We start from the raw sequence: 113760 nt of genomic DNA, 5'->3' as shown, positions 1-113760 counted from the left end.
GGCTCAAGCTGATGCACCAGGCGCTGCAGGATCAGCACGCCATTCACCTGCGCGAAATGGCCCAGCTGCTGGGTGTCTCGGAAATGACCCTGAGACGCGACCTGCGGCTCCCACCGGACGGCCTGCGGCTGCTCGGCGGTCACGTCACCCGCGATGTCGGCGGCAGCGAGGCGCCCGGCTACCAGGTGGTGGAACAGGACCTGCGCCAGGTCGAGGAAAAGCGCCGCATCGGTCGGCTGGCCGCGGCGCAGATCCGCGCCGGCGACACCGTCTTCCTCGATTGCGGGACCACCACGCCCTTCGTGGTGGACTTCATTCCCGATGACCTGGAATTCACTGCCGTCTGCCATTCGCTCAATGTGCTGCTCAAGCTGCAGCAGAAGGTCAACTGCACCCTGGTGGTGTGCGGTGGCACCTTCCAGCGCAAGAACCAGATCTTCGAGAGTCGCCTGGAGACCGGGGTGCTCGACGGCGTGCGCCTCACCCACGCCTTCGTCTCGGCGGCCGGGGTGAGCGAGGACTTCGGCGTCACCTGCTTCAACTTCAACGAGGTCGAGGTCAAGCAGAAGGTCCTGCGCCAGGCCCAGCAGCGGCTGCTGCTGGTCGACCATACCAAGTTCGACGTGGTGCGCGCCGCGCATTTCGCGGCGCTCGACGACTTCGACTTGGTGGTCAGCGACGGGCGCATTCCGCGCAGCTATCGCGAGCGGATCGAGGCGAACGGCGCGCAACTGCTTACCTGATCCGCGCCGGGTCGGCCAGGCGCGCCAACAGCGCCTCGCGCTCGGCGGCGGCGAGATAGCCGGTGCGCACGCTGAAGGCGCGCCGTTCACCCGATTGCAGCTGCTGCACCTGGCCCTTGGTGGTCTCGGCCAGATAGCCCTCCGGCTCACAGGTCGCCGGCAGCACGAAGGCCGCCACCTGCTGGTCGGGGTTGTGCAGCACCCAGCGCGTGGCATGGGGCAAGCTCTCTGGGCGATAGGCCGTGTAGAAAGCAGCGCCGCCCGGATGCTCCAGCAGGAAGTGCGCCTCCCCTGCCGCGTCGGTGCCCGGCGCATCGATGAAGCTGACGATTTCCGGCTGGTAGCGCGCGGGCGCATCCAGCAACCGCAGCCGCTCCGAATCTTCGGCCAGCTCGGCGATGAAGGCCTGCCAGTCGGCGGTCGGCCGCACATGGGCCGGCACGCTGGTGCGCACCCGGGTGCGCGCCACGCCGAGAGGCTCATGGAAGCGCCCGCCAGGTACGTAGGCGTAGTTCATGTGCGCCATGTACATGAGGTCCATGGGCTGGCCGGCCTGGTTTTCCACCTCGAGGCCCAGTTCGAATACGGCGCTGTCCGGCCTCAGGGTCACGCTGGGCTGGGCACGATAGCGATCGCCAAAGCCCATGGCGTAGTCATGGCGACCGCCCAGGCGCAGGAAGTCACCCTCCGCGTCCCGGCCCAGCTCCAGCCAGGCCTCGTCCAGCGGCGCGCAGGGCAGTTCGCCGTGCAGCTCGTGGCTGTCCTCTGGCGCCGGGCAGCCGTTGCGCAGCACCCCGGCGTGGAACATGAAGCAGCCATAGGTCTCGATGATCCGCCGGGTCGGCCGCGGCTGGTCGAACAATCCGGGCATGGTCAGGCGGCAGCCGTCGAAGCTGGCATCCCAGACCATCTGCCCCTGATAGGGCAGCACGATCAGCCGGCCGCGGCGATTCTCCAGGGCCAGGGCGCGGACCCCGGAAGGATAGGTCCAGGCGCGCACCTGGAAGGCGTCGCTAGCGAGCAGGGTGCGCTCGCACGCGGTGAATTGCTCAGGCTGCAGGGGCAGGCGTACGGACATGGCGGCGCCCTCCTCAGGCGGTCTGGGCAGCGCCCACCGGCAGCCGCTCGCTGGCCGGATGACGCAGGCAGTAGAGGGCGTAGGCGACGATCACCGTGAAGCACAGCAGGGGCACCGAATAAGCCAGCTGCATGTTGCCGCCGGTGTAGTCCGACAGCAGCCCCTGGAAGATCGGGATTACCCCGCCACCGACGATGCTCATCACCAGCAGCGAACCGCCGAATTCGGTGTCGCGGCCGATGCCGTCGACGGTCAGGCCATAGATGGTCGGCCAGCAGGGGCCGAGGAAGATGCTCACGCCCACGGCGGCGTACACCGCGGTGATGTTGGGCACCAGGATGGTGTAGGCCAGCAGGGCGATGCACAGCACGCCGTAGACGCCCAGCACCTTGGCCGGATGCCAGCGGCGCATCAGCAGGTTGGCGATCAGCTTGCCGACGAAATAGGCGGCGAAGGTGGTGAGCAGGAACCAGGAGGCGCTGCGCTCGTTCATGCCACCAAGCTGCATGGCCAGGCGGATGGTGAAGCTCCAGACGCCGACCTGGGCGCCCACATAGAGGAACTGCGCCACCACGCCAAAGACGAAGCGCGGATTGCGTCTCAGCCGACCCAGGCTGGCGGCCATGCCGTCGCGCTCGCTGCGCACGGCATCGTTGCCCTTGCAGGCCGGATAGCGGGTACAGGCGATCAGCACGAAGATCAGCACCAGCACGCCGATCATCCACTGGTAGGGCGTCAGGGTGGCCTGGATCATCTGCAGCTGCTGGGCGGCGGCCTCGGCGGGATTCATCTGCAGCAGCTGCGCCTGGCTGGCGTCGCCGTCCTTGAACATCACGAAGCTGCCCACGTAGACACCGGTCATGGCGCCAAAGGGGTGAAAGGTCTGGGAGATGTTCAACCGGCGGGTACCGGTCTCGCGCGGCCCCAGCAGGGTCGAGTAGGTGTTGCAGGCGGTCTCCAGGAAGGACAGTCCCGCGGCGATCACGAACAGCGCCAGCAGGAACATGCCGTACTTGGCCATGGAGGCGGCCGGAAAGAACAGCAGGCAGCCGACCATGTAGAGGAACAGGCCGAAGAGGATGGTCGTCTTGTAGCTGAAGCGCCGCACCATCAGCGCAGCCGGGAGGGCCAGGAAGAAATAGCCGAGATAGAAGGCCGACTGCACGAAGGCGGTCTGGAAATCACTGAGCAGGAAGGCCTTCTTGAAGTGGGCGATGAGCACGTCGTTCATGCTCGCCGCGGCGGCCCAGAGCGCGAAGATGCAGCACAGCAGGATGAAGGCGAACCACGGCGTGCGGTTCAGGTAATAGCCGTCGGCGCTGGGCCGCAGGGGTGACTGGCTCATTGTTGTTCTCCGTAGGGGTGCCAGGGTGAAGGGATTGCCGACCTTGCGTCAGAGATCCAGAGACGCGAGGTAGTCTTCGAAGACCGCAGCCTCGGGATAGGAGGTCTGGGTGCCGCGCCCGGTGACCGACAGTGCCGAATAGGCTACGGCGCGCTGCATGGCGTCCCGCAGGCCGAGGCCCTGGACGCGGCCATGGGCGAAGCAGCCGATGAAGGCATCGCCGGCGCCGGTGGTGTCGATGGCCGCCACCGGCTGGCCGGGGAGGCTGAATTCGCCCTCCTCGCCCACGTACAGCGCGCCCTGGGCGCCCAGGGTGACCACCACGTGGCGGATGCCGCGACCGGCCAGCACCCGCGCGGCGGCGAAGGCGCTCTCGCGATCCAGCACGGGCAGACCGCTGACCAGGGCCAGTTCGGTCTCGTTGGGGACGAAGTAATCCAGCCGGGCGAGGTGCGCGGCGCTCAGGTCGGCCACCGCAGGGGCCGGATTGAGCAGCACGGGGATACCCAGGCGCTGGCCGCAGTCGATGGCGGCATAGACCGTCTCCAGGGCGATCTCCAGTTGCAGCACGATCAGCGCGCAGTCGCGCAGATCGGCTTCCGCGGCCTGGATGTCGGCCGGGCCGAGGGCGGCGTTGGCGCCCTTCACGATGAGGATGCTGTTGTGCGAGTCGGGCTGGACGAAGATCGGCGCCACCCCGCTGGAGCGACCCGGCGCGCGAGTCACGTGACGGGTGTCGATACCGAAGCGGCGGAAGTTGGCCAGGGTGTTGTCGGCGAAGAGGTCGTCGCCGACCTTGGTCACCATCAGCACCTCGCTGCCCAGCTTGGCCGCTGCGACCGCCTGGTTGGCGCCCTTGCCGCCACAGCCGAGGGCGAAGTCCGGCGCTTCCAGCGTCTCGCCCTGCACGGGCAGTCGCTCGATATAGGTGATGAGATCGACCATGTTGCTGCCGATGACCGCGATTTTGCCCATGCCCAGCGCCCCTCCGTTTTTCTTGATGTTATTAAATTAACGGTTTTTGTTAATTTTCCATCATAGATACTGCAACTCGGGGCGCAGCTCAAGCGCCGGTGATCGTCCAGGGACGACACCTTGCCGCCAGGGCTCAAGGCTGGGAGCTGCGACACGAAAATGCAGGGACAGGAGAATCAGACCAGGGGGCGGTACCGTAGCGGGAAGCGGCGCACCGGGGACCCGGTGCGCGCGAGGATCAGTGAAACACTTCGGCGATGAAGGCCGCACCGATGAAGGTGCCGAAGCTGGCGACCAGCGAAACCACCACGATGCGCCAGCCGAGGCGACGGAAGGCCGGGATGTCCTTGGCGATGGACAGGCCGGCGAAGGCCAGCATGGGGGTGATCAGCGCCATGATGCCGACCGCGTTGTGGGCGGCGGTGATCTGCGGCGCCAGCGGGCACCAGGGCGAGGTCAGGAACATGGCCACCAGCGATACCCAGCACACCGCCGGCACCTTGCGGCGGAACAGCTGGCAGAGCAGTTCGCCGACGAAGGCCGCCAGGATCATCACCGCGACTCCCAGGAAAGCAGCCGGTGGCAGGGTCTTGCTCATCACCAGGGTCGCCAGCAGCGCCAGGGCACCCGAGGCCAGCCAGGCGCTGAAGCGTGCCGACCAGCCCAGTTCCACGGGTTCGTCCACCACGGCGGCATCCACCGAACTCTGCTGGAAAGAGGCCTTGGTGGTACGGCCGATGCGCGGCTCCATCACCCGGTAGCCCCAGACCGCCAGCGGCAGGGAGATGAACAGGGTGAAGTAGGTGCCCAGGGTCAGGGTGATGAGGTTGGCAGCGGCGGCCAGGGCCATGACCTCCTTGGCCACCTCGGCGGTCTGCTGGGCGGCGATGGCACCGGCCGCGGCGGCCATGATGCTGCCCGAGCCCAGGCCGGCGCCCATGGCCAGGGAATAGGGGTGGAAGATGTTCAGGCTGGCGATGAAGCCGGCGACGATGGCCATGAACACCGCGCCGAACAGGGTGCCGGTCAGGTACTCGGCGAGCACGCCGCGACCTTCCGGGGAGTCCATGCCATAGCGTTCGCTGATGATCGCCAGACTCGGTTCGCGCCCCACCGAGAAGGTGGCGCCGATGGCCTCGCGCTTGATGCCCAGCAGCAGGGCCACCGGCAGGCCGAGCAGGATGGTGCCGACGAAATGCCCCAGCTCCTGGAAGGCCAGTGCCCAGCCAGCGGCGATCACCGTGGGCAGCGAGCCGCCCACCACCAGGCCGAGCTTGGCGATGAACACCAGCAAGGCGTATTGCAGAATGGCCGCCGAGCGCACCTGGGCGCCGCGATCGATACCCAGACCCAGCGGCATGCGCTTGCCGACCTGCCCCACCGCCGCACCCAGCAAGAGCGCCCAGATCATCGGCAGCAGCACCACCTTGCCCGGCCCCAGCGGTATGGTGAGGGAGCCGATCAGCTCGGCGATCAGCAACACCAGCGCTGCCCAGATGTAGAGTCTGACGGTATTGCTGACGGCTCGGTCCTGGCCCACGGCCAGCGTCGGATTGGCGCTCATTCTTCCCCCTGCGGCCCGCTCGCGGGCTCGGTTGTTGGTCTGGTTGGCAGTCGCGAGCGGCGAGGCCCGCTGGGCAGAAAAGGGCTCCACTTGGGAGCAGGACCCGGTCGTTCTAGGTGCCTGGGCAAAGTTGCATGCGCGTTTTCCGAAGGGTGGAACGCCTGCAGGAACGCCATCCTGCGCGGCCCTTTCCGCCTTCCGAGGCCTTGCGCCGCGGGCTTCGCCCAGGCCGGGGCGGCCGTGGTCTTGGCCCGAGTATGGACAGCGGCCTGTTCTCTCTCCAATACTGGAAATGGCCTTTTCCGTTGCCTTTAAGAGAACACACGGATGCGTGGAATTCACGAACAGCGCTTGCATTATTTCGTCGAAGCGGTGCGCCTGGGGAGCGTGCGCGCCGCAGCTGACGCCCTGGATATCGCCCCTTCCGCGGTCAGCCGGCAGATCGCCCAGGTCGAGGCGGAACTGGGCGTCGATCTGATCGAGCGGCACCGCCGCGGCATCACCCCGACCGAGGCCGGGCGCCTGGTGCTGGATTACTTCCGCCAGCGCCAGACCCAGCTCGACGGGCTGAGAGACGCCATCGCCGATCTCCAGGGCCTGCGCACCGGCCGCGTGGTGCTGGCCATCGGCGAAGGCTTCATCGGCGACCTGTCGCGTAGCCTGGGCGACTTTTCCGCGCGGCATCCGGAGATCGAGGTCAGGGTCAATGTGGTGGGCACCAACGAGGTGATTCGCCAGGTGATGGAAGACGAGGCGCAACTGGGGCTGGTGTTCAATCCGCCGCGCGATCCGCACCTGCGCGTACATGGCAGCCGCGAGCAGCCGCTGTATGCCATGGTGGCGCCCGAGCATCCGCTGGCCACGACCCAGGGCCCCGTGACCCTGGCTGAGCTGGGCCAGCACCGCCTGGCGCTGCCGGATATCTCCTACGGCATCCGCCAGATGCTCGACGCCGTGGAGCAGGCCGCCGGCCAGCGCCTGGCGCCAACCCTGATCTGCACCACCTTCGCCCTGCTCAAGCACTATGCCCAGCAGGGCGGCGTGACCCTGCTGCCGCTGTTCGCCGCCACCCAGGAGCTGGATAGCGGCGCCTTATGCGCCCTGCCCCTGGCCGATCCAGGCTTCGCCCGCGCCCACGTCGAGCTGGTGACCCGCCTGGGGCGCAAGCTCAGTCGCGCCGCGGACGAGTTGCGCACAGCCATGGTGCAGCGGATGACCGCCTTTCGCTGAGCGTCGGCTCAAAGCCAGCTGCGCGTCGGCCAAACTGCGTTGAAGATGCCTTCGGAATGCTCATTTACCACTTGTAAACTCCGCTTCCTCAGGCCTCTTCGCCTTGTTTGGCTCTAGCTCGCAAGGCTTTAGGCTTTGACCAAACGCTGAAGACTAACTCAGGCGGGCAGTTCCTGGCGCACCAGCTCCGCCCACAGCCGCACGGCCGGTTCGATGATGGCGTCGTTGAAGTCGTAGGCCGGATTGTGCAGCGGTGCCGAGGGTCGCTCGCCATCGACACCCAGCCAGAGATAGGCCCCCGGACGCGCCGCCAGCATGAAGGCGAAATCCTCGGAGGCCATGGACGGTGGCACGCCGTCGCTGACCCGCTCGGCGCCAAAGGCGGTCACCGCCGCCTGACGTACCCGCGCCGCCTGGGCTGGATGGTTCTGGGTCACCGGATAGCCACGGGTGAATTCCAGCTCGCCCCGCACGCCCTGGGCCAGCGGCGCCTGGGCGACGATCTCGCCGATCAGCCGCTCCACCTCGGCGCGCACCGCGCCATCCAGGCAGCGCACCGTGCCCCTGAGCCGCGCCACCTCGGGGATGACGTTGATCGCCTCCCCCGCCTCCAGCATGGTCACGCTGACCACCGCGGCAGCCAGCGGCGAGATCCGCCGGGCGACGATGGTCTGCAGCTGCAGGATCAGGTCCGCCGCGGCGACGATGGGATCACGCCCGCGCTCGGGCATGGCCGCGTGGCAGCCCTTGCCGGTGAGGGTGACGGCGAAGGTGTCCAGCGAGGCCATCATGGCGCCCGGATTGACCACCACCTGGCCGACCGGCAGCCCCGGCCAGTTGTGCAGGCCGTAGATGGCGTCCATGGGGAAGCGCTCGAACAGACCGTCTTCGATCATCTTTTGCGCGCCGCCGAGATTTTCCTCGGCGGGCTGGAAGACGAAATAGAGGGTGCCGCGGAAGTCGCGGTGCTCACTCAGATGGCGCGCCGTGGCCAGCAGGATGGCGGTATGGCCGTCATGCCCGCAGGCGTGCATGCGCCCGGCGGCGGTGGAGCGGTGGGGGACGTCCCCCACCTCCTGCATCGGCAGGGCGTCCATGTCGGCACGCAACCCCAGGCTTGGGCCCTCGCCGTGGCGCAACACCCCGACCACGCCGGTGCCGCCGAGGCCGCGATGGACCTCCAGGCCGAAGCCTTCCAGCAATTCGGCCACCCGCGCCGCGGTGCGGTGCTCGGCGAAACCCAGCTCGGGGTGGGCGTGGAAATCGCGACGCCAGCTGCGGGCGTCGTCCAACAAGGCTTGATGGATGGTCATCTGTTACTCCAGGCTGGCGCCATAGCCGAAGCCGGCAGCGGGCACCGCGGCGGTTTCCACCCAGACGCTCTTCACTTCGCTGTATTCGCGCAGGGCATCGAGGCCCGAGGAGCGACCGTAGCCGCTCTCGCCGTAGCCGCCGAAGGGCGAGCTGACGTGGATGGTCTTGTAGCCGTTGACCCAGAAGGTACCGGCGCGCACGCCATGGGCCACCCGGTGGGCGCGACCGACATCGCGGGTCCAGACCGCCCCAGCCAGGCCGAAGCGGCTGTCGTTGGCGATGCGGATGGCATCGGCCTCCTCCTTGAACGGGATAGCCACCACCACCGGCCCGAAGACTTCTTCCTGGGCGCAACTCAGTCCATTGTGACCGGCCAGTACCGTGGGATTGACGTAGTAGCCCGTCCCGGCCGGCAACGGCTCGACGCCATTGGCAACATGCCGCGCGCCTTCACCCAGGGCACCTTCCACCATGTTGCGTACATGGGCGAATTGCTTGGCGTTGTGGATCGGACCGATCTGGGTCTCGGGATCGCTCGGATCTCCCACCTTGAACTGGCTGGCGGCGCGAGCCACCGCCTGGATGAAGCGCTCGTAGATGGACTCCTGCACCAGCAGCCGCGAACCCGAGACGCAACTCTGACCGGCGCCGGAAAAGATCGCCGCCTGGGCGCCGCGTACGGCGAGGTCCAGGTCGGCGTCTTCGAAGACGATGTTGGCCGACTTGCCACCCAGCTCCAGCACCACCGGGATGCAGCGCTGGGCCGCGGCGGCGGCGATGTGCCGGCCGGTGGCCGGCGAGCCGACAAAGACCACCTTGCGGATGTCGGCGTGGGCGATCACCTGCTGGCCGACGGTATGGCCCTGGCCGGCGAGCACGTTGACCAGGCCCTTGGGCGCACCGGCGCGTTCCACCAGCACCCCCAGCAGCAGCGAGGTCACCGGAGTCAGCTCGGAAGGCTTGAGGATCACCGCGTTGCCGGCGGTGATGGCCGGGGCGATCTGCCAGCCGCCGGTAAAGATCGGTGCATTCCAGGGGGTGATCTGCAGCACCGTGCCCAGGGGTTCGTAGGTCACGTAGTTGAGGTGGCTGGTGGGCACCGGGATGACTTCGCCATGCAGCTTGTCGGCCCAGCCGGCGTAGTACTCGAACATCTCGGCGACCTTGAGCACCTCGACGCGGGCATCACGGATCGGCTTGTTGGCGGTCAGCGATTCCAGCTGCGCCAAGGCCTCGGCCTCCTCGCGGATCAGGGCGCCGACCTTGTAGATGATGCGACCGCGCGCCTGGGCGGTCAGGGCGCGCCACTCCTCGCGTGCCCGGCGGGCAGCGGCATCGGCGCGCTCGACCACGGCCAGATCGCCATCGGGGTAACTGTAGGCCGGGCTGTCGTCATGGGCGTTGCGTACGGTGATCCGCTCGCCGCTGCCGTCGACGAATTCGCCGTCCACGAAGCTTGCGACCTGCTGGCGGTCGCCCCAGAAAGGCTTGAGCAATTCCAGCGTCTTGGCATTCATCATGATCATTCCCCCTTGCCGAACAGGTCTTCGCTGGTGCGTCGCGTAATCGCGCAGAAATCCTCGCCATCGGCCAGGGTCTCGGCGCTGGCCTTCCAGGCCTGGGCCGTGGCCGCGGCCAGCGGCAGGTCGAGGCCGAGCTCGGCGATGAGCTGCTGGGCCAGGCCCACGTCCTTGCGCATCAGGCCCATGGTGAAGCCGGAGTCATAGGCCTTGTTCAGCACCCAGGTAGGGAACATGCCCTGGCTGGCGGCGCTGCGCCCGGAACCGGCATTGATGCCTTCGAGCAACTTCTCCGGGGCGACGCCGGCGCGCGCGGCCATGGTCACCGCCTCGGCGGTGGTGATCAGGTGCGCCGCGGCCAGCAAGTTGTTAGCGATCTTGGCGATGTTGCCGGCGCCCACCGCGCCGATGTGCACCCGGGTCGCGCTCATGGCTTCCAGCGCCGGCAACGCCTTGGCCAGGGCCGCTTCGCTGCCGCCGATGACCATGGTCATGGTGCCGGCCGCGGCACCGGCGGGGCCGCCGGAGACCGGGGCATCGAGGAAATCGGCGCCGACCCCGGCGAAGGCCGCCGCTACCCGGCGGCTGGTCTCGGGGGTGGAGGTGGTGGTGTCGACCACCACGGTGCCCGGCCGCACGCGGCTGACCAGGCCCGCCTCGCCCAGGCACACGGCCTCGACGTGCTCGGCCTTGGGCAGCGACAGCACGATGACGTCGCTGCTGGCGGCCAGAGCCACCAGATCGCCGGCGATGGCCACGCCCTGGGCAGCGACCCGCTCGCAGGCGGCGCTGGAAGGATCCAGTCCGGTGACGGCAACGCCCTTGCGCGCCAGGGTGATCGCCATATTGCCGCCCATGTTGCCGAGTCCGATGACCCCGACCTGCCTGCCCATGCCTTGTTCCTCTTCTTCGAATGGGTGGTGACCGACCCGGTGGCCGGCCCCTTGCGATCGAGTATGGGAGGCCCAGGCATCACCACCAATACGGCATTCGGACTTTCATGTTGCGCAAAAGGCAACGGCGAAAGAGGGCACCAGCATCGTGCAAAGGCGCCGTCGGCGGGCACTGGCAAGCCCCAGGCTGGTGCAAGGCAACTGGCCGCAAGAGCCCGGTTTGGAGGCAAGAGGCCAGTCGCCATGCGCCTTGCCGAGGCCTGGCACAGTTCCTGAAAAGCGCCCTGGCGGGCCAGCAGCCCAGCCCAACAACAGCGCACGTTCGCTTAGGAGCCTTTCGCATGAAGCGCCGCCCTCTACTGAAGACCACCCTCGCCGCCTCCGCCCTGCTCATGAGCGGCCTGTTCCCCTGGAGCGCCGCCCACGCCGCGGACACCATCAAGGTCGGCATCCTGCATTCGCTGTCCGGCACCATGGCCATCTCCGAGACCTCGCTCAAGGACATGGCGCTGATGACCATCGACGAGATCAACGCCAAGGGCGGCGTGCTGGGCAAGAAGCTGGAGCCCGTGGTGGTGGATCCGGCCTCCAACTGGCCACTGTTCGCCGAGAAGGCGCGCCAGCTGGTGACCCAGGACAAGGTCGCGGTCACCTTCGGCTGCTGGACCTCGGTCTCGCGCAAATCGGTCCTGCCGGTCTATGAAGAACTCAACGGTCTGCTGTTCTACCCGGTGCAGTACGAAGGCGAAGAGATGTCGCCCAACGTCTTCTACACCGGCGCGGCGCCAAACCAGCAGGCCATCCCGGCGGTGGAATACCTGATGAGCGAAGAAGGCGGCGCGGCCAAGCGCTTCTTCCTGCTGGGCACCGACTACGTCTATCCGCGCACCACCAACAAGATCCTCAGATCCTTCCTGCACAGCAAGGGCGTGCAGGACAAGGACATCGAGGAGGTCTACACCCCCTTCGGCCACAGCGATTACCAGACCATCGTCGCTAACATCAAGAAGTTCGCCGCCGGCGGCAAGACCGCGGTGGTCTCCACCATCAACGGCGACTCCAACGTGCCCTTCTACAAGGAACTGGGCAACCAGGGCCTGAAGGCCACCGACGTGCCGGTGGTGGCCTTCTCGGTGGGCGAGGAAGAACTGCGCGGCATCGACACCAAGCCACTGGTGGGCCAGCTGGCCGCCTGGAACTACTTCGAGTCGCTGGATAACCCGGTGAACAAGAAGTTCGTCGAGGCCTGGAAGGCCTACGCCAAGGCCAAGAACCTGCCTAACTACCAGACCGCCGTGACCAACGACCCCATGGAAGCCACCTATATCGGCATCCACATGTGGGCCCAGGCGGTGGAAAAGGCCGGCAGCACCGACGTCGACAAGGTCCGCAAGGCCATGGCCGGCCAGACCTTCGCCGCACCGGACGGCTATACCGTGAAGATGGACGAGAAGAACCACCACCTGCACAAGCCGGTGATGATCGGCGAGGTCCAGGACGACGGTCAGTTCAACGTCGTCTGGCAGACCGAGGGCCCGGTCCGCGCTCAGCCCTGGAGCCCCTACATCCCCGGCAACGACAAGAAGTCCGACGAACCGGTGAAGAGCGGCAAGTAACGGCCAGCCCTCCCCCCGGGCCCCTCTCCCGGAGGGAGAGGGGCGCAAAACGCCGCCCAGCCTGCAGCTCTTACCCCCCTCCCTCAGGGAGAGGGTTGGGGTGAGGGCAAAAGGCGTTCCGCAGCCAACAGGAAACACCCACACCACCACCGCTCCGCTCCTCCCCCTCTCCCCCTGGGAGAGGGCCGGGGTGAGGGCTCGCCAGCGCACCCGGTCAGACCGCCAGGCGCCCGGCACCAGAAACGAGGCCACGCCCGCCCTCCCCCGGGAGACGTCGTGCAGGAGCCTTTACCCATCGACGAGGCCGAGTATGTCCCTACGCCTTTTTCTTCTGCCCCTGCTGTTGCTGCTCGTGGGCACCGTCCAGGCCGGTCCCGCCGCCGAGCTGGCCGCCGCCAGCGCCAACGACCAGGCCAAACTCCTGCAAGCATGGGCCGCCGAACCCGACACCGCCCAACTCCCGGTCCTCCAGGCGCTGCAGGACGGTCGCTTCTATGTCGACGAAGACAAGCGCCCCTTCTACAAGACCGGCGACAGCTACAGCGCCGCCGAAGGTGACGCCACCGCCCCCACCGGCACGCCCAAGCCGGTGCGCCTGAACAACCGCCTGCGCATCCTCATCGGCGCCGCCCAGGCCAGCGGCGGGTTGCTGTCCACGGATGCCGGCGTGCGCCTGGCCGCCGCCCAGGCCCTGCGCCAGGAGGCCAAGCCCGAGCAGCGACCCTTCCTGGAAAAGCGCCTGCAGAGCGAAGCGAACAAGGACGTGAAAGGCGCCCTTGCCGCCGCCCTGGCCAATCTGCAGCTGACCGATCCCGATCCCACCGTGCGCCTGGCCGCGGTGCGGCTGCTCGGCGAATCCGGCGAGCCCCAGGCCAAGACCCGCCTGCAGGCCCTGCTCGATCCGGCCGTGGAAGCCAACGAAGACGTCCGCAAAGCCGCCGCCACCGGTCTTGCCCAGGTCGAGCGCAAGCTGCTGCTGGGCGATCTGCTCGGCCAGGCCTTCACCGGGTTGTCGCTGGGCTCCATCCTGCTGCTGGCCGCCCTGGGCCTGGCCATCACCTATGGTCTGCTCGGCGTCATCAACATGGCCCACGGCGAGATGCTGATGCTCGGTGCCTACAGCACCTATGTGGTACAGCTGACCCTGCAGCGCTTGGCGCCCGAATGGCTGGCCTGGTACCCGCTGCTGGCGCTGCCGGTGGCCTTCGCCGTCACCGCCGCCATCGGCATGGCGCTGGAGCGCACCGTGATCCGCCACCTCTATGGCCGACCGCTGGAAACCCTGCTGGCCACCTGGGGCATCAGTCTGATGCTGATCCAGGCGGTGCGGGTGCTGTTCGGCGCCCAGAACGTCGAGGTGGCCAACCCCGCCTGGCTGTCCGGCGGCATCCAGGTGCTGCCCAACCTGCTCCTGCCGTGGAACCGGGTGATCATCCTCGGCTTCGTGGTCTTCGTGCTGGTCCTGACCTGGGCCCTGCTGAACAAGACCCGGCTGGGTCTCAACGTGCGCGCCGTGACCCAGAATCGCAACATGGCCGCCTGCTGTGGCGTCCCCACCGGGCGCATCGACATGCTCGCCTTCGGCCTTGGCTCCGGCATCGCCGGCCTCGGTGGCGTGGCCCTGTCGCAGATCGGCAACGTCGGTCCGGACCTCGGTCAGAGCTACATCATCGACTCCTTCCTGGTGGTGGTGCTCGGCGGCGTCGGCCAACTGGCCGGCAGCGTGCTGGCGGCCTTCGGCCTGGGCATCGTCAACAAGATCCTCGAACCCCAGATCGGCGCCGTGCTGGGCAAGATCCTCATCCTCGGCCTGATCATCCTGTTCATCCAGAAGCGGCCCCAGGGCCTGTTCGCCCTCAAGGGGAGGGTCATCGATTGAACCAGCCACTCGCGCTTACCGCTGTGCAGAAGGCCGGCCCGCGCCTGAGCCTGGCCGTGCTCGGCCTGGCCCTCGCCGTGCTGATCGCCCTGCCGCTGCTGTCCCTGCTGCCGGCCGACAATGCCTTTCAGGTGTCGGCCTACACCCTGACCCTGGTGGGCAAGATCCTCTGCTACGCCATCGTCGCCCTGGCCCTGGACCTGGTCTGGGGCTATGCCGGGATGCTCTCCCTCGGCCACGGGCTGTTCTTCGCCCTGGGCGGCTACGCCATGGGCATGTACCTGATGCGCCAGGCCGCCGGTGACGGTCTGCCCCCCTTCATGAGCTTTCTCTCCTGGACCAGCTATCCCTGGTTCTGGGCCGGCACCGACCATTTCCTCTGGGCGCTGTGCCTGGCGGTGCTGGCCCCCGGCCTGCTGGCCCTGGCGTTCGGCTTCTTCGCCTTCCGCTCGAAGATCAAGGGCGTCTACTTCTCGATCATGACCCAGGCGCTGACCTTTGCCGGCATGCTGCTGTTCTTTCGCAACGAGACCGGCTTCGGCGGCAACAACGGCTTTACCGGCTTCACCACCCTGCTGGGCTTTCCGGTGGCCGCCCAGGGCACCCGCGCGGTGCTCTTCCTGCTCACCGTGGCCCTGCTGACCGCCAGCCTCTGGCTGGGCTGGCGCCTGGCGCAGAGCAAGTTCGGTCGCATCCTCACGGCGATCCGCGACGCCGAGAACCGGGTGACCTTCTGCGGCTACGATCCGCGCGGCTTCAAGCTGTTCGTCTGGGTGCTCTCGGCGGTGCTCTGCGGCCTGGCCGGCGCCCTCTATGTGCCCCAGGTGGGGATTATCAACCCCAGCGAGATGGCCCCGACCAACTCCATCGAAGCGGCCATCTGGGTCGCCCTCGGCGGACGCGGCAGCCTGATCGGCCCGGTGCTCGGCGCCGGCATCGTCAACGGTGCCAAGAGCTGGTTCACCGTGGCCTTTCCCGAATACTGGCTGTTCTTTCTCGGCGCCCTGTTCATCGTCGTCACCCTCTATCTGCCGCGTGGCGTGATCGGCCTCATCAAGAAGGAGCGCGACGCATGAAAGCCGCCCCCGTTCCCCCCACCGCCGCGGAAGTGCTCGATCCCGGCATCGGCGCCGAGGCCAGCGGCCTCGGCCATCGCGCCGGCAAGGGCCTGGACACTCGCCACGGCACCATCCTCAGCCTGGAAGGCATTGAGGTCAGCTTCGACGGCTTCAAGGCCCTGCGCGACCTCAATCTCTACATCGGCGTTGGTGAATTGCGCTGCATCATCGGCCCCAACGGCGCCGGCAAGACCACCATGATGGACGTCATCACCGGCAAGACCCGCCCCGACCGCGGCAGCGCCTGGTTCGGCGAGACACTGGACCTGACCCGCCTGCAACCGGTGCAGATCGCCCAGGCCGGCATCGGCCGCAAATTCCAGAAGCCCACGGTGTTCGAGGCCCTGACCGTCTGGGAAAACCTGGAGCTGGCGCAGCGGACCGACAAGTCGGTCTGGGCCAGCCTGCGCGCGCGGCTCTCCGGCGAACAGCGCGATCGCCTGGAAGAGGTGCTCGGCACCATCCGCCTGCAGGAGTCGCGCGGGCGCACCGCCGGGCTGCTGTCCCACGGCCAGAAGCAATTTCTTGAGATCGGCATGCTGCTGGTGCAGGAGCCGCAACTGCTGCTGCTCGACGAACCCGTGGCCGGCATGACCGACGCCGAGACCGAATTCACCGCCGAGCTGTTCAAGTCGCTGGTGCCCCGGCACTCGCTGATGGTGGTGGAGCACGACATGGGCTTCGTCGGCAGCATCGCCGACCACGTCACCGTGCTGCACCAGGGTCACGTCCTCGCCGAAGGCTCGCTGGACCAGGTCCAGGCCAACGACCAGGTGATCGAGGTGTATCTGGGGCGCTAGCGCCCTGGTTTGAATATGAATCGCGGCCATGGGCCGCTCCTACAGGTGCCGATGTCGCCGTAGGAGCGGCCCATGGCCGCGATAAAATCTTTACGAGGCGCCCATGCTCCAGGTCAACGAACTCCATCAGTACTACGGCGGCAGCCACATCCTGCGCGGCCTGTCCTTCGAGGCCCCCATCGGCGAGGTCACCAGCCTGCTCGGCCGCAACGGCGTCGGCAAGACCACCCTGCTGCGCTGCCTCATGGGCCTGATCCCGGCCAAGCGCGGCAGCGTCACCTGGGAAGGCCAGGACATCACCGCCCGCAAGCCGCACCAGCGGGTGCAATCCGGCATCGCCTACGTGCCCCAGGGCCGCGAGATCTTTCCGCGTCTCACCGTCGAGGAAAATCTACTCATGGGCCTGTCGCGCTTTCCCGCCCGGGAGGCCCGCGAGGTGCCGGAGTCCATCTACGAACTCTTTCCGGTGCTCCGGCAGATGCGCCAGCGCCGTGGCGGCGACCTCTCCGGCGGCCAGCAGCAGCAACTGGCCATCGGCCGCGCCTTGGCCAGCCGCCCGCGGCTGCTGATCCTCGACGAACCCACCGAAGGCATCCAGCCTTCGGTGATCAAGGAGATCGGCACCGTCATCGCCCACCTGGCCAAGCGCGGCGACATGGCCATCCTGCTGGTGGAGCAGTTCTACGACTTCGCCAGCGAACTGGCCGATGGCTACCTGGTGATGTCTCGCGGCGAGATCGTCCAGCGCGGTCGCGGCGCCGACATGGAGGCCGAAGGAGTGCGCGGACTGGTGGCGATCTAGGCCACCAGGGTCGATAATCGAACGCTTCCGGCGCAACACCCCGGCGGCGGATTGACGAAATTAACCAGCTGGTACATTTTCTCTGCAACGCCGGGCGCTGGTCCGCCCGGCTAGACAACAACAGAGAGAACGCCATGTCCCGCCGCATCCTGGTCCTCAACGGCCCCAACCTCAATCTGCTCGGCACCCGCGAACCCGCCACCTACGGCCACGAGACCCTGGCCGACGTCGCCCGGTTGTGCGCCGAGACCGCCGCCGCCGAGGGTTACGAGGTGGATTTCCGCCAGACCAACCACGAAGGCGAATTGCTCGACTGGATCCACGCGGCCCGCGGCGCCTATGCCGGGGTGGTGATCAATCCCGCTGCCTGGACCCACACCTCGGTGGCCTTGCGCGACGCCTTGGTGGCCAGCGAGCTGCCGGTATACGAGGTGCACCTGTCCAACGTGCATCGCCGCGAAGCCTTCCGTCATCATTCCTATGTCTCGGGCATCGCCGTCGGCGTCATCTGTGGCCTCGGCAGCCAGGGCTATCGCGCCGCCATCGCCGCCCTCATCGCCCACCAGGGAAACTAAGTCCATGACCGCATCCAAATCCGTCCTCGCCGGCCTGATCGGCGCCGGTATCCAGGCCTCGCTGACGCCTGCCATGCACGAACGCGAAGGCGACGCCCAGGGCCTCAGATACCTCTATCGGCTGATCGACCTGGACGTGCTCGGCCTCACGGCCGACGCCCTGCCCGAGCTGCTGCAGGCCGCCCAGCGCACCGGCTTCACCGGCCTCAACATCACCTTTCCCTGCAAGCAGGCGATCATCCCGCTGCTCGACGACCTCTCCCCCGAGGCGCGCGGCATCGGCGCGGTGAACACCGTGGTGCTGGCCGACGGTCGCACCGTGGGCCACAACACCGACTGCCTGGGCTTCGCCGAAGGCTTCCGCCGTGGCCTGCCGGACGTGGCCAAGCGCCTGGTGGTGCAACTGGGTGCCGGTGGCGCCGGTAGCGCCGTGGCCCACGCCCTGCTCGCCGAGGGAGTGGACCAGCTGTTCATCTTCGACGTCGAGGCCGAGCGCGCCCAGGCGCTGGTGGACAACCTGACCCGCCACTTCGGCCCTGGGCGCGCCGCGGTCGGCACTGATCGCGCTGCCGCGGTCGCCGCCGCCGATGGCCTGGTCAACACCTCGCCGGTGGGTATGGCCAAGCTGCCCGGCATGCCACTGCCGGCCGAACTGCTGCACCCCGGCCTCTGGGTCGCCGAGATCATCTACTTCCCGCTGGAAACCGAACTGCTGCGCCAGGCCCGCGCCCTCGGCTGCCGCACCCTCGACGGCGGCACCATGGCCGTGTTCCAGGCGGTCAAGGCCTTCGAACTCTTCAGCGGCCGCAGCGCCGACGCCGACCGCATGCAGGCCCACTTCGCCGAATTGCGCGGGTAGCGCGGTTGATCGCGGCCATGGCGGTCCGCCGATGCGGCCGCTCCTACGGCACCTTCTTATCGCGGCCATGGGCCGCTCCTACAGAAACTTGGGGACTGTAGGAGCGGCCCATGGCCGCGATAAGTCCTGTGGCACGATCTACAACCACACCGCATCCCAAAACGGATAATCGCCCACCCTCCGCACCAATCCTGCCCTTACCGGATTGGCAACGATGTACCGCGCCACTGCCTGGACGTCTTCTTCGGCTCTGAGAGCATGGTCATGATAGGCCGGCGCCCAGATTGCCCCTTGTGTCTTTCGGATAGCATTGATGCGGCGCGCACTCGCCGACTTCAAACGAAGAACCAACTCGCCCAGACTGAATCGCTCGCCGAGCGCTATCAGCCAATGCGCGTGATCAGGCATCAACACCCAGGCCAGCAACTGAGCGTCGCCGAACAAACGATGGTCGTTGAAAGTACGGGCAGCCGTGCACGCCACGGGGAAATTGGCGAACAGTGGTTGGCGCTGCACGCTGGTCGTGGTGAGGAGATACAGCTGGCCAGGCAAAGAAACCCGGCCCCTGCGTAGCGCCGCATGACGTGATGGCATCGCTCGTCCTTGAGAGATGAAAATCATTAAGAGCCATCGCGGCCATGGGCCGCTCCTACAAAAGCATCGCTCTCTGTAGGAGCGGCCCATGGCCGCGATCAAAGGATTTTACCGCGGCATGTTCGGCTGGCGCCGCGACTTCTTGCGCGGACCGCCCTTGGCGTAGCCGGCGGCCTGGCCTTCCTGGCCCTTGTCCCAGGCCTTGCTGCCGTCGCTGGCGCGGGGCGGCAGACCGGTGTGCTGGGTGAGGATGCGGCCACCGCCGGTGCCGGCCTTCTTGCTGCCCACCGGGGTGGAGTTCTTGCGCCGCGCGCTCTGGTAACCGGTGTCGCCCACCGGCTGGGTGGCTGGGATCAGCTGGTGCTTGCCCGGACCGATCAGGTCGGCGCGGCCCATCTCCTTGAGCGCCTCGCGCAGCATCGGCCAGCCCTTGGGATCGTGGTAGCGCAGGAAGGCCTTGTGCAGGCGGCGCTGCTGGTCGCTCTTGACGATGGTCACGCCGTCGCTCTTGTAGGTGACCTTGCGCAGCGGATTCTTGCCCGAGTGGTACATGGCCGTGGCGGTGGCCATCGGCGAGGGATAGAAGGCCTGGACCTGATCCGCACGGAAGCCGTTGCGCTTGAGCCACAGCGCGAGGTTCATCATGTCCTCGTCGGTGGTACCCGGGTGCGCGGCGATGAAGTAGGGGATCAGGTACTGCTCCTTGCCCGCCTCCTTGGTGTACTTCTCGAACATCTGCTTGAAGCGGTCATAGCTGCCGATGCCCGGCTTCATCATCTTGTCCAGCGGACCACGCTCGGTGTGCTCGGGCGCGATCTTCAGGTAGCCGCCGACATGGTGGGTGACCAGTTCCTTGACGTACTCGGGCGACTCCACGGCCAGGTCGTATCTCAGCCCCGAGGCGATCAGGATCTTCTTCACCCCCGGCAGCGCCCGCGCCTTGCGGTACAGCTCGATCAGCGAGGAGTGATCGGTGTTGAGGTTCTCGCAGATGCCGGGGAAGACGCACGACGGCTTGCGGCAGTGGCGCTCGATCTCCGGGTCCTTGCAGGCGATGCGGTACATGTTGGCGGTCGGCCCGCCCAGGTCCGAGACCACCCCGGTGAAGCCCGGCACCTTGTCGCGCATCTCCTCGATCTCGCGGATGATCGAGTCGTGGGAGCGATTCTGGATGATCCGGCCTTCGTGCTCGGTGATGGAGCAGAAGGTGCAGCCACCGAAGCAGCCGCGCATGATGTTGACCGAGAAGCGGATCATCTCGTAGGCCGGGATCTTTTCCTTGCCATAGGCCGGGTGCGGCACGCGCGCATAGGGCATGCCGAACACATAGTCCATTTCCTCGGTGGTCATGGGGATGGGCGGCGGCGTGAACCAGACGTCCACCTCGCCATGCCGCTGCACCAGCGCGCGGGCGTTGCCCGGGTTGGTTTCCAGGTGCAGCACGCGGTTGGCGTGGGCATAGAGCACCGGGTCGTTGCGCACCTTCTCGAAGGACGGCAGGCGGATCACCGTCTTGTCGCGGGTCATGCGCGGGCTTTCCAGCAGCTGCACCACCTTGGCTTCGTTGGGATCCTCGACCTCACCTTTCGCCTGCTCGATGGCACAGGCCTCGGTGTCCTGCGTATTCACGTAGGGATTGATGATCTTGTCGACGCGACCGGGACGGTCGATACGGGTCGAGTCGATCTCGAACCAGCCCGCGGGCGTGTCCCGCCGGATGAAGGCGGTACCGCGTACGTCGGTGATGGCCTCGACGCGCTCGCCACGCGACAGCCGCTGGGCGATCTCGACCACCGCCCGCTCGGCGTTGCCATAGAGCAGGATGTCGGCGGTGGCGTCCATCAGGATCGAGCGCCGGACCTTGTCCTGCCAGTAGTCGTAGTGGGCGATCCGGCGCAGCGAGGCCTCGATGCCACCGAGCACGATCGGCACGTGGCTGTAGGCTTCCTTGCAGCGCTGGCTGTAGACCAGGCTGGCGCGATCCGGACGCTTGCCGGCGACGTTGCCCGGGGTATAGGCGTCGTCGGAACGGACCTTCTTGTCCGCGGTGTAGCGATTGATCATGGAATCCATGTTGCCCGCGGCCACACCGAAGAACAGATTCGGCTCGCCGAGCTTCATGAAGTCGTCCTTCGAATGCCAGTCCGGCTGGGCGATGATGCCCACGCGGAAGCCCTGGGCCTCCAGCAGCCGACCGATGATGGCCATGCCAAAGGACGGGTGATCGACGTAGGCGTCCCCGGTGACGATGATGATGTCGCAGCTGTCCCAGCCGAGTTGCTCCATCTCCGCCCGACTCATGGGCAGGAAGGGTGCAGGACCAAAGCACTCGGCCCAGTATTTCGGATAGTCGAACAGCGGCGTGGCGGCTTGCATGGCAGCTTCCGGGAAAGGGGTGTTTTTGGGAGGGCGCGAAGAATAGCACAAAAAATGACCAGTTCAGCCCCCGGACATCGATTGCCTTTGGCTATCGACGGCGGCTCTGGACCCACCCTCAATGCCGCCCCCACCAGGAGTGCTACCATAGCGCCCCGCTCCTTCCTCACCACCGAGACACCCTCCTCCATGTCCCAGCCCCAACCCGCCGCCGGCCAGTTGCAGCGCGGCCTGAAGAATCGTCACATCCAGCTAATCGCCCTCGGCGGAGCCATCGGTACCGGTCTGTTCCTCGGCTCGGCCGGGGTGCTCAAGTCGGCCGGTCCGGCGATGATCCTCGGCTACGCCATCGCCGGCTTCATCGCCTTCCTGATCATGCGCCAGCTCGGCGAGATGATCGTCGAGGAACCCGTGGCCGGCTCCTTCAGCCACTTCGCCAGTCGTTACTGGGGTCGCTTCCCGGGCTTTCTCTCCGGCTGGAACTACTGGGTGCTCTATGTGCTGGTGGGCATGTCGGAACTCACCGCGGTGGGCAAGTACGTGCAGTACTGGTGGCCCGAGGTGCCGACCTGGGCCAGCGCCCTGGTGTTCTTCGTGCTGGTCAACCTGATCAACCTGTTCAACGTGAAGGCCTTCGGCGAGACCGAATTCTGGTTCGCACTGATCAAGGTGGTGGCCATCCTCGGCATGATGGCCTTCGGGCTTTGGCTGCTGGTCAGTGGCAGCGGCGGTCCCGAGGCCTCGGTGAGCAATCTCTGGAGTCATGGCGGCTTCCTCCCCAATGGCTGGAGCGGCCTGTTCGCCGTGCTGGCGATCATCATGTTCTCCTTTGGCGGCCTGGAGCTGGTGGGCATCACCGCCGCCGAAGCCGACCAGCCGCGCACCGTGATTCCCAAGGCCATCAACCAGGTGGTCTGGCGCATCCTGATCTTCTATGTCGGCGCCCTGACCATCCTCTTGTCGCTGCACCCCTGGGACGAACTGGTGCGCAGTATCGGCGCCGGCGGTGACGACTATGCCGGCAGCCCCTTCGTGCAGACCTTCGCCCTGCTCGGCAGCGATACCGCCGCCCACCTGCTCAACTTCGTGGTGCTGACCGCGGCGCTGTCGGTCTACAACAGCGGCGTCTACTGCACCAGCCGCATGCTCTATGGCCTGGCCGAACAGGGCGATGCCCCGCGCGCCCTGCTGCGCACCAATCGCCGCGGCGTGCCCCTGCTGGGCATCGCGGTGTCCTCGGCGGTGACCCTGCTCTGCGTGGTGGTCAACTACCTGCTGCCACAGAATGCCCTGGAGTTGCTGATGTCGCTGGTGGTGGCCTCGCTGGTGATCGCCTGGGCGCTGATCAGCCTGACCCACCTGAAATTCCGCGCCGCCCAGCGTCAGGCCGGGCGCACCTCGCACTTCCCGGCGTTCTGGTCGCCCTTCGCCAACTGGCTGTGCCTGGCCTTCGTCGGCATGATCCTGGTGCTGATGCTGCGCATCCCCGGCATCGCCGTTTCGGTCTACGCCATTCCGTTCTGGCTGGCCTTCCTGTTCCTCTGCTACAAGCTGCGCCGCGGCTGATCACCCTCGCACCCGTAGGTTGGGCTGAGACGGCTCCTTCGTAGAAGCCCAACAGCCGCGTCACCACGTTGGGCTTCGCTGCGCTCTGCCCAACCTACCCCTCAAGACCACCCCCCTACTCGAACGGCACCCAGGGCCGCTGTGGCTTCATGATGATGCAGCCGTCCTCGCCCAGCGCCCAGATGTCATAGAAACGGTTGTCCACCAGCCGCGTGGCGGCCCCGGGCACGGCTACGCGCTGGCTGCAGCTGTCGCTGTCGGCATCGTCGATCACCCCCAGGTCCAGCAGCCGCTCGGCGATCATGAAGTTGCCCGGCGACAGGCCGAGGATGAAGGGCAAGGCCGGCACCTGCTCGAAGGTCTTCTGCGCCAGCGGCAACCAGGCCACCTCCAGCGGACCGCCGGTCCAGAGCAGGCGCTTGAGCGGCCGCAGCTCCGGGCGACTGCTGAGGTCATGGTGCAGCTCCTGGACGAAACCGCGCTCGAAGGTCTTCTGCGCCGAGAGCACCTGCCCATAGGCATAGGTCAGGGACAGCATCCACAGCACCGGCAGCACCAGCAGCCAGGTCAACCGAGGCTGGAGGCGCTCCAGCAGATCGTGGGCCAGCAGCAGCGCCAGGGTCAGGACGACCGCCAGCCCCATCAGGGTGCGGGCTTCGAGGATGAAGTCGCTGAACAGCAGGGTGATGCCGGCCACGCAAAAGGCCAGGACCGGCAGGGTCGCGCCGTACAGCAGCAAGGGCAGCAACGCCCGTCGGCCGTAGGCGCGGGCATAGGCCAGGCCGCCCAGGCCGTAGCCGAGCGCGGCCAACCCACCGAACAGCCACCACAGCCAGAGATTGCCCGGGGTGATCAGCAGCCCAACGCTGTGCAGCACCTCGCCCAGCCGGTGCCAGAGCTCGGGCAGCACCTGGCCGCCCACGCCGGCGTGCCGCGTGGTCGCTATCAGCTGGTAGGCCGTCAGGTAATAGAGCACGCCACCCAGCAGCAGCTGCAGACCCTGGCGCAACACCAGCCGCAGCGCCTGCTCGGGCGCCTCGCGGCGCTGTACCGTACGGATCAGTTCCAGGCAGCAGAGCCCGATGAAGACATTGAGCGCCACCTGGTAGAAGGCCATGGCCGCCGCCAGCAGCGCCGCCGGCACCAGCAGCGCCAGCGCGGTATGACGACTACGAAAGATCACCGCGTAGATCACCGCCACCAGACTCAGGGCCATGGTCGGGCCATCGTACTGATAGGTCAGATTGCCCAACCAGAACGGCGAGAACCATAGCGGCAGGAGCGCCAGACACTGGGTCGGTCGCGGCGCGCCGAAGCAGTGGCGGGCCAGATCGGTCAAGGCCCAGGCGGCGGCGGCGCAGGCGATCAGCAGCGGCAGGGGAAAGAGATTGAGGGTGCTGCCGCTGAAGGTCAGCAGCCGGTAGAAGACCTCGGTGAGCACCCGCCCCTGCTGGCGCCACTCCGGGCCGTTCTCCAACTGGATGCGCCAGTTGTCATCGACGTAGGGAAAGTCGACCAGGATGAAGGGCAAGACGAACAGCAGCAGTGCGGAAAGGAACAACGCCCGGGTCTGCACCGGGGTGAGCGTCTGGGGCATGGCGGCGGATCCGGATCCGGCTTCGACAGGAGACGCAGCCGCCACCACCCGAAGCGATAGCGGCGCCGGCTGCGTAGCGGTCAGTCCTGCAGGGCCAGTTGGCAGATCCGCTCGCAGAGTTCGTCGAAGTCGATGCCCATAGCCGCCGCCGATTGCGGTAGCAGACTGGTGGCGGTCATGCCCGGCAGGGTGTTGACCTCCAGGCACCACAGCCGCCCCTCGGCGTCCAGGCGGAAATCGGCGCGGCTGTAGCCGTCGAGCTTGAGCGCCCGATGCGCGGCCAGGGCCAGCCGCCGCGCTTCCTCGGCGATCTCGGTCGAGACCTCGGCCGGAAACACTTCCACCGCGCCCTTGGGCTGGTACTTGCTGGTGTAGTCGAACACGCCGCTTTGGCCGAGGACGATCTCGCCCACCGCCAGTGGCTGGTCGCCCAGCACCCCAACGGTCAGCTCGCGACCGGCGACGAAGCGCTCGATCATCACCTCGCGGTCGTAGCGCAGCGCCAGTTCGATGGCCGGTTGCAGGTCCTCGGCGCGGCTGACCTTGCTCAGACCCACGGTGGAGCCCTGCTGGCTGGGTTTGACGATCACCGGAAAGCCCAGCGTCGCGGCTACGGTCGCGGCGTCCACGGGCGCCATCAGCCAGTCGGCGGTGGGCACCTCGGCAGCACGGAACAGCCGCTTGCTGAGATCCTTGTCCATGGCCACGGCGCTGCCCACCCGGCCGCTGCCGGTGTAGCGCAGCTCGGCCAGGTCGAGCAGGGTCTGCAGGGTGCCGTTCTCGCCGGTCCCGCCATGCAGGGCGAGGAACAGCAGATCCTGGTCGCCCAGCTGGGCGCGGCTGAGCACCGCACCGGCATCCTGGCCGCGCATCCGCACCAGGGCGGTCCGCTCCGGCGGTTCGAGGCCGACGCGGGCTTCCAGCAGCGCGCGCTCGGCGTCTTCGTCGAGCAGGCCCAGGGCGGTGTCCACGGTCACCACCTGGTGCCCGCGCCGGCGCAGGGCCGCCACCACCTGGGCACCGCTGGCGATGGACACGTCGCGTTCTTCGCTGGTGCCACCGAGCAGGACTGCGATCTTCAGCTTGTCCTTGACCATCATTCGTCCTCGAAAACGTAGCTGCCGGGCGCGAGATTCTCGAACCGGGTGTATTTACCGATGAAGGCCAGCCGCGTGGTGCCGATCGGACCGTTACGCTGCTTGCCGATGATGATTTCCGCCACGCCCTTGTACTCGGTCTCCGGGTGATACACCTCGTCCCGGTAGACGAACATGATGACGTCGGCGTCCTGCTCGATGGCGCCCGATTCACGCAGGTCGGAGTTCACCGGCCGCTTGTTCGGCCGCTGCTCCAGCGAGCGGTTGAGCTGGGAGAGCGCCACCACCGGGCAATTGAACTCCTTAGCCAGGCCCTTGAGCGAGCGGGAGATCTCGGAGATCTCGTTGGTGCGGTTCTCGCCGCTGCTGCCACCGATCTGCATCAGCTGCAGGTAGTCCACCATGATCAACGCCAGGTCGCCGTGCTCGCGCACCAGGCGCCGGGTCCGGGCGCGCATTTCCGAAGGGCTGATGCCGGCGGTATCGTCGATGAACAACTTGCGGTCGTTGAGCAGGTTGACCGCCGAGGTCAGGCGCGGCCAGTCGTCATCGTCCAGCTTGCCGGAACGCACCTTGGTCTGGTCGATGCGACCGAGGGACGAGAGCATCCGCAGCACGATGGAATCGGCAGGCATCTCCAGGGAGAACACTAGCACCGCCTTGTCGGTGCGCAGCACCGCATTCTCCACCAGGTTCATGGCGAAGGTGGTCTTGCCCATCGACGGGCGGCCGGCAACGATGATCAGGTCCGCCGGCTGCAGGCCGCTGGTCTTCTCATCCAGATCGGCGAAACCGGTGGAGACCCCGGTGATGGCGTCGCTGGAGTTGAACAGGGTATCAATGCGGTCGATGGCCTTGGTCAGGATGTCGTTGACCCCGATCGGACCGCCGGATTTCGGCCGCGCCTCGGCGATCTCGAAGATCTTGCGTTCGGCTTCGTCGAGCAGCTCGTTGGCGCCGCGCCCTTCCGGGTTGTAGGCGCTGTCGGCGATGTCGGCACTGATACCGATCAACTGACGCAGGGTGGCCCGCTCGCGCACGATCTGCGCATAGGCCTTGATGTTGGCCACCGAGGGGGTGTTCTTGGCCAGCTCGGCCAGATAGGCCAGGCCGCCCACCTGGGGCAGCTGGCCTTCATTGTCCAGCTGTTCGGACAGGGTTACCACGTCGAACGGCTGATTGCGCTCGGCCAGACGGGCCACGGCGCGGAAAATGAGTCTGTGATCGTGACGATAGAAGTCGCCATCGGACACCTGATCGAGCACGCGCTCCCAGGCATTGTTGTCCAGCATCAGACCACCCAGCACGGCCTGCTCGGCCTCGATGGAGTGCGGCGGGACCTTGAGGGCAGCGGTCTGCAGATCGTACTGCTCGGGCAGGGAAATCTCGTTCATGCGCAGGTCTTGGGCCCCCATTGCGGGCGGCGAAATGATTTTCGATAGGGCAGAAAAGACAAAGGGCACGTCACTGCCTTGGCAATGACGTGCCCGATTGTCGACAGACCGGCGCCGGGGCGCAAGTCCGCCAGTCAGGCGACGGCGCGCTTATTCGGCGACGACGACGACCTTGACCGTAGCTTCGACGTCGGTGTGCAGGTGCACTTCGACGTCGTATTCGCCAACACTGCGCAGCGCGCCGTTGGGCAGGCGAACTTCGCTCTTGTCCAGTTCGACGCCAGCGGCGCTGACGGCTTCGGCGATGTCGCGGGTGCCGATGGAACCGAACAGCTTGCCTTCGTCGCCGGAGTTGGCGGCGATGGTCACGGTCAGTTCAGCCAGCTTAGCGGCACGGGCATCAGCCTCGGCCTTCTTCTCGGCAGCCTGCTTCTCGAGCTCGGCACGACGAGCTTCGAAAGCCTCGACGTTGGCAGCGGTGGCTGCGGTGGCCTTGCCCTGCGGCAGCAGGAAGTTACGGGCGTAACCGCCCTTGACGTTCACTTTGTCGCCCAGGTTGCCCAGGTTGGCGATCTTTTCCAGCAGGATGACATCCATTGAGTCTTTCCTCTTAACTTTTAACCTTCACCGTCCGCGGGCCCCTGCGGCTCTTGCGCGGACCGCCCACGGAAATCGAACACGCTATCGATCACAGCCAGAATCACCAACAACGGATAGATCAGCTGCCCAAACAGCAGCAGCGTCACGTACAGCCCCACCAGCCAGAATCCTGCCAGGCGCTTGGCCGCCACCAGCCCGTGTAGCAGTGCGATGCCGGCAAAGGCCAGCGGCACGCTGCACAGCGGGGTCAGCAGGCCAAGCCCACTGCCCAGGTTCGGCGCCAGCACCAGCAGGGCCAGGAGGCCGAGCGCGATGGCTGGACGCAGACGCAGGGCGCGAAATTCGCGACCGAACCCCTGGGGGTTGTACAGCGCCGCCTGCCAGTAGCGCCCGAGCATCAGGCACAGCAGGCAGGTGATCTGGAAGAACGCCGCCATCAGGCCGGTCAGCACGGGCAGCAGCAACTGCTGCAACTGCGCCTGCTTTTCCGGCGGCAACTGCGCCGCGCTCGGGCCCAACACCTGGGGCAACAACCGACGGATTTCCTCCGCCAGCTGCGCGATGCCCTCGGCATAGACCTGACCCAGCACCAGGGCGAAGACCAACCCCAGTGGGACACTGGCCAACAGCACCCGTGTCCAGGATCGGCTCTGGCGCAGTAGTGCCGCCAGCAGCGTCGAACCCAGCATCACCAGCACGATGCTGGCATCCCCCAGATACAGCCAGAACAGCGCCGGCAGCAGGGCCCAGACCAGCACCCCGGCCGCCGCGGCAGGTCCCCGGCGCAACAGCACCAGGCTGCCACCGGCAGCGGTCATCCAGTACAGCAGCGGCACGACTGCACCCAGTACCACCACGAGGGTGGCTTGGGTGCGGCCGCGCATGATGAACTCAGCCAGAGGCCGCATGCCGTGTTTATCCGTTATCCGTGATCAGGCGTCGATCAACGACCGTGGCTGTCGGTGTAGGGCAGCAGGGCCAGGTAACGGGCACGCTTGATGGCGGTGCCCAGCTGACGCTGGTACTTGGCCTTGGTGCCAGTGATACGGCTCGGGACGATCTTGCCGGTTTCGGAGACGTAGGCCTTCAGGGTGTTGAGATCCTTGTAGTCGATCTCTTTCACGCCTTCGGCGGTGAAACGGCAGAACTTACGACGACGGAAGAAACGTGCCATGACAATGATTCCTCGCTAGATCCAGATTACTCGGCGCTGTCGGCGTCGTCGGAGTTGCCTTCGGCGGACTCGGACTCGGACTCGGCAGGACGCTCGCGACGCTCGCGACGCTCGTTGCGGTTTTCTTCGGCCTTGAGCATCTCGGATTGACCGGTGACGGCCTCGTCACGGCGCAGGATCATGTTGCGGATCACGGCGTCGTTGTAGCGGAAGTTGTCTTCCAGCTCGGCCAGGGCCTTGGCGCTGCACTCGATGTTCATGAGTACATAGTGAGCCTTGTGAACGTTGTCGATGGCGTAAGCCAGCTGACGACGGCCCCAGTCTTCCAGGCGATGGACTTTGCCACCGTCTTCTTCGATAGCCTTGGTGTAGCGCTCGACCATGCCGCCCACCTGTTCGCTCTGGTCCGGATGAACCAGGAACACGACTTCGTAATGACGCATTTAATGCTCCTTACGGGTTGCAGCCTGCCGCGGAAACGCGGTCAGACAAGGAGTGAATAGTTCGGATGACTTGCCCAGCGGAATGCGGACGCACTCCGGGCAAGGGGCAACATTCTAAAGAAGGGCGCCGAGGGGCGCAACCGCAGGCATGACCGGCGCGACCGCCGGGCAGCCACAGGCACTCAGCGTTGCACGTCGGCCAGGGCTTGGCGGATCTTGTTCAGGTCATAGGGCTTGATCAGCACCCCGACCCGCGCCTCCATGCCCGGCTCGCGCTCGAAGGCATAACCCGAGGCGACGACGATGCGCAGCGTCGGATCCATCGCCAGGGCACGCCGGGTCAACTCGATCCCGGACATGCCGCCCAGCCCGATATCGGTGAACAGCACATCGTGCTCGCGTTGCGGCAGCAACTCGAGGGCAGCCTCCGCCGAGGCAACAGCCGTGACCTGATGGTCCAGCTCCTCGATGACTTCGGTGGTCAGCATGCGCAGCGTGGCATCGTCTTCGACGAGCAGCACTCGCAAGCCTACCGGCTCTTGGATCTCCTGACTCACGCGGGCATCCTCTTGTTGACAGGTCTCGCCCCGGGCTTTCCCAGGGCGAGGCCGGTATTTTGCGCACTGCAGCGCGATTCGTATAGTGCGATACGCGCCAGGTCGGTACCCAGACGTTTCCTGGGGCAGTCTATCTGGACGCAGAGGCGCGTCTTTGACGCACGGCCTCGAACAGGCAGACGCCAGTCGCCACCGAGACATTGAGACTGCTGACGCTGCCGGCCATGGGCAGGCGAGCCAGATGATCGCAATGCTCGCGGGTCAGCCGACGCATGCCCTTGCCCTCGGCGCCCATGACCATCACGGTCGGGCCGCTCATGTCGACGTCATAGATCTCCTGGGTCGCCTCACCGGCGGTACCGACGATCCACAGCCCGCGCTTCTGCAGCTTCTCCAGGGTCCGCGCCAGGTTGGTGACGGCCACCAGCGGCAGCACCTCGGCGGCGCCACAGGCCACCTTGCGCACCACCGCGGTCAGGGTGGCCGACTTGTCCTTGGGCACGATTACCGCAAGGGCCCCGGCGGCATCGGCGCTGCGCAGGCAGGCGCCGAGGTTGTGCGGATCGGTGACGCCATCGAGCACCAGCAGCAGCGGCGGACCTTCGGCTCGATCGAGCAACTCCTCGAGCATGGCCTCGCCCCAGACCTGGCTGGGACTGACCTGGGCCACCACGCCCTGATGGACGCCCTCGGCCAGTTCGTCGAGGAGTGCCCGCGACTTGGTTTCCACCGCCAGGCGTTGACCGGCGGCCAGCTCCAGCAGGGCCTCGACCCGCGGCTCACGCCGTCCTTCGGCGATCCAGAGCTGCTTCACCCGCCGCGGATGGAAGCGCAACAGCGCTTCCACGGCGTGGATACCGTAGACGGTTTCCAGCTGGCTCATGCGTCATCCTTGGGGCGCGGCTGACCCTTGCGATGGGGCTTCTTCGCCTTGGCCTTGGCCTTGGTCTTGGTCTTGCTCTTGGCTGCAGCCTTGGCTTTGGCCTGGTCTTCGGTCTTGGGCTTGCCTGCCGATTTCTTCTTGGCACCTGCAGCCTTGGCCTTCTTGACCCTGGCATCCACCGCCGCGGCACCTTCGGCAGCCGCTCCCTTACCCTGACGGGCTGGCGCGGTACGCGTCTTGGCCGTGTCGCTGGCCTTGCCTTTGTCGGCATTACCCTTGGCTTTGCCATTGGCCTTGCCTGCGGTTTTGGGCTTGCCGCCCTCGACCTTGGCTTCGGCCAGCAGGGCCTGCTTTACCGCGCGACTACGTCTGACGTCGGTATTACCGAGCAACTGATCGTCCTGCCTGGACGATTTCGACGGAGTCGCCTCAGCCGACGCTGGCGTGGGCGTACTGGCACCCTGCTGTTGCGCCGAGGAGGTCGCGCGCCGGCGCTCGCTGCGCGAGCGACGCGGCTCAGACTCCGGTTCTGGCGAAACGCTCGCAGGCGTTGCCTCGACCGTTGCGGCGACACCCTGATCCTGCGTCGGCGCATCACGACGACGACCATTACGCGAACGCCGGGGCTCACGCTCCGGCTCCGGCGAGACGGCCTTAGTAGCGGTCTCGGCGTCCGGAAGAGCGCTTGGCTCCTGCACTGGCGCCGGCGTACCGCGACGACGACCGTTACGCGAGCGACGGGGCTCACGCTCTGGCTCCGGCGAAGCGGTCTCAGTCGCGGTCTCGGCGACCGGAAGAGCGCTTGGTTCCTGCGCTGGCGCTGGCGCACCACGGCGACGGTTGCCACGCTTCTGACGCGGCTCGCGCTCTTCCCGCACACGCGGCGCCCCGGCGCTGGCCGGCAGCACGAAGTCGATCTTGCGCTCGTCCAGGTCGACCCGGGCCACCACTACCTCGAGGGGATCGCCCAGTCGATAGCTGCGACCGCTGCGCTCGCCGGAGAGGCGATGGTGAACGCTGTCGAAGTGATAGTAGTCGTCCGGCAGCGCGGTGACGTGCACCAGGCCCTCGACGAACACTTCGGACAACTCGACGAACAGGCCGAAACCGGTCACCGCGGTGATGACGCCGGCATAGGTCTCGCCGACGCGATCCTTCATGAACTCGCACTTGAGCCAGTTGGACACATCCCGCGTGGCTTCGTCGGCGCGGCGCTCGGTCATGGAGCACTGCTCGCCGAGCTGATCCAGGCGCAGTTCGTCATAGGGATAGATGCGCGCCTTGGCCATGCTCGTGGCGCCTGCGCGCTTGACGTGCTTGGTCTCCAGCTTGGAGCGGATGACGCTGCGGATCGCCCGATGCACCAGCAGATCCGGATAACGGCGGATCGGCGAGGTGAAGTGGGTATAGGCCTCGTAGTTGAGACCGAAGTGACCGTTGTTGTCCGGACTGTAGACCGCCTGGCTCAGGGACCTGAGCATCACCGTCTGGATCAGCCGGAAATCCGGTCGCTCGCGGATCTGCTGCAGCAGCGCCTGGTAGTCCGAGGGCACCGGATTGGCCTTGCCCTTGGTCAGCGACAGCCCCATCTCGCCGAGGAACTGACGCAGATTGGTCTGCTTTTCCAGGGGTGGAGCGTCGTGCACCCGGTAGAGCGCCGGCACCTTGTGCTTTTCGAGGAATTTGGCAGTGGCCACGTTGGCGCACAGCATGCATTCCTCGATCAGCTTGTGGGCATCGTTGCGCTGGGTCGGGCGGATCTCGGAGATCTTGCGATCGGCGCCAAAGACGATGCGCGTGTCCTGGGTCTCGAAATCGATGGCGCCGCGGACGTGACGGGCGGCCAGCAGCACCTTGTACAGGCTGTAGAGCTGCTCCAGGTGCGGCACCACCTCGCCGAGCTGCTTGCGCAACTGCTTGCCTTCAGCCGACTTAGGCTGCTCCAGCACCGTGGAGACCTTGTTGTAGGTCAGGCGCGCATGGGAGTGGATGACCGCTTCGTAGAACTGGTAGCCGGTCATGCGCCCGGAGCCGGCGATGGTCATCTCGCAGACCATGGCCAGGCGATCCACCTGGGGATTGAGCGAGCAGAGGCCGTTGGAGAGGGCCTCCGGCAGCATGGGGATAACCCGCTCGGGGAAATACACCGAGTTGCCGCGCTTCTCCGCTTCGGCATCCAGTGCCGAGCCGACCTTGACGTAGTGGGAGACGTCGGCGATGGCGACATACAGCCGCCAGCCACCGGACTTCTTGGCCTCGGCATAGACGGCATCGTCGAAATCGCGGGCATCTTCGCCATCGATGGTGACGAAGGGCAGCTGACGCAGATCGATGCGTTTCTGCTTGTCCTTTTCCTCCACCTCGGGCTTGAGCTTGGCGGCTTCCTTCTCGACGGCCTTGGGCCATTCGTTGGGGATGTCGTAGCTGCGCAGGGCGACCTCGATCTCCATGCCCGGCGCCATGTAGTCGCCAAGGATCTCGACCACTTCGCCCTGGGCCTGACGGAAGGTGGTGGGCCATTCGTCGATGCGCACCTGCACGAACTGGCCGTGGGCGGCGCCGCCATGCTTGCCCTCGGGCACCAGCACCTGCTGGCCGATCTTGGGATTGTCCGGCACCACGTAGGCCAGACCGCTCTCCTGGAAGAAGCGCCCGACCAGGGATTCGTGCGCCCGGGTGACCACCTCGACCAGGCCGCCTTCGCGACGACCGCGCCGATCATGGCCGGCGACTCGCGCCAGGGCGATATCGCCGTCGAACACCAGGCGCATCTGCGCCGGGCTGAGGAAGAGATCGTCGCTGCCGTCGTCGGGGATCAGGAAGCCGAAGCCATCGCGATGGCCGGCGATGCGACCACGCACCAGATCCAGCTTGTCGATGGGGGCATAGGCGCCGCGGCGGGTATAGATCACTTGGCCGTCGCGCTCCATGGCGCGCATGCGCCGCCGCAGGGCTTCGAGTTGGTCTTCGGTGACCAGGCCAAATTCCTCGGCCAGCTGGGGCCGTGTGGCCGGAGCGCCGCGATCGGCGAGATGAGCCAGAATGAGTTCGCGACTCGGAATGGGGTTATCGTACTTTTCCGCTTCCCGGGCGGCCTCGGGATCGAGGGATTGCCAATCGGCCATCAGTCTGGGGTTACCTTCTAAGTCTGGGTTCGGTAGGAACTGCCATAAAGCCTATTGAAACGTGAAAACCGTGCAATAGTTAGCCTGGCATGCTCAATAAAAATATTTTTCACAGCAGGGGTTTACAAGCAAACGCCCCCTGAGTAAAGTGCCGCCCCACGACGCCGTGAGCAATCGCGACGCCGGAGATGAGCAATCATCGCCTTGAGTGCCCAGGTGGCGGAATTGGTAGACGCACTAGGTTCAGGTCCTAGCGGTGGCAACACCGTGGAAGTTCGAGTCTTCTCCTGGGCACCACTCATTATAGTCGATCGATTTGCAGATCGGTCGACGAAAAGCCGGCGCTAGCCGGTTTTTTAATCCTGAAATCCGCAAGGATGACGGGAAGCGATCAGAAGTCGCACTGCAGGCCCAGGTGGCGGAATTGGTAGACGCACTAGGTTCAGGTCCTAGCGGTGGCAACACCGTGGAAGTTCGAGTCTTCTCCTGGGCACCAATACCAAGCGGACGATCCCTGATCGGACGCAAAGAAAAAACCGGCTTCGGCCGGTTTTTTCTTGCCCGCGAAAAGATGCAACCCCCTCCCCTACGCCTTGAACCGCCCCAGACTGCCGCGTAACTGGGCAGCCAGCTCTGCCAGCCCTGAGCCTCCTGGAGGGCCACGAAGAGCCCCTGAATCGCCCTGGACGCGACACCGGCCAGCGGCGCGGCCAGGCTCTGCCCTGCCCTGCCCTGCCCTGCCAGCTTCGTCGAGACCATCATCCACATCGCCTCCAGCCCGTCGCAAGGACAGGTCTGGCGTTCGGACTTTCCCGACCGACGCTCGGCCACACCTCTTGCAATCTCTCACGGCACCAGAGATTAGCCACAGCACCAGAACTACCCGGATGACGACTACGGGCAGCAGACTGATGGATATCGGCAGCGGCAGGCGACTGCGCAGCAGCGACAGGAGAAACGACCGGGGGTATTCAGTGGCGAAGGCTATCGGCAACTCATGACGAGCGGACCACAGCGGTAAAAGGTCATAGCGATAAGCTGGCCATTTCGGAACAGCGACTGCCCTGACCACCCAAGCGCCCCGCCTCAACCCCTGGAAAGCGAAAAGCCCCGCGGGGCGGGGCTTTTCCGGCTGCATCCTTTTAGCGCATCAGGCGAAAGGATGGCGCAGCACGATGGTTTCCTTGCGATCCGGACCGGTCGAGACGATGTCGATCGGCGCCTCGACCAACTCGGCGATGCGGCGGATGTAGGCCTGGGCATTGGCCGGCAGTGCCTCGAGGCTCTGGGCGCCCACGGTGGATTCGCTCCAGCCCGGCATGTCTTCGTAGACCGGCTGCAGACCGTTGTAGCTGTCGGCGTCGGTGGGCGCCTCGGTCAGCAGGTTGCCGGCAGCGTCCTTGTAGCCGGTGCAGATACGCACGGTTTCCAGGCCATCGAGCACGTCCAGCTTGGTCAGGCACAGGCCGGAAATGCTGTTGATCTCGATGGAGCGACGCAGGATGACGGCGTCGAACCAGCCACAACGGCGCGGACGACCGGTGACGGAACCGAATTCATGCCCCTGTTTGGCCAGGTAGGCACCGGTCTCGTCGAACAGTTCGGTCGGGAAGGGACCGGAGCCGACGCGGGTGGTGTAGGCCTTGGTGATGCCGAGGATGTAGTCCAGGTACAGCGGGCCCACGCCGGAACCGGTCGCCACGCCACCGGCGGTGGTGTTGGAGCTGGTGACGAAGGGATAGGTGCCGTGGTCGATGTCCAGCAGGGTACCCTGGGCGCCTTCGAACATCAGGTTCTCACCGGCCTTGCGCAACTCGTGCAGACGGCTGACGACGTCCATGACCAGCGGCTGCATGACCTTGGCGTGCTCCATGGCCTCATCGTAGGTCTTCTGGAAGTCCACCGGCGGCTCGTTGAAGTAGTTCTGCAGGACGAAGTTGTGGTAGTCCAGCACTTCCTTGAGCTTGACGGCGAAACGCTCCGGATGGAACAGATCGCCAACACGCAGACCGCGACGGGCGATCTTGTCTTCGTAGGCCGGGCCGATGCCGCGCCCGGTGGTGCCGATCTTGGCTTCGCCGCGGGCCTTCTCGCGAGCCTGATCCAGGGCCACGTGATAGGGCAGGATCAGCGAGCAGGCCGAGCTGATGCGCAGGCGCTCGCGCACCGGTACGCCACGGGCTTCCAGCTCACCGACTTCCTTGAACAGGGCTTCCGGCGAGAGCACCACGCCATTGCCGATCAGGCACTGGGTGTCGGCGCGCAGGATGCCCGAGGGAATCAGCCGCAGGATGGTCTTCTGGCCATCGATGACCAGTGTGTGGCCGGCGTTGTGACCGCCCTGATAACGCACCACGGCAGCGGCCTGGTCGGTCAGCAGGTCCACGATCTTGCCCTTACCCTCATCACCCCACTGGGTGCCCAGGACGACGACGTTCTTACCCATAACCTTATCCCCTGTCAGGAAGATTTCTGTCGGCCAGGCCGACGATGCTCACGTTCACCCGGATGCCAGATCCGGTGTTTAGGAATTCAAGGGCACCACGACCCAGGCGCCCTGCCGCTCGATCAGCCGGCGATCGCAACCCGAGCTGTGCAACTGGTCCGCGTCGTCATGACCGGTGGCCTGGACCACCCGTTCGCCTGCGGCACGCAATTCGCGCACGGCTTGCCAGAGCACCGGGGCATGGCCAGCCGGCGCCCAGATGCCGCGGCGCGGCTCGTCGAGCACGGCGGTGCCCAGCTCGACGAGGGTCTTCAGATCGGTGGAAAAACCAGTGGCAGGACGCGAACGCCCGAAGTCGGCGCCGATGTTGTCATAGCGACCGCCCTGGGCGATGGACTGCCCATTGCCCGGCACGAAGGCGGCGAAGACCACCCCGGTGTGGTAGTGGTAACCCCGCAACTCGCCCAGATCGAAATACAGCGGCACGCCCGGGAAACGCCCCTTGAGCGACTCGGCCAGGGCAATCAGCTCGTCCAGCGCCTGCAGGACGCCCGCGGGCGCACCCGCCAGGCGCTGCCGGGCCTGGTCGAGCACCGCGGCATCGCCGCTGAGCTCGACCAGTGCCTGCAGCCAGCCACGCTCGGCGACCGGCAGGTCGGCGGTCAGCTCGGCGATCTCGTCGACCGCCTTGCGCTGCAGGGCATCGAACAGCTGCTGCTCGCTGGCGCCGGAGACACCGGCCGCCTGGCACAGGCCGCGATAGATGCCCACGTGCCCCAGATCCATGTGGACGTCGGGCACCTGGGCCTGCTCGAGCACATCGAGCATCAGGCTGATGACTTCCAGATCCCCTTCGCTGCCGGGCACGCCATAGAGCTCGGCGCCGACCTGGATCGGGCTGCGCGAGGTGGACAGAGCACGGGGACGGGTATGCAGCACGCTGCCGGCATAGCACAGCCGGCTCGGACCGCGCTGCTTGAGGCTATGGGCCTCCATGCGCGCCACCTGGGGCGTGATATCGGAGCGGAAGCCCATGAGGCGACCGGAATTGGGATCGGTCACCTTGAAGGTGCGCAGCTCCAGCTCCTTGGCTGCGCCGGTGAGCAGCGATTCCAGGAATTCCAGGTGCGGGGTGATGACGAACTCGTAGCCCCAGCAATGGAACAGTTCCAGCACCCGGCGCCGAGCGCCTTCGATGCGCGCCGCGTCGGGTGGCAGGATTTCCTCGATACCGTCAGGCAGCAGCCAGCGGTCTACCGTAGCCATTAGGCCTCTTCTCCATGTCATGGATCGGCACGCGGCTGCCGAGGTCGGCGCAGTGGATTCCTGGAGAATCCTGCCGCCGGATCAAGCCGCTCTGCCGTGGATTGCTACCCGGATCAGCCAGGGCGTCGCCCTTCCACGGGTTTCGTACGGACGCAAAAAAGCCGGGGATGGCCCCGGCTGATTCATGATAACACGAAAAAATCGGCGATCGGGGATGAACGACGAGCGAAGCCTAGGCGCCGTTCATCCCTGACCTCACTGCCCAGGGCTCTGGAAATACTTGAAGAAATCGCTCTTCGGATCCAGCACCAGGACATCGCTCTTGCTGGAGAAGCTGGAGCGATAGGCCTGCAGGCTGCGATAGAAGGAGAAGAACGACGGATTCTTCGAGTAGGCCTGGGAATACACCTGGGCCGCCTGGGCATCACCTTCACCGCGGGCCTGTTCGGCCTGGCGATAGGCTTCGGCCAGCAGCACGCGGCGCTGACGATCGGCGTCGGCACGGATGCCTTCGGCCAGTTCGCGACCCTTGGCACGGTGCTCGCGGGCTTCCCGCTCGCGCTCGGTGCTCATCCGCTCATAGACGCTGCGGCTGACTTCCTTGGGCAGGTCGATGGCCTTGACGCGCACGTCCAGCACCTCGATGCCCAGCTCCTGGTTGGCCATCTTGTTCAGGGCCGCGGTCAGCGAACCGACCATGGCATCCCGCTCACCGGAGACCACCTCATGCAGGGTGCGACGACCGAACTGGTCACGCAGTCCCGCTTCCAGGCGGCGCAGCAGGCGTTCGTCGGCGATCTGCTTGAGCCCCGAAGTCGCCGTGTAGTAGCGATCGGCATTGAAGATGCGCCACTTGGCGTAGGCATCGACCATCACCGCCTTCTTTTCCAGGGTCAGGAAGCGCTGCGTCGGGGTATCCAGCGTCTGCAGGCGGGCATCGAATTTGCGCACCCGGTTGACGTAGGGAATCTTGAAGTGCAGGCCGGGCTCCAGATTGGGCTCGACCACACGACCGAAGCGCAGCATCACCGCCCGCTCGGTCTCCTTCACCACGAACAGACTGCTCCAGGCGGCGAGGCCCAGAACGACCACGACGATCAGCGCGGCCAGCGATTTATTGCTCATCAGCGGCTCTCCCTGGTACGCGGCTCGGTGGACTGCGGCAGATTGCGAATGACCGAAGCGGCCGTGTCGCTCGACGCCGCCGGGGCAGCACCGCTGCTGATGGCCGAGGTCGGTGCCGGGGCACGGTTCTGCATCAGCTTGTCGAGCGGCAGATAAAGCAGATTCTGGCCGGCCTGACCGGTGACCATGATCTTGCTCGACTGGCCAAGCACTTCCTGCATCGTCTCGATATACAGACGCTCACGGGTCAGCTGCGGATTGACCGCGTACTGCACCGCTAGCTGGCTGAAGCGCGAGGCATCACCCTGGGCACGGGCAACGACTTCGTCGCGATAGCCGTTGGCTTCCTCGATGATGCGCTGGGCAGCACCGCGGGCCTCGGGGATCACGCCGTTGGCATAGGCTTCGGCCTGGTTCTTCTCGCGCTGCTCGTCTTCACGAGCCCGGATCACGTCGTCGAAGGCTTCCTGGACTTCACGCGGCGCCGAGGCGCTCTGGATGTTCACCTGGGTCACGGTGATACCGGTCGCATAGGTGTCGAGGAAGCGCTGCAGCCGCTCGCGGACGCTGGTGGCGACCTGCTCACGGCCGTCGGTCAGCAACTGGTCCATGGTCGAGGAGCCGGCCACGTGGCGCACGGCGCTGTCGGTCGCCTGCTGCAGGCTGACCTCAGGCTGGTCGACGTTGAGGACGAAGTCCTTGAGGTTGGTGATGCGGTACTGGACGGTCAGCGGCACCTCGACGATGTTCTCGTCCTGGGTCAGCATGGCACCCTGTTTGCTGTAGGCCCGCTCACGGGTCACGTTTTCCTGATACTTGGTCTCGAAGGGCGGGAAGTAGATGTTCAGGCCGGGCCCTACCGTCTCATGGTATTTGCCCAGGCGCAGCACCACCGCCTGCTCCTGCTCGTCCACGACGTAGACGGCGTTGTACAGCCAGAGGGCGCCGACCAGCAATACGCCCAGCAGCAGCAGACCCTTGCCACCACCCGAGCCAAAGCTGTCGCCGCCACTGCCGCCGGACCGCTTCTTGCCGCCGACCAGGCGGTTGATGCGGTCCTGAAACTTACGCAAGGCTTCGTCGAGATCCGGCGGCCCCTTGCGTCCACCATTGCCGCCACCGTTGTTGTTGCGGCCGCCCCAGGGGTCTTGATTGTTCGAGTTGCCACCGGGCTCGTTCCAAGCCATAGCGCTCTCCCTACTGATAACGCGAAAACGCGCCGAAATGGCGCGCCGACCAATGCTACCGGATGGTCCCTGCCCGAACAAAAGCGCCGAGCGGGGGTTTATTGCAAAACATGTTGCTGGATAAAGACTTCCGGCTCTTCACCGGCCCGGCTGAGCAGTCGATTGAGTTCGGCGCGGGGTACTCGTACAGACAACAGGATGTTGCCTTCGTCATCATGATCGTCCTGGCGAACCACGCCCAGCTCGAACAGCTGGGCCCGCAGCCGGGCGTGCCGCTGGGGCAGCCGCAAAACCCCGACGAAAAGATCCTCGCCGAGCAATTCGGCCACGGCCTGACCGACCAGCTCCAGACCGCGCCCCTCGCGTGCCGACACCCAGACCCGAATCGGGCGCCCGGTCTCGTCGTCGCGCTGGATATGCGGCTCGACCCCGTCGAGCAGATCGAGCTTGTTGTAGATCTCCAGCATCGGCAACTCGTCGGCGCCGATTTCGTGCAGCACCGCCTCGACCTGCTCGATCTGCAGCTGGCGATCATCCTCGTGGGCATCGATCACGTGCAGCAGCAGATCGGAGTTGCTGGATTCCTCCAGGGTCGCGCGGAAGGCCTCCACCAGCTTGTGCGGCAGATGGCGGATGAAGCCCACGGTATCGGCCAGCACGATCGGCCCCAGGTCCGGCAGTTCCAAACGGCGCAGGGTCGGATCGAGGGTGGCGAACAGCAGGTTGGCCGCGTAGACGCCGGATTCGGTGAGGCTGTTGAACAGGGTGGACTTGCCGGCGTTGGTGTAGCCGACCAGGGACACCGAAGGAATCTCGGCGCGCCGACGACCGCGCCGAGCCTGCTCGCGCTGGCTGCGTACCTTGTCCAGGCGCTGGCGAATCTGGCGTATGCGGATCCGCAGGAGACGACGGTCGGTTTCCAGCTGGGTTTCACCCGGGCCGCGCAGACCGATACCGCCCTTCTGGCGTTCGAGGTGAGTCCAGCCGCGTACCAGCCGGGTGCTCATGTGCTCGAGCTGGGCGAGCTCCACCTGCAGTTTGCCCTCGTGGGTGCGGGCGCGCTGGGCGAAGATGTCGAGAATGAGGCCCGTGCGATCCAGGACGCGGCACTCGAAGGCTTTTTCGAGGTTGCGTTCCTGACTGGGCGTGAGGTCATGGTTGAAGATGACCAGATCGGCGGCATGAGCATGCACCTGATCGTGCAATTCCTCGACCTTGCCGGTACCGATGAGATAACGCGCCGTCGGCTGGCTGCGGTTCACCGTGACGAACGCCACGGTCTCCGCACCCGCCGATCGCGCGAGTTCGAGAAACTCCTGAGGATCTTCGCGCGCCTCGGGATGCAGGCCTTCCAAATGGACCAGAATGGCCCGTTCACCACCTTCGTGACGCTCGAAGAACAACAGGGCGCTCCTCTTGTTATTTATTCGCTATCCGACTCGCTCGTCTCGGAGCTAGGCAGACGGACCGGGCGGCTGGGCACCACGGTGGAAATCGCATGCTTGTAGACCATCTGGCTGACGGTGTTCTTGAGCAGGATCACGAACTGGTCGAAGGACTCGATCTGACCCTGCAGCTTGATACCGTTGACGAGATAGATGGAAACCGGAACGCGCTCTTTACGCAGGGTGTTCAGGTAAGGGTCTTGTAGCGAATGCCCTTTTGACATCGTGTCGCTCTCCTAAAGAAATGAAAATACTGATCTGGCGACATGCCAGTTTCCGCTGCCCACCATGGACACGCGGACAAAAACGATTCAGCTGCGAGGCGATATGGAGTCGCCGGCCAGGCATTTCAAGATCCGTGGCAGATTGTCACAAGCCAGGCTGTCGAAGGTGTGCGCGGCGGGCCAGCCACGCAACCAGGTCAACTGCCGCTTCGCCAATTGCCGCGTCGCCGCAACGCCACGCGCCACCATCTCTTCCCGCGTGCAATCCCCTTCCAGGAACTCCCACACCTGACGATAGCCTACGGATCGCATGGACGGCAGACCAGGATGCAGATCGGGACGTTCCCGCAAGGCTGAAACTTCGTCGATGAAGCCCTGTTCCAGCATCAGACCGAAGCGCTCGGCGATACGCGCATGGAGCACCTCACGCCGACCAGGCGCCAGGATCAATTGGGCGACAGTATAGGGTAATTGCGTCTGGGGCGCGCCGTTCGAATCGGCATTGGCACTCATTTGCAACGCGCGATGCGCGGTCATCGACTGGCCGCTGACGCGATACACCTCAAGGGCGCGCAGAAGGCGCTGGGGGTCGTTGGGATGGATGCGCGCCGCCGACACCGGATCGACCTCGGCCAGTTGTCGATGGATCTCGCCCCAACCTGCCGCGGCCGCCAGGGCTTCGATCTCGGCGCGGACCCCGGCATCGGCACCGGGCATGTCGGCCAGGCCTTCGAGCAGGGCCTTGAAGTAGAGCATGGTGCCGCCGACCAGCAGAGGGATGCGGCCGGCGGCGGTGATTTCGGCCATGGCCGCCAGGGCATCGGTGCGAAATTCGGCGGCGGAATAGCTCTCGGCAGGGTCGCGGATGTCCACCAGCCGGTGCGGATGGGCAGCCAGCACCTCGGCGCTGGGCTTGGCGGTACCTATGTCCATACCCCGGTAGATGAGCGCCGAATCCACGCTGATCAGCTCGATGGGCAGCAACCGGGCCAGTTCGATGGCGAGGTCGGTCTTGCCGGAGGCGGTCGGCCCCATGAGAAAGATGGCGGGCGGCAGGGGGGCGGTCATTGAGGATTCTCGGAGGACGCCGCGCAGGACGCGGCGGGGCGGTCAGCGGCCGCGCAGGAAGAGTTTGTCCAGGTCATCCAGGCTGAGCTGGGCCCAGGTGGGACGGCCGTGGTTGCACTGGCCGCTGCGCTCGGTGGTTTCCATGTCGCGCAGCAGGGCATTCATCTCCGGCAGGGTCAGCCGCCGGTTGGCGCGTACCGAGCCGTGGCAGGCCATGGTGCCGAGCAGTTCATTGAGGTGCGCCTGAATGCGATCGCTGGTGCCATAGTCCAGCAGATCGGCGAGCACGTCCTGCACCAGTCGCGCCGCCTGGGCCTGCTTGAGCAGCGCGGGGATCTGGCGGATGGCCAGGGTCTCGGGGCCCAGGCGCTGCAGCTCGAAGCCGAGGCGCTCGAACCACTGGCCGTGCTCTTCGGCGCAATCGGCCTCGCGCTCGCTGACCGCCAGGGACTCCGGCACCAGCAGTGGCTGGCCGCGCAGGCCTTCGCTGGCCATGGCCACCTTAAGCCGCTCGTAGGTGATGCGCTCGTGGGCGGCGTGCATGTCCACCAGGATCAGGCCCTGGGCGTTCTCGGCCAGGATGTAGATACCCTTGAGCTGCGCCAGGGCATAGCCCAGCGGCGGCACGTCGCCCTGTTCCGCGGGCAGGGGGGCAGCCTCGGCACCTGTCGGCAGCGGCGCGAAGAAGGCCTTGTAGGCGCTTTGCACCTCGGCCACCGGCGCGCCCGCATAGGGCTGCGGGGTCGGCGCGTAAGGCGCAGCACCCGATCCGCCACCACCGGCGAAAGGCTGGGCAGGCGGCGCAGGACTGTCGTGCAGGACGGCGGCGGCCAGGCGCATCTCGCCCTGGGGGCCGAATTCACCGGCGGCCGGACCGCTCAGGGGCGCCGGCGCCGTGGGTGCCACCACGGCGAGCTGGTCGTCCGGGCGGATGTCGCCGAGGGCGCGGTGCAGGGTGCCGTAGAGGAAGTCGTGCACCTGGCGGCTGTCGCGGAAACGCACCTCGTGCTTGGTGGGGTGGACATTGACGTCCACCGTCGCCGGATCCACTTCGAGGAAGAGCACAAAGGCCGGGTGACGGCCGTTGTAGAGCACGTCGCGATAGGCCTGGCGCACCGCGTGGGCGACCAGCTTGTCGCGCACCATGCGGCCATTGACATAGAAGTACTGCAGATCGGCCTGGCTGCGGGAGAAGGTCGGCAGGCCGACCCAGCCCCAGAGGCGCAGGCCGTTGCGCTCGTGCTCCAGCGGCAGGGCCTGTTCGAGAAAGCCGGGGCTGCAAACGGCGCCGACCCGCCGCCCCTGGCTCTGGGGATCGCCCGCCGGATGCAGGGCCAGCACGCTCTTGCCGTTGTGCCTCAGGTGAAAACCCACGTCGAAGCGCGCCAGCGCCAGGCGCCGCACCACTTCCTGCAGGTGATCGAATTCGGTCTTTTCGGCGCGCAGGAACTTGCGCCGCGCCGGCGTATTGAAGAACAGGTCGCGCACCTCCACCGAGGTGCCCTGGGGGTGGGCGGCAGGCTGTACCCGTGGCTGCATCTCGCGCCCCTCGGTCTCCACCTGCCAGGCCTGGTCCTCGCCCCGGTAGCGCGAGGTCAGGGTGAGCCGGGACACCGAGCTGACCGAGGCCAGGGCTTCGCCGCGAAAGCCCAGACTGGTGACGCTTTCCAGTTCGTCCAGGTGGTAGATCTTGCTGGTGGCGTGGCGCGCCAGGGCCAGCGGCAGGTCGTCCGCCGGGATGCCATGGCCGTCGTCGCGGATGCGCAGCAGCTTGACCCCGCCCTGCTCCACCTCGATGTCGATGCGACGGGCACCGGCGTCCAGGCTGTTCTCCAGCAGCTCCTTGGCCACCGAAGCGGGCCGTTCGACCACCTCGCCGGCGGCGATCTGGTTGGACAGCCGCGGACTAAGCAGCTGGATGCGCCGGGGTTCAGTCATTGCTGGCCGCCAGTTCTTGGGTGGGGATGGTCAGGACCTGGCCGGAGCGGATGCGGTCGCCCTTTAGCCGATTGGCGGCGCGCAGGGTAGAGAGGTCGACATCATAGCGACGCGCGATGAGGCTCAGGCTTTCGCCCGGCTGCACCCGGTGCTGATCGATGCCGCGCACGCTGCCGACCTTGTCGCCCCGCTGCTCGCGCTGCCAGGCCAGGTAGGTGCCGGGCGGCGGGCGGTGTTGGAAGTACTGCACGATACCGGCCTGGATCTGCCGGGCGAGCAGGCCCTGGTGCGCCGGACTGGCCAGCTTGGCCGACTCGTTGGCATTGGTGATGAAGCCGGTCTCCACCAGGATCGAGGGAATGTCCGGCGATTTCAGCACCATGAAGCCGGCCTGCTCCACCCGCGAATGCAGGAGCTTGGTCGCCCGCCCGACCTGACCGAGGATGGTCTGGCCGACCTCCAGGCTGGAGGCCACGGTGGCGGTCATGGACAGGTCCATGAGCACCCCGGCGAGCATGGGATCCTTGTTGTCCAGGGCATCGGATACCCCACCGACCTGGTCGGAGCGGTTTTCCGCATCGGCCAGCCAGCGTGCGGCCTCGGAGGTGGCGCCGCGCTGGGACAGGGCGAAGACGGTAACGCCCTCGGCGCTGGCGCTGGGCGCGGAGTCGGCATGGATGGAGATGAACAGGTCGGCGCCCTTCTTGCGGGCGATGACCTGCCGTTGGCGCAGCGGGATGAAGTAGTCGCTGGTGCGGGTCAGCTCGGCGCGAAAGCCTTTCTGCCGGTTGAGATTGGCCTGCAGCTGCTTGGCGATGGCCAGCACCACGTTCTTCTCGTACAACCGACCGCGGCCGATGGCACCCGGGTCTTCACCGCCGTGGCCGGGATCGATCACCACCACCACGTCGCGCTTGCCGCTGGGGCTGGAGGGCAGACGGGTCGCCGGCTGGGCCGGGGTCACCGGGGTGGCCGGCAGATTGGGCGTGACGGTGGCGGGGATGTCGCTGGCGGCCGGATCGGTGCCCTGGTCGTAGAGATCGACCACCAGGCGATTGCCGTATTCCTTGTTGGGCGCCAGGGTGAAACTCTTGGGCGTCAGGGCGCCCTTGGTGTCCAGCACCAGGCGCACCTCGCCGGGCGAGCGCTGGGCTGCCCGCAGGCCAGTGATGGGGGTGTTGCGCAGCGGCTTTTCGTTCAACCCACCGTCGAGCTGCGCGCCGGACAGGTCGATGACGATGCGGTCCGGGGCACTGAGGGTGAAGACGCTGGCCTTGACCGGGCCGGTCAGATCGAACACCAGACGGGTGTTGTCGGGCGCACGCCAGACGCGCATGCCCTTGATCTGGGTGGCGGCCAGCAACTGACTGCTGAGAATCAACAACAACAGGCCGAGTCCCGACCTGAAAAAACACTTGCGCATGCCTGCGACCGTATAGCTGGAGAACGAAGGATCGGCGCCTAGGGCGCGAGGGCGGCGCACCAGGCCTCGCCGTGAGCACCATGACTAGTCAGGCGCAGATCACGGCCGTCGGCGCGTGGCGTAATGGTAATGTCCAGGTCGGGCTTTGGCAAAAAGCCCTGACCGCGCTCGGGCCATTCCACCAGGCACAAGGCCTCGGCTGTGAAGTAGTCGCGAATCCCCATGAATTCCAGCTCTTCGGGATCGGCCAGGCGGTAGAGGTCGAAGTGGTAGACCGGCCCACTGGGCAACTCGTAGGGCTCGACCAGGGTGAAGGTGGGACTCTTCACCGCCCCGGTGTGGCCGAGACCGCGCAGGATGCCCCGCGACAGGGTGGTCTTGCCGGCGCCCAGATCGCCGTGCAGATAGAGTACGCCACGACCGCCGCTGGCCTGGGCCAGGCGGGCACCCAGGGCATACATGGCGTCTTCGTCGGCGGCGTGCAGGGTCAGTTCAGGCATGGCTGGAGTTCCTCGAGCAACTGGCGGGCGACCGGGGGCAGATCGCTGGCGGCGAGACCGCGGCCCTGGCGACCCAGCTCGGCGCCGGCACGGCCGTGCAGCCAGGCGCCCAGGCAGGCGGCCTCGAAGGGCGCCAGCCCCTGCCCCAGCAGGGCGGCGATGATACCGGTGAGGATGTCTCCCAGGCCACCCGTGGCCATCGCCGGATGCCCCTCGCCGCACAGCGCCATGCGGCCATCCGGATGGGCGATCAGGGTACCGAAGCCCTTGAGCAGCGCCACGCCGCCGTAGCGCCGCGCCAGTTCGCGGGCGCTGCCTGGACGATCGGCTTCGATGTCCTGGATCGAGACCTGCAGCAGCCGCGCCGCTTCGCCCGGATGGGGCGTCATCACCCAGGGCCCGCGCGGCGCCTCGACCACGCCGGCGGCCAACAGATTGAGCGCATCGGCGTCCCAGACCTGGACGACGTCCAGCGTCGCGGCGGCACTGGCCAGCGCCTTGCCCCAGGCGCCCTGGCCCAGGCCCGGCCCGACGGCGAGCACATCGGCCTTCTTGGCCAATTCCAGTACGGCGAAACTGGAACGTACGCCGGCGACCATCACTTCCGGCCGCCGCGCCAGCACCGCGGTGACGTTGGACGGCCGGGTCGCCAGGCTGAGCATGCCGGCACCGCAGCGTAGCGCCGCCTCACTGGTCATGATGGCCGCACCCCCGGTGCCTTCGTCACCGCCGATCACCAGCAGATGGCCGTATTGCCCCTTGTGCGCATTGAGCGGGCGCGCCGCCAGGCGCGGCAGGTTGCCGGGCGCCAGACGCTGAGCGGTGGCATGGGCGGGATTCTGTGGTTCCTCCATCAGCGGCTCGAACACCAGGCTGCCGACGTGATCCGGCCCCTTGCCGGTGAACAGTCCGAGCTTGAGACCGATGAAGGTGATGGTCAGATCGGCGCGCACCAGGGCGCCCGCCGCGGCGCCGGTGTCGGCATCCAGCCCGGAGGGGATGTCGATGGCCACCACCGGCAATTCGCTGGCGTTGATCCGCTCGATGGCCGCGGCATAGGGCTCACGCGCCGCGCCTTTGAGTCCGGTACCCAGCAGGGCGTCGACCACCACACCTTCCAGCGGGGCATCCGCGCGCCAAGGCTGGATGTCCACGCCGGCGGCCAGGGCCTCGGCATGGGCCAGGGCGGCATCGCCCTGGAGTCCGGCCGGATCGGCCAGGTGCCAGACCCGCGCCTGCCAGCCCGCCTTGCGCGCCAGCGCAGCGACCAGGTAGCCATCACCGGCATTGTTGCCACCGCCCGCCAGTACGCAGAGGGCGCCGGCATGGGGCCAACCGTGGCGCAACGAGCGCCAGGCCGCGGCCGCCGCGCGTCTCATCAACTCGAGACCGGGCAGACCGCCGGCGATCAGTTGGGCGTCGAGATCCCGCACCTGCTGGGCGCTGTAGAGCTGGAACGGCAGTTCGTCGTGCATGCTGGGAAAGCCTCCGGAGTCTGGCAAAATAGGCGGCCCTCCTGCCTGTGCGCTCCCGTCGATGTCCGCTGTCGCTCTCGATCTCGCCGCCCTGGCCGACCTCATCAAGACCTGGGGTCGGGAATTGGGCTTTCAACAGACCGGCATCGCCGGGCTGGATCTGGCACGTCACGAGGAACATCTGGAGCGCTGGCTGGCCGCCGGTTTCCATGGCGAGATGGACTATATGGCCGCGCACGGCAGCAAACGTTCGCGACCGGCCGAACTGGTCCCGGGGACCCTGAGGGTGGTGTCCCTGCGCATGGACTACCTGCCCGGCGACACCCGCATGAGCGAGCGCCTGGCCGATGGCACTGCGGCTTATATCTCCCGCTACGCCCTGGGCCGCGATTACCACAAGCTGATCCGCAAGCGCCTGCAGCAGCTGGCCGAGCGTATCCAGGGCGAGATCGGCCCCTTCGGCTATCGCGCCTTCGTCGACAGCGCGCCGGTGCTGGAAAAGGCCATCGCCGAACAGGCTGGCCTGGGCTGGATCGGCAAGAACACCCTGGTGCTCAATCGCAAGGCCGGTAGCTGGTTCTTTCTCGGCGAACTCTTCGTCGACGTGCCCCTGCCAGTGGACGAGCCTACCCCACGCGACCACTGCGGCACCTGCCACGCCTGCCTGGACATCTGCCCGACCCAGGCCTTCGTCGGCCCCTATCAGCTCGACGCCCGGCGCTGCATTTCCTACCTGACCATCGAGTTCAAGGGCTCCATTCCACTGGAGCTACGGCCCTTGATCGGCAACCGGGTCTTTGGCTGCGACGACTGCCAGTTGGTCTGCCCCTGGAATCGCTTCGCCAAGCCCACCGCCGAAGGAGACTTCCAGCCACGCCACAGCCTGGACAGCGCCAGTCTGGCCGAGCTCTTTCGCTGGACCGAAGCCGAATTCCTCAGCCGCACCGAAGGCTCGCCGCTCCGCCGCGCCGGCCACGAACGTTGGCTGCGCAACCTGGCCGTGGGCCTTGGCAATGCCCCAACCAGCATCCCGGTGGTGGAAGCCCTGAAGCTGCAGCGCGAGCATCCCTCTCCCCTGGTGCGTGAGCACGTGGAATGGGCGCTGCAGCGGCACGGCGAGGCCTGAGCGGAAAGCTAGGCGCTCACGGCCCTACCGTGGTGTAAGGGATCGGTGCCCACCAGCTGCCGTAGGGCACGCCGTACTTGTCGACATAGCGCTTGACCACCGGCGACAGCGGCCGGTACTTGCCGTTGGATTTGCCGCCATAGGGCCCCTTGGGCTCGATCTCGGCCTGGAGGGTCAGGACTTCGATGGGGTCGAGGCAGGGGCCCATGATCCAGACCTTGACCACGCCGCCGGGCGCCAGGCCGATGGTGAGGGCTTCGCGATAGTCGAAGTGGTAGCCGCTCGGACACTGGCCCGGGATAGGCTCGACCATCTTTTCCCTGGCCCAATCGGGGATGGTGAAAAGCGCGTGATAGGTTTGAGGCTCGACCATGGATTGCCAGCGTAGGGAGACGACGTAGGGCAGATCCAGGCCGGTCAGAGTACGACCTTTGCCTGAGCCGATTCTTTCTGGCCAGCCCTCTGCGCGAATCGCCAGATTTTCAGGTTTGCCATAAGACACTACTCCCCCCATGGCATTGGGAAAGATGCGCCCGCTGTTATCACCAATATTGACTTGCTCCAGCCAAACTTCCATGTAGTTAGGCGCTATAAAGCCCAAATACCAGGATTCGTAAGGCATTTTTGGTTTGGTCGAGGCATTGGATTGGCAGCCAGTAATACACAATACCAAGATGAGAAGCAGCCAAAAGCGACTCATATCGGATACCCCGTCTGCGGTCGATTGGGGTAGACGTTGCGCCTACCATCGTCCGTAGGAGCATCGACGAAGATCGTATCCACATTGCCCAGGCCACTGCCCATGCGCGCATTCCAGTGAGCCGACCTGTGCACATAGCGACTGAGCAGCAGACGACTTTCAGCCTGATTCAGGGGCTCAGGCGCAGGCGAAGCGCCTGCCTGGAGCTTGCTGGCTATCGGAGCGAGTTCGGCCGGCAAACGCCATTCCGGATCCTCGTCATCGAGGGTCGTGAAAGGGACACCCTGGGCAGTGGCCAGACGGTGCATCATCCGCAGGTAAACCAGGGATAGCTCTCCACGAACCTTTCGCTCCAGCCGTATCGCAGCGAAGACTTCGACTTCCGGCAGGTCGCTCCGGACGCGGTGCAACTCGAGGCGCCAAGTGTCGATGCGTAGGCGAGTGCTGGAGGAATCGTACCAAGGCGCCCGTTGCAGGCGCCGCAACTCCAATTCGGCCTGACGATAGCTCCAGGCCTGGTGGCTATCCGTGCCCCTGGGCTCACGGGTAGCCCTTGGCCGGGTCAACAGCAATCGCTCCTGCATCTCATCCAGGTAGCCGCCCCCGACATCGGCGTGGGCGCCGGGCAGGAAGATCTCCTCATGCTCGGGCGCCACGCTGGTCAGGGCGAAATTGCGGCGGTACTCGTGCTGCGCCGCCAATTGCACAACCTTGAGCGCGCAATTAGCCGGCAGATAGAGATTGAGCCCCGGATTAATCGCATTGGCTGGACTGAAGTCGCGCCGCAGAGGATCAGCAACTGCTGCCACGGTATCGAACACGCCAATGAAATTGAGTTTCACCTTGGCGCGCTTCCAGGGAAGACACGGCAACAATCCTGCCGCCGCAATACCACCATCGACCTTTAATACCTCATTGGCGAAATGCCGCGCTGCTGCCGCCCCTCGGCTAAAACCAAAAAGATCGAATTCGACAGCCTCGACGGATACTTTGGGATTACTGAGTCGAAACTGTACGTATTGTTTGGCAAAGGCGGATGGGAAACTGTGGACGCAGCCCAACACGCCGCTTTTCCCCACGCCCGTCCCCATGGAAAACAAATTGTCCGGCTGGCCAGCTTGAGTCCCAATACCTTCGATATAGACAGAAATACTGGCTCGAACCTCGCTTTTATCGAGCTTTCGATCCACATCGCTCTCATACAACCGATACAACCGCGCAATATTCGTCTCCGCCCCCGCATAGCTGCCATCCGCACTCAGCATGAACCTTTCGCAGTGCCGGACGATGCTCTCTGCCTGGTCCCGGCGAAAGCCCTGCTCTTCCGCACGACAAGTCGCGCCGGTGGCGGCGTTGAAGAGGTTGTTGCCGGTGCCGTCGAAGAAGACGCCGATGCGCAGGGTGATGCGCTGTTCTATCGGGCGCTCCGCCTGTTCGCCGACTTCATCCCTGGCACCGGGTGCGCCATGCGGGTGTTTGGTAGGCGCCTCGATACCCTGTCGCTCCCGGTCGCGCAGCGCCGAAGGCTTGCCCTGCCCCGGTGCCAGGCCGGTAGCGCCTGCACGGCTTGCGCAGGCACCCTTGGCTGCGCCGCCTGGATCCAGGCCGATGATGACACTGCCGGAACCACCGATCACCACACCACCATGGCTGGTGACACTGCCGAGTACCGCCGCCGGCCGGCCGTTGATCAGGACATGGGGGATGACCGCCGCGCTCAAGGCAGCGCCACAGTCACAGGCATGACCGAGGGTCGCGGCAGGCAGGCCATCGAAAGACACATCAGAGGAGCCCTGGGCCAGGGCCGTGGTACCGCACTTGAGGCAGGCGACGGCGTCGCCCAGGCGAACAGCGGGCTTTCCAGACATCACCGATCTACCTATCGGTCACTGGGGCCCTGAAAATGCCGCATAAAATGCTCTAGAACAAGGCTTTCAGCGCAGCGCCGGGCAATCTGCCACGACCCTAGCCATGGGGATCGTCCGGATAGGTGAAGGTCGGCATCTGCCAATTGAATCTCAGCGCCAGCAGGCGCAGCAGCAGCCCCGCGGCCAGGGTGATGAGCAGCGCCTGCTCCTCGCCGAGCCACGGGCGGCAGAGCAGATAACAGCCAGCGGAGAGCACAGCCACGCTGGCATAGAGCTCGCGCCTGAGGATCAGGGGCACGTCGTTGCAGAGGATGTCGCGCAGGATGCCGCCGCAGGTGCCGGTGAGGGTGCCGCTGACGATGACGATGGCCGGGCTCAGGCCCATCTCCAGGGCCACCTGGCAGCCGATCACGGTAAAGGCCACCAGGCCCAGGGCATCGAGCACCAGGAACAGCCGGCGCAGATAGCGCATGACCCGGGCGATGGCCACGGTGGCCAGGCCCGCGCCGACGGTGAGCGCCAGGTACTCCGGGTGCTTCACCCAGCCGAGCGGATAGTGCCCCAGCAGGACGTCGCGCACCGAGCCGCCGCCCAGGGCGGTGACGCTGGCGATCAGCGCCACGCCGAACAGGTCCATGCCGCGGCGACCCGCGGACAGGGCGCCGGTCATGGCCTCGGCGGTGATGGCCACCAGATAGAGGATGGACAGCAGCACGGCTGCGCGGCCATCAGACCTTGATGAAGTGCTCGCGGTAGTGCCGCAGTTCAGCGATGGAATCGCGGATGTCGTCCAGCGCCAGGTGGCTGCCGCTCTTCTTCACGCCGTCACGCACATGGGGCGCCCAGCGCGCGGCCAGTTCCTTGAGGGTGGAGACGTCCAGGTTGCGGTAGTGGAAGTAGGCTTCCAGCGCCGGCATGCGGCGGTAGAGAAAGCGGCGATCCTGGCAGATGCTGTTGCCGCAGATCGGCGATTTGCCCTTGGGCACCCACTGCTGCAGGAATTCCAGGGTCAGGGCCTCGGCCTGGGCGGTGTCGACGGTGCTCTCGCGCACCCGCTGGGTCAGCCCCGAACCGCCGTGCTGACGGGTGTTCCACTCGTCCATGCCGGCCAGAATCTCGTCCGACTGGTGGATGGCCAGCACCGGGCCCTCGGCCAGCACATTGAGATCGCCGTCGGTGACGATGGTGGCCATCTCGATGATCACGTCCCGATCCGGATCCAGGCCGGTCATTTCCAGGTCGATCCAGATCAGGTGCTGCGGATTGGGGGTGGTCATGGTGAACTCCTTGATAATGGCAGCAGTGTAGCAGTGCGCCTGCCGCGCACCTACCGGCGCCAGAGCAGCAGCCGGCTGCCACGCAGGTCACCCACTTCCAGCACCCTGTCCGCTGGCTGGCCGGGAATCTCGAAGGTGTTGCTGATCAGCCAGCTGCCGGCCCGCAGCTCCGTGCGAGCCTTGTCGCCCAGGCGTGGCATGGGCGCCGGGGAGAGAAAGCAGTAGACGACGTCGAACTCGCCCAGCTCCACTCGCCAGAGATCGCGATAGCGTACCTGGCAGTTGCGCCGTGGCAGGCAGCGCAGCCAGGCCAGGGCGAAGCTCAGCGGCGCCGTCTCCACGCCAACGAAGGTGGCTTGCGGAAAGCGCCGGGACAGATCGACCAGGGTATAGCCCAGACCGCAGCCCAGGTCGACGAAGCGAAAGGTCGGCTCGCGCTCGACGAGCAGTTCGGCCAGCCGCTCGCGGGTCTGGCGCCCGGTGAGATAGAGCGGCACCCGCTCGCGCAGGCTGTTCCAGTTCAACAGCAGGAGCAGCAGGAAGCCGAGCGCGGCGATACCCGCCGACAGGCCGCGACCACTGACCAGGTAGAGCGCCGGAGCGAACAGCAGATTGATGAAGACCCACCAGCGCGCCAGGCCCAGGCGTTCGCCCAGCAGCGCCGCGAGCACCGCCTGCAGGCACACCAGCAGCAGCAACGACGGGCGCTGCCCGGTGAAGCCGGCCCACAGCCGCAGTCCGACGACCGCCAGCACCAGGGCGGCCAGTTGCACCAGCACGGCCAGCAACAGGGGATAGCGCGAGGCGAGATGGGCCAGCATGGAGGCTCCAGAGCGACGAGGTGCGCCAAGTTTAGGTAATCGGCGAGAGGCGGCCAATGCTAGACTCCTCGACCCCGAAACCCGCGGACTTCCCATGGCCAAACGCCACCTGACCCGTCGCCAGAGCTGGCGGATCGAAAAAATTCAGACTGAACGCGCTGCTCGCGCGGAAAAGCGCGAATCCAAGCTGGTCGACGAACTGGAAGGCGGCGATCTCGGCCCGGAACAACAGGGCCAGGTGATCGCCCATTTCGGCGTTCAGGTAGAGGTCGAAGATGGCGAAGGTCGGCTGCAGCGCTGCCATCTGCGCGCCAACCTGCCGACCCTGGTCACGGGCGACCAGGTGGTGTTTCGCTCCGGTATCCAGGGCAATGGCGTCATCGTCGCCCAGTTGCCGCGCCATTCGGAGATCTGCCGGCCGGACATGCGCGGTCAGCTCAAGCCGGTGGCGGCCAACGTCGACCGCCTGGTGATCGTCTTTGCCCCGCTGCCCACGCCCCATGCCAACCTCATCGACCGCTACCTGGTGGCGGCCGAGCATGCCGGCATTCAGCCGCTGCTGCTGCTCAACAAGGCCGACCTGATCGACGAGCACAACGGTCCGGCGCTGGACGAACTGCTGGGCATCTACCGCGAGCTGGACTATCCGCTGCTGGAGGTGTCGGCCCACAACGGCCTGAGCATGGACCAGCTCAAGAGCGCCCTGGACGAACACGTCAGTGTCTTCGTCGGTCAGTCCGGCGTGGGCAAGTCGTCGCTGGTGAACGCCCTGCTACCGGGCGTCGATACGCGCGTCGGGCCGCTGTCCGAGCTGACCAACAAGGGCACCCACACCACTACCACCGCCAGGCTCTTCCACTTTCCCGATGGCGGCGACCTGATCGACTCACCCGGTATTCGCGAATTCGGCCTCAGTCACGTCAGCCGCGACGACGTCGAAGCCGGCTTCAAGGAATTCGGCGACTACCTCGGCCACTGCCGCTTCCGCGACTGCAAGCATGAGCGCGAACCCGGTTGCGCCCTGCTCGCCGCCTTGGAACGCGGCGATATCCATCCGCAGCGGATGGCCAGTTACCGGCATATCCTGGCTAGCCTCGAAGGCGAGTCACGCTACTAACGAAAACGCCGGGCAAGCCCGGCGTTTTTATCGATCGACGACTATCAGCCAAAGACGCGGAAGCGCTCGGCATCGTCCATGAAGCCCTTCTCGGGGAAGTCGCCCTCGTTGGAGCCGAAGGGCATTTGGGCGCGCAGGTGCCAGGTCTCCGGCAGCTTCCACTCGGCGGCGGCCAGGGCGTCGGGCAGCGGATTATAGTGCTGCAGGTTGGCGCCGATGCCGGCGTTGGCCAGGGCGGTCCATACCGAGAACTGGGCGATGCCGCTGGCCTGTTCCGACCAGATGGGGAAGTTGTCGGCATAGGCGGGATACTTGTCCTGCAGGCCGGCAACGACATGCCGATCCTCGTAGAACAGCACGGTCCCGGCGCCGGCCGCGAAGCTGTTGATCTTGCCCTCGGTAGCGGCGAAGGCGTCGGCCGGCACGATCTGCCGCAGCGCCTGCATGACGAAGCCCCAGAACTTGTCGCTTTCGGCGCCGAACAGGATCACCGCACGCGAACTCTGCGAGTTGAAGGCGGAGGGCGACAGCTTGACCGCCTCCTGGATCAGCGTGGTGACCTGGTCCTGGGCCAGCGGCAGATTCTTGCCCAGCGCATACTGGCTGCGGCGGCGCTTGATGGTGTCGATAAAGGCGTTGCTCATCGGGAGGCTCCTGCAAGGGAATCGGAGATCGAGAGACCGCGCGCCAGGGCGCAAGGTGCCCGATCCGTCATGAAACCCCTGCAGCTTACCCAGCCCTGCCCGCGCCAACGGACGAAAAAACCGAACGCTAGCAGCGAATTTTCCTATCGATCGCCATGACCGCTCAGGGCTTGCTCTGGATGACGCCGGCGTCGAAGGCGTTGATCTGCTGCTTGAAGGCGGCGTTGTTGATGGGTTGCGCCAGATTACCGGTGGCGCTGACGCCACCGCTGGAGACCCCGCTGCGACTGGCAGCCGGCGCGCCATCGGTCGCCGGCTTCGGTGCCTGGCTGCTCCCGGCCCGTCCCTCGATGGCCTGCTGGGCCTTCTTGGTCAGGACGATGATATCGATGCGGCGGTTGACCGGATTGAGCGGATGCTCGCGATCGAAGGGGGCCGAGGAGGCATAGCCGACGATCCGCGCCACCTGCTCTTCCGGATAGCCACCGGCGATCAGCGCCCGGCGTGCGGCGTTGGCGCGACCGGCGGACAACTCCCAGTTGCTGAAGTCACCCTTGCCGTTGTAGCGCGCCGCATCGGTATGGCCGCTGATGCTGATCTTGTTCGGCACCTGGCGAATGGTGTCGGCCATGGCCAGCAGGATGTCCTCGAAATAGGATTTCAGTCGCGGACTGCCGGAGTCGAACATCGGCCGGTTCTCGGCATCGACGATCTGGATGCGCAGGCCGTCCTGGGTGATTTCCAGCAGGATCTGGTCCTTGAACTTCTGCAATTCCGGATTCTGCTCGATCTTGTTCTGCAGCTCCTGCAGCAACAGCTCCAGGCGCTCCTTGTCGACCTGCTCGGCGATCTTTTCCGCCTGGCTCGGATCCATCTTCGCCTGACTGGCAGCATCCTTCTGCTGCTGGGCCGCGTCGTTGGGCTGGCGCTTGTCGGACTGATCGGGCGCCTGGGTGGGATCGGGCGCGACGCGGTTGGAGTCGTTGGGATCGGCACGCTCCTGCACGTCCGGATTGACCTTGTTCTGGGTCGAATCCGGTTGCGCCTGGATCTCGGGATTCAGGGTGCGATCGGGCGCCGGCGTCGGCGTGCCGCCCAGGTCGATGACATAGGGACTGGCGCTTTCGGTGAAGCCGATCGGATCCTGGAAGTAGCCGGCGATGGCCTTCTTCTGCTCTGGGGTGGCCGAGGACATCAGCCAGAGCACCAGGAAGAACGCCATCATGGCGGTGGCGAAGTCGGCGAAGGCGATCTTCCAGGCGCCGCCGTGGTGGCCGGCGGCGCTTTTCTTGATGCGCTTGACGATGATCGGCTGGTTGTTGTCCATCAGCTGCCCCGCATGGCCTGCTCGAGCTCACTGAAGGACGGCCGGTGCGCCGGGAACAGCACCTTGCGGCCGAATTCCACGGCGACGGTGGGCGGCATGCCGCTGGCGGCGGCGACCAGGCAGGCCTTGATGGCCTCCAGCACATTGAGCTCTTCCTTGGCGTCGTGCTCCAGGCAGGTCGCCAGGGGGCCGAAGAAGCCGTAGGCCGCGAGAATACCGAGGAAGGTACCTACCAGCGCGGCGCCCACGTGGCCACCGATGGCCGCCTGGTCACCCTCGCCGAGCATACCCATGGTGATCACGATACCCAGTACCGCGGCGACGATACCGAAGCCGGGCAGGCCGTCGGCGACCCGCGATACCGCGTGGGACGGATGCTCCAGCTCTTCCTTGATGCCGGCCAGCTCCATGTCGAACAGGCCTTCCAGCTCGTGGGGCGCCATGTTGCCGGAGGACATCAGCCGCAGGTAGTCGGCGACGTAGGCGGTCATCCGCTCATCCTTGAGGATGTTCGGGTACTTGCTGAAGATCGGACTGGCCTTGGGATCCTCGACGTCCGCCTCGATGGACATCATGCCCTCGCGCCGGCTCTTGTTGAGGATCTCGTAGAGCAGCTTGAGCACGTCCAGGTAGAAGGCGTGGGTGAAGCGGTTGCCAAACATCTTCAGCGACTTCTTGAACACCTGCATGAAGGTGCTGCCCGGGTTGGCCTGCAAGAAGGCCCCCAGGGCGGCACCGCCGATGATCAGGACCTCGAGCGGCTGGATGATCGCAGCGATCTTGCCATGCGCGAGAATGTAGCCGCCGAGGACAGCCGCGAATATCACGATGATGCCGATGATTTTTGCCATGGTTGGGAATACTGTGTGCTAAGGAAAATTGAGCCGGGGATCTGCCCTCACGTCCCCTTTATCGGACCCGGCGCCCCGGACTGAAGGCCTTTCATCAAATTTCAAGGCGACCGTCGTATGTCCAGCCGCCCAAACACCGTCGAAGACTGGGTCAAACACCTGGAAGGCGTACGCCTGCCGGTGGCCACCGCCACCGCGGAGCGTCTGCGCCGCGCCCTGGCCGATGGCCGTCTGGCGTTGCATGAGATCGCCGAACGGCTCTGCGAGTCACCACCCCTGGCGCTGGCCCTGCTACGCGAGGCCAATCGCGGCCATGCCAGCCTTGGCGATCCGGCCGCCAGTCTGGAGGCCGTGCTCGGCCGCGTCGGTCTCGGGCCGGCGGAGTACCTGATCGCCCGCCAGCCGACCCTGCCCGAGGAGCGCCTGCCGCGTCCGCTGCGGCAGCTATGCCTGGTCAGCCAGCACGCCATGACTCTGGGGCTGGGCCTGTTCGGTGTGCCCCTGGCGCGGCTGTGGCCGGACATCCGCCTGGCCGCCCTGCTCTTTCTGGCGCCGCTCTGGCCGCTGGCGACCCGTTATCCGGAACTCTTCGAGGAATGGGAACGGCGGGTGCTGGGCGAAGGCGAACCGGCGCTCAAGGTCGAGCGCGAACTGCTCGGCGTGCCGGCGATCCGCCTGTGCCAGGCGCTGGCCCGTCACTGGCAGTTGCCCGAGTGGATCGTGGAAGGCTATCGCCTGCTGGACCAGGATCGCCGGCAACTGGTCAGGGCGCTGCACATCGCCCATGGCGACGATCCCCTCGAACAGCAGCAGCGCCTCGACGAAGACCCCAATCTGCGCCGCTGGCTGACCCATCCCGGCAACACCATCCTGCTGGCCAACGGTCTGGCCCTGGCCAGCCACCATGCCTGGGATGGTTCTCATACCCTGCGCTGGCAGCGTTTCAGTGCCCTCTATCTGCAACTGCCGCTGGCACGGGTGCAGAGTCGCAGCCATGAACTGGCGGTGCAGGATGCCCAGCGCCATGCCCGACCCGGCCTCTGGCATCCGGCCGAGGGCCTGGTCTGGCCACCGGGCGAACGGCGCCTCAAGCCGGTGCCCCGGGTACAGGTCGCCAGCGAGAGTCAGGCACAGCGCTGGCGCGGGCTCTGCGAGCAGCTGCTGCACACGCCCAGCGCCTTCGCCACCCTGCCCCAGCTGTTCGATTGCGCCCGCCAGGCGCTGGTGGCCTGCGGCCTGCCGCGGCTGCTGTTGCTGACCCCGGATCGCAACGGCCAGAAGGGCAATGTCCAGTTGCACCACGGCCTGGACGACGCACCCGGCCTGCAACTGGATATCGCCAGCCACCCGCTGCTGGCCAAGCTGTTCGGCAGCCCCGGCCAGTTGCGCATCGATGACGGCAACCGAGCGCGCTTCGCGCCGCACCTGCCCGCCGATCTGCGCCGGCTGTTCAGCAACGAGCGGCTCTGGCTGCGCAGTCTGGGCTTTGGCGAACGGGTGGTGCTGCTGGCGATCCTGGACAGCGAACTGCAGCCAGCGGATCCCCGCCGGACCGCGGCGCTGGACAAGACCTTCACTTGCATCGAGCGCGCCATCGGCACCTTCGCCAATCGTCCGCGGGCACGACCGGCCTGACGCTGGCCGGTCAACCTCGGTACACTTCACCTTCTACGGACCGACGGGAAATCCGCGATGCCCTTTTCCGCCTTGCCCCTGGTGATCGAACCGGCCGATCTCGCGGCGCGCCTGGATGCGCCCGAACTCATCCTGGTGGATCTCTGCAGCGCCGCCCACTATGCCGAAGGGCATCTGCCCGGCGCGCGCCATGTCACGCCCGCCCGCACCCAGCTGGGCAGCAAGCCGGCGCCCGGCCTGCTGCCGGCCCAGGCGGACCTGGAACAGCTGTTCGGTGAACTGGGCCAGCGCGACGAGGCCGTCTACGTGGTCTATGACGACGAAGGCGGCGGCTGGGCCGGACGCTTCATCTGGCTGCTCGATGTCATCGGGCACGGCCACTATCACTATCTCAACGGTGGGCGCCAGGGCTGGATCGCCGCCGGCCTGCCGCTTAGCACCGAGGTACCCGCTGCGGCGGGCGCACCGGTCGCCCTGACCCTGCACGAGGAGCCCACCGCCAGCCGGGCCTATCTGCAGAGCCGGTTGGGCGCAGAAGACCTGGCCATCTGGGACGCCCGTGGCGCCGATGAATACCGTGGCGAGAAGGTGCTGACCGCCCGCGGCGGCCACATCCCCGGCGCGATCAACTTCGAATGGACCGCTGGCATGGATCGCGAGCGCCAGTTGCGCATCCGCGAAGACCTGGCCGCCGAACTGGAGCGCCTGGGCATCACCCGCGACAAGGAAATCATCACCCACTGCCAGACCCATCACCGATCCGGCTTCACCTACCTCGCGGCCAAGGCTCTGGGCTATCCGCGCGTCAAAGCCTATGCCGGCTCCTGGGGCGAATGGGGCAACCACCCCGACACCCCCATCGAATGACTGCCAAGGACCTCTCATGAAACTGCCAGACCGACTGTTCATCCTCGCCCAGCACCTGCTGCCGCACCATCTGCTGTCGCGGGTGATCGGTGGCTTCGCCGAGTGCCGGGCGCCCTGGTTCAAGAATCTGCTGACCCGCTGGTTCGTCCGTCACTATGACGTCGACATGCGCCAGGCCCAGGTGGAAGACCCCACCGCCTACGAGAACTTCAACGCCTTCTTCACCCGCGCCCTGAAGCCCGGTGCCCGCCCGCTGCCGGCCGAAGCCGGCGTGGTGGTGAGCCCCAGCGACGGCGCCATCAGCCAGCTGGGTCGGATCGAGCACGGCCGCATCTTCCAGGCCAAGGGCCACAGCTACAGCCTGCTGGAGCTGCTGGGTGGCGACGGCCTGCGCGCCGCGCCCTTCATGGGCGGCCATTTCGCCACCATCTACCTGTCGCCCAAGGACTACCACCGGGTGCACATGCCGCTCACCGGTACCCTGAAGGAGATGGTCTATGTGCCCGGGCGCATCTTCTCGGTCAACCAGCTCACCGCCGAGAACGTGCCCGAGCTGTTCGCCCGCAACGAGCGGGTGGTCTGCATCTTCGATACCGCCGTGGGCCCCATGGCGGTCATCCTGGTCGGTGCCATGATCGTCGCCAGCATCGAGACGGTCTGGGCCGGCCTGGTCACGCCACCCAAGCGCGAACTCAAGCGTTTCGCCTACGACGAGGCCGCGCGTGCGCCCATCACCCTGCGCACCGGCGACGAGCTGGGGCGCTTCAAGCTGGGCTCCACCGCCATCGTGCTGTTCGGCCCGGACGCGGTGAACTGGTCCGCTGAACTCGGCGCGCTGTCCACCGTCAACATGGGGCAACTGCTGGGGGTTCCGACCACGCCGGCCCCCTTGACCACCGTTTCCGAGCCAGGGCCTCTCGCCTAGATGCGCGGTTCATTGCCCATCGAACCAGGAGTATGCGCGGCGAATGGATAGCAAAAGGCCACAGCTCATGTTGCGGGTACCGACGCCCGATCAGCGCAGCCTGACGTTTTGTGACGCCACGCCAGCCGGCCTCAAGCGCTGGCTGGAGCAATTGCCGCGGGCCAAGCTGGGCGAATTCGCCCGGCTGCTCTACCAGGGCCTGCTGGAACTCAACCGGCTGATCCTGACGCCGGAAGCCCGGCTGCGCCTGCTCGAATCCCTGCGCCCGGACGTGCAGCGGATCTGCCAGTTGCTCGAACGCCATGTGCTCAATCAGGCCATCGTGCTCGACGAGCGGTCGCGCAAGGTCGCCAATCTCTGCCAGGCCCTGCAGAACCTGCTGGCCGCCGGCTACAAGCTGATCGTGGTCGAGGAAAGCGAGCGCGGCGAACGCAGCACGCTGCTCGCCACCGCCATCCAGCGCGCCCTGCGCGCCCTGCTCGGGCCGCTGATCCGCGCCGCCCAGCTCTATACGCCGGTTCACGACAACCTCTGGCTGGAGCTGCACCAACTCTATCGGCTAGCGGTGACCACTGGCCTGCACAACCAGAAGATTCGCGATGAGCTGCTGCCCGGCGACGGCAGCCAGACCATCACCCAGGCCTATGGCGCCGCCCTGCTGTTTGGCGCCGCGCGCTGCAACCAGCTGCGCCAGAGCCATATCGCCCAGCTGACCCTGCACCTGGACGACTGGGCCGGCCTGATCCGCCTGCAAGGCCCCGAGCAGAACGGTACCCTGATGGTGGTGGCGCCGCAGATCGACGCCCCGCCGCGCTATCGCTCGTTGCTCCGCGAAGCCAACCTCAGTGGCCTCCTGGGGCTCGCCCCGCAGCAACTGGTGCAGGCCATTGAGGACTATCTGGCCCTGGCGCCAGAACAGCGACCGCGCGCGCGCCTGCCGGTGCACGGCGATCTGTCCCTGGATCTGCTGCAACACCTGGTCGGGGCCTGGGGTCAGGAGGCGGATCGCGCCTTCCAGCGCATGCCCGGTCAGGGTCAGGTACAGGTCTGCATCGGCATGAGTGCCCTGCACTACCAGCTCGCGGGTGGTCAGGTGTTCGCCGACACCCTGCGCCTGTCGGCGCCGGTCGTGCCGGACGCCTTTGCGCCCAAGCCCAAGGAAGACGTCTGGTCGCTGGCCTTCGATGCCGATACCCGGGCACCCGATGCCCTGGACTGGAGCACCGAGTCCTTGGAAGAAATCCATTACGACGTTCTGCCCGGCGACCGCGAGGCGGCCACTCCGGCCTTTCCGATCCACGAGGTACAGGTGGTCAACCACAGCCCGGGTGGCTATTGCCTGAGCTGGAGCGGCGAGGTCCCCGAGCAGCTGCAGGCCGGCGAATTGCTCGGCGTGCGCCTGCCCGATGATCACAGCTGGGGCCCGGCGGTGGTGCGCTGGGTACGTCAGGTGCCCGGCAGTGGCACCCAGATGGGTGTTGAGCTGCTGGCCCCCACCGCACGTCCCTGCGGGCTGCAGCTGCTACGCAAGGCCGAGCAGAACAGTCAGTACCTACGAGCCCTGCTGCTGCCGGAGATCAAGGCCATCGACCAGGCGCCGACCTTGATCGCGCCGCGCCTGCCCTTCCAGGAGGGTAGCAAGGTGCAGATCAATCGGCAGGGCAACGAGCAGCGCGGCATGCTCGACCGGCGTCGCAGCATGACGGTCAGCTTCAGCGTCTTCGAATATCACCTGCTGGAACAGAGCAGCGCTCAGCCCAGCGGCGGCCCTGCCGGCGGTGGCGCCCGGCAGGAAGAAGACTTTGACTCGCTGTGGAAGTCTCTGTAGCTTCGATAAATCATCGTTATCGCCAGGGCGCGAATAGACCATGGCCGCCGAACACAGTGCGATCCGCCTGTTACTGCTCGAAGCATCGCAGAACGAGGCGGAACGCCTGGTCAGCCTGTTCCGTAATGCCGGACGGGCAACGCGGGCCCAGCGCCTGGCCGACCCCACGGGTCTCAACGAACTCCTGTCCCAATCCTGGGACCTCGCCATCCTCGCCCCACCTTCTCCTGAGCTCGACAGCCTGGCCGCCCTGCGTCTCTTGCGCCGTCGGGCGCCTCAGCTCGCCGTCATCCAGCGGGTGGCACCCGAGGACCCCACGGCGGTGCTCGAAGCCCTGCGCCTGGGCGCCCGCGACGGCATCGCCAGCGACAACGACGAGCACCTGCTGCTGGCCAGCCTGCGCGAACTGGGCAATCTGGCCGAGCGTCATGAACGCCGGCGCCTGGAACAGGCCCTGGCCGAAGCCGAGCAGCGCTGCCAGCTGCTACTGGCCAATGCCGTGGATGCGGTGGCCTATGTCCACGACGGCCTGCATATCCACGTCAACTCGGCCTATGTGGAGCTGCTGGGTTATCCCTCCGCGGAAGACCTGGAAATCACGCCGCTGATGGACCTCATCGCCGCCGCCGACCAGCCGGCGCTGCGCGAGGCCTTCCGTCAGTTGCGCGACGCTCCCAGCCCCCTCGAACTGGATTGCCGGTGCGTCCGCCAGGACGGCAGCACCCTCGGCGTACACCTGCGCCTGACGCCAGCCATCTATCTCGACGAACCCTGCGTGCAGTTGCACCTGCGCGAGGAGCGCGCGGCCCCGGCCGCCGAGGCCCTCGAGGAACAGCTGCGCGAGGTGCGCTTCCAGGATACCCTGACCGGGCTGCTCAATCGCAGCCGCATGCTCGAATTGCTCGAAGACGCCCTGGAGCGCGCCCGACTCGGCGCGCCGGCCAGCTTCGCCTACCTGAGCATCGATCGCTATCCGACCCTGCTGGCCGAGCTGGGCATAGGCGCCATGGACGAGTTGCTGGTGGCCCTGGCCGAGCGCCTGAGCGAGCACTTCGGCACCCTGGTGACCCTGTCGCGCTTCGCCGACGATGCCTTTACCGTTCTCCTGCCCCAGGCGGCCGACGCCAGCCTGGACAGCGCCTTCGAGCGCCTGCTCGGCCGTCAGGAGCGCCAGCCGCTGGCCCTGGCCGGACGTAATCTGGCCATTAGCTATTCAATCGGTGTGGTCAGCCTGGACAGCCATACCAAGAGCGCCGGCGACCTGGTGGACCGGGCGCACCGTTCCGCGCGCCAGGTCGCCCAACGGGGCGGCAACGCCTGCAAACGCTACGACCCCCAGGAAGAGCTAGCCGCCGCCGCCAATCGCGGCAACCTGGTGGCCATGGTCAAGCAGGCCTTGCAGCAGAACGGCTTTCGCCTGCTGTTCCAGCCGGTGATCGGCTTGCGCGGCGGCAGTCACGAGTACTACGAAGCCCTACTGCGGCTGATCAACCCCCAGGGCGAAGAGGTCTCACCGGCCGAATTCGCCCGCACCGCCCGTGACAGCGGCCTGAGCGGCCAGATCGATCGCTGGGTGATCCACCAGGCGGTGCGCCAGCTGGGCGAACACCGCGCGCGCGGCCACGGCACGCGCATCTTCGTGCACCTCTCGGGCGCGACCCTGGGCGATCTGGAATTGTTGCCCTGGCTGAGGGAAACCCTGGAAGCGCAGCAGCTGGACGCCGAGGCGGTGATCTTTCAGCTCAGCGAGGAAGACCTGTTGGCCCAACCGGAGCAAGCCCTGGCCATGGCGCAACGGCTGCGCCGCCAGGGTCATCCGGTCACCCTGAGCGGCTTCGCTGCCGGTGACCCGCCGCTGGCGGCGCTGCGCCTGCTGGTGCCGGATTACGTCAAGCTGTCGGGCAAGCTGATCAAGGACCTGGCGCAACCGGACCACCAGGAGCGCCTCAAGGCCCTGGTCGCCGAGCTCAGCGCCCAGAACGTCCAGACCATCGCCCCCTTCGTCGAGAGCGCCAGCGTGCTGGCTCAGCTCTGGCAGGTCGGGGTGCACTTCATCCAGGGCTACTACCTGCAGGAGCCCAGCCAGGCGATGGACTACGAGTTCCATGCCGAGTAGCAGCGACCCAGCTTGAGATAGGCTTATCGCGGCCGCAACGGCGGACCGCGATGGCCGCTGGGAGGCTCAGCCCTGGGTAAGCCGATCTTCCACGCCCAGCAGATAGAGCACGCCATCCAGGCCCAGCACGCTCACCGACTGGCGGGCGGACTGGCGCACCAGCGGCTTGGCGCGAAAGGCCACGCCCAGACCGGCCAGGGCCAGCATCGGCAGGTCGTTGGCGCCATCGCCCACGGCGATGGTCTGCTCCAGCGTCAGGCCTTCACGGCTGGCCAGTTCCTGCAGCAGATCGGCCTTGCGCTGGGCATCGACGATGGGCTCGACGGCGCGGCCGGTCAGCTTGCCGTCGACGATCTCCAGTTCGTTGGCATAGACGTAGTCGATGCCCAGCCGCGCCTGCACCTGGCGGGCGAAGTAGGTGAAGCCGCCGGAGAGGATGGCGGTTTTGTAGCCCAGCCGCTTCAGCTCGGCGAACAGCCGCTCGGCGCCCTCGGTCAGACGCAGCCCGGCACCGATGTCTTCCAGCACCTCCTCGGACAGGCCCTGCAGCAGCGCCATGCGCTCCGTGAAGCTGGCGCGGAAATCGATCTCGCCGCGCATGGCCCGCTCGGTGATGGCGGCCACCCGCTCGCCGATACCGGCGGCCTTGGCCAGTTCGTCGATGACCTCGGCCTGGATCAGGGTGCTGTCCATGTCGAACACCGCCAGCCGGCGATGCTGCCGCTGCAGGTCGTCGGGCTGCCAGCCGATGTCGGCCTGGCCTTCCTGGGCCAGTGCCAGCAGGCCCGCGCGCAGGGCCTGGGGCTCGTGCGGCTCGCCGGTGACGCGCAGCTCCAGGGCGGCGCGCGCGGTCGCGCCCGGCTCGCTCAGGGCGCGGATGGCGTGGATGTTCAGGCCCTGCTCGCGGCACAGCGCGGCCAGCCGGGTCAGCGGCAGATCGGCCAGGCTGCGGCCCATCAGCGTCAGGACATGGGCTTCGCCGCTGTCCGGTGCCGGCTGCGCCAGGGGCGCCACCTGCAGCCCCAGGGCCTGCAGTGCCTGCCCCAGCGCGGCGCCGGCACTGGCCGGGCTGACCAGCAGGGTCACCGCGGCACTGTTGTCCAGACCCTGCTGCTGCAGCGATTCCAGCCGAGCACCGGCCGCGGCCAGGGCGCCGGTGAGCGCAGCCAACCAGTCGGCGGGCAGGATGCCTACGGCCTGGAGTCCGATAACGTCTTGCATGGCGATCCCCTCGCGGAAAAGCGCGCAGTCTACCCTTTCGCCCCGGCGGTGCCGAGCCATGGGCACCGGCTGGCGGCGGGAGTCCACCGCCGGCCTCTTTTGCGGGCGAAGCCCTGCATTCGCCGTTTTCGCGCCCCTGGCCCGCTGGTTATACTGGCCGCACATTTTTTGTCCAAAGAAACGATTTCTGTGACCCGCCCCGCGACCGTCAAGCCCGATAATTTCTTCCTGCTTATCTACCGAGCCCTGCGCCAGCGTCGTGTGCCGGTGGCCTTGCGCATCGTTTCCCACAGCCTGCTGCTGGTGGCGGCCGCTCTGGTGATCTATGCCGGCATCATGAGCATGCAGTTCCGCCATGCCATGCAGCAGCAGGCCGACGCCGTCGGTCAGAGCCTGGTGACCCAGACGGCCAACTCCGCCGCCGAACTGCTGGTGGCCAACGACAACCTCAGCCTCAACGTGCTGCTCAGCAACCTGGCGCGCAATCCGCTGGTGGCCCATGCCGCGGTCTACAGCCCGGACAACCGGGTGCTGGCCGAGTCCGGCACCCGCCCGAGCCAGGGCCTGCTGACCGCCACCGAGGGTATCTACAGCACGCCGATCCGCTTCCAGGACGTCACCGCCGGCCAGGTGCGCCTGGCGCTGGACATGGACCAGTTCCAGCAGCCGATGATGATCAGCCTGCAGAACATGGGTCTCTTGGGGCTGATCCTGCTGGGCCTGACCCTGATCCTCAGCCTGCGGCTCGGGCGCCAGCTGTCGATTCCACTGCTGGAGCTGCGCGTCTGGCTGCGCGATCCCGACGATCCCGCACCGGGCGCCGGGCGTCTCGACGAACTGGGCGACCTGGCGCGCCAACTGCAGAGCCGCCTGGTCCCGCCCAAGCCGCCCAAGGCGGAAGTGGCCGAGGACGACGATCCCTTCGCCGACGAACAGGGTGGCCTGAGCGTCAAGCCGCCGCCCGCGCGCAAGGCTCCCGCTGCCAAACCGGCTGCCCGCAAGGCGCCTGCGGCGGATGCCGACAACGAACTGGACGCCGATGCCTTCGCCGATCTGGTGCCGGACTCCTTCACCGAGCCGCCGCCCACGCCGGCCCCGGTAGTGCCCACCGAGCCCGACATCGTCACCTCCGCGGTGCTGGCCATCCAGCTCGGCGCCCAGGACCAGCTCAGCCGGCTGCCGCGCAGCCGCCTCGAACAGCTGCTGGAGCGCTATCGCGACTGCCTGCAGCAGGCCACCGAGCTCTATGACGGCGAACTCCACACCCTCAAGGACGGCGGCAGCCTGATCCTCTTCCACGAGCGCAGCGACGACGATGACTACCTGACCCGCGCGCTCTGCTGCGGCGAGATCATGCGCGCCCTCGGTCACGCGCTGCAGGTGGAAGTGGTCGGCAGCGGTGCAACCCTGCAGCTGCAGCTGGGTCTGACGCAGGGCGAACGCCTCGCCGGCCTGGAGCTTGCCCAATTGCTGGAAAACACCACCGTACGCAACGCCCAGGCGCTGAGTCGCCACAGTCGCAATCTGTTGCTGGTCGAGCAGAGCATCGCCGAGGACGAGCTGCTGCGTAAACGCGCCCGTATCCGCACCATCGCCAGCCCCGCCGGGGCCAGTTGCGTGGAACGTCTCCTGGAACCCTACTCCGCGACGCTGGAGCGTCACCTGGTCCGGCTCGAGGCGCGTTGACGCGCCCGCCCGACCCCACCTATGAGCGCCCTCCTGCCCCGTCTCGCCCTCGCCGCGCTGTTGCTGGCGGCCTGCGCTGTCCAGGCGGCGCCCAATGCGAGCAGCGTGAGGCTGCCCGATGGCGGGGTCTATACCGGCGAGATCGTCAGCGGCTTGCTCAACGGCAGCGGCCGCATCGAGTGGCCCAACGGCAACTGGCTCAAGGGTCGCTTCAAGGATGGCCTGGCCGAAGGCCCCGGCGAACAGCAATTCGCCGACGGTACCTACTACCAGGGCACCTTTCGCCGCGGTCTCTACCATGGCCAGGGCAACCTGATCAGCAGCAGCGGCTGGGAATACCACGGCAGCTTCGTCAACGGCCGCATGCAGGGCCAGGGCTCCAAGCTCGACAGCGACGGCACCCAGACCATCGGCACCTTCAACGACGGCCACCTCAATGGCGTCGGCCAGTGGCAGGAGCCAGGTGGCGATCGCTATGACGGCGAATTCGTCGACGACCAGTTCGAAGGAGCCGGCGTCTATCGCAGCGCTGGTGGCGATCTCTGGCGCGGGCGCTTCAGTGGCGGCGAGCTGACCGGTAACGGCGAATTCGTCGGCAGCGACAGCAGCCAGTATCGCGGCGCCTTCCGCAACTGGAAGTTCGACGGCCAGGGTGTGCTCACCAACAGCGACGGCAGCGTCTATCGCGGCAACTTCGCCGATGGCGTCTATGCCGGCATGGGCGTCCTGACCGGCGCCGACGGCCAGATCGAACGTGGTCTCTGGGAGGGCGGCAAGCGCATCCGCGACGACCAGGGCCAGTACATCGCCGATCCCCTGGAGCGCGCTCTGCTCGACCAGGGCAAGGTGCTCGACCAGGAGCTGCAGCAGATCCCGGCCTCCACCTCCGCCACCGAACTCTATGGCCTGGTGCTGGCCGGTGACGGCGGTCAGGGCGTATTCCAGCGCGAAGCCAACTACGTGGCCAACTTCCTGACCACCACCTGGGGCGCCCGCGATGTCGTCCACCTGATCAACGCCAAGGACATCCGCAGCGACCATCCGCTGGCCACCCGCGAGAATCTCTACCAGAGTCTGCAGGCCCTGGCCCAGCGCACCGGTCCCGAAGACCTGATCCTCATCTACCTGACCAGCCACGGCTCGGCCGACCATCAGCTGGTGCTCTCCCAACCGGGCCTGGATCTCTCCAGCCTGCCAGCCGCGGAGCTGGGCCGCCTGCTCGCGCCCCTGCGCGGCCGCGACAAGCTGATCATCGTCTCCAGCTGCTACAGCGGCGGCTTCATCCCGCAATTGCAGGACGACCATACCCTGGTGATGACCGCCTCCAAGGCCGATCGCACCTCTTTCGGCTGCACCGACGAAGCCGACTTCACCTACTTCGGCCGTGCCCTCTTCGCCGAGGCCTTCCAGCACACCGACGATCCCGAGCAGGCCTTCCAGCGCGCTCGCGACACCGTGTCGGTGCGCGAGAAGACCGAAGGCTTCGATCCGTCCGAGCCCCAGCTCTGGGCGCCGCCTGCCGTGCTGCAGAAGTGGCGCGCCTGGCGTGCGAGCCGCTGAGTGCGGCTTTCGCTCAGGGCCTTGACGAACAACCGGAACGCCTGAGGTCCAACCTGACATCAGCGGTCGCCGCTACAAGGAGAGCCCCGTGTACCTGACGCCTCAGCATGCCCTCATCGCCGGCGCCACTGGCCTGACCGGCGAACACCTGCTCGACCGCCTCCTCAACGAGCCGACGGTACCCCGGGTGCTGGCGCCGACGCGCCGTCCGCTGGCGGAACACGCCCGGCTGGACAACCCGGTAGGTGACCTCAACAGCCTGCTACCGACCCTGGAGGGCCCACTGGACGTGGCCTTCTGCTGCCTGGGCACCACCATGAAGCAGGCCGGTTCCGAAGCCGCCTTTCGCGCCGTGGACTACGGTCTGCCCCTGGCGGTGGGCCAGCGCGCCCTGGAACTGGGCGCCCGCCACTACATCGTGGTCAGCGCCATTGGCGCCGATCCGCAGTCCTCGATCTTCTACAACAAGGTCAAGGGCGAGCTGGAAGAAGCCCTGCGCGCCCAGGGCTGGACGCAACTGACCCTGGCACGACCGTCACTGCTGATCGGCCAGCGCCAGGAAGAACGCCTGGGCGAGCGCCTGGCCGCCCCGCTGTCGCAGTGGCTGCCGGGCAAGTGGCACGGCATCGAAGCCGCCGTCCTGGCCCGGGCGCTGTGGCGCCTGGCCCTGGAAGAAGGCAAGGGCGTGCGAGTGGTTGAATCGGACGAGTTGCGCAAACTGGGGCGTTGAAGGCTTGGCCGCTATCGACCGTAGGTTGGGCTGAGAAGGCGCCATCGTCGAAGCCCAACATGCCGGTGCCGAGGCAAACACTGTTGGGCTTCGCTGCGCTCAACCCAACCTACGATAGCCTGTAGGAGCGGCCCATGGCCGCGATCCCTCTCTCACTCAGACTTGTGTCGTTAGCCCTCGCTACCAGGCCTGGGTGCATCCTATCGTGGTCGTGGACCGCTCCTACGCCGGCTGCGCCAGCACCATCTGATCCACCTCCTGCACCAGCCAGTCGTGCAGGGCGCGCAGGCGCGGGTCAGCCAGGGCGCCCTGGGCATAGAGCAGCATGTACCTCTTGTGCGCCGGCACGGAACGACCGAAGGGCGGCACCACCAGCACACCGCGAGCCAATTCGTCGGTGATCAGGGCGCGGCGGGCAATGGCCACGCCCATGCCGGCGATGGCCGCTTCGATGGTCAGGTGGTTGCGGTTGAAGGTATGGCCCCGCCGGACATCCAGCGCCGGGGCGCCGATGCTGGCCAGATAGAACTCCCATTCGGCGTATTCGTAGCTGCCGCGCCAGGCGGTGATGTCATGCAGCAGCGGATAGAACTCCAGGTCCTCCGGTCGCTCCAGTGGCGGACGTCCCGCCAGCAGACTGGGGGCGCAGACTGGAAAGATCTCCTCCTCCATCAGCGGCGTCGAGGCCAGGCCCGGATAGCTGCCGTCGTTGAGGTCGATGGCCAGGTCGAATTCGCCCTCGCGTAGCGACCAGCTGCTGTCCTCGGCCACCAGGCGCAATTGCAGATCGGGAAAGCGGGCCTGTAGGCGCGGCAGCCGCGGGGTCAGCCATTTGCCCAGGAACGAGGGAATCGACCGGAGCCGCACCACGCCGCCGAACTGACCGGCGTTGAGACGGCGCAATTCGGCATCGATCAGGCCATAGGCCTGATTCAGGGTGGTCGCCAGGCGCTGGCCCTCGGCGGTCAGCTCCAGGCCACGCGCGACGCGATGGAACAGCTTGAAACCCAGCCGCTCTTCCAGCTGGCGCATCTGCTGGCTGATGGCGCCGGGCGTCACGTGCAGCTCTTCGGCGCAGCGCGTGAAGGACAGATGCCGAGCGGCGCAGGCGAAGACCTGTAACCAGGCCTGGGTTTGGGCATTGAGGATCCGGCTCATCGATGAGTTCCGCTAAAGGATCGCTTAGAAGCTTTCGTTTGTGCGAGCTGAGGGCTTATCACCACTATGAGCCATCCGCCGGCACCTTGTCTGGCGACCATTCAAGCTCAATCAGGGATTACCGACATGGCCATCAGCGTCTTCGACCTGTTCAAAATCGGCGTGGGTCCGTCCAGTTCCCATACCGTGGGCCCGATGCGGGCCGGCGCCCTCTTCGCCCAGCGGCTGGTCGACGAAGGCCTGCTGGAACAGGTCAAGCGGGTCGAGGTGCGCCTCTATGGCTCGCTGTCGGCCACCGGCGTCGGCCATGGTACCGACCGCGCCACCCTGATCGGCCTGATGGGCGAGTGGCCGGATCGCGTCGATCCTGCCGCCGTGGAGCCACGCATCGAAGCGCTGCGCAATGAACGTCAGCTGCTGCTGGCCGGTCGCCAGGCGATCCACTTCGATTGGCAGGAAGACATGCTGCTGCTGGACGAGAGTCTGCCCTATCACCCCAATGCCATGACCCTGACCGCCTTTGGCGCCACCGGCGAGGTGGCCGAGGCGACCTACTACTCCATCGGCGGCGGCTTCGTGGTCGACGCCGCCCAGGCCGCCAGCGGCGTGCTGGACAACGACACCACCGAACTGCCCTATGACTTCTCCAGCGGCGCCGAGCTGCTGCACCTGTGCCGCAGCCACGGCCTGGGCGTGGCCGAGCTGATGCTGGCCAACGAGAAGCGTTGGCGCTCCGAAGAGGAGATCCGCAGCGGCCTGCTGCGCATCTGGGACGTGATGCGCGAATGCGTCCAGAACGGCCTCGCCAACGAAGGCATCCTGCCCGGCGGCCTCAAGGTGCGTCGCCGCGCCGCCCGACTGCACCAGAGTCTGCAGGCCATCGGCAAGCCCAACGTCATCGGCTCGACTCTCTCCGCCATGGAGTGGGTCAACCTCTTCGCCCTGGCGGTGAACGAGGAGAACGCCGCCGGCGGCCGCATGGTCACCGCGCCCACCAACGGTGCGGCCGGGATCATCCCGGCGGTGCTGATGTACTACATGAAATTCAACCCCGACGCCTGCGACGACGACGTGGTGCGCTTCATGCTCGCCGCCGCCGCGGTCGGCATCCTGTGCAAGAAGAACGCCTCCATCTCCGGCGCCGAGGTCGGTTGCCAGGGCGAGGTGGGTTCGGCCTGCGCCATGGCCGCCGCGGGCCTGGCCGAGGTGCTGGGCGCCAGCCCCGCGCAACTGGAGAACGCCGCCGAGATCGGTCTGGAGCACAACCTCGGACTGACCTGCGACCCGGTAGGAGGCCTGGTGCAGGTGCCCTGCATCGAGCGCAATGCCATCGCTGCGGTCAAGGCGATCAACGCCGCCCAGATGGCCCTGCGCGGTGACGGCGAGCACTTCATCTCCCTCGACCAGGTGATCCGCACCATGAAGGAAACCGGCGCGGACATGCACAGCAAGTACAAGGAAACCTCCCGCGGCGGCCTGGCCGTGACCTTCGTGGAGTGTTGAGTCAGCCTTGACGCAGGCGCGGTGGATTGTCGAGAGTCGGACTTTTCCCTCACAGGAACGCCCATGAGCCTCGACTCCGTCCGCCAGCACCTTGCCCGCATCGCGCCCGACCTCGAGATCCTCGAGGCCACCACCAGTACCGCAACCGTCACCCTGGCGGCAGCCGCCCATGGCGTGGAGCCCGGACGCATCGCCAAGACCCTGGGCTTGAAAGTCGGGGATCAGCAGCTGCTGCTGGTGGCCCGCGGCGATGCGCGACTGGACAACCGCAAGCTCAAGGCCGCCTTTGGTGGCAAGGCCAAGCTCCTCGATGCCGCCACCGTAGAAGGCCTCACCGGACATCCAGTAGGTGGCGTCTGCCCGTTCGGACTGACCACCCCGCTGCCGGTCTACTGCGACGAATCGCTCAAGGCCTTCGACGAAGTGCTACCCGCCGCGGGCGCCATCCACAGCGCCGTGCGTCTCACGCCCGAGCGGCTGGCCGCCCTCAGCGAGGCGCGCTGGGTGGATGTCTGCGAGGTAGGCGATCAGCGCAGCTGATCGTGCTTTTCGACGTCGCGCCGATCCTTGTTCAGGACGACGCAGGCGTAGTAGCCGCCGCCAAGCAGGATGAGTGCGAGCAGGCTGAAAAGAATCATGAAGATACCATCGTCCATGGCTGCCTCCGAGAGATGCCAGAAAGGGATGGATAAAGCTTAGGCCCCCGGACGCCAGCGTTACAGCAGCAGGTAGACATATGAAAAACCGGATCAGATGGCCGGTGCCTCGCTATAGTGACGGTCTCCCCTGCCCTGGCCTCGCATGAAGCGCTACGAACGATTCGCCGACCAGCTCGCCACCCTGATGAACAGCGGCGTCCTCGCCCCCGGCGAGCGCCTGCCGTCGGTGCGCAGCGCCAGTCAGACCCACGGCATCAGCCCCTCCACGGTGTTCCAGGCCTATTACCTGCTGGAAAGTCGCGGCCTGATCGAGGCGCGCGAGCGATCCGGCTACTTCGTCCGCGAACCGGCTCGGGCGCGGGACGCGGCGCCCTTGCTGACCCCTCTGGAAGGCACCGAGGTGGCGGTGAGCGATCTGGTCTATTCGGTGCTGCAGTCGCTGCAGGACCCGGACATCGTGCCCTTCGGTTCGGCCTTTCCCAGCCCCGATCTGTTTCCCCTGGCGCGGCTGGCCCGCAGCATGGCCCACGGCCTGCGCGACCTGCCCGCCCAGGACCTCACCGCCTACGTCACCCCCGGTCATCCCGAATTGCGGCGGCAGATCGCCCGGCGCTACGGCCTGGCCGGCATGCCCGAGGTCGGCGAAGAACTGGTGATCACCCACGGCGCCCTGGAGGCCCTCAACCTGGGCCTGCAGAGCCTGACCCGTCCCGGCGATCTGGTGGCGGTGGAAAGCCCGGCCTTCTACGCCAGTCTGCAGGTATTGGAGCGGCTACAGCTCAAGGCGGTGGAGATTCCCGTCGACCCCGAGCGCGGCCTCAATCTGGATGCCCTGGAAGAGGCCCTGAGCCGCCTGCCGATCAAGGCCTGCTGGTTCATGAGCGGCCTGCAGAATCCCACCGGGGTCAGTCTCGACGACCGCGCCCAGCAGCGACTCTATGGCCTGCTGCAACGCCATCAGGTGCCGCTGCTGGAAGATGACGTCTATGCCGAGCTCTACAGCGGCAGCGAACCGCACCGCCCGGTCAAGCGCTTCGACCGTGACGGCCTGGTGCTGCACTGCGGCTCCTTTTCCAAGTGCCTGGCGCCCGGCTATCGCATCGGCTGGATCGCCGCCGGCCGTCAGGCCGGTGCCGTCGCCCGGCTGCGGCTGATGACCACCATCACCCCCTCGATGCCGGCCCAGGCCGCCCTGGCGGACTACCTGCAGCACGGCGGCTACGACCGCCATCTACGCCGCTTGCGACTGAGTCTCGATCGGCAGCGCCAGGCCATGCTGACCGCGGCGCGGCGCTACTTTCCCGCCGACACCCACGTCAGCCGGCCCCAGGGCGGTTACTTTCTCTGGTTCGAACTCCCCGAGCGGGTGGACAGTCTGGCGCTCTATCGCCAGGCCCTGGCCGAGGGCATCAGCCTGGCGCCGGGACCGATCTTTTCCGCGCAGCAGGGTTTTCGAAACTGCATCAGGCTCAATTGCGGTCATCCCTGGGACGCGCGCAGCGAGGCGGCCATGGCCAGGCTCGGGGAGTTGCTGGGCAAAAGCTGAATCTCCCATAGCGGGCAGAACCAGTAGACGGCACAATTTACCAATAGTAAGTTACCTTTGGTAAATTAACCTATGAGGTCATTCTCATGCATGCACTCATCGTCGTTGCTCACCCCCTGCAGGATTCCCTGACCCAAGCGGTCGCCGCTCAGCTCGCCCAGGGTATTGACGCTGCCAGTTCCACGGACTCATGGGAAATCGCCGATCTCATCAGCGAGGGCTTCGATCCACGCTTCAACAGAGAAGATCTCGCGCTATTTCGTGGAGACCATGATCCGGCCGCCGATATCGCCGCCGAACAGACCAGAGTGGCACGGGCAGATGCTCTGGTGCTGGTCTATCCCCTGTATTGGTGGTCCTTCCCGGCGGTCCTCAAAGGCTGGATCGACCGGGTCTTCAGCTACGGCTGGGCCTACGAAGACAAGGATGGCACCCTGGTGAAAAAGCTAGGCTGGCTACCCGTTCATCTGGTCGCCTTGGGTGGCGCGGATCGCGGCACCCTCGACCGACACGGCTACGAGGTGGCCATGAAAACCCAGATCGATCACGGCATCTTCGGCTACTGCGGGGCTCCGGTGAAGACATCAACGCTGCTCCTGGCTTCCGACGACGGCTATCCCGAAGCCCATCTCCAGCGGGCCCGTTTCCTGGGGCAACATCTGTTCGCCGCGCACCGTACCCAAGAGGCCCCACCTGAATGACATCCACCCCTGGCATCTCCCCGCGAAGACGCCTATCCCGTGAGGCCCGCACGCGCCAATTGCTGGATGCCGCGTGGCGACTGATCGCTGACGAGGGTACCGATGCGCTCACGCTGATCCACCTCAGCGAGGTGGCAGGGGTTACCAAGCCCTTGGTCTACGATCACTTCGGGAGTCGCAACGGCCTGCTGGCAGCCCTGTATGAGGATTACGATGCCCGCCAAACCGCGCTGTTCGATGCTGCCGTCGCCGCCTCCCAACCCAACCGAGAGGCCAAGGCGCGCGTCCTGGCCGCCAGCTATGTCGATTGCGTACTCACCCAGGGACGCGATATCGCCGAGGTCTTGGCCGCTCTGACCGGGTCCCCGGAATTGCTCGCGGTGAAACGTCGTTACCAGCTCGCCTTCATCGAAAAGTGCCTGGCCGCCCTGGCACCCTTTGCGGGACCCACGGGCTTATCGATCGCCAGCCTCTGGGGTTTCCTGGGGGCGGCCGAGGCGCTCTCCAACGCCGCGGTGGCCGGCGACATCACCGCCGAGCAAGCACGCGACGAACTCGAACTGAGCCTACTCGCGCTGCTTGCCCGTACGGATTGACGCCTGGCCGTCAAAGCCCACCGCGCACGCTGCCCTGCCCACCGATAGCGGCCGGCAGGGACAGCGGCAGCAGCAGGGTATCGAGCAGGGCGCTGGCGGGCAGGTCCAGCACCGGCCAGGCCGGCGCCTCGGCGCCAAAGCGCTCCTGGGCGCAGCAGCCGCCCTGCAGCGCATAGAGATCCAGCCGGGTACCGGCATAGACCACCGGCGCGCCGGGCTTGGCGGCGTCCAGGGTACGCACCGTAGCGCAGCCGCCAAGGGCCAGGACGGCCGTCAGTAGCAGGCCGAGACGCACGATTCTAGTCATCGTTGCCGGACAGGTGATGTTCGCCCCAGCGCGGCAGCATGTCCTGGGGGATGCCCAGGGTGTTGAGGATGCGTGCCACCACGAAGTCCACCAGGTCGTCGAGGGTCTGCGGCTGGTGGTAGAAGCCCGGCGAGGCCGGCAGGATGGTCACCCCCAGGTTGGACAGCTTGAGCATATTCTCCAGATGGATGCTGGAGAACGGTGACTCACGCGGCACCAGCACCAGCTGACGGCGTTCCTTGAGGGCTACGTCGGCGGCGCGTTCGATGAGGTTGTTGCTGGCGCCGGTGGCGATGGCCGAGAGGGTGCCGGTGGAACAGGGGCAGACCACCATGGCCGCCGGGGCGCTGGAGCCGGACGCCGGCGGCGCCATCCAGTCGCTCTGGCCGAACACCCGTACCTGGCCGGGGGCCGCGCCGGTGTATTCGGTAAGAAAGGCCTGCATGGCCTGGGGCTTGGGTGGCAGCACCACGTCGGTCTCGGTGGCCATCACCAGTTGTGCAGCCTTGGAGATGAGGAAGTGCACCTCGCGCTCCTCCTGCACCAGGCAGTCCAGCAGGCGCAGGCCATACTGGGAGCCGGAGGCGCCGGTCAGGGCCAGGGTGATGCGTTCCGGGCCGGCCATCATGCCTGCTCCAGGGCCGCGGCCAGCTTGCCGTGCAGGCCGCCGAAACCGCCGTTGCTCATGATCACCACATGGGTGGGGCCGTCCAGTTCCGCCTTGACGCGCTCGATGATGGCCTCCAGGGAGTCGCAGACCACCGCGGGCACCTGGCAGGCTGCGGCGGTTCCAGCCAGGTCCCAACCCAGATTCGGCGGGGCGTACCAGATGACGCTGTCGGCGCCGGTGACGCTGGCCGGCAGGCCGTCGCGGTGGGCGCCCAGTTTCATGGAATTGGAGCGCGGCTCGATGACGGCGATGATCCGCTCGCTGCCAACCCGGGCGCGCAGCCCCTGCAGGGTGGTGGCGATGGCGGTGGGATGGTGGGCGAAGTCGTCGTAGACGGTCACGCCGCGCACCTCGGCGACCTTCTCCATACGCCGCTTCACACTGCGGAATTCGCTCAGGGCGGCGACGCCCATACCCGGCACCACACCGACATGACGAGCCGCTGCCAGGGTGGCCAGGGCATTGGCCACGTTGTGCTGGCCGGTCAGTTCCCAGTTCACGGTGCCCTGCACCTCGCCGTCGAACAGCACCTCGAAGCGCGAGCCGTCCTCGGCCAGCAGGCGGGCCTGCCATTGGCCACCTTCGCCGGTGGTCTGCACCGGGGTCCAGCAACCCATCTCCAGCACCCGCGCCAGGGCCGTCTCGGCGGTGGGATGGATGACCAGGCCACTGCTGGGAATGGTCCGCACCAGGTGATGGAACTGCCGCTCGATGGCCGCCAGATCCGGAAAGATGTCCGCGTGATCGTATTCCAGGTTGTTGAGGATGGTGGTCCGCGGCCGGTAGTGGACGAACTTGGATCTCTTGTCGAAGAAGGCGCTGTCGTATTCGTCGGCTTCCACCACGAAGAAGGGCGTACCGCCCAGGCGCGCCGAGATGCCGAAATTCTGTGGCACCCCGCCGATGAGAAAGCCCGGGCTCATGCCGGCGTGCTCCAGCACCCAGGCCAGCATGCTGGTGGTGGTGGTCTTGCCGTGGGTCCCGGCGACTGCCAGCACCCAGCGGCCCTGCAGCACATGCTCGGCCAGCCACTGGGGACCGGAGACATAGGGCAGCCCTTGGTCCAGTACGTATTCCACCGCCGGATTGCCGCGCGACAGGGCATTACCGATCACCACCAAGTCCGGGGCCGGATCGAGTTGCGCCGGATCGTAGCCCTGGGTCAGCTCGATGCCCTGGGCCTCCAGCTGGGTGCTCATGGGCGGATAGACGTTGGCGTCGGAGCCGGTCACGCGATGGCCGGCTTCCTTGGCCAGCACCGCGAGCGACCCCATGAAGGTGCCGCAGATACCGAGGATGTGGATGTGCATGACAGGCGGGCTCCGCTGCAGATTGAACGGCGGCAAGGTTAGCACGGGGGGCCGCGCCGCCGGAGCGATGGCCGTCGCGGATGCCTGGTCAAGGACAGCAAACCGGGCGATGCCAGGGGTGCGGGCGTCAACCAGATCGGGCACGTCGCCACGTCCTGACAGTGAGACGACGTATCGCCCGGAAGAACAGTGCCTTATCTACCCCTTGGATTAATTATTCAAATTACTTCGCTTTCAATGATAAGACTGCCTGCCTAGGCTAGGGCCATTCCGTTTCAGGAGTCCTGCCATGTCTCTTGCCGATGCCCTGGCCCTGCGCCAGGGGTGCAAACCCTTCCGCCACCTCGACCGCCCGCTGGAGGTCATCCGCCAGTTCACCCCCCACTGGTTCGCCGTGACCATGGGCACCGGTATCCTGGCCCTCGCCCTGGCGGCCTTTCCTCTGCCGCTGCCCGGACTGCACGCCCTCGCCGAAGGCCTCTGGCTGTTCAATGCCCTGCTGTTCAGCCTGTTCATCGGGCTCTATGCCGTCCGCTGGCTGCTGTTCTACCGCGAGGCCCGCGAGATCTTCGCTCACGCCACGGTTTCGATGTTCATCGGCACCATTCCCATGGGTCTGGCGACCCTGATCAACGGCCTGCTGCTGTTCGGCCTGCCACGCTGGGGCGAGGCGGTGCTGCCCCTGGCGCTCGGCCTCTGGTGGCTAGATGCGGCCATGGCCCTGGCCTGTGGGGTGTTGATTCCTTATCTGATGTTTACCCGCCAGGCGCACCGCATCGACCAGATGACCGCCGTCTGGCTGCTGCCCGTGGTGGCCGCGGAGGTGGTCGCCGCTAGCGGCGGTCTGCTGGTGCCGCACCTGGCGGCTGGCGAGCAATTCACGGTGCTCGTCGCCAGCTATGTGCTCTGGGCCTATTCGGTGCCGGTCGCCCTCAGCCTGCTGGTGATCCTGTTGTTGCGCCTGGCGCTGCACAAGCTGCCGCCGGCCAACATGGCCGCGTCGAGCTGGCTGGCGTTGGGACCGATCGCCACCGGCGCCCTGGGCCTGCTGATACTGGGCGCCGATGCACCGACAGTGTTTGCCGCCCATGGCCTGGCCGGCATCGGCGAGATCGCCCAGGGCCTGGGATTGCTGGGCGCGGTGCTGCTCTGGGGCCTCGGACTCTGGTGGCTGGCGCTGGCCGTACTGGTGACCCAGCGCCAGGCCCGTGAGGGCATGCCCTTCAACCTGAGCTGGTGGGGCTTCACCTTTCCCCTGGGCGTCTATGCCCTGACCACCCTGCGCCTGGGGGAAGCCCTGGCGGCGCCCTTCTTTACCGGCCTGGGCACCGTGCTGGTGGTGCTTCTTGCACTGCTATGGACCCTGGTCGCCAGCCGCACCCTGGCCGGCGCCTACCAGGGCAGCCTGTTCGTCTCGCCTTGCATCGCTCATCTTTGCCAGAAGGCGGCGCGTTAGTCCTGCGGACGTTGCAGACCGTGTTGATGCAGCCAACGATAGAGGGTGTTGCGACTCACCCCTAGGCGCTTGGCGGCGCGAGTCATCTGCCAGTGGCAGTCGTCCAGCACCGCACGCAGTTCCTCCCGGGCGCTGTCGATCGGTGCCGCGCTGGCGTGTACGGGTGCCCTGGCGCTACGGCAATCGGCCGGTAGCTCGTCCAGGCCGATATGGCCGTCTTCGCTCAGCGCTACCAGGGTGCGCAGCACGGTACGCAACTGGCGGACGTTGCCGGGCCAGGGCTGGGCGAGCAGGCAGGCGCGCGCCGCCGGATCGAGACGGATCGACTCGCCGCGGGCCTCCTCGGCCAGCAGCAGATCGAGCAGTTCGCCGCGGTCACTGCGCTCACGCAGGGCTGGCAGGGTCACCACCAGGCCGCGCAGGCGATAGTAGAGGTCTTCGCGAAAGCTGCCGGCCGCCACCAGGGCCTCCAGGTCGCGGTGGCTGGCGCTGATCAGGCGCAGGTCCAGGGCGCGGGGCGCGCCGCCACCGAGGGGCACCACCTGGCGCTCTTCCAGCACCCTTAACAGACGGGTCTGCAAGGCCAGGGGCATGTCGCCGATCTCGTCGAGAAAGAAGATGCCGCCATCGGCCTGCTGCAACTTGCCGGCCATGCCTTCCTTGCGCGCCCCGGTGAAGCTGCCGCCGCGATAGCCGAACAGCTCGCTCTCGATCAGGGTTTCCGGGATGGCCGCGCAATTGAGGGCGACGAAGGCCTGACCGGCGCGACTGCTGGCGCGGTGCAGAGCGCTGGCGAAGGCTTCCTTGCCGGTGCCGGTCTCGCCGTGCAGCAGTACCGGCACATCGCGCTCCAGGACCTTGAGCGCCCGGGTGAAGTCCCGCGCCAGGGCCGGATCGGCCAGGCAGATACCACTGGGCGCGGGCGTCTTGGGCACCGCCACCGGGGTGACCGGGCGCACCTGGGGACCGCGCACCAGGCCGTGTAAACCCTGCCCCTGGCGTCCACGCAACGCCCAGCAGGCGCTGGGGTGCGGGCGGGCACGTTCCAGCAGGTCGTCCAGCCGCAACTCGAACAGGCTTTCCATCCGCTGCCCCAGCACCGCACTGCGCGCCAGCCCGAGCAGCATCAGCGCGGTTTCGTTGGCGGCCTGGACGCGCCCCTCGTCGTCGAAGGCCAGCAGGCCCTCGCTGAGCAGGCCGACATAGGCCGCCTGGGCATGGAAGCGCAGCAGGTAACCCTCGGCGTAGCGGTCGAGGAAATAGCAACTCTCGATCAGCTTGGCTGAAAGATTGACCAGCGCCATGGTGTGGAACTGGCCCTGGCGCGAGGCTTCCTGGCGGGCGCTGGAGACATCCAGCACCGCCAGCAGCTCCCCTGCTGGATCGAAGACCGGACTGGCCGAGCAGGTCAGCTGGGTATGGCGACTGCGAAAGTGTTCGTCGCGATGGATGGTCAGCGCCTGGCGCTCCACCACGCAGGTGCCGATGCCGTTGGTGCCCTCGCAGGCCTCGCTCCAGTCGGCGCCCAGCCACAGTCCGGCCTGCTGGAAGATCTCGCGCTCGGCGTCGGCGGTCACGCAATCGAGGATCAACCCGCGGGCATCGGTGAGCAGCACGGCATGGCCGGCGCCGCCCAGTTGCTGGTGCAGGGAATTCATCTGCCCACGGGCGATCTGCAGCACTCGCTGCTGGCGCTGGCGGTGCTCGTCGAAGCGGGCGCGCTCCAGCACCCAGGGCGCCACGCGCGCGGCCGGGTCCAGCTGGTGTTCGTCGAGACAGCGCCGCCAGGAGCGGGCGATGGCCGGATCGCTGGCCGGGCCGTCAGGGACGGCGCCGCGGGCGAGTTCGAGCACCTGGCTCGCATGACGATCGGACGGGGTGGCGGCCATTGTCGTTGTCCTCCGCGGGGGCGTCTGCGCGGCCTCCAGCATAGGCCAAATCGGTCGGACTGCGCACGCTGTCACCCCCAGGTGACAGGCTGTCACGCCAAGGGGTGACACCTCTGTCACAGTGACAGGTGACGGCACTCCCTGGAAAAGCCCGCAAGGCCGCATCCATGCGGGTTCGCCTGACTTGGCCCGCGCCTTGCTCAGGATCGGAGCGCCGCTTCATACAAGAACAAACAGGAGACCCACCATGCGCTACGCAGCTCCCGGCACCCAAGACGCCTTGCTGACCCTGCAGGCCCGCTACGGCAACTACATCGGCGGCGAATTCGTTGCCCCGGTGAAAGGCCAGTACTTCACCAACACCTCCCCGGTGAACGGCTCGGTGATCGGTGAATTCCCCCGTTCCGACGCAGCCGACATCGAACGCGCCCTGGACGCCGCCCACGCCGCCGCCGATGCCTGGGGCCGCACCTCGGTGCAGGACCGCTCGCTGATCCTGCTCAAGATCGCCGACCGCATCGAACAGAACCTGGAAAAACTGGCCGTCGCCGAGACCTGGGACAACGGCAAGGCGGTGCGCGAAACGCTCAACGCCGACGTGCCCCTGGCCGCCGACCACTTCCGCTACTTCGCCGGCTGCATCCGCGCCCAGGAAGGCAGCGCCGCCGAGATCAACGACAACACCGCCAGCTATCACTTCCACGAGCCATTGGGCGTGGTCGGCCAGATCATCCCCTGGAACTTCCCGCTGTTGATGGCCGCCTGGAAGCTGGCCCCGGCGCTGGCCGCCGGCAACTGCGTGGTGCTCAAGCCCGCCGAGCAGACGCCGCTGTCCATCACCCTGTTCGCCGAGATCGTCGGCGACCTGCTGCCGCCCGGCGTGCTCAACGTGGTGCAGGGCTATGGCAAGGAAGCCGGCGAGGCGCTGGCCACCAGCACCCGCATCGCCAAGATCGCCTTTACCGGCTCCACCCCGGTGGGCTCGCACATCCTTTCCTGCGCGGCCAAGAACATCATTCCCAGTACTGTGGAGCTGGGTGGCAAGTCGCCCAACATCTATTTCGAAGACATCATGCAGGCCGAGCCGAGCTTCATCGAGAAGGCCGCCGAAGGTCTGGTGCTGGGCTTCTTCAACCAGGGCGAGGTCTGCACCTGCCCGTCCCGCGCCCTGGTGCAGGAATCCATCTACGCCCCCTTCATGGAAGCGGTGATGAAGAAGATCGCCCAGATCAAGCGCGGCGATCCGCTAGATACCGAGACCATGGTCGGTGCCCAGGCTTCCCAGCAGCAGTTCGAGAAGATCGTCTCCTACCTGGAGATCGCCCGCGAGGAAGGCGCCGAGTTCCTCACCGGCGGCAACGTCGAGAAACTGCAGGGCGACCTGGCCAGCGGCTATTACATCCAGCCGACCCTGCTCAAGGGCCACAACAAGATGCGCGTCTTCCAGGAAGAGATCTTCGGCCCGGTGATCGGGGTGACCACCTTCAAGGACGAAGCCGAGGCCCTGGCCATCGCCAACGACACCGAGTTCGGACTCGGCGCCGGCGTCTGGACCCGCGACATCAATCGCGCCTACCGCATGGGCCGCGGCATCAAGGCCGGTCGCGTCTGGACCAACTGCTACCACCTCTACCCCGCCCACGCTGCCTTCGGCGGCTACAAGAAATCCGGCGTCGGCCGTGAAACCCACAAGATGATGCTCGACCACTACCAGCAGACCAAGAATCTGCTGGTCAGCTACGACATCAATCCGCTGGGCTTCTTTTAGGTGCCGAATCACGGGCTGGTGCGCTAGAGCCAAACAAGGCGGAAATAGCCAAGGAAGCGCAGTTTACTCAGCGTAAATGAGCATTCCGAGGCTATTTCCAACGCAGTTTGGCCGAAGCGCGGCAGTTCGTGATCGGTGCCGACGCCTGGATGGCGCGCCTCAGCAGGAAGTAGGGGCGCGCCTCCCACCTGACCTGGATCAACACCCGCTCCCCGTGGGTGGCCGACGCTAGACGCACCGGCCGCCCGCGGTGGACAGGTGCGTCCCGGCGCAGGCCCCGTCTGGCTTCATCCACGCATCATGCATCCATGAGGGACTCGTCATGCCTAAAACAATGAAAGCCGCTGTCGTCACCGCCTTTGGCAAACCCCTGGAATTCCGCGAAGTCGAGGTGCCTACCCCGGGCGCCGGCCAGGTACTGGTCAAGATCGCCGCCAGTGGCGTCTGCCACACCGACCTGCATGCCGCCCAGGGCGATTGGCCGGTCAAGCCCAATCCGCCTTTCATCCCCGGTCACGAAGGCGTCGGTCATGTGGTGGCGGTGGGCGCCGGGGTCACCCATGTCAAGGAAGGCGACCGGGTCGGGGTGCCCTGGCTGTATTCCACCTGTGGCCATTGCGAGCACTGCCTGGGCGGCTGGGAGACCCTCTGTGAATCCCAGCAGAACACCGGCTACTCGGTGAATGGCGGCTTCGCCGAATACACCCTGGCCGATGCCGGCTACGTCGGCCGGCTGCCGGATAACGTCGGCTTCGTCGAGATCGCGCCCATCCTCTGCGCCGGGGTCACCGTCTACAAGGGCCTGAAGATGACCGACACCAAGCCGGGCAACTGGGTGGTGATCTCCGGCATCGGCGGGCTGGGCCACATGGCGGTGCAGTACGCCCGGGCCATGGGCCTGAACGTGGCGGCGGTGGATGTGGACGACCGGAAGCTCGACCTCGCCCGCCGGCTGGGCGCCGAGGTCACGGTCAACGCCCGCGAGCAGGATCCGGCGGCCTACCTGAAGCAGGAGATCGGCGGTGCCCACGGCGCTCTGGTCACGGCGGTTTCGCCCAAGGCCTTCGAACAGGCCATCGGCATGACCCGTCGCGGTGGCACCATCGCCCTCAACGGCCTGCCGCCGGGTGACTTCCCGCTGTCGATCTTCGACATGGTGCTCAATGGCACCACGGTACGGGGCTCCATCGTCGGCACTCGCCTGGACCTGCAGGAGGCGCTGGACTTCGCCGGCGAAGGCAAGGTCAAGGCCACGGTGAGCGCCGAGCCGCTGGAGAACATCAACGACATCTTCGCCCGCATGCATGAAGGCGGCATCGAGGGTCGGGTGGTGATCGACATGGCGCTGGGCTGAGAACCGGTCCAACAGTCCCGTGCCCATCTAGGCGCGGGACTGAACCTTTGCCCTACCGTGACCTCTGAGCGGCTGGCGTTTTTTCCCGGCGCCGATCTCGACCAGGCCACAAAACCCGGTCCCGGCTGCCTTTATAATCGCCGCCGGACCCTTGCAACCACGGTAGGCACGCTCCATGGAATTCAACCCGATCGATCTGATCCTGCACCTCGACGTCTATCTCAGCGGGTTGGTAGCCCAGTACGGTACCTGGATCTACGTCATCCTCTTCGCCGTGATCTTCTGCGAGACAGGTCTGGTGGTCATGCCCTTCCTGCCTGGCGACTCCCTGTTGTTCATCGCTGGCGCTTTATCCGCTCTGGGCGACATGGACCCCTATCTGCTGGCCGGCCTGCTGATGTTCGCTGCGGTGACGGGCGACAGCACCAATTACCTGATCGGCCGCTTCGCCGGCGACAAGCTGTTCAGCAATCCCCACTCCAAGGTGTTCCGCCGCGACTACCTGCTGCGCACCCAGGCCTTCTACGAGCACCACGGCGGCAAGACCATCACCCTGGCGCGCTTCCTGCCCATCATCCGTACCTTCGCCCCCTTCGTCGCCGGCGTCGGGCGCATGCACTACCCCTACTTTCTCGGCTACAGCGTGCTCGGTTCGCTGCTCTGGGTCGGCGGTTTGGTGAGTCTGGGCTACTTCTTCGGCAACGTGCCCTTCATCAAGCAGAACCTCACCCTGATGGTGCTGGCCATCATCGGCATCTCCCTGCTGCCGATGATCCTCGGCCTGATCAAGAGCCGGCGCGCCGCAGTCCAGAGCGGAGTCTGAGCCCTTGGGCTTCTGGCGCGCCTGGCGCGAGCGGCGCCTGCTGGAGCGGGTCGCCATCGCCGATGAACTCTGGGCGCGCCTGCGTCAGCGCCTGCCGATCCTCGATGGCCTGAGTGCCGCCGAGGACACCTGGCTACGCGAGCACTGCGTGCTGTTTCTCGCCGAGAAGCGCCTCACCCTGCTCCAGGGTCTAGAACTGGACGACGGCGACCGCCTGCTGCTGGCCGCCCAGGCGCTCTTGCCGCTGCTGCACCTGCCGGAAGCGGCGCTCTATCCCAACGTCCGCGAGATCGTCGTCTACCCGGACGCCTTCGTCAGTCCGCAGCGCCATCGCGACGAAGGTGGCCTGGAACACGAGTGGGACGAGGAACGCGACGGCGAAGCCTGGGATCGCGGCCAGGTGGTGCTGGCCTGGCCCGGCATCCAGGCCAGTGGCGGCTGGGAGGCCTACAACCTGGTCATCCACGAATTCGCCCACCTCATCGACCTGCTCGCCGGTGGCCTGTGCAATGGCCAGCCGCCGCTGCACGAGGACATGCCCCAGGCCGCCTGGACCAGCGCCTTGCAGAGCGCCTACGACGACCTCAATCGCCAGCTCGATGCCGATCCGGATGCGCAGACTGTCCTCGACCCCTATGCGGCGGAAAGCCCCGAGGAATTCTTCGCCGTCGCCTGCGAGTACTTCTTCAGCGCCCCCGACCTGCTCAGCGAGCACTATCCAGCGGTGTACGAGCAGCTGCAGCAGCTGTTCCGCCAGGATCCGCGCCAGCGTCTCGCCGCCAGCCTGGCGAGCGTGCCACAGCCGACACCCCCGGGGTCCGAAGCTCGAACCCCGATCTGAAAGCGCCTATACTCCCGGCCACTTTTCCCAACCGACCAGAGGGACCCGTTCATGAGCTACAGCAAGATTCCTGCCGGCAAAGACCTGCCGAACGACATCTACGTCGCCATCGAGATTCCGGCCAACCACGCGCCGATCAAGTACGAGATCGACAAGGACAGCGACGCCCTCTTCGTCGACCGTTTCATGGCCACCCCCATGTTCTACCCGGCCAACTACGGCTACATCCCCAACACCCTGGCCGACGATGGCGACCCCCTGGACGTGCTGGTCGTGACTCCCTACCCGGTCGCTCCCGGCGCCGTGATCCGCGCCCGTCCGGTCGGCGTGCTGCACATGACCGACGAAGCCGGCGGTGACGCCAAGCTGATCGCCGTCCCCCACGACAAGCTGAGCGTCCTGTACAAGGACGTGAAGGAATACACCGACCTGCCGGCCCTGCTGCTGGAGCAGATCAAGCACTTCTTCGAGAACTACAAGGATCTGGAGAAGGGCAAGTGGGTCAAGGTCGAAGGCTGGGGCGACGCCGACGCCGCCCGCGCCGAGATCACCAAGGCCGTGGCCGCCTACAAGGGCTGATCCACGCCGCTGTCGAAAAGCCCGGTTCGCCGGGCTTTTTTGTGCCCGCTCGCCACGTGGCCGACGGCATCCATTGCCGCTGCAGAAAAGGTTATCGCGCTAGCGTTGGTCGGCGCAAAGATGACGCTCATCCGAATTAACGATAACAGTTATCATAAACGAATAGGATCGCTTCCCACTCGTGATCCTGTCGTCCTGGCAGCGACTTCGAGCCCCCGGCCCGTCAATACAGGATTCGCTCGTCATGGCTCGCTCGCGCTTTGTCTTCCCGTTCTCGCCCCTCGCCCTGGCCATCGCCGCCCTGAGCGCCGTCACCGGCGCGCCCGCCCTGGCGCAAACCAACGGCGACACCGTGCAACTGGACTCCACCACGGTGACTGCCACCGAGGCGCCCAAGGACGCTCCGCCGCCCGCCTACACCGGTGGCCAGGTGGCGACCGGGGGCAAGCTGGGCGTGCTGGGCAATCAGGACAACATGAGCGTGCCCTTCAGCGTTACCAGCTACACCGCCAAGCTGATCCAGGACCAGCAGGCCCAGACCATCGGCGAGGTGCTGAGCAACGACGCCTCGGTGCGCCAGTACAGCGGCTATGCCAACCAGTCGCAGAACTTCGTTATCCGCGGCTACAAGCTGACCGGTGACGACATCTCCTTCAACAACCTCTATGGCGTCATGCCGCGGCAGATCATCGCCACCGAAGCCCTGGAGCGGGTCGAGGTATTCAAGGGCCCCAACGCCTTCATCAATGGCGTGACACCTACCGGCTCCGGCATCGGCGGCGCGGTCAACCTGCAGCCCAAGCGCGCCCAGGACACCCCGACTCGCAGCTATACCGTCGACTACACCAGCGACGGCCGCCTCGGCCAGCATCTCGACCTCGGCCAGCGCTTCGGTGCGGACAACCGCTTCGGCGCCCGGATTAATCTGATGCAGCGCGAGGGCGATACCGCCATCGACGACGAGAGCCAGAGATCCAAGCTGTTCGTCGCCGGACTGGATTACCGGGGCGACCGCTTTCGCCTCTCCACCGACTTCGGCTACCAGAAGCAGGTGGTCAACGGCGGACGCGACAGCCTGCTGCTCGGCAGCCGCCTGACCCGCCTGCCCCATGCCCCCTCGTCCGATACCAACTACAACGCGCCCTGGACCCGTACCCAGCTGGAAGACACCTTCGGCATGGTGCGCGGCGAGTACGGCCTGAGTGACCGCTGGACCGCCTACCTCGCCATGGGCGGCAAGCACACCCGGGAGAACGGGACCTACGGCAGCGCCACCCTGAATGATGAGGCGGGCAATCTCACCATCGGCGGGTCGAAGATCCCCCACGATGACGACTCCCGCACCGTCATGACCGGCCTGAATGGCAGCCTGCAGACCGGCCCCGTCAGCCACCAGATCGCCCTGGGCGCGTCCAGTATCTGGACGGAGCAGAAGAACGCCTACGACTTCGCCTTCCCTGCGGGCGCGAGCAATCTGGACCACCCAGTAGCTGTTGCCTATCCGCGATTCGGTCGATTCATAGGGGGGGATCTGCACGATCCGGGCACCACCGGCAAGACCACCAACCAGAGCCTCGCGCTGTCCGACACTTTGGGCTTCTTCGATGATCGCCTGTTGACCACGTTGGGCGTTCGTCGCCAATCCTTACTGGTCGAAGGCTATGCCTATGGCGACGGCCCCCGTAACTCCAAGTACGACCAATCCATCACCACCCCGATCTATGGCGTCGTCTACAAGCTGACCGATGAGCTCTCGCTGTACGCCAATCGCATTGAAGGCCTGGCGCCCGGCCCGACCGCCGGCAACGGTGCCTTGAACATTGGCCAAGTTTTCTCGCCGGCCCGCTCCAAGCAGACCGAGGCTGGCATCAAGTATGACCAAGGTACTTTTGGCGCCACCTTTGGCCTCTATCGCATCGAGCAGCCTGCCGATGGCTATATCAACGGCCAGGGCTTCTTCGTCCGCGACGGCGAACAGGAAAACCGCGGCGTCGAGCTGAATGTCTTCGGCGAGCCCCTGCTGGGCCTGCGCCTGCTGGCGGGCGCCACCTTCATGGACACCGAGCTCAAGGGCACCCAGAACGGCAGCAACGACGGCAATCGTGCCATCGGCGTGCCGCGCTTCCAGTACAACCTCGGCGCCGACTGGGATGTACCAGGCCTTGCAGGGGTGGCGCTCAACGGCCGCCTGCTGCGCACCGGCGGCCAATACGCCGATGCGGCCAACAACCTGAGCATCCCGGCCTGGACCCGCGTCGACCTCGGGGCGCGTTATCGCTTCAAAGTCGAGCAAAAAGACGTTACCCTGCGCGCCAACGTCGAGAACGTGGCCAACAAGGCCTATTGGGAATCCGCCTTTGGCGGTTACCTGACCCAGGGCGATCCGCGCACCCTTAAGGTGTCCGCCACCCTGGACTTCTGATCGACAGGCGTCCTGGCCCACCGCCAGCCGCCACGCGCAGCCGCGGCGGCGCATCATTTCTCTGCCCGGCAAGGGCAACCCGGGCGGGCCGGGCTCACCAAAAATCAGCTCAACCCGCCCTCGAAAGCCGGCCACAAGCCGGCTTTTTTGCGTCTGCCGTTCGAGTAGCTCATAACCAGGCGTAGCGGAGCGACGACCGGTACGGATGCAAGCCGCCCAGGCAGAGGCTTTCGCCCATGTCGGCGTCCTAAGTCAGCCCGCCAGGCAAACTCACGAGAAACTCAGGCCCGTTACTCAGGGTCGACCGAGGACGAGTCCGCCCCGAGTCGCCATCATGTCCCGCCGTCTGCGTCTGCCTCTTTACATCCTCATCGGCTTGGTCGTCCTGCTGCTGTGCCTGCACCTCGCCGCGCCGCTGCTGATCCGCCATTACCTCAACGACAAGCTGGCGGACATGGGCGACTATCATGGCCAGATCACCGACGTGGACCTGGCCTGGTGGCGCGGCGCCTATCGCATCGAGGGACTGGAGATCGTCAAGGTCAACGGCAAGGTGCCGGTGCCCTTTCTCAAGGCGCCCAGCATCGATATCGCGGTGAGCTGGCGTTCGCTGTGGCAGGACCATGCCATCGTCGGGCGCCTCGTCTTCGATCGCCCCGAACTCAACTTCGTCGACGGCGGTGCGCGCAAGGAGCAGTCGCAGACCGGTGAAGGCACCGACTGGCAGGACCAGGTGGACAAGCTGATCTCCATCACCCTCGACGAGGTGCGGGTGGTGAACGGGCGGGTGACCTTCCGCAACTTCAACTCCAAGCCCCAGGTGAATCTGGTAGCCACCGATGTCAACGCCAGCCTCTACAACCTGACCAACGCCGCCGACGCCCAGGGCGAACGCATCGCCCACTTCGAAGGCAAGGCCGCCGTCCTCGGCAGCGCGCCCCTGGAAGCCAGCGCCCGCTTCGATCCCTTCAAGGACTTCACCGACTTCGATTTCCGTTTGCGGGTCACCGACATCGACCTGCCCAAGCTCAACGATTTCGCCCGCGCCTACGGCAAGTTCGATTTCCGCGCCGGCAGCGGCGACGTGGTGGTAGAGGCCAAGGCGGTGGACGGCCAGCTCAGTGGCTACGTCAAACCGCTGATGAAGAACGTCGATATCTTCGACTGGCAGCAGGACGTCGAGAATCGCAACAAGAACGCCCTGGAGAGCGCCTGGGAAGCCGTGGTCGGCACCGCCCAGACCTTGCTCAAGAACCAGCCCCGCGACCAGTTCGCCACCCGGGTAGATCTCTCGGGCAGCGTGAAGAACCAGGACATCAGTCCGCTACAGGCTTTCTTCAACATCCTGCGCAACGCCTTCGTCCAGGCCTTCAGTGCCCGGTATGACGCGGATTGACGCTCTCGTAGGTTGGCGCTGAGCATAGCGAAGCCCAACAGCTTGATTTCTGGCGTCCGGCTACCCTCACCCAAGCCCTCTCCCAGAGGGAGAGGGGGCGGTTGGACCCCGCAGCGTTTTCCACTGACGTACACGGACGCGAGCGGTGGATAAGGCCGCACCGTGATCCACCCTACCCGTAGGTTGGCGCTGAGCGCAGCGAAGCCCAACGGGCGGGACTGTCAGTGATGCCAACGGTGGATAAGGCCGCGCCGTGATCCACTTTGCCCGTAGGTTGGCGCTGAGCGCAGCGAAGCCCAACACCATCACCCTTACCCGATAAACAACCGATACGCCGGATTGTCCGTCTCGTCCCAATAGCGATAGCCGATGGCATCCAGGGTCGCCAACAGCTCGCCCCGCTCGGCGTGACTGGCCTCCAGCGCCGCGAATACCCGCCCGTCCGCCGCGCCATGGTTACGGTAGTGAAACATGCTGATGTTCCAGCGACCGCCTAGGCGTTCGAGGAAATCGAACAGCGCTCCGGGTCGCTCGGGGAATTCGAAGCGGAACACCTGTTCCTGGTCGACCCGCATGGCATGACCGCCCACGGTGTGGCGGATGTGCAGCTTGGCCAGTTCGTTGTCGGTCAGGTCCAGCACCGGGAAGCCCTGGTCGCGCAGCCCCTGCAGCAAGGCCTCATGCGGATCGCGCTGGGGATGGGTCTGGACGCCAACGAAGATATGGGCTTCCTGGCCGGAGTGATAGCGGTAGTTGAATTCGGTGATCTGCCGCCGGCCCAGGGCCTCGCAGAAGGCCCGAAAGCTGCCCGGCCGCTCGGGGATGGTCACGGCGATGATGGCTTCGCGCTGCTCGCCCAGTTCGGCGCGCTCGGCCACGTGTCTCAGGCGGTCGAAGTTGATGTTGGCGCCGGAATCGATGGCCACCAGCACCTGGCCGCCACTGCCTTCACGCTCGGCGTATTTCTTGATCCCGGCCACGCCCAGGGCGCCAGCCGGTTCGGTAATGGAGCGGGTGTCGTCATAGATGTCCTTGATCGCCGCGCAGATCTCGTCCGAGCTGACGGTGATCACCTCGTCCACATAACGGCGGCAGACCTCGAAGGTGTGGTGGCCGATCTGGGCCACGGCCACGCCGTCGGCAAACAGCCCCACCCGCGGCAAGACCACCCGCTCGCCGGCGGCCATGGCCTGCTGCAGGCAGTTGGAGTCATCGGGCTCGACGCCTATGACCTTGATCTCGGGGCGCAGGTATTTCACATAGGCCGCGATACCGGCGATCAGGCCGCCACCGCCCACGGGGACGAAGATGGCGTCCAGCCGGCCCGGATGCTGGCGCAGGATCTCCATGGCCACGGTGCCCTGGCCGGCGATGACGTCGGGATCGTCATAGGGCGGGACGAAGGTATAGCCCTGCTCCTCGACCAGGCGTAGCGCCTCGGCCAGGGCCTCGGGAAAGGCGTCGCCGTGCAGCACCACCTCGCCACCACGGGACTGCACGCCGATGACCTTGAGCTCGGGGGTGGTGCGCGGCATGACGATGATCGCCCGCACGCCCAGTTCGCGGGCCGCCAGGGACAGGCCCTGGGCGTGGTTGCCGGCGCTGGCGGCGATCACCCCACGGGCCTTCTCGGTGGTCGAAAGGCTGGCCAGCTTGGTGTAGGCACCGCGGATCTTGAAGGAGAACACCGGTTGCAGGTCTTCGCGCTTGAGCAGCACCTGGCAGCCCAGCCGTTCGGACAGCGCCCGAGCCGATTGCAGAGGCGTCTCGATGGCCACGTCGTAGACGGGGGCTTCGAGGATCTTGCGGGCATAGCGCTGCAAGAGATCGGTGGCGGGTTCCTGGACGGTCATGGCGGGCTCCTGGGGTGTTTCGTCGGGGCCCAGGAGTCAGAAAGTACAAACCCGCCTCTTGGGCGGGTCTGGTTGCGCAGCTAACGCTGTCCCGCCATCAGGTAATGGCGGTAATAATGCTGGGGCGTTGGGGGCTGCGCGTTTTCATGACCGCTACCCTAGGGCCTGGCCGGGCACGGCGTCAAGCGGCGCCGATGGCTGTGGCACAATGGCTGACCTGTTGCCCACTTCCCGCGACCCGATCGCCTCTGCCGAGAATCCCGATGGCCCGCAAGAAAGCTCCCGACTTCGAACAATCCCTGGCCGAATTGCAGACCCTGGTGGAACGCCTGGAAAGTGGCGAGCTGTCCCTGGAGGACTCCCTCGGCGCCTTCGAACAGGGCATCCGCCTGACCCGCGAATGCCAGGGTGCCCTGGCCCAGGCCGAGCAGAAGGTGCAGATCCTGCTGGAAAAGGATGGCGAACTCAGCGCCGCCCCCTTCGCCCCGGTCGGGGACGACGCATGATCGAGGCCTACCAGCAACGCTGCCAGACTCGCGTCGATACCGCCCTCGCCCCGCTCTTCAGCGCCCCCCGCGCCGAACTCGCCCGGCTCTATGCCGCCATGGCCTACAGCGTCATGGGTGGCGGCAAGCGGGTACGGCCGTTGCTGGTCTATGCCGCCTGCGAAGCCCTGGGTGGCGATCCGGCGCGCGCCGACCAGGCCGCCTGCGCGGTAGAGCTGATCCACGCCTATTCCCTGGTCCACGACGACCTGCCGGCCATGGACGACGACGACCTGCGCCGCGGCCGGCCCACCACCCATAAGGCCTATGACGAGGCCTGCGCCATCCTTGCCGGCGACGGCCTGCAGACCCTGGCCTTCGAGACCCTGCTGGCGGCGCCCCAGGAGGCCGCGGTGCGGCTGGAGATGGTCGCGGTGCTGGCCCGCGCCAGCGGTCCGGCGGGCATGGTCGGCGGCCAGGCCATCGATCTGGAATCGGTCGGGCGGCGCATCGACCAGCCGGCGCTGGAAACCATGCACCTGCACAAGACCGGCGCCCTCATCGCCGCCAGCGTGCAGCTCGGCGCCCTGGCCAGCGAAGCCGCCGGTGCCGCCGAGCGCGACGCCCTGGCCCGCTATGCCGAGGCCATCGGCCTGGCCTTCCAGGTCTGGGACGACGTGCTCGACATCGAGAGCGATACCCAGACCCTGGGCAAACGCCAGGGTGCCGACCTCGCCCGCGACAAACCGACCTACCCGGCGCTGCTCGGGCTGGACGCCGCCAAGGCCTATGCCCTGGAACTGCGCGACACCGCCCTGGCGGCCATCGAGCCCCTGGGCGAGCCGGCCGAACCCCTGCGCGCCCTGGCCCGCTATATCGTGGAACGACGTAGCTAGACGCGCTCCAGCGGAAAAACTCGTGACCCGGGCCGCATTTGCCCCCGGGTCCGTTGTCACAGGGGCATAACAAGACGCCCTGCCCGCTGTTGGGATGCCACGCGGGCATCGGGTAAACTGCCTAATTCTCTGCGCAAAGTGATCAGCCAGATGCCCAAGACGTTTCACGAGATTCCCCGCCAGCGTCCCGCGACGCCCCTGCTCGACCGCATCGACTCGCCGGTGCAACTGCGCCAGCTCGGTGACGCCGAGTTGGACGCCGTCGCCGACGAACTGCGCGCCTTTCTCCTGTGGACCGTGGGCCAGACCGGCGGTCACTTCGGCGCCGGCCTGGGTGTCATCGAACTGACCGTGGCCCTGCACTACGTCTTCAACACCCCGGAAGACCGGCTGGTGTGGGACGTCGGTCATCAGGCCTATCCGCACAAGATCCTCACCGGCCGCCGCGAAGGCATGGCCAGCCTGCGCCAGAAGGACGGCCTGGCCGCCTTCCCACGGCGCAGCGAGAGCGAGTACGACACCTTTGGCGTCGGTCACTCCAGCACCTCCATCGGCGCCGCCCTGGGCATGGCCATCGCCGCCCAGCTGCAGGGCATCGAGCGCAAGTCGGTGGCCGTGATCGGCGACGGCGCCCTGACCGCGGGCATGGCCTTCGAGGCACTCAACCACGCCTCGGACACCGGCGCCAACATGCTGGTGGTACTCAACGACAACGACATGTCCATCTCGCGCAACGTCGGTGGCCTGTCCAACTACCTGGCGCGGCTGCTCTCCAGCCGTACCTATCAGCACCTGCGTGAGAACGGCAAGAAGGCCCTCTCCAAGCTGCCCGGTGCCTGGGAAATCGCCCGCCGTACCGAAGAGGCCGCCAAGGGCATGCTGGTGCCCGGCACCCTGTTTGAGGAGCTGGGCTGGAACTACATCGGCCCCATCGACGGCCATGACCTGCCGACCCTGGTCACCACCCTGCGCAACCTGCGCGATGCCAAGGGTCCGCAATTCCTTCATGTGATCACTCGCAAGGGCAAGGGCCTGTCCATCGCCGAAGCCGATCCCATCAGCTACCACGCCATCACCAAGCTGGAGCCGCTGGACGCCAAGCCAAAGCGCCCGGGTGCGCCCAAGTACTCCAACATCTTTGGCGACTGGCTGTGCGACATGGCCGCCGTCGATGCCAAACTGGTGGGCATCACCCCGGCGATGAAGGAAGGCTCCGACCTGATCCGCTTCGCCGAACGCTATCCCGAGCGCTACTTCGACGTGGCCATCGCCGAGCAGCACGCGGTGACCCTGGCCGCCGGCCTGGCCTGCGACGGCATGAAGCCGGTGGTGGCCATCTACTCCACCTTCCTGCAACGCGGCTACGACCAGTTGATCCACGACGTGGCGGTGCAGAATCTGGATGTGCTCTTCGCCATCGACCGCGCTGGCCTGGTGGGCGAAGACGGCCCGACCCACGCGGGCAGCTTCGACCTGTCCTACCTGCGTTGCATCCCTGGCATGGTGATCATGGCGCCCAGCGACGAAAACGAGCTGCGCCGCCTGCTCACCACCGGCTATCGCCACCAGGGCCCGGCCGCGGTGCGCTACCCGCGTGGCAGCGGCCCCAACGCCGCCCTGGATCCGGGCCTGGAGCCCCTGCCTATCGGTAAAGGCGTGGTGCGTCGTCAGACCAGCCTGAAGAGCGGCCCCAAGGTCGGCTTCCTGGTGTTTGGCGTGCAACTGGCCGAAGCCCTGCAGGTCGCCGAGCGCCTGGACGCCAGCGTGGCCGACATGAGATTCGTCAAGCCGCTGGACGAGGCCCTGATCCGCCAGTTCGCCGCCGACCACGACCTGCTGGTCACGGTCGAGGAAAACAGCGTCATGGGCGGCGCCGGCAGTGCGGTCAACGAATTCCTGCAGGCCAACGCCCTGCTCCGGCCGGTACTCAACCTGGGCCTGCCGGATAGCTACATCGAACACGCCAAGCCGGCCGACATGCTGGCCGAATGCGGCCTCGATGAGGCGGGTATCGAACGCTCAGTACGCGAGCGTCTGGCCCTAGCGGACCTGGCACCGATCGGTCTGCGCAAGGAAGCCTGAGCGCAGCCTGCCGCTGGCCAGTAAAAAGGCGCCCTAGGGCGCCTTTTCCATGTCTTCGTTCTGGTGCAGATTACCGAGCATGTGACCCAGCTTGCCGGCCTTGGTCAGCAGATAGCGGCGGTTGTGCGGATTGAGGCCTTCCTGCAAGGGCACCCGCTCGGCGACCGGGATGCCCAGCACCTCGAGCGCCTTCACCTTGCGCGGATTGTTGGTCATCAGCCGCAGCGCCGTGACGCCCAGGTGTTCGAGCATCGGCTTGCACAGGGCATAGGTGCGCTGGTCGGCGCCGAAACCCAGGCGCTCGTTGGCTTCCACGGTATCGGCACCGGCATCCTGCAGCTCATAGGCGCGGATCTTGTTGAGCAGACCGATGCCGCGCCCCTCCTGGCGCAGATAGAGCAGCACGCCGCGACCGGCCTCGGCGATGGCGCGCAGCGCCGCTTCCAGCTGGAAACCGCAGTCGCATCTCAGGCTGAACAGCGCATCGCCGGTCAGGCACTCGGAATGCAGGCGGCCCAGCACCGGCTCGCCATCGGCCACGTCACCGAAGGTCAGGGCGACGTGCTCCTTGCCATCGGTCTCGTCGAGAAAACCGTGCATGGTGAACAGGCCGAAGGGGGTGGGCAGTTGGGAGGCGGCGACAAAGACGACGGACACCTGCAGGCTCCTGGCGGGGAAAGACGTACATTGTAACCTTTTCCCCGGGTTCGGCGTCATCGCCAGGGGTTATGACATCGATACCCGATGATCTATCAGCGCGCCTGGACGTAGAAGATGCCCTGGGCCTCGCGCCAGCCGACCCGATTGAGGAAACTCATGCCCAGGAGACCCTGGCTGGGGTAGTTGCCCTCCAGCACCATGGCCTCCACCCCGACCACCTCGACATCACCCAGGCGCACCTGTTTGAGCGTGGTGCGCCAGGCGCGGGCATGACCGCTGGCGGTTTCCACCCAACCCGGGGTGCCTTCGCGATAGCTGATGCCCAGCTGATCGGCCTGGGCGCCACTCAGGGCGACGCTGGTCGCGCCGGTGTCCACCAGCAGCGACACCGGGCGCCCATTGACGCTGGCGGTGACCTGATAATGGCCATTGTTGCTGCGCGGCACGCTGAATTCGCGGCGCTGCGGGGCGCTGTAGCCATCGCTGTACTCACGGTCGAGGGCGAAGGCCTGGGTCCGGCCGTCGATGCGCAGCAGCGCCTGCTGGGCATCCGCACTGACCAGCTCGACGTCGTCCAGGCGCTGGCCGACTCGCAGCAATTTGCGCTGGCCATTGACGTTGACCACCGCCGCGTCATTGAACAACCCCACGACCCTGACCTGGGGTTGCGCCCAGGCGAGCGAACCGACGGCCAACAACAGGCCGTACGCGCCCAGTCTTTTCACTGCCCTGCTCCTTGGGCCTGCGTCTCGTCAGCCGACGAGATGACCCCAACCGATGTGTAATCCCTGGACCACCAGCCAGGCGAGAACGCCGGCCAGTACATCGTCGACCATGATGCCGACACCGCCGCGGACATTGACATCCAGCCAGCGGATTGGCCAGGGCTTGCAGATATCTAGTACGCGGAAGGCGACGAAACCCACCAGCAGCCAGATCAACCCCGGGGGCGCCAGCCAGAAGGTGATCCAGATACCGACCATCTCGTCCCAGACGATGCCCTCATGGTCGTGCACCCCCAGTTCCCGGGCGACCTTGCCGCACAGCCAGCAACCGAACACGGTCAGCAGCACCAGCAGCAGCGGATAGCTCCAACCACTGAGCAGCTGCCAGAGCGGCACGAAGGGCAAGGCGATCAGCGATCCCCAGGTGCCGGGCGCCTTGGGCAGGGTGCCGGAACCCAGGCCAAAGGCCAGGAAGTGCCAGGGATCGCGCCAGACCGACAGGGGGACCGGCTGGGCGGGGGCTTGGTGTTCGCTCACGAAAGGGACTCCGCTCGAAGACGCTAGAAGTGTTGGAAACCGGTCTGCGCCAGGGTCATGGGCTGACCGTCGGCGGCGAGGACAGCAACGCCGCTGCCCGCCTCGACCCGCCCGATCACCTGCGCCTGGGGCCAGGCGACGGCCAGCGCCGAGGCCTGCTCCGGTGGCAGGGTGAAGACCAGCAGGTAGTCGTCACCCGCGCCGAGGGCCAGGCGCAGCACCTCGTCGGCGGGGAAGAGTTCGGCCAGGGCCGGACTCACCGGCAGCCGCGCCGTCTCCACCACCAGGCGTACCCCGGAGGCGGCGGCGATGTGGCCGCAATCTGCGACCAGGCCGTCGGAGACGTCCTGGGCCGCCGTCGCCCTGCCCCGCAGCCAGAGGCCGAGGTCGAACTGCGGGTGGGGTGCCCAGTAGCGCGCCAGCAGGTGCCGACAGGCGTCGCCCTCCGGCGCGCGCTGGCCGAGGACGAAGGGCAAGGCCCCGCCGGCTTCACCGGGGGCGCCGCCCAGGCACAGCAGATCGCCCGGGCGGGCACCGCTGCGCAGCAGGGCTTGACCCGCCGGAACTCGGCCGAAGACCGTGAGGGTAAGAGACAGCGGCCCGCGGGTGGTATCGCCTCCGACCAGGCGCAGCTCGCATTGCTCGGCCATCTGCGCGAGGCCTGCCGCCAGGCCTTCCAGCCAGGCGGGCTCGACGGACGGCAGGGTCAACGCCAGGGTGAAACCCAGGGGCGCGGCGCCCATGGCGGCCAGGTCGCTGGCGCTCACCGCCAGGGCGCGCTGGCCGAGGCCGAAGGCATCCGGACAGGGATCGGGGAAGTGCACCCCGGCGGTCAGGGTATCGGTGGACACCGCCAGCTGTTCACCCGATGCGGGTGCCAGCAGCGCGCAGTCGTCACCGATCCCCAGGGCCACGCCGGGTCCGCCGCGAGCGCAGGGCGCCGCGGCGAAATAGCGACGGATGAGTTCGAATTCACCCATGCCAGCGTGGGCGATCAGCGCTTGCCGCGCAACTCGGCGCTGCGCAGCTTGGGCGCCAGCTTGTCGAGCACGCCGTTGACGAACTTGTGGCCATCGGTGGCGCCGAAGATCTTGGCCAGCTCGATGCCTTCGTTGATCACCACGCGATAGGGCACGTCGATGCGCTTGAGCAGCTCGTAGCAGGACAGCCGCAGCACGGCCAGTTCCACCGGGTCCACCTCGTTCATGGGGCGGTCCAGACAGGGCAGGATCAAGCCGTCGATCTCACCCTTGTTGGCCGGGACGCCATGCAGGACTTCATGGAAATAGGCGCCATCGACCTTGGCGAAATCGTTGTCGACGCGAAACTGCGCCTCGATCTCGTTGATCGCCTGGCCCGCCATGTGCCACTGGTACAGCGCCTGCACCGACAGGCTGCGCGCTTCGCGACGGGCAGCCAATTTGCCGGTGGGGGCCTTCTTGCCCGCGGGCTTGCCGGCCGCGGGCGGAGTCAGATCGCCGCTCACTTGGCCTCCAGCTGCGCCAGCAGGCTGACCATTTCCAGAGCAGACAGGGCCGCTTCGGCCCCCTTGTTGCCGGCCTTGGTGCCGGAGCGCTCGATGGCCTGCTCGATGGAGTCGACGGTGAGAACGCCAAAGGACACCGGTACGCCGAATTCCATGGAGACCTGGGCCAGACCCTTGGTGCACTCGCCGGCCACGTACTCGAAGTGTGGAGTGCCGCCACGGATCACCGCGCCGAGGGCGATGATGGCGTCGAATTCGTCCCGCTGGGCGATCTTCTGCACCGCCAGCGGGATCTCGAAGGCGCCGGGGACGCGGATGATGGTCAGGTCGTCCGGCTTGATGCCGTGACGCACCAGGGCGTCGATGGCGCCCTGCAGCAGGCTTTCGACGACGAAGCTGTTGAAACGACCGACCACCAGGGCGAAGCGGCCCTGGGGAGCGATGAAGGTGCCTTCAAAGGTCTTGATGTTCATGTGCGGGTCCAGTTGTCAAAGAGCCGGACGGCCGGCAGTGCCAGGCCGTCCGTGGAAATCCAGGTGAAGCGCGCCATGCCACCCGGGCGGGGCGCGCCAGGCGGAAGGGTCATTCTTCAGGAGGCAGATAGTCTACTACTTCCAGGTCGAAGCCGGATATGGCATTGAACTTCATCGGCGAGCTGAGCAGGCGCATCTGACGAATGCCCAGGTCACGCAGGATCTGCGAACCGGCGCCGACGGTGCTGTAGGTGGATAGCGCCTTGGGTACCGGCAGCGGCTCGCGCAGATGCGCCAGCAGGTCGTCGCCCTCGATCGAGTGACCGAGCAGCAGCACCACGCCGGCGCCTTCACGGGCGACCCGCTCCATGGCGCTGCGCAGGCTCCAGCGCCCCGGCTGGTGCACCTGCAGCAGGTCGCGCAACGGATCCATGTTGTGCACCCGCACCAGCGGCAGCTCCTGGCTGGCCAGGTCGCCACGGATCAGTGCCAGGTGGACGTCGCCCTCCACCTCGTCGCGGTAGGTCACCAGCTTGAACGGCCCGAGTTCGGTCTCCAGCTGCTGCTCGTCGATGCGCTTGACGGTGTGCTCGTGGAGCAGGCGGTAGTGGATCAGATCGGCGATGGTGCCGACCTTGAGGCCATGCTGCTCGGCGAAGGCTTCGAGTTCGTCGCGCCGGGCCATGGTGCCGTCGTCGTTCATCACCTCGCAGATCACGCCGCTCTCGGCGAAACCGGCCATGCGCGCCAGGTCGCAGGCCGCCTCGGTGTGGCCGGCACGGGCCAGCACACCGCCAGGCTGGGCCATCAGCGGAAACATGTGGCCGGGACTGACCACGTCGCCGGGCTTGGCGTCCTTGGCGATGGCGGCCTGCACGGTGCGGGCGCGGTCGGCCGCGGAGATGCCGGTGCTGATGCCCTCAGCAGCCTCGATGGAGACGGTGAACTTGGTGCCGAAGCCGGAGGCGTTGCGGCTGGCCATCATCGGCAGGTTGAGGCGTTCGCAGAGACCCTTGCTCATGGGCATGCAGATCAGGCCCCGGGCATGGCGGGCCATGAAGTTGATGTGTTCGGCGGTGACGCATTCGGAGGCGATGATGATGTCGCCTTCGTTCTCGCGGTCCTCGTCGTCCATGAGGATGACCATCTTGCCCGCGCGGATGTCCTGGATGATGTCTTCAATGCTGGAAAGTGCCACGGTGTCGTCCTTAGCGCTGCAGATAGCCGTGTTCGGCGAGAAAGTTTTCGGTGACGCCGCCCTTGCTGGACTCGGCGGCCTTGTCGCCCAGTAGCAGGCGCTCCAGGTAGCGGGCCAGCAGGTCCACCTCCAGGTTCACCCGGCGCCCGGGGCGGTAGTCGGCCATGATGGTCTCGCCGAGGGTGTGGGGGACGATGGTCAGCTCGAATTCGGCGCCGTCCACCGCGTTCACCGTGAGGCTGACGCCGTCCACGGTGATCGAGCCCTTGAGGGCGATGTAGCGCGCCAGCTCCGCCGGGGCGCGCAGACGGAACTGCACGGCACGAGCGTTATCGGCGCGGGAGACCACTTCGCCGAGGCCATCCACGTGGCCGCTGACCAGGTGGCCGCCGAGGCGACTGGTGGGCATCAGCGCCTTTTCCAGGTTGACCCGGCTGCCGGGCTTGAGGCCGCCCAGGCTGGTGAGGCTCAGGGTTTCGCGACTGACGTCGGCCCAGAAGCCGTCGCCGGGCAAGTCCACGGCGGTGAGGCAGACTCCGTTGACGGCGATGCTGTCGCCGAGCTTGACGTCGGCCAGGTCGAGCTTGCCGGTGGCGACATAGAGGCGCACGTCCCCGCCCTTGGGCGTGAGGGCGCGGATCTCGCCGAGGGCTTCGATGATTCCGGTAAACATCAGCTCAGGCCTCCGAGAGGTAGAGCCAGAAAGACAGTGCAGCTAGACATCGACGAACTCCTGTTTTGGTGAAAAAACAGGGCGTACGGACAGAAGGGAAATCAGACGGACGAGGGGCTCGCACCCCTGCCAGGCGAGGCTATCCCGTTCTCTCTCATCCGGACTATGACCGTCGGCCCCGGGATCCAACCGGGTCTGCTGACCTCCCCCGCCACAGAGGACCGGGAAGCGCTCGCGGGCTCGTCCCGATTGATCGGGCGTTACCGCCGGTGGGGAATTGCACCCCGCCCTGAGAACTCGCCACCCGCAGGCGGCGCAGGTTTTGTAACACAGTTCGCCGCCAGGGGGCCAGGGGCGTCAGGTGTCGCGCCGGGGTCGGGCGATCAGGTGCAGGTCCGCGCCCACCGGCGTGGCGCTGATGATCTCCAGCTGCGGAGCCTGGGCCAGGTGCTGCAGCGGCCAGTCCAGCAGCGGTCGGGCGCTGGAACCCAGGAACTTGGGTGCCAGGAACAGGTGATATTCGTCGACCAGCCCGGCCTGGGCGAAGGCACCGGCCAGGCGCGGTCCGGCCTCCACCAGGACGTCGTTGACCTGCTCGCCGCCCAGGCGGGTCAGCAGGGCCGTTAGATCGACCTGGCCCTGGGTGCCGGGTAGCGCCAAGTAGTCATGACCGGCCGCCGCATAGGCGGGCGCCTCGTCCGCCATACCGGCGACCCGTGCCGCGCCGGCCTGGAAGAAGGGTGCCTCCAGCGGCACCCGGCCACGGCCGTCCACCAGCAGCCGCTGCGGCGTGCGCAGGGTGGCCAGTTCCAGTTCGTCTCCGCTCAGGCCCAGTTCGCTCGGGCGCACGGTCAGGCGCGCGCCATCGGCCAGCACGGTGTCGGCGCCGGTAATCACCACCCCCGCCTCGGCACGCAGTCGCTGGACGCTCTGGCGCGCCGCCGGCCCGGTGATCCACTGGCTTTCGCCATTGGCCATGGCGGTGCGGCCATCCAGACTCAGGGCCAACTTGACCCGCACGAAGGGCCGCCCGGTGAGCATGCGCTGGATGAAGCCGGCGTTGAGCGCTCGCGCTTCGGCTTCCAGCACTCCGGCGCGGGTGGCGATGCCAGCGGCGGCGAGCCGCGCCAGGCCGCGTCCGGCCACCAGCGGATTGGGATCGGTCATGGCCGCCACCACCTCGGCCACGCCAGCCGCGACCAGGGCGTCGGCGCAGGGCGGGGTGCGGCCATGGTGGCTGCAGGGCTCCAGCGTCACATAGGCAGTGGCGTCGCGGGCGGCATCTCCTGCCTGGCGCAGCGCATGCACCTCGGCATGGGGGCCGCCGGCCTGGCGGTGCCAGCCCTCGCCCACCACCTGGCCGTCACGGACGATCACGCAGCCCACCCGCGGATTGGGCGCCGTGCTGTAGCGGCCGAGCGCCGCCAGCGCCAGGGCGCGGGCCATCCAGAATTCGTCGTTCATCCCGTTGGCGGCGCTCATACCGGCTGCTTGCCCGGATCCTGGGCCAGCCGCTCGATTTCGTCGCGGAATTCGGCCAGGTCCTGGAATTGCCGATAGACCGAGGCGAAGCGGATATAGGCCACCTGGTCCAGCTTGCGCAACTCGTCCATCACCAGTTCGCCCACCACCCGGGAACGGATCTCCCGCTCGCCGGTGGCGCGCAGCCGGTGCTTGATCAGGGCGATGGCCTCTTCCAGGCGCTCGACGCTGACCGGTCGCTTCTCCAGGGCGCGCTGCATGCCAGCGCGCAACTTGTCCTCGTCGAAGGGCTGGCGGGTGCCGTCCTGCTTGATCAGCCGCGGCAGCACCAGTTCGGCGGTTTCGAAGGTGGTGAAGCGTTCCTGGCAGGCCAGGCACTCACGCCGTCGGCGCACCTGCTCACCGGCCGCAACCAGCCGGGAATCCGTGACCTTGGTGTCGTGGGCGCCGCAGAAGGGACAATGCATGGAGGAGTCGACCGCCGGAAGGGAAAGCCTTCATGGTACCCGATCGCCCCCTGCCGGGAACCTCCGGGTACCGGACGAATCGACAGCCAGGAGCCGCCGGGCTATAAGAGCGCCCTGTGTTCGACGACCCCTTTCCAGCCTCCCGTGCCGCCCTCGCCGGTGGCGACCTCCGGATCCTGCCATGACCCCACGCGTCCTCCTGCCCCTGCTGTTCACCGGTCTGCTCGTGGCGTGCTCCAGCCCACCCGAAACCACGCCGCCGCAGCCCACCACCCCGGCCGACGAGCCGGTTCCGGTGGCGGGCGCTCCCACCCCGGCCAATCTGCGCGAGATCTCCGGGGTGCTGCGCAATGCCCAGGGCCTGGTCCCGGCCGGCGCCCAGGTCGAGATCGCCCTGCTGGCGGTCAACGCCAAGGGCCTGCCCCAGCGCCTGCTGGCCAGCGAGACGGTGACCGGCAAGGGCGCGCCCCTGGCCTTCCGCCTGCCCTTCAATCCCGAGATCTTTCCCACCCGCCCGGATCTCAAGGTGGAATTCCACGCCCGCCTGATCCAGGCCGGGCAACTGGCCAGCTACCTGCCACCGGTCGGTGTGGGCGGGCCGACCACGCAGAATCTCGGTGAACTGGTGCTGAACCAGACCCCGTGACACCCCCTGCCGATCTCGCCGTCGCCCTGGCGGCCCTGCTGGGCGACGCCCGCCTCACCTTGCAGGCATTGCCAAATAGCGACCTATCGCTATGGCTGATCGATCCGGCCAACATGGCGCGGGCCTTTTCCCCCGCGGAAACCCAGCGCCTGCTGGAGGCACCGCCCTACTGGGCCTTCTGCTGGGCCAGTGGTCTGGCCCTGGCGCGCTGGATCGCCGCCCATCCTGAGCACGTCGCCGGGCGCCAGGTGTTGGATTTTGGCAGCGGCTCGGGCATCGCCGGTCTCGCCGCCGCCCGGGCCGGCGCCGCGCGGGTGGTCTGCTGCGATCTCGACCCGCTGGCATTGAAGGCCTGCCGTGCCAATGCCGAGGCCAACGCCGTGCAGATCGAGACGCTGGACGATTTCTGTGCCAGCACCGAGCGCTTCGATCTCATCCTGGCCGCCGACGTCCTCTACGATCGCGCCAACCTGCCGCTGCTCGGACTTCTGCAGAATCGCGCAGAACGGATCCTGCTGGCCGACTCGCGGGTGCGCGACCTGGCCCATCCCGGCTTCACCCGCCTCGCCGACCTCCAGGCCTGCACCCTGCCGGATCTGGCCGAGCCGGAGGAATTCCGCCGCGTGGCGCTCTACCAGGGCTGAGCCGAGCCTCCTTGTTTCCAAGCCCGGCGCCCCCACCTATAGTGCATCTTTCGGTGCGACACGAATGCTCGTGTTGTGCTTGGTTGACCAGCTTAGTCTTGGCGCCGAAACCCTTGTTCTACTGGGGTTTGAAGCCTAAACAAAGCACGAGAGCCGGCTCTGCCGCGCCTGATTTGACCCACTTGTGGGGACAATGCGATCCCTGCTTGCCAGGGTAAGTACGTCTCAATTTGGCCATTTTTGGCTATAAATTGATCAATCAGACGTAACAGAGAGCAGTTTCCGCCAAGGAAATTGTATCTAAATGTAACAAGACTCCCTGCGGGTGATTTGACCCCGCAAGGGGTCAATCCATCTTTGGGGTGCCTTGGTCTCATTTGGCCCATGCCAACGTCGTGAGACGCTAGGGTATCTTGTCCAAGCACGGAGCAACCGCTCCGCTTGTGCATTGCTCAACCTTGCTAATACAGGGGGTACCGAGCCTGGCATGTACCTGCCAGTTCACTACATCGGCATGCGTCGGGGGCCAACCCTGAGGTGTGAAGCCCGATGGACAACGTCCTATCCCTCACGGGACACGCAGGTCTGGCAACAGCAGCGTGACGCTTCCGAATTGCACGGAGGCAAGGGGCTAGTGACCCAACCCGCATGGTTAACTCATGTGAATCATCGTTCGAACCCTCGTAAGCACTACTGGGCCTACGGCAATTTATGGGCCCTGGCCAAAATCGGCAAAGCAGATCGGCGCTCGCTGTCGAAAGAAGCGACGCGGTACCACTACGACTGCCGGGGGAAAGATGGAACCTAACCGGGGAATCGATGCACAGCGGGGAACGTGGCAATCCCGACCACCCGCCTAACCAGCAACATCGGAAGGCAGGCAATCCGCAAGGAAAGCTGTTGGGTGTGGGGAATGGGAGGGTGCAAAAAGCGAATGGCTGTCTGTAATGGGCGGCATATCGGTTGAAACATCATCGACAGGGGCAACCCTGGCTGACGTGCACCTGGTTTACGGGCGCATGATCTAGTGCTGATTTCCAGCGAAACGACCCTAGGGGTGACTTCAACCCCTAGGGGGAGAAGTCCGTCCCGAAGGTTACTGACCTGAGGAGGACTGTATGAATACGCAACCAGCAACATCGGTTTCGTCTGCGTCTCCTGACGGCGTGAAGGGCTGGCACGATCTCGATTGGGCCAAGATCCAGATCTCCGTTCGGAAAACGCAGTTGAAGATTGCGCAGGCAACAATGGCCGGTGACTGGCGTAGGGTTAAACGCCTACAACGGTTACTGACCCATTCGTTTTATGGCCGCTGTCTGGCTGTAAGACGGGTGACGGAAAACCGGGGTCGCAAGACTCCGGGCGTCGATGGAGAAACCTGGGGGACGCCTCCAGCCAAGCTCCACGCCGCGAAGCGTCTATCGGAGAAACGAGGCTATCGGCCCAAACCGCTAAAAAGGGTTTGGATACCGAAGCCAGGGAAGAAGGAAAAGCGCCCGCTAGGCATACCGACGATGTTTGATCGGGCCATGCAAGCGCTCTACCTGTCCGCCCTGGAACCCGTCATCGAAAGCACCAGCGACCCGAAAAGTTTCGGCTTCCGGCCGGATCGCTCGACCGCTGATGCGATGGTTGAAATCTTTCAGTTAATGTCGCAAGACGACTCACCTATGTGGGTTCTGGAAGGTGACATCAAGGGGTTCTTCGACAACATCAATCACGAGTGGCTGTGCCAGAACGTCCCTATGGACAAGAAGGTACTGCGGCTGTGGTTGAAGGCCGGGGTAATTGACCGGCGACACTTCATGGCTACGGAGGCCGGGACGCCACAAGGTGGGATTATTTCGCCCTGTTTGGCTAACGCCACCCTTAACGGTTTGGAGAAGCAGCTCAAAGGCCATCTGGCCAGAAAGCTAGCGGGTACCGACGCCGATACGCCCAGAGTGCATGTGGTGCGATACGCGGACGACTTCATCATCACAGCGGCTACCAAAGAGCTGTTGACTGACGAGGTCATACCTTGGGTCGAGCAATTCCTGTCAGTACGAGGGGTGAGCTTGTCCGAAGAGAAAACGCAGATAACCCACATCCTTCAGGGCTTCGATTTCCTAGGGTGGAATTTCAGGAAATACGTGCCGAAATCGCCTTACCGACGGACCAAGCTGTTTACCAAACCCTCGAAGAAGAACATCTCGACGTTCTATCGAAAGGTAAGGGACATAGTGAGATCCAGTGGGGCTCTGACTCAGGAAGAGTTGATCGGCCGTCTGAACCCGGTACTACGAGGGTGGGCTCAATACCATTCTCAGGCTGTTGCTAAAGCTACCTTCAAGAAACTAGATAACTTGATTTTCTGGTTGCTACGAAGGTGGGCGAAGCGCCGACATCCGAAGAAGCTAGCTACGTGGAGCTGGAACAAATACTTCCATTCCATCGGCGGGCGGAAACAGGTGTTCGCGCATCCCTATAGAGGCAAGAAGGGAGAGCGAAAGTATCGTGAGCTTTATGAGCTAGCGAAGACCGTAATCAAGCGCCAAAAGCGTCTATCAGGCGGGTACAACCCGTACGACGCTGCGCTTGAGCAGAAATGGGAAAAGCTAAGGGTCCAAAGGATGCAGCACAAGCTGCGTTTCAGGAAACAAATCCTAAGCCTTTACCGGCGCCAGAAAGGGAACTGCGCTCTGTGCGGTCACGCGATTACCAGGGAAACGGGCTGGGACGACCACCATGTCATTCGACGGGTGGACGGCGGCAAGGACACTCTGAAAAATCGCGTACTTCTCCATCCCAACTGTCACTCGCTGATTCACAGCCAGCGTAAACAAGTGACTCTGCGACACAGCGGTCTGTAATGATAGGATCGTTAGTCAACGTTGCCGGTCAGCCTCTGGGCTGACTTTTCGTAAGCTTGAGCCGTGTGCTGTGAAAGTCGCAAGCACGGTTCTTAGGGGGCTCCGGATCAGGAATGATCTGGGGCCACCCGCCTCTGCCGAGTCCGCCATGAGCCAGGTCCCCTACATTTTCGACGCCACCCTCGACACCTTCCAGCAACAGGTCATCGACGCCTCCTTCAGCACCCCGGTGCTGGTGGACTTCTGGGCCGAGTGGTGCGCGCCCTGCAAGGTGCTGATGCCGCTGCTGGCCAAGATCACCGAGTCCTATGGCGGCGCCCTGCACCTGGCCAAGGTCAACTGCGACATCGAGCAGGAACTGGTGATGAGATTCGGCATCCGCAGCCTGCCCACCGTGGTGCTGTTCAAGGATGGCCAACCGGTGGACGGCTTCGCGGGCGCCCAGCCGGAGTCGGCCATTCGCGCCCTGCTCGAACCCCATGTCCAGGCCCTGCCACCAGCCGAGGAAGATCCGCTGGACGCCGCCCAGGCGCTGTTCGCCGAGGGGCGTTTCGCCGAGGCCGAAGCCCTGCTCAAGGTCCTGCTGGAAGAAGACAACAGCGACGCCCTGGCGCTGATCCTCTATGCCCGTTGCCTGGCCGAGCGCGGTGAACTGGACGATGCCCAGGCGGTGCTGGACGCGGTCAAGGGTGACGAACACAAGCAGGCCCTGGCCGGCGCCCGTGCCCAGCTGACCTTCCTGCGCCAGGCCGCCAGCCTGCCCGAGGTCGCCGACCTCAAGAGCCGCCTGGCGCGCGATGCCGGCGACGACGAAGCCGCCTACCAGTTGGCCGTGCAGCAACTGGCCCGCCAGCAGTACGAACCGGCGCTGGATGGCCTGCTGGACCTGTTCCGCCGCAACCGCGGCTATGGCGACGACCTGCCGCGCAAGACCTTGGTGCAGGTCTTCGATCTGCTGGGCAACGACCACCCGCTGGTCGCCACCTATCGCCGCCGCCTGTACCAGGCGCTGTACTAAGCGTCGGTCGACAACGGCTGCGTCGCCCCGGACGCAGCCTTATCCACAGCCAGGGCCATCCTGGCGTGGTGGACGGCCTGTAGCGTGGAAAACCGCCCAACGTTTTCCACCAAGCTGCATCCGGCCTCACCCCTGCCAGATATAGAACTGCGCCTCGCCCACCCGCTCCATGCGCACCTGGGGGCTGTGCCTCAGCCGAACCAGCAGCTGCTTGGCCACGCCCAGATTGCCGGTCAGCTTTTCCAGGGCCACGAGGATGTCCGGTCCGCTGAGCCGCCCAGCCTGGCTGAGCAGTTTCACCACCTGGTCCCAGAGCATGTCGCCGCCCGACTTGGGCCCGCTGGGGGCGGCGACCACCGCCGCAGCAGGCAGGGACGCCGCCGTCGGCTGCAGGGCTACGGCCAGGCGCTGCCAGTCGGCCTCGTTCAGTTCCACCGTGAGATCCACGGGCTGGCTGCCGATGGTTCCGCGAATGCGTACCATGGTGTTCTCCTCGTCGTGCAGAGGCCCATGCTCCCACAGCCACCGGCCGACGCCAAACCAAGGTTGCAGCGCGGAAAAGCAACAACATAACATAGCACCTCTCCGCCCACTGGAAGCCCACCATGCGCCTGCCTCTGCTGACCCTTTGCCTTGCTGCCGCGCTCGCCCAACCGGCCTTTGCCCATGGCACCCACGACGACCATGACGAACACGCGCATGGCGCCCTGGGTGCCCATGTGCACGGCGAATCCCACCTCGACCTGGCGCAGACCGATACGGGCCTGGAGTTGCAGTGGCGCAGTCCGGCGGCCGATCTGCTGGGTTTCGAACATGCACCGCGCAACCAGAAGGAGCAGGACGCCGTCGCCGCGCTTCGGCAGAGCCTGGAGAATCCTCAGGCACTGGTGAAGCTGCCCGCAGTAGCCGATTGCCAATTGGGCGAAGCCAGTGCCATCAGTCCGCTGTTCGCCAAGGACGCCAACGCCAGCGGCCATCTGGATGTGGAAGCCACCATGAGCTTCACCTGCAGCAAGCCGACCGCCCTCGACGGCCTGGACCTCTCCGGCTGGTTCGCCCGCTTTCCCAACAGTCACAGTGTCGAAGTGCAGGCCATCGTCGTCAGCGGCCAGCAGGGCGCCGAGCTGACGGCTCAGCAACCGCGACTGAAGTGGTAGGACGGCCATGAGTACCGCGCCCCTGGTCGAGATCCGGGACCTTGGCTTCGCCTGGCCTGGCCAGGCGGAATGCCTGGACATCCGGCACTTTCAGCTGGCACCCGGCGAGGCGCTGTTTCTCGAAGGGCCCTCGGGCAGCGGCAAGACCACCCTGCTCGGCCTGCTCGGCGGCGTGCAACGGCCGAGTCGCGGCCAGGTGCGCCTGCTCGGTCAGGACCTGGGAGCGCTCGCCACCGCCCGGCGCGACCGCTTTCGCGTCGACCACACCGGCTTTCTCTTCCAGCAATTCAACCTGCTGCCCTTTCTCTCGGTGCTGGACAACATCCTGCTGCCCTGCCAGTTCTCGGCACTGCGCCGCGCGCGTGCCCGTGCGCGGCATGGCGATCCTCAAGGCGCGGCCCTGACCCTGCTCCGCGCCCTGGGACTGAGCGATCCCGATCTGCCCCGCCGTCCGGCCCGCGAATTGTCCATCGGCCAGCAGCAGCGGGTCGCCGCCGCCCGCGCCCTGATCGGCCAGCCGGAACTGGTGATCGCCGACGAACCCACCTCCGCGCTAGACAGCGACCACCGCGATGCCTTCCTGCGACTGCTGTTCGCCGAGTGCGCCGCCGCCGGCGCCGGCCTGCTGTTCGTCAGCCACGATCGCAGCCTGGCAGGCCATTTCGACCGCCACCTCACCCTGGCCCAGCTCAACGCCGCCCGCCCGGAGACCTAGGATGCCCCTGCTCCAACTGGCCTGGGCCAGCTTGCGCAATCGCCGCGCCACCGCCCTGCTCACCGTCTTCACCATCGCCGTCTCGGTGGCCCTGCTGCTGGGTGTCGAGCGGTTGCGCACCGAGGCCAAGGCCAGCTTCGCCAGCACCATCGCCGGCACCGACCTGGTGGTGGGCGCCCGCTCCGGCGCGGTCAACCTGCTGCTCTACTCGGTGTTCCGCATCGGCAACGCCACCAACAACATCCGCTGGGAGAGCTACGAGAAGCTCGCCGCCGATCCCCGCGTCGCCTGGACCATCCCGCTGTCCCTTGGCGACTCCCACCGCGGTTACCGGGTGCTGGGCACCGACGGCAACTACTTCACCCACTATCACTACGGGCGCAACCAGCCGCTGCGCCTGGCCCAGGGCCGGCCCTTCAAGGACGTCTTCGAGGTGGTGCTGGGCGCCGAGGTGGCCAAGGCGCTGCACTATCAGCTGGGCGATAAGCTGGTGCTGGCCCATGGCGTCGCCACCATCAGCCTGACCGAGCACAGCGACCATCCCTTCACCGTGGTCGGCATCCTCGCGCCTACCGGTACCCCGGTCGATCGCACCCTGCACATTCCGCTGAGCGGCATGACCGCCCTGCACCTGGACTGGCGCGGCGGCATGCCCGGTCCCTCGCTGAGCGACGCCGAGGTGCGCCAGCGCGATCTCACCCCTCAGGATCTCACCGCCGCCCTTGTCGGCCTCAAGAGTCGGGTAGCCACCTTTGCCGTGCAGCGCGCGGTCAACAGCTATACCGGCGAGCCCTTGCTGGCGATCCTGCCCGGGGTGGCCCTGCAGGAACTTTGGGGCCTGCTCGGCACGGCGGAACAGGCGCTGCTGGTGATGTCACTGTGCGTGGTGCTCACCGGTCTGGTGGGCATGCTTACCGCGCTGCTCGCCAGCCTCAACGAACGGCGCCGGGAAATGGCCATCCTGCGCTCGGTGGGAGCCCAGCCGCGCCATCTGTTCGGCCTGCTGCTGGCCGAAGCCCTGGCGCTCACCCTGGCCGGCTGCCTGGGCGGGCTGGCGCTGCTCTATGGCGCCATCGCCCTGGGCCGCCCCTGGCTGCTGGCGGAATACGGTCTGGCATTGCCGCTGGACTGGCCCTCGCTCTACGATGGGCAACTACTCGGCGGCATCCTGCTCGCCGCCCTGGTGCTCGGTTGCATCCCAGCCTGGCGCGGCTGTCGCCAGGCCCTCACGGACGGGTTGTCCGTGCGCTTGTAGACGAGGCTTCCACCCCATGCGCCTGGCGCCTTTGCTGTTGCTCTGCTGGTTGTCCTGGGCCCAGGCCGAACCCCGCCAACTCGCCTGGCGCGAACTGGTACCGGCCGATGCGCCGCGCTTCAATCCCGGCAGCATCGACCACGGCCTCGGCGAAGACGGCCCCGCCGCGAGCCAGCCCTGGCCGGATGCGCCGACGGTTGCCGCCCTGGATGGCCAGGAGGTGCGCTTGCCGGGCTATGTGGTGCCGATCATGGTCACCGACGAGGGCGAGGTCACTGAATTCCTGCTGGTTCCCTACTACGGCGCCTGCATCCATGTGCCGCCGCCTCCGGGCAACCAGATCGTCTACGTCAAGGGCAGCCACGACCTCTGGCTGTCCAAGCTGCACCTGCCCTACTGGGTGGAAGGCCGTCTGGGCGTAGGCAGCCAGCGCAGCGAGGTGGCCGTCGCCGGCTACTGGCTGCAGGCCCAGCGCATCCAGCCCTACGTCCTCAAGGGCGATGGCTCCTGAGGAATGTGACCCACCCTTGAGCGAGATCAAGAGTCCGCCGTTTCAGCTTCGCTAGGCTGCTCCCAGCCCTTTTCCATGCCTTCGGAGCCCTCGCCATGCGTCCCCTCTTCCGCCTCAGCCTGCTCGCCCTCGCCCTGGCCGCCCCTCTCGCCCAGGCCCACCAGGCCGGCGACATCATCCTGCGCGCCGGCGCCATCACCGTGGATCCCCACGAACGCAGCTCCGACGTCAAGATCGACCGCGGCGCCCTGAGCGGCGCCAATCTCGGCGGCAAGGCGAGCATGGACAGCGACACCCAGCTGGGCCTCAACTTCGCCTACATGCTCACCGACCACCTGGGCGTCGAACTGCTGGCGGCCACGCCCTTCGAGCATCAGGTCAACATCAAGGGCACCGGGCTGGACGCCGCCAACGGCAAGCTGGGCAGTCTCAAGCACCTGCCGCCGACCCTGAGCCTGGTCTACTACCCCCTGGACGCCAAGGCGACGTTCCAGCCCTATGTCGGCGCCGGCCTCAACTACACCTGGATCTATGACGAGCACGTCGGCAGTGGTGCCAGCGCGGCCGGCTTCGATAACTTCCGCGCCGACAATTCCTGGGGCTGGTCCGCCCAGGTCGGTGCCGATCTCATGCTCACCGACCGGGTGATGCTCAACGCCCAGGTCCGCTACATCGACATCGCCACCACCGCCCACGTCGACAACACCGCCCTCGGCGCCCGCGCCAAGGTCGATCTGGACGTGGATCCCTGGGTCTATATGATCGGCCTGGGCTATCGCTTCTAACTCACCGCCAGCCACTCGCGTCGTAGGTTGGCGCTGAGACAGCTCCATCGTCGCAGCCCAACAGCCCGG

The 113760-nt window shown here is 66.4% G+C and carries 102 protein-coding genes, 2 tRNA genes, 1 pseudogene and 1 riboswitch (1 of these 106 running past the window's edge); of the genes and pseudogenes, 47 read left to right on the top strand and 58 right to left on the bottom strand.

Translation table 11 applies throughout. The features are described from left to right. Positions 1-743: the 3' portion of a DNA-binding transcriptional repressor DeoR gene (deoR, locus tag LRS53_RS10080; protein ID WP_017642939.1), read on the top strand. It extends 22 nt beyond the left edge of the window; the window shows 743 of its 765 coding nt (coding positions 23-765); its start codon lies off the left edge, out of view; the stop codon is at positions 741-743. Here deoR and LRS53_RS10075 read toward each other — a convergent pair. From LRS53_RS10075 to LRS53_RS10060, 4 genes are all read right to left on the bottom strand, one after another. Further along, complete coding sequence (locus LRS53_RS10075; protein ID WP_231355772.1) at positions 736-1821, bottom strand: aldose 1-epimerase family protein; 1086 nt, start codon at positions 1819-1821, stop codon at positions 736-738. The two genes, deoR and LRS53_RS10075, sit on opposite strands and share 8 nt — an antisense overlap. Before the next feature lie 13 nt (positions 1822-1834). After that, entirely contained in the window at positions 1835-3166 is a 1332-nt protein-coding gene (fucP, locus tag LRS53_RS10070) for an L-fucose:H+ symporter permease (protein ID WP_231355771.1), read from the bottom strand. A 48-nt stretch (positions 3167-3214) separates the two neighbouring features. Then, on the bottom strand, positions 3215-4141 hold the full coding sequence (gene rbsK / locus LRS53_RS10065; protein ID WP_231355770.1) for a ribokinase: 927 nt from the start codon (positions 4139-4141) through the stop codon (positions 3215-3217). Positions 4142-4379: 238 nt separating this feature from the next. After that, positions 4380-5705, bottom strand: a complete 1326-nt coding sequence (locus LRS53_RS10060) for a DUF3100 domain-containing protein (protein ID WP_173147198.1) — start codon at positions 5703-5705, stop codon at positions 4380-4382. A gap of 327 nt (positions 5706-6032) precedes the next feature. Here LRS53_RS10060 and LRS53_RS10055 point away from each other — a divergent pair, with 327 nt between their 5' ends. Continuing rightward, entirely contained in the window at positions 6033-6935 is a 903-nt protein-coding gene (locus LRS53_RS10055) for a LysR family transcriptional regulator (protein ID WP_231355769.1), read from the top strand. Between the two features lie 158 nt (positions 6936-7093). Here LRS53_RS10055 and LRS53_RS10050 read toward each other — a convergent pair whose 3' ends face one another. The 3 genes from LRS53_RS10050 to LRS53_RS10040 are packed head-to-tail and all read right to left on the bottom strand — an operon-like array spanning position 7094 to position 10662. Then, entirely contained in the window at positions 7094-8248 is a 1155-nt protein-coding gene (locus LRS53_RS10050; protein ID WP_231355768.1) for a M20 aminoacylase family protein, read from the bottom strand. A gap of 3 nt (positions 8249-8251) precedes the next feature. Continuing rightward, positions 8252-9769: an aldehyde dehydrogenase family protein gene (locus tag LRS53_RS10045; protein ID WP_231355767.1), complete on the bottom strand. Its 1518-nt coding sequence runs from the start codon at positions 9767-9769 to the stop codon at positions 8252-8254. A gap of 2 nt (positions 9770-9771) precedes the next feature. Beyond that, on the bottom strand, positions 9772-10662 hold the full coding sequence (locus LRS53_RS10040) for an NAD(P)-dependent oxidoreductase (RefSeq protein WP_231355766.1): 891 nt from the start codon (positions 10660-10662) through the stop codon (positions 9772-9774). 341 nt (positions 10663-11003) lie between these two features. On the opposite strand from LRS53_RS10040, the gene urtA reads away from it, so the two are divergent. From urtA to LRS53_RS10005, 7 genes are all read left to right on the top strand, one after another. After that, positions 11004-12278, top strand: a complete 1275-nt coding sequence (gene urtA / locus LRS53_RS10035; protein WP_231355765.1) for an urea ABC transporter substrate-binding protein — start codon at positions 11004-11006, stop codon at positions 12276-12278. Positions 12279-12588: 310 nt separating this feature from the next. After that, the gene (gene urtB, locus LRS53_RS10030; RefSeq protein WP_231355764.1) at positions 12589-14157 is read left to right on the top strand and encodes an urea ABC transporter permease subunit UrtB; all 1569 of its coding nucleotides are present in this window, start codon (positions 12589-12591) and stop codon (positions 14155-14157) included. Beyond that, complete coding sequence (gene urtC, locus LRS53_RS10025; RefSeq protein ID WP_059316373.1) at positions 14154-15233, top strand: urea ABC transporter permease subunit UrtC; 1080 nt, start codon at positions 14154-14156, stop codon at positions 15231-15233. The genes urtB and urtC overlap by 4 nt, the downstream gene beginning before the upstream one ends. Beyond that, complete coding sequence (urtD, locus tag LRS53_RS10020; RefSeq protein ID WP_231355763.1) at positions 15230-16075, top strand: urea ABC transporter ATP-binding protein UrtD; 846 nt, start codon at positions 15230-15232, stop codon at positions 16073-16075. Before urtC ends, urtD begins: the two co-directional genes overlap by 4 nt. Positions 16076-16178: 103 nt before the next feature. Then, positions 16179-16877: an urea ABC transporter ATP-binding subunit UrtE gene (gene urtE, locus LRS53_RS10015; RefSeq protein ID WP_064307638.1), complete on the top strand. Its 699-nt coding sequence runs from the start codon at positions 16179-16181 to the stop codon at positions 16875-16877. Between the two features lie 134 nt (positions 16878-17011). After that, positions 17012-17452 (top strand): type II 3-dehydroquinate dehydratase, encoded by a 441-nt coding sequence (aroQ, locus tag LRS53_RS10010; protein ID WP_231355762.1) that lies wholly within the window; start codon positions 17012-17014, stop codon positions 17450-17452. Positions 17453-17456: 4 nt separating this feature from the next. Continuing rightward, positions 17457-18311: a shikimate dehydrogenase gene (locus LRS53_RS10005; RefSeq protein ID WP_068383228.1), complete on the top strand. Its 855-nt coding sequence runs from the start codon at positions 17457-17459 to the stop codon at positions 18309-18311. Positions 18312-18449: 138 nt separating this feature from the next. Here the strand turns inward: LRS53_RS10005 and LRS53_RS10000 are convergent, their stop codons facing one another. Next, positions 18450-18905 carry an REP-associated tyrosine transposase gene (locus tag LRS53_RS10000; protein WP_231355761.1) on the bottom strand — a complete coding sequence of 152 codons (456 nt, stop codon included), beginning with the start codon at positions 18903-18905 and terminating at the stop codon, positions 18450-18452. Positions 18906-19013: 108 nt separating this feature from the next. After that, on the bottom strand, positions 19014-21281 hold the full coding sequence (locus LRS53_RS09995; protein ID WP_231355760.1) for a YgiQ family radical SAM protein: 2268 nt from the start codon (positions 21279-21281) through the stop codon (positions 19014-19016). A gap of 189 nt (positions 21282-21470) precedes the next feature. Here LRS53_RS09995 and LRS53_RS09990 point away from each other — a divergent pair, with 189 nt between their 5' ends. Further along, the gene (locus tag LRS53_RS09990; RefSeq protein ID WP_231355759.1) at positions 21471-22847 is read left to right on the top strand and encodes an amino acid permease; all 1377 of its coding nucleotides are present in this window, start codon (positions 21471-21473) and stop codon (positions 22845-22847) included. A 115-nt stretch (positions 22848-22962) separates the two neighbouring features. On the opposite strand, the gene LRS53_RS09985 is transcribed toward LRS53_RS09990, so the two are convergent. The 10 genes from LRS53_RS09985 to rnr form a co-directional block, all read right to left on the bottom strand. Continuing rightward, entirely contained in the window at positions 22963-24444 is a 1482-nt protein-coding gene (locus LRS53_RS09985) for a glucosyltransferase domain-containing protein (RefSeq protein WP_231355758.1), read from the bottom strand. Between the two features lie 80 nt (positions 24445-24524). After that, positions 24525-25541: a D-alanine--D-alanine ligase gene (locus LRS53_RS09980; RefSeq protein WP_331275303.1), complete on the bottom strand. Its 1017-nt coding sequence runs from the start codon at positions 25539-25541 to the stop codon at positions 24525-24527. Further along, positions 25541-26935: a replicative DNA helicase gene (gene dnaB / locus LRS53_RS09975; protein ID WP_017642919.1), complete on the bottom strand. Its 1395-nt coding sequence runs from the start codon at positions 26933-26935 to the stop codon at positions 25541-25543. The genes LRS53_RS09980 and dnaB overlap by 1 nt, the downstream gene beginning before the upstream one ends. Positions 26936-27085: 150 nt before the next feature. Continuing rightward, a complete protein-coding gene (gene rplI, locus LRS53_RS09970; protein WP_017642918.1) occupies positions 27086-27532 on the bottom strand; it encodes a 50S ribosomal protein L9 in 447 nt (148 codons plus the stop codon). A 20-nt stretch (positions 27533-27552) separates the two neighbouring features. Continuing rightward, positions 27553-28443, bottom strand: coding sequence for a hypothetical protein (locus tag LRS53_RS09965; protein ID WP_017642917.1), 891 nt, complete (start codon positions 28441-28443; stop codon positions 27553-27555). A 35-nt stretch (positions 28444-28478) separates the two neighbouring features. After that, the gene (gene rpsR, locus LRS53_RS09960; RefSeq protein ID WP_007161145.1) at positions 28479-28709 is read right to left on the bottom strand and encodes a 30S ribosomal protein S18; all 231 of its coding nucleotides are present in this window, start codon (positions 28707-28709) and stop codon (positions 28479-28481) included. Between the two features lie 26 nt (positions 28710-28735). Beyond that, positions 28736-29152: a 30S ribosomal protein S6 gene (gene rpsF / locus LRS53_RS09955; protein ID WP_007161146.1), complete on the bottom strand. Its 417-nt coding sequence runs from the start codon at positions 29150-29152 to the stop codon at positions 28736-28738. Positions 29153-29334: 182 nt separating this feature from the next. Beyond that, positions 29335-29709, bottom strand: coding sequence for a response regulator (locus LRS53_RS09950; protein WP_007161147.1), 375 nt, complete (start codon positions 29707-29709; stop codon positions 29335-29337). Positions 29710-29839: 130 nt separating this feature from the next. Continuing rightward, positions 29840-30592 (bottom strand): 23S rRNA (guanosine(2251)-2'-O)-methyltransferase RlmB, encoded by a 753-nt coding sequence (gene rlmB, locus LRS53_RS09945; protein ID WP_231355756.1) that lies wholly within the window; start codon positions 30590-30592, stop codon positions 29840-29842. Beyond that, entirely contained in the window at positions 30589-33717 is a 3129-nt protein-coding gene (gene rnr / locus LRS53_RS09940; protein ID WP_231355755.1) for a ribonuclease R, read from the bottom strand. Before rnr ends, rlmB begins: the two co-directional genes overlap by 4 nt. 210 nt (positions 33718-33927) lie before the next feature. Between rnr and LRS53_RS09935 the strand changes: the two genes are divergently transcribed. Both LRS53_RS09935 and LRS53_RS09930 read left to right on the top strand, forming a co-directional pair. Continuing rightward, positions 33928-34014 (top strand) — tRNA-Leu (locus tag LRS53_RS09935). Between the two features lie 112 nt (positions 34015-34126). Further along, a tRNA-Leu gene (locus tag LRS53_RS09930) sits at positions 34127-34213 on the top strand. 654 nt (positions 34214-34867) lie between these two features. Here LRS53_RS09930 and LRS53_RS09925 read toward each other — a convergent pair. The 11 genes from LRS53_RS09925 to LRS53_RS09875 all read right to left on the bottom strand — a co-directional run bounded on the left by LRS53_RS09925 (position 34868) and on the right by LRS53_RS09875 (position 47814). Continuing rightward, on the bottom strand, positions 34868-36163 hold the full coding sequence (locus tag LRS53_RS09925; RefSeq protein ID WP_064307632.1) for an adenylosuccinate synthase: 1296 nt from the start codon (positions 36161-36163) through the stop codon (positions 34868-34870). Positions 36164-36241: 78 nt separating this feature from the next. Next, positions 36242-37429, bottom strand: coding sequence for an ATP phosphoribosyltransferase regulatory subunit (locus LRS53_RS09920; RefSeq protein ID WP_068383213.1), 1188 nt, complete (start codon positions 37427-37429; stop codon positions 36242-36244). Between the two features lie 255 nt (positions 37430-37684). Further along, the gene (hflC, locus tag LRS53_RS09915; protein WP_017642910.1) at positions 37685-38554 is read right to left on the bottom strand and encodes a protease modulator HflC; all 870 of its coding nucleotides are present in this window, start codon (positions 38552-38554) and stop codon (positions 37685-37687) included. Continuing rightward, positions 38554-39741, bottom strand: coding sequence for an FtsH protease activity modulator HflK (gene hflK, locus LRS53_RS09910; protein WP_231355754.1), 1188 nt, complete (start codon positions 39739-39741; stop codon positions 38554-38556). The genes hflC and hflK overlap by 1 nt, the downstream gene beginning before the upstream one ends. Positions 39742-39839: 98 nt before the next feature. Next, positions 39840-41144: a ribosome rescue GTPase HflX gene (hflX, locus tag LRS53_RS09905; RefSeq protein WP_017642908.1), complete on the bottom strand. Its 1305-nt coding sequence runs from the start codon at positions 41142-41144 to the stop codon at positions 39840-39842. Positions 41145-41164: 20 nt separating this feature from the next. Beyond that, the gene (hfq, locus tag LRS53_RS09900) at positions 41165-41410 is read right to left on the bottom strand and encodes an RNA chaperone Hfq (RefSeq protein ID WP_007161156.1); all 246 of its coding nucleotides are present in this window, start codon (positions 41408-41410) and stop codon (positions 41165-41167) included. Between the two features lie 87 nt (positions 41411-41497). Next, complete coding sequence (gene miaA / locus LRS53_RS09895) at positions 41498-42478, bottom strand: tRNA (adenosine(37)-N6)-dimethylallyltransferase MiaA (protein ID WP_231355753.1); 981 nt, start codon at positions 42476-42478, stop codon at positions 41498-41500. A gap of 42 nt (positions 42479-42520) precedes the next feature. Next, positions 42521-44416, bottom strand: a complete 1896-nt coding sequence (gene mutL / locus LRS53_RS09890; RefSeq protein ID WP_231355752.1) for a DNA mismatch repair endonuclease MutL — start codon at positions 44414-44416, stop codon at positions 42521-42523. Next, positions 44409-45839, bottom strand: coding sequence for an N-acetylmuramoyl-L-alanine amidase (locus LRS53_RS09885; RefSeq protein WP_231355751.1), 1431 nt, complete (start codon positions 45837-45839; stop codon positions 44409-44411). The genes mutL and LRS53_RS09885 overlap by 8 nt, the downstream gene beginning before the upstream one ends. Positions 45840-45877: 38 nt before the next feature. Next, the gene (gene tsaE, locus LRS53_RS09880; RefSeq protein ID WP_231355750.1) at positions 45878-46339 is read right to left on the bottom strand and encodes a tRNA (adenosine(37)-N6)-threonylcarbamoyltransferase complex ATPase subunit type 1 TsaE; all 462 of its coding nucleotides are present in this window, start codon (positions 46337-46339) and stop codon (positions 45878-45880) included. Then, positions 46327-47814 (bottom strand): NAD(P)H-hydrate dehydratase, encoded by a 1488-nt coding sequence (locus LRS53_RS09875; RefSeq protein ID WP_231355749.1) that lies wholly within the window; start codon positions 47812-47814, stop codon positions 46327-46329. Before LRS53_RS09875 ends, tsaE begins: the two co-directional genes overlap by 13 nt. 61 nt (positions 47815-47875) lie before the next feature. Between LRS53_RS09875 and queG the strand changes: the two genes are divergently transcribed. Beyond that, positions 47876-48940 carry a tRNA epoxyqueuosine(34) reductase QueG gene (gene queG / locus LRS53_RS09870; protein ID WP_231355748.1) on the top strand — a complete coding sequence of 355 codons (1065 nt, stop codon included), beginning with the start codon at positions 47876-47878 and terminating at the stop codon, positions 48938-48940. Between the two features lie 16 nt (positions 48941-48956). Here the strand turns inward: queG and LRS53_RS09865 are convergent, their stop codons facing one another. From LRS53_RS09865 to LRS53_RS09845, 6 genes and pseudogenes are all read right to left on the bottom strand, one after another. Next, a complete protein-coding gene (locus LRS53_RS09865; RefSeq protein WP_231355747.1) occupies positions 48957-49640 on the bottom strand; it encodes a DUF2931 family protein in 684 nt (227 codons plus the stop codon). Further along, entirely contained in the window at positions 49637-51361 is a 1725-nt protein-coding gene (locus LRS53_RS09860; protein WP_231355746.1) for a phospholipase effector Tle1 domain-containing protein, read from the bottom strand. The genes LRS53_RS09865 and LRS53_RS09860 overlap by 4 nt, the downstream gene beginning before the upstream one ends. A 9-nt stretch (positions 51362-51370) precedes the next feature. Beyond that, positions 51371-51508: pseudogene (locus LRS53_RS23855) on the bottom strand (PAAR domain-containing protein); the annotation flags it as partial. A 97-nt stretch (positions 51509-51605) separates the two neighbouring features. After that, complete coding sequence (locus LRS53_RS09855) at positions 51606-52220, bottom strand: trimeric intracellular cation channel family protein (protein ID WP_042137396.1); 615 nt, start codon at positions 52218-52220, stop codon at positions 51606-51608. A 16-nt stretch (positions 52221-52236) separates the two neighbouring features. After that, positions 52237-52785, bottom strand: a complete 549-nt coding sequence (gene orn / locus LRS53_RS09850; protein ID WP_231355745.1) for an oligoribonuclease — start codon at positions 52783-52785, stop codon at positions 52237-52239. A gap of 50 nt (positions 52786-52835) precedes the next feature. Further along, the gene (locus tag LRS53_RS09845) at positions 52836-53606 is read right to left on the bottom strand and encodes a class I SAM-dependent methyltransferase (RefSeq protein WP_231355744.1); all 771 of its coding nucleotides are present in this window, start codon (positions 53604-53606) and stop codon (positions 52836-52838) included. Positions 53607-53700: 94 nt separating this feature from the next. Between LRS53_RS09845 and rsgA the strand changes: the two genes are divergently transcribed. Further along, positions 53701-54723, top strand: a complete 1023-nt coding sequence (gene rsgA, locus LRS53_RS09840; RefSeq protein WP_064307623.1) for a small ribosomal subunit biogenesis GTPase RsgA — start codon at positions 53701-53703, stop codon at positions 54721-54723. A gap of 44 nt (positions 54724-54767) precedes the next feature. On the opposite strand, the gene LRS53_RS09835 is transcribed toward rsgA, so the two are convergent. From LRS53_RS09835 to motA, 3 genes are all read right to left on the bottom strand, one after another. Further along, positions 54768-55367, bottom strand: a complete 600-nt coding sequence (locus LRS53_RS09835; RefSeq protein ID WP_231355743.1) for a nitroreductase family protein — start codon at positions 55365-55367, stop codon at positions 54768-54770. A gap of 163 nt (positions 55368-55530) precedes the next feature. Beyond that, entirely contained in the window at positions 55531-56694 is a 1164-nt protein-coding gene (locus LRS53_RS09830; RefSeq protein ID WP_231355742.1) for a flagellar motor protein MotB, read from the bottom strand. Continuing rightward, entirely contained in the window at positions 56694-57545 is an 852-nt protein-coding gene (gene motA / locus LRS53_RS09825; protein WP_017642892.1) for a flagellar motor stator protein MotA, read from the bottom strand. The genes LRS53_RS09830 and motA overlap by 1 nt, the downstream gene beginning before the upstream one ends. Before the next feature lie 117 nt (positions 57546-57662). Here motA and LRS53_RS09820 point away from each other — a divergent pair, with 117 nt between their 5' ends. The 5 genes from LRS53_RS09820 to LRS53_RS09800 are packed head-to-tail and all read left to right on the top strand — an operon-like array spanning position 57663 to position 64916. Beyond that, positions 57663-59180 carry an HDOD domain-containing protein gene (locus tag LRS53_RS09820; RefSeq protein ID WP_017642891.1) on the top strand — a complete coding sequence of 506 codons (1518 nt, stop codon included), beginning with the start codon at positions 57663-57665 and terminating at the stop codon, positions 59178-59180. 57 nt (positions 59181-59237) lie between these two features. After that, positions 59238-60047, top strand: coding sequence for a rhodanese-like domain-containing protein (locus tag LRS53_RS09815; protein ID WP_231355741.1), 810 nt, complete (start codon positions 59238-59240; stop codon positions 60045-60047). A gap of 16 nt (positions 60048-60063) precedes the next feature. After that, positions 60064-60972, top strand: coding sequence for an archaetidylserine decarboxylase (gene asd / locus LRS53_RS09810; protein ID WP_231355740.1), 909 nt, complete (start codon positions 60064-60066; stop codon positions 60970-60972). 43 nt (positions 60973-61015) lie between these two features. After that, positions 61016-62800, top strand: coding sequence for a molecular chaperone (locus LRS53_RS09805; RefSeq protein WP_442968497.1), 1785 nt, complete (start codon positions 61016-61018; stop codon positions 62798-62800). A 40-nt stretch (positions 62801-62840) separates the two neighbouring features. Then, a complete protein-coding gene (locus LRS53_RS09800; RefSeq protein WP_231355739.1) occupies positions 62841-64916 on the top strand; it encodes an EAL domain-containing protein in 2076 nt (691 codons plus the stop codon). Between the two features lie 66 nt (positions 64917-64982). Here LRS53_RS09800 and serB read toward each other — a convergent pair whose 3' ends face one another. Then, positions 64983-66137 carry a phosphoserine phosphatase SerB gene (serB, locus tag LRS53_RS09795; RefSeq protein WP_231355738.1) on the bottom strand — a complete coding sequence of 385 codons (1155 nt, stop codon included), beginning with the start codon at positions 66135-66137 and terminating at the stop codon, positions 64983-64985. Positions 66138-66326: 189 nt separating this feature from the next. Between serB and LRS53_RS09790 the strand changes: the two genes are divergently transcribed. The 3 genes from LRS53_RS09790 (at position 66327) to LRS53_RS09780 (ending at position 70113) form a co-directional block, all read left to right on the top strand. After that, complete coding sequence (locus LRS53_RS09790; RefSeq protein WP_173147241.1) at positions 66327-67823, top strand: AhpA/YtjB family protein; 1497 nt, start codon at positions 66327-66329, stop codon at positions 67821-67823. 21 nt (positions 67824-67844) lie between these two features. Then, complete coding sequence (locus LRS53_RS09785) at positions 67845-69383, top strand: C13 family peptidase (protein ID WP_173147243.1); 1539 nt, start codon at positions 67845-67847, stop codon at positions 69381-69383. A gap of 88 nt (positions 69384-69471) precedes the next feature. After that, the gene (locus LRS53_RS09780) at positions 69472-70113 is read left to right on the top strand and encodes an oxidoreductase (protein ID WP_017642883.1); all 642 of its coding nucleotides are present in this window, start codon (positions 69472-69474) and stop codon (positions 70111-70113) included. 222 nt (positions 70114-70335) lie between these two features. Here the strand turns inward: LRS53_RS09780 and LRS53_RS09775 are convergent, their stop codons facing one another. Beyond that, a complete protein-coding gene (locus tag LRS53_RS09775) occupies positions 70336-71271 on the bottom strand; it encodes a LysR substrate-binding domain-containing protein (RefSeq protein ID WP_017642882.1) in 936 nt (311 codons plus the stop codon). Positions 71272-71397: 126 nt separating this feature from the next. On the opposite strand from LRS53_RS09775, the gene LRS53_RS09770 reads away from it, so the two are divergent. Together LRS53_RS09770 and LRS53_RS09765 are read left to right on the top strand one after the other, a co-directional pair. After that, complete coding sequence (locus tag LRS53_RS09770) at positions 71398-72774, top strand: L-serine ammonia-lyase (RefSeq protein WP_093256347.1); 1377 nt, start codon at positions 71398-71400, stop codon at positions 72772-72774. A 63-nt stretch (positions 72775-72837) separates the two neighbouring features. Continuing rightward, the gene (locus LRS53_RS09765) at positions 72838-73314 is read left to right on the top strand and encodes a YbaK/EbsC family protein (protein WP_017642880.1); all 477 of its coding nucleotides are present in this window, start codon (positions 72838-72840) and stop codon (positions 73312-73314) included. Here the strand turns inward: LRS53_RS09765 and LRS53_RS23615 are convergent. Continuing rightward, positions 73302-73430: a hypothetical protein gene (locus LRS53_RS23615; RefSeq protein WP_017642879.1), complete on the bottom strand. Its 129-nt coding sequence runs from the start codon at positions 73428-73430 to the stop codon at positions 73302-73304. The two genes, LRS53_RS09765 and LRS53_RS23615, sit on opposite strands and share 13 nt — an antisense overlap. Before the next feature lie 145 nt (positions 73431-73575). On the opposite strand from LRS53_RS23615, the gene LRS53_RS09760 reads away from it, so the two are divergent. From LRS53_RS09760 to LRS53_RS09750, 3 genes are all read left to right on the top strand, one after another. Continuing rightward, positions 73576-74979 carry an aminotransferase-like domain-containing protein gene (locus LRS53_RS09760; RefSeq protein WP_231355737.1) on the top strand — a complete coding sequence of 468 codons (1404 nt, stop codon included), beginning with the start codon at positions 73576-73578 and terminating at the stop codon, positions 74977-74979. Positions 74980-75065: 86 nt separating this feature from the next. Continuing rightward, positions 75066-75680 carry an NAD(P)H-dependent oxidoreductase gene (locus LRS53_RS09755; RefSeq protein ID WP_231355736.1) on the top strand — a complete coding sequence of 205 codons (615 nt, stop codon included), beginning with the start codon at positions 75066-75068 and terminating at the stop codon, positions 75678-75680. Beyond that, positions 75677-76276: a TetR/AcrR family transcriptional regulator gene (locus tag LRS53_RS09750; RefSeq protein ID WP_231355735.1), complete on the top strand. Its 600-nt coding sequence runs from the start codon at positions 75677-75679 to the stop codon at positions 76274-76276. Before LRS53_RS09755 ends, LRS53_RS09750 begins: the two co-directional genes overlap by 4 nt. 10 nt (positions 76277-76286) lie before the next feature. On the opposite strand, the gene LRS53_RS09745 is transcribed toward LRS53_RS09750, so the two are convergent. From LRS53_RS09745 to mpl, 3 genes are read right to left on the bottom strand one after another with little or no spacing between them, the layout of a single operon-like run. Beyond that, a complete protein-coding gene (locus tag LRS53_RS09745) occupies positions 76287-76583 on the bottom strand; it encodes a YceK/YidQ family lipoprotein (RefSeq protein ID WP_231355734.1) in 297 nt (98 codons plus the stop codon). Further along, positions 76576-77208 carry a flavin prenyltransferase UbiX gene (ubiX, locus tag LRS53_RS09740; protein ID WP_026084064.1) on the bottom strand — a complete coding sequence of 211 codons (633 nt, stop codon included), beginning with the start codon at positions 77206-77208 and terminating at the stop codon, positions 76576-76578. Before ubiX ends, LRS53_RS09745 begins: the two co-directional genes overlap by 8 nt. Beyond that, positions 77208-78563, bottom strand: coding sequence for a UDP-N-acetylmuramate:L-alanyl-gamma-D-glutamyl-meso-diaminopimelate ligase (mpl, locus tag LRS53_RS09735; RefSeq protein ID WP_231355733.1), 1356 nt, complete (start codon positions 78561-78563; stop codon positions 77208-77210). Before mpl ends, ubiX begins: the two co-directional genes overlap by 1 nt. A gap of 289 nt (positions 78564-78852) precedes the next feature. On the opposite strand from mpl, the gene LRS53_RS09730 reads away from it, so the two are divergent. Further along, entirely contained in the window at positions 78853-80019 is a 1167-nt protein-coding gene (locus tag LRS53_RS09730) for a C4-dicarboxylate ABC transporter (protein ID WP_231355732.1), read from the top strand. On the opposite strand, the gene LRS53_RS09725 is transcribed toward LRS53_RS09730, so the two are convergent. Next, entirely contained in the window at positions 80016-81908 is a 1893-nt protein-coding gene (locus LRS53_RS09725; RefSeq protein WP_231355731.1) for a sigma-54-dependent Fis family transcriptional regulator, read from the bottom strand. The genes LRS53_RS09730 and LRS53_RS09725 overlap by 4 nt on opposite strands. A gap of 247 nt (positions 81909-82155) precedes the next feature. Here LRS53_RS09725 and exaC point away from each other — a divergent pair, with 247 nt between their 5' ends. The 7 genes from exaC to LRS53_RS09690 all read left to right on the top strand — a co-directional run bounded on the left by exaC (position 82156) and on the right by LRS53_RS09690 (position 91091). Beyond that, complete coding sequence (gene exaC / locus LRS53_RS09720) at positions 82156-83676, top strand: acetaldehyde dehydrogenase ExaC (RefSeq protein ID WP_184289988.1); 1521 nt, start codon at positions 82156-82158, stop codon at positions 83674-83676. Positions 83677-83998: 322 nt separating this feature from the next. Then, complete coding sequence (gene adhP / locus LRS53_RS09715) at positions 83999-85030, top strand: alcohol dehydrogenase AdhP (protein ID WP_026084062.1); 1032 nt, start codon at positions 83999-84001, stop codon at positions 85028-85030. A 175-nt stretch (positions 85031-85205) separates the two neighbouring features. Further along, complete coding sequence (locus LRS53_RS09710; RefSeq protein WP_017642870.1) at positions 85206-85853, top strand: DedA family protein; 648 nt, start codon at positions 85206-85208, stop codon at positions 85851-85853. 4 nt (positions 85854-85857) lie between these two features. Then, entirely contained in the window at positions 85858-86694 is an 837-nt protein-coding gene (locus tag LRS53_RS09705) for a zinc-dependent peptidase (protein ID WP_231355730.1), read from the top strand. Positions 86695-86745: 51 nt separating this feature from the next. Then, entirely contained in the window at positions 86746-87273 is a 528-nt protein-coding gene (ppa, locus tag LRS53_RS09700; RefSeq protein ID WP_007161198.1) for an inorganic diphosphatase, read from the top strand. A 244-nt stretch (positions 87274-87517) separates the two neighbouring features. Beyond that, positions 87518-89695 (top strand): TonB-dependent receptor, encoded by a 2178-nt coding sequence (locus LRS53_RS09695; RefSeq protein ID WP_231355729.1) that lies wholly within the window; start codon positions 87518-87520, stop codon positions 89693-89695. A gap of 334 nt (positions 89696-90029) precedes the next feature. Continuing rightward, complete coding sequence (locus LRS53_RS09690; protein WP_231355728.1) at positions 90030-91091, top strand: DUF748 domain-containing protein; 1062 nt, start codon at positions 90030-90032, stop codon at positions 91089-91091. 311 nt (positions 91092-91402) lie between these two features. On the opposite strand, the gene ilvA is transcribed toward LRS53_RS09690, so the two are convergent. Continuing rightward, complete coding sequence (gene ilvA, locus LRS53_RS09685) at positions 91403-92944, bottom strand: threonine ammonia-lyase, biosynthetic (protein WP_231355727.1); 1542 nt, start codon at positions 92942-92944, stop codon at positions 91403-91405. Between the two features lie 263 nt (positions 92945-93207). On the opposite strand from ilvA, the gene LRS53_RS09680 reads away from it, so the two are divergent. The 3 genes from LRS53_RS09680 (at position 93208) to dxs (ending at position 96407) form a co-directional block, all read left to right on the top strand. After that, positions 93208-93450, top strand: coding sequence for an exodeoxyribonuclease VII small subunit (locus LRS53_RS09680; RefSeq protein WP_007161201.1), 243 nt, complete (start codon positions 93208-93210; stop codon positions 93448-93450). Beyond that, positions 93447-94325 carry a polyprenyl synthetase family protein gene (locus tag LRS53_RS09675; protein WP_017639517.1) on the top strand — a complete coding sequence of 293 codons (879 nt, stop codon included), beginning with the start codon at positions 93447-93449 and terminating at the stop codon, positions 94323-94325. The genes LRS53_RS09680 and LRS53_RS09675 overlap by 4 nt, the downstream gene beginning before the upstream one ends. A gap of 150 nt (positions 94326-94475) precedes the next feature. Beyond that, positions 94476-96407, top strand: coding sequence for a 1-deoxy-D-xylulose-5-phosphate synthase (dxs, locus tag LRS53_RS09670; protein ID WP_231355726.1), 1932 nt, complete (start codon positions 94476-94478; stop codon positions 96405-96407). Between the two features lie 33 nt (positions 96408-96440). Here the strand turns inward: dxs and ribA are convergent, their stop codons facing one another. From ribA to nrdR, 10 genes are all read right to left on the bottom strand, one after another. Next, positions 96441-97064, bottom strand: a complete 624-nt coding sequence (gene ribA / locus LRS53_RS09665; RefSeq protein ID WP_017639515.1) for a GTP cyclohydrolase II — start codon at positions 97062-97064, stop codon at positions 96441-96443. A gap of 95 nt (positions 97065-97159) precedes the next feature. Beyond that, positions 97160-97792, bottom strand: coding sequence for a retropepsin-like aspartic protease family protein (locus LRS53_RS09660; protein ID WP_231355725.1), 633 nt, complete (start codon positions 97790-97792; stop codon positions 97160-97162). Between the two features lie 27 nt (positions 97793-97819). Beyond that, on the bottom strand, positions 97820-98329 hold the full coding sequence (locus tag LRS53_RS09655; protein WP_017639513.1) for a phosphatidylglycerophosphatase A family protein: 510 nt from the start codon (positions 98327-98329) through the stop codon (positions 97820-97822). A 23-nt stretch (positions 98330-98352) separates the two neighbouring features. Then, complete coding sequence (gene thiL / locus LRS53_RS09650) at positions 98353-99309, bottom strand: thiamine-phosphate kinase (protein WP_231355724.1); 957 nt, start codon at positions 99307-99309, stop codon at positions 98353-98355. A gap of 14 nt (positions 99310-99323) precedes the next feature. Further along, entirely contained in the window at positions 99324-99803 is a 480-nt protein-coding gene (nusB, locus tag LRS53_RS09645) for a transcription antitermination factor NusB (protein WP_026083666.1), read from the bottom strand. An 8-nt stretch (positions 99804-99811) separates the two neighbouring features. Beyond that, complete coding sequence (gene ribH, locus LRS53_RS09640; protein ID WP_007161209.1) at positions 99812-100288, bottom strand: 6,7-dimethyl-8-ribityllumazine synthase; 477 nt, start codon at positions 100286-100288, stop codon at positions 99812-99814. Positions 100289-100397: 109 nt separating this feature from the next. Then, positions 100398-101486, bottom strand: coding sequence for a bifunctional 3,4-dihydroxy-2-butanone-4-phosphate synthase/GTP cyclohydrolase II (gene ribBA / locus LRS53_RS09635; RefSeq protein WP_160921975.1), 1089 nt, complete (start codon positions 101484-101486; stop codon positions 100398-100400). 10 nt (positions 101487-101496) lie between these two features. Next, positions 101497-102159 (bottom strand): riboflavin synthase, encoded by a 663-nt coding sequence (locus LRS53_RS09630; RefSeq protein WP_231355723.1) that lies wholly within the window; start codon positions 102157-102159, stop codon positions 101497-101499. A 142-nt stretch (positions 102160-102301) separates the two neighbouring features. After that, positions 102302-102460: riboswitch (FMN riboswitch) on the bottom strand. Between the two features lie 56 nt (positions 102461-102516). Continuing rightward, complete coding sequence (ribD, locus tag LRS53_RS09625; protein WP_231355722.1) at positions 102517-103641, bottom strand: bifunctional diaminohydroxyphosphoribosylaminopyrimidine deaminase/5-amino-6-(5-phosphoribosylamino)uracil reductase RibD; 1125 nt, start codon at positions 103639-103641, stop codon at positions 102517-102519. Continuing rightward, a complete protein-coding gene (gene nrdR / locus LRS53_RS09620) occupies positions 103638-104108 on the bottom strand; it encodes a transcriptional regulator NrdR (protein ID WP_007161213.1) in 471 nt (156 codons plus the stop codon). The genes ribD and nrdR overlap by 4 nt, the downstream gene beginning before the upstream one ends. A 181-nt stretch (positions 104109-104289) precedes the next feature. Between nrdR and LRS53_RS09615 the strand changes: the two genes are divergently transcribed. From LRS53_RS09615 to trxA, 4 genes are all read left to right on the top strand, one after another. After that, positions 104290-104754 carry a YbaY family lipoprotein gene (locus LRS53_RS09615; RefSeq protein ID WP_017639507.1) on the top strand — a complete coding sequence of 155 codons (465 nt, stop codon included), beginning with the start codon at positions 104290-104292 and terminating at the stop codon, positions 104752-104754. Further along, positions 104751-105398: a class I SAM-dependent methyltransferase gene (locus tag LRS53_RS09610; RefSeq protein ID WP_231355721.1), complete on the top strand. Its 648-nt coding sequence runs from the start codon at positions 104751-104753 to the stop codon at positions 105396-105398. The genes LRS53_RS09615 and LRS53_RS09610 overlap by 4 nt, the downstream gene beginning before the upstream one ends. A 1118-nt stretch (positions 105399-106516) precedes the next feature. Further along, positions 106517-108250, top strand: coding sequence for a group II intron reverse transcriptase/maturase (ltrA, locus tag LRS53_RS09605; RefSeq protein WP_231355720.1), 1734 nt, complete (start codon positions 106517-106519; stop codon positions 108248-108250). 148 nt (positions 108251-108398) lie between these two features. Then, entirely contained in the window at positions 108399-109268 is an 870-nt protein-coding gene (gene trxA / locus LRS53_RS09600) for a thioredoxin (protein WP_231355719.1), read from the top strand. Between the two features lie 126 nt (positions 109269-109394). Here trxA and LRS53_RS09595 read toward each other — a convergent pair whose 3' ends face one another. After that, on the bottom strand, positions 109395-109751 hold the full coding sequence (locus tag LRS53_RS09595; RefSeq protein WP_231355718.1) for a hypothetical protein: 357 nt from the start codon (positions 109749-109751) through the stop codon (positions 109395-109397). Between the two features lie 122 nt (positions 109752-109873). Between LRS53_RS09595 and LRS53_RS09590 the strand changes: the two genes are divergently transcribed. From LRS53_RS09590 to LRS53_RS09570, 5 genes are all read left to right on the top strand, one after another. After that, complete coding sequence (locus tag LRS53_RS09590) at positions 109874-110425, top strand: ZrgA family zinc uptake protein (RefSeq protein ID WP_231355717.1); 552 nt, start codon at positions 109874-109876, stop codon at positions 110423-110425. A gap of 7 nt (positions 110426-110432) precedes the next feature. Then, positions 110433-111140 (top strand): ABC transporter ATP-binding protein, encoded by a 708-nt coding sequence (locus LRS53_RS09585; protein WP_231355716.1) that lies wholly within the window; start codon positions 110433-110435, stop codon positions 111138-111140. A 1-nt stretch (position 111141) separates the two neighbouring features. Next, positions 111142-112395: an ABC transporter permease gene (locus tag LRS53_RS09580; RefSeq protein WP_231355715.1), complete on the top strand. Its 1254-nt coding sequence runs from the start codon at positions 111142-111144 to the stop codon at positions 112393-112395. Positions 112396-112411: 16 nt separating this feature from the next. After that, positions 112412-112906, top strand: a complete 495-nt coding sequence (locus tag LRS53_RS09575; RefSeq protein WP_231355714.1) for a DUF3299 domain-containing protein — start codon at positions 112412-112414, stop codon at positions 112904-112906. Between the two features lie 95 nt (positions 112907-113001). Continuing rightward, complete coding sequence (locus LRS53_RS09570) at positions 113002-113691, top strand: OmpW/AlkL family protein (protein ID WP_231355713.1); 690 nt, start codon at positions 113002-113004, stop codon at positions 113689-113691. Positions 113692-113760: the final 69 nt, after the last annotated feature.

This window comes from Pseudomonas sp. PLB05 (assembly GCF_021106615.1).
Classification (GTDB): domain Bacteria; phylum Pseudomonadota; class Gammaproteobacteria; order Pseudomonadales; family Pseudomonadaceae; genus Chryseomonas; species Chryseomonas benzopyrenica.
Note: the sequence above shows the minus strand (reverse complement) of the source record. Positions and strands in the feature narration are given on the sequence as shown.

Coding starts and splice junctions, on each gene's coding strand:
- LRS53_RS09965 (WP_017642917.1), bottom strand. CDS start 28,443: ATGCGGCCTCTGGCTGAGTTCATCATGCGCGGCCGCACCCAAGCCACC.
- LRS53_RS10075 (WP_231355772.1), bottom strand. CDS start 1,821: ATGTCCGTACGCCTGCCCCTGCAGCCTGAGCAATTCACCGCGTGCGAG.
- LRS53_RS09675 (WP_017639517.1), top strand. CDS start 93,447: ATGATCGAGGCCTACCAGCAACGCTGCCAGACTCGCGTCGATACCGCC.
- LRS53_RS09730 (WP_231355732.1), top strand. CDS start 78,853: ATGTCTCTTGCCGATGCCCTGGCCCTGCGCCAGGGGTGCAAACCCTTC.
- LRS53_RS09875 (WP_231355749.1), bottom strand. CDS start 47,814: ATGCACGACGAACTGCCGTTCCAGCTCTACAGCGCCCAGCAGGTGCGG.
- LRS53_RS09585 (WP_231355716.1), top strand. CDS start 110,433: ATGAGTACCGCGCCCCTGGTCGAGATCCGGGACCTTGGCTTCGCCTGG.
- LRS53_RS09710 (WP_017642870.1), top strand. CDS start 85,206: ATGGAATTCAACCCGATCGATCTGATCCTGCACCTCGACGTCTATCTC.
- LRS53_RS09980 (WP_331275303.1), bottom strand. CDS start 25,541: ATGGTCAAGGACAAGCTGAAGATCGCAGTCCTGCTCGGTGGCACCAGC.
- hflK (WP_231355754.1), bottom strand. CDS start 39,741: ATGGCTTGGAACGAGCCCGGTGGCAACTCGAACAATCAAGACCCCTGG.
- LRS53_RS23615 (WP_017642879.1), bottom strand. CDS start 73,430: ATGGACGATGGTATCTTCATGATTCTTTTCAGCCTGCTCGCACTCATC.
- LRS53_RS09985 (WP_231355758.1), bottom strand. CDS start 24,444: ATGCCCCAGACGCTCACCCCGGTGCAGACCCGGGCGTTGTTCCTTTCC.
- LRS53_RS10055 (WP_231355769.1), top strand. CDS start 6,033: ATGCGTGGAATTCACGAACAGCGCTTGCATTATTTCGTCGAAGCGGTG.
- mpl (WP_231355733.1), bottom strand. CDS start 78,563: ATGCACATCCACATCCTCGGTATCTGCGGCACCTTCATGGGGTCGCTC.
- urtD (WP_231355763.1), top strand. CDS start 15,230: ATGAAAGCCGCCCCCGTTCCCCCCACCGCCGCGGAAGTGCTCGATCCC.
- LRS53_RS09760 (WP_231355737.1), top strand. CDS start 73,576: ATGAAGCGCTACGAACGATTCGCCGACCAGCTCGCCACCCTGATGAAC.
- rnr (WP_231355755.1), bottom strand. CDS start 33,717: ATGGCCGATTGGCAATCCCTCGATCCCGAGGCCGCCCGGGAAGCGGAA.
- serB (WP_231355738.1), bottom strand. CDS start 66,137: ATGCAAGACGTTATCGGACTCCAGGCCGTAGGCATCCTGCCCGCCGAC.
- miaA (WP_231355753.1), bottom strand. CDS start 42,478: ATGACCGCCCCCCTGCCGCCCGCCATCTTTCTCATGGGGCCGACCGCC.
- LRS53_RS09920 (WP_068383213.1), bottom strand. CDS start 37,429: ATGGCTACGGTAGACCGCTGGCTGCTGCCTGACGGTATCGAGGAAATC.
- hfq (WP_007161156.1), bottom strand. CDS start 41,410: ATGTCAAAAGGGCATTCGCTACAAGACCCTTACCTGAACACCCTGCGT.
- LRS53_RS09575 (WP_231355714.1), top strand. CDS start 112,412: ATGCGCCTGGCGCCTTTGCTGTTGCTCTGCTGGTTGTCCTGGGCCCAG.
- LRS53_RS09785 (WP_173147243.1), top strand. CDS start 67,845: ATGAGCGCCCTCCTGCCCCGTCTCGCCCTCGCCGCGCTGTTGCTGGCG.
- rlmB (WP_231355756.1), bottom strand. CDS start 30,592: ATGAGCCAGCTGGAAACCGTCTACGGTATCCACGCCGTGGAAGCGCTG.
- hflC (WP_017642910.1), bottom strand. CDS start 38,554: ATGAGCAATAAATCGCTGGCCGCGCTGATCGTCGTGGTCGTTCTGGGC.
- LRS53_RS09570 (WP_231355713.1), top strand. CDS start 113,002: ATGCGTCCCCTCTTCCGCCTCAGCCTGCTCGCCCTCGCCCTGGCCGCC.
- rplI (WP_017642918.1), bottom strand. CDS start 27,532: ATGGATGTCATCCTGCTGGAAAAGATCGCCAACCTGGGCAACCTGGGC.
- LRS53_RS09725 (WP_231355731.1), bottom strand. CDS start 81,908: ATGGCCGCCACCCCGTCCGATCGTCATGCGAGCCAGGTGCTCGAACTC.
- dnaB (WP_017642919.1), bottom strand. CDS start 26,935: ATGAACGAGATTTCCCTGCCCGAGCAGTACGATCTGCAGACCGCTGCC.
- ribH (WP_007161209.1), bottom strand. CDS start 100,288: ATGAACATCAAGACCTTTGAAGGCACCTTCATCGCTCCCCAGGGCCGC.
- LRS53_RS09775 (WP_017642882.1), bottom strand. CDS start 71,271: ATGAGCCGGATCCTCAATGCCCAAACCCAGGCCTGGTTACAGGTCTTC.
- rsgA (WP_064307623.1), top strand. CDS start 53,701: ATGGCCAAACGCCACCTGACCCGTCGCCAGAGCTGGCGGATCGAAAAA.
- LRS53_RS09690 (WP_231355728.1), top strand. CDS start 90,030: ATGTCCCGCCGTCTGCGTCTGCCTCTTTACATCCTCATCGGCTTGGTC.
- thiL (WP_231355724.1), bottom strand. CDS start 99,309: ATGGGTGAATTCGAACTCATCCGTCGCTATTTCGCCGCGGCGCCCTGC.
- LRS53_RS10040 (WP_231355766.1), bottom strand. CDS start 10,662: ATGGGCAGGCAGGTCGGGGTCATCGGACTCGGCAACATGGGCGGCAAT.
- adhP (WP_026084062.1), top strand. CDS start 83,999: ATGCCTAAAACAATGAAAGCCGCTGTCGTCACCGCCTTTGGCAAACCC.
- LRS53_RS09815 (WP_231355741.1), top strand. CDS start 59,238: ATGCCCTTTTCCGCCTTGCCCCTGGTGATCGAACCGGCCGATCTCGCG.
- LRS53_RS09835 (WP_231355743.1), bottom strand. CDS start 55,367: ATGAGCAACGCCTTTATCGACACCATCAAGCGCCGCCGCAGCCAGTAT.
- LRS53_RS09770 (WP_093256347.1), top strand. CDS start 71,398: ATGGCCATCAGCGTCTTCGACCTGTTCAAAATCGGCGTGGGTCCGTCC.
- LRS53_RS09750 (WP_231355735.1), top strand. CDS start 75,677: ATGACATCCACCCCTGGCATCTCCCCGCGAAGACGCCTATCCCGTGAG.
- LRS53_RS09800 (WP_231355739.1), top strand. CDS start 62,841: ATGGCCGCCGAACACAGTGCGATCCGCCTGTTACTGCTCGAAGCATCG.
- ltrA (WP_231355720.1), top strand. CDS start 106,517: ATGAATACGCAACCAGCAACATCGGTTTCGTCTGCGTCTCCTGACGGC.
- motA (WP_017642892.1), bottom strand. CDS start 57,545: ATGGCAAAAATCATCGGCATCATCGTGATATTCGCGGCTGTCCTCGGC.
- rbsK (WP_231355770.1), bottom strand. CDS start 4,141: ATGGGCAAAATCGCGGTCATCGGCAGCAACATGGTCGATCTCATCACC.
- ubiX (WP_026084064.1), bottom strand. CDS start 77,208: ATGGCCGGCCCGGAACGCATCACCCTGGCCCTGACCGGCGCCTCCGGC.
- nrdR (WP_007161213.1), bottom strand. CDS start 104,108: ATGCATTGTCCCTTCTGCGGCGCCCACGACACCAAGGTCACGGATTCC.
- ribD (WP_231355722.1), bottom strand. CDS start 103,641: ATGAGCGCCGCCAACGGGATGAACGACGAATTCTGGATGGCCCGCGCC.
- urtB (WP_231355764.1), top strand. CDS start 12,589: ATGTCCCTACGCCTTTTTCTTCTGCCCCTGCTGTTGCTGCTCGTGGGC.
- LRS53_RS10000 (WP_231355761.1), bottom strand. CDS start 18,905: ATGCCATCACGTCATGCGGCGCTACGCAGGGGCCGGGTTTCTTTGCCT.
- LRS53_RS09755 (WP_231355736.1), top strand. CDS start 75,066: ATGCATGCACTCATCGTCGTTGCTCACCCCCTGCAGGATTCCCTGACC.
- LRS53_RS09845 (WP_231355744.1), bottom strand. CDS start 53,606: ATGCTGGCCCATCTCGCCTCGCGCTATCCCCTGTTGCTGGCCGTGCTG.
- mutL (WP_231355752.1), bottom strand. CDS start 44,416: ATGACTGAACCCCGGCGCATCCAGCTGCTTAGTCCGCGGCTGTCCAAC.
- fucP (WP_231355771.1), bottom strand. CDS start 3,166: ATGAGCCAGTCACCCCTGCGGCCCAGCGCCGACGGCTATTACCTGAAC.
- LRS53_RS10060 (WP_173147198.1), bottom strand. CDS start 5,705: ATGAGCGCCAATCCGACGCTGGCCGTGGGCCAGGACCGAGCCGTCAGC.
- LRS53_RS09765 (WP_017642880.1), top strand. CDS start 72,838: ATGAGCCTCGACTCCGTCCGCCAGCACCTTGCCCGCATCGCGCCCGAC.
- LRS53_RS09595 (WP_231355718.1), bottom strand. CDS start 109,751: ATGGTACGCATTCGCGGAACCATCGGCAGCCAGCCCGTGGATCTCACG.
- LRS53_RS09615 (WP_017639507.1), top strand. CDS start 104,290: ATGACCCCACGCGTCCTCCTGCCCCTGCTGTTCACCGGTCTGCTCGTG.
- trxA (WP_231355719.1), top strand. CDS start 108,399: ATGAGCCAGGTCCCCTACATTTTCGACGCCACCCTCGACACCTTCCAG.
- LRS53_RS09695 (WP_231355729.1), top strand. CDS start 87,518: ATGGCTCGCTCGCGCTTTGTCTTCCCGTTCTCGCCCCTCGCCCTGGCC.
- queG (WP_231355748.1), top strand. CDS start 47,876: ATGTCCGCTGTCGCTCTCGATCTCGCCGCCCTGGCCGACCTCATCAAG.
- LRS53_RS10050 (WP_231355768.1), bottom strand. CDS start 8,248: ATGACCATCCATCAAGCCTTGTTGGACGACGCCCGCAGCTGGCGTCGC.
- ppa (WP_007161198.1), top strand. CDS start 86,746: ATGAGCTACAGCAAGATTCCTGCCGGCAAAGACCTGCCGAACGACATC.
- LRS53_RS09885 (WP_231355751.1), bottom strand. CDS start 45,839: ATGCGCAAGTGTTTTTTCAGGTCGGGACTCGGCCTGTTGTTGTTGATT.
- LRS53_RS09805 (WP_442968497.1), top strand. CDS start 61,016: ATGGATAGCAAAAGGCCACAGCTCATGTTGCGGGTACCGACGCCCGAT.
- LRS53_RS09590 (WP_231355717.1), top strand. CDS start 109,874: ATGCGCCTGCCTCTGCTGACCCTTTGCCTTGCTGCCGCGCTCGCCCAA.
- aroQ (WP_231355762.1), top strand. CDS start 17,012: ATGTCCCGCCGCATCCTGGTCCTCAACGGCCCCAACCTCAATCTGCTC.
- LRS53_RS09580 (WP_231355715.1), top strand. CDS start 111,142: ATGCCCCTGCTCCAACTGGCCTGGGCCAGCTTGCGCAATCGCCGCGCC.
- exaC (WP_184289988.1), top strand. CDS start 82,156: ATGCGCTACGCAGCTCCCGGCACCCAAGACGCCTTGCTGACCCTGCAG.
- ilvA (WP_231355727.1), bottom strand. CDS start 92,944: ATGACCGTCCAGGAACCCGCCACCGATCTCTTGCAGCGCTATGCCCGC.
- LRS53_RS09865 (WP_231355747.1), bottom strand. CDS start 49,640: ATGAGTCGCTTTTGGCTGCTTCTCATCTTGGTATTGTGTATTACTGGC.
- dxs (WP_231355726.1), top strand. CDS start 94,476: ATGCCCAAGACGTTTCACGAGATTCCCCGCCAGCGTCCCGCGACGCCC.
- LRS53_RS09680 (WP_007161201.1), top strand. CDS start 93,208: ATGGCCCGCAAGAAAGCTCCCGACTTCGAACAATCCCTGGCCGAATTG.
- rpsF (WP_007161146.1), bottom strand. CDS start 29,152: ATGCGTCATTACGAAGTCGTGTTCCTGGTTCATCCGGACCAGAGCGAA.
- urtA (WP_231355765.1), top strand. CDS start 11,004: ATGAAGCGCCGCCCTCTACTGAAGACCACCCTCGCCGCCTCCGCCCTG.
- asd (WP_231355740.1), top strand. CDS start 60,064: ATGAAACTGCCAGACCGACTGTTCATCCTCGCCCAGCACCTGCTGCCG.
- LRS53_RS09820 (WP_017642891.1), top strand. CDS start 57,663: ATGTCCAGCCGCCCAAACACCGTCGAAGACTGGGTCAAACACCTGGAA.
- LRS53_RS09830 (WP_231355742.1), bottom strand. CDS start 56,694: ATGGACAACAACCAGCCGATCATCGTCAAGCGCATCAAGAAAAGCGCC.
- LRS53_RS09925 (WP_064307632.1), bottom strand. CDS start 36,163: ATGGGTAAGAACGTCGTCGTCCTGGGCACCCAGTGGGGTGATGAGGGT.
- LRS53_RS09630 (WP_231355723.1), bottom strand. CDS start 102,159: ATGTTTACCGGAATCATCGAAGCCCTCGGCGAGATCCGCGCCCTCACG.
- orn (WP_231355745.1), bottom strand. CDS start 52,785: ATGACCACCCCCAATCCGCAGCACCTGATCTGGATCGACCTGGAAATG.
- rpsR (WP_007161145.1), bottom strand. CDS start 28,709: ATGGCACGTTTCTTCCGTCGTCGTAAGTTCTGCCGTTTCACCGCCGAA.
- LRS53_RS09995 (WP_231355760.1), bottom strand. CDS start 21,281: ATGCAAGCCGCCACGCCGCTGTTCGACTATCCGAAATACTGGGCCGAG.
- LRS53_RS10005 (WP_068383228.1), top strand. CDS start 17,457: ATGACCGCATCCAAATCCGTCCTCGCCGGCCTGATCGGCGCCGGTATC.
- LRS53_RS10045 (WP_231355767.1), bottom strand. CDS start 9,769: ATGATGAATGCCAAGACGCTGGAATTGCTCAAGCCTTTCTGGGGCGAC.
- urtE (WP_064307638.1), top strand. CDS start 16,179: ATGCTCCAGGTCAACGAACTCCATCAGTACTACGGCGGCAGCCACATC.
- LRS53_RS09745 (WP_231355734.1), bottom strand. CDS start 76,583: ATGACTAGAATCGTGCGTCTCGGCCTGCTACTGACGGCCGTCCTGGCC.
- tsaE (WP_231355750.1), bottom strand. CDS start 46,339: ATGCCTGAACTGACCCTGCACGCCGCCGACGAAGACGCCATGTATGCC.
- LRS53_RS09990 (WP_231355759.1), top strand. CDS start 21,471: ATGTCCCAGCCCCAACCCGCCGCCGGCCAGTTGCAGCGCGGCCTGAAG.